At 55.9% G+C, this 114254-nt stretch carries 107 protein-coding genes, 2 pseudogenes and 1 riboswitch (2 of these 110 running past the window's edge); of the genes and pseudogenes, 47 read left to right on the forward strand and 62 right to left on the reverse strand.

The genetic code is table 11. The features are described from left to right. Together LJN55_RS11860 and LJN55_RS11865 are read right to left on the reverse strand one after the other, a co-directional pair. A protein-coding gene (locus tag LJN55_RS11860) for an ABC transporter permease (RefSeq protein WP_133842056.1) crosses the window boundary here: on the reverse strand, positions 1–210 show its start. The gene continues 606 nt to the left of window position 1, outside the view; 210 of the gene's 816 nt are visible here — the first part of the coding sequence; it begins with the start codon at positions 208–210; its stop codon lies beyond the left edge, outside the window. Between the two features lie 24 nt (positions 211–234). Continuing rightward, the gene (locus LJN55_RS11865) at positions 235–1293 is read right to left on the reverse strand and encodes a putative urea ABC transporter substrate-binding protein (RefSeq protein ID WP_227536336.1); all 1059 of its coding nucleotides are present in this window, start codon (positions 1291–1293) and stop codon (positions 235–237) included. A 55-nt stretch (positions 1294–1348) separates the two neighbouring features. After that, positions 1349–1447, reverse strand: a riboswitch (guanidine-I (ykkC/yxkD leader). A 271-nt stretch (positions 1448–1718) separates the two neighbouring features. On the opposite strand from LJN55_RS11865, the gene LJN55_RS11870 reads away from it, so the two are divergent. Further along, positions 1719–2993 (forward strand): MFS transporter, encoded by a 1275-nt coding sequence (locus LJN55_RS11870; protein ID WP_133842054.1) that lies wholly within the window; start codon positions 1719–1721, stop codon positions 2991–2993. A gap of 55 nt (positions 2994–3048) precedes the next feature. Here LJN55_RS11870 and LJN55_RS11875 read toward each other — a convergent pair whose 3' ends face one another. Together LJN55_RS11875 and LJN55_RS11880 are read right to left on the reverse strand one after the other, a co-directional pair. Next, positions 3049–3678 carry a Rossmann-fold NAD(P)-binding domain-containing protein gene (locus tag LJN55_RS11875; RefSeq protein ID WP_227536337.1) on the reverse strand — a complete coding sequence of 210 codons (630 nt, stop codon included), beginning with the start codon at positions 3676–3678 and terminating at the stop codon, positions 3049–3051. Then, positions 3679–4341 carry an NAD(P)H-binding protein gene (locus tag LJN55_RS11880; RefSeq protein WP_227534503.1) on the reverse strand — a complete coding sequence of 221 codons (663 nt, stop codon included), beginning with the start codon at positions 4339–4341 and terminating at the stop codon, positions 3679–3681. It abuts the gene before it with no gap. Between the two features lie 154 nt (positions 4342–4495). Between LJN55_RS11880 and LJN55_RS11885 the strand changes: the two genes are divergently transcribed. The 4 genes from LJN55_RS11885 to LJN55_RS11900 all read left to right on the forward strand — a co-directional run bounded on the left by LJN55_RS11885 (position 4496) and on the right by LJN55_RS11900 (position 9080). Continuing rightward, positions 4496–5737 carry an MFS transporter gene (locus tag LJN55_RS11885; protein WP_159336653.1) on the forward strand — a complete coding sequence of 414 codons (1242 nt, stop codon included), beginning with the start codon at positions 4496–4498 and terminating at the stop codon, positions 5735–5737. Positions 5738–5760: 23 nt separating this feature from the next. Beyond that, positions 5761–6834 (forward strand): sugar phosphate isomerase/epimerase family protein, encoded by a 1074-nt coding sequence (locus tag LJN55_RS11890; protein ID WP_212815412.1) that lies wholly within the window; start codon positions 5761–5763, stop codon positions 6832–6834. Continuing rightward, a complete protein-coding gene (locus LJN55_RS11895) occupies positions 6827–7978 on the forward strand; it encodes a Gfo/Idh/MocA family protein (RefSeq protein ID WP_212812709.1) in 1152 nt (383 codons plus the stop codon). The genes LJN55_RS11890 and LJN55_RS11895 overlap by 8 nt, the downstream gene beginning before the upstream one ends. A gap of 124 nt (positions 7979–8102) precedes the next feature. Further along, positions 8103–9080: a LacI family DNA-binding transcriptional regulator gene (locus LJN55_RS11900; protein WP_159336650.1), complete on the forward strand. Its 978-nt coding sequence runs from the start codon at positions 8103–8105 to the stop codon at positions 9078–9080. A 178-nt stretch (positions 9081–9258) separates the two neighbouring features. Here LJN55_RS11900 and LJN55_RS11905 read toward each other — a convergent pair whose 3' ends face one another. The 3 genes from LJN55_RS11905 to LJN55_RS11915 all read right to left on the reverse strand — a co-directional run bounded on the left by LJN55_RS11905 (position 9259) and on the right by LJN55_RS11915 (position 12030). Then, positions 9259–9465 (reverse strand): hypothetical protein, encoded by a 207-nt coding sequence (locus tag LJN55_RS11905; RefSeq protein ID WP_227534504.1) that lies wholly within the window; start codon positions 9463–9465, stop codon positions 9259–9261. 292 nt (positions 9466–9757) lie between these two features. Continuing rightward, positions 9758–10618 carry a sugar phosphate isomerase/epimerase family protein gene (locus LJN55_RS11910; RefSeq protein WP_407647739.1) on the reverse strand — a complete coding sequence of 287 codons (861 nt, stop codon included), beginning with the start codon at positions 10616–10618 and terminating at the stop codon, positions 9758–9760. Between the two features lie 224 nt (positions 10619–10842). Next, positions 10843–12030: an aminotransferase-like domain-containing protein gene (locus LJN55_RS11915; protein WP_133842045.1), complete on the reverse strand. Its 1188-nt coding sequence runs from the start codon at positions 12028–12030 to the stop codon at positions 10843–10845. Positions 12031–12624: 594 nt separating this feature from the next. Here LJN55_RS11915 and LJN55_RS11920 point away from each other — a divergent pair. Beyond that, positions 12625–13047 (forward strand): hypothetical protein, encoded by a 423-nt coding sequence (locus LJN55_RS11920; protein ID WP_227534505.1) that lies wholly within the window; start codon positions 12625–12627, stop codon positions 13045–13047. 75 nt (positions 13048–13122) lie between these two features. On the opposite strand, the gene LJN55_RS11925 is transcribed toward LJN55_RS11920, so the two are convergent. After that, entirely contained in the window at positions 13123–14370 is a 1248-nt protein-coding gene (locus tag LJN55_RS11925) for an MFS transporter (protein ID WP_227534506.1), read from the reverse strand. A gap of 282 nt (positions 14371–14652) precedes the next feature. Here LJN55_RS11925 and LJN55_RS11930 point away from each other — a divergent pair, with 282 nt between their 5' ends. Next, a complete protein-coding gene (locus tag LJN55_RS11930; RefSeq protein ID WP_212812713.1) occupies positions 14653–14862 on the forward strand; it encodes a YdgH/BhsA/McbA-like domain containing protein in 210 nt (69 codons plus the stop codon). A 72-nt stretch (positions 14863–14934) separates the two neighbouring features. On the opposite strand, the gene LJN55_RS11935 is transcribed toward LJN55_RS11930, so the two are convergent. Further along, positions 14935–16896, reverse strand: a complete 1962-nt coding sequence (locus tag LJN55_RS11935; RefSeq protein WP_227534507.1) for a methyl-accepting chemotaxis protein — start codon at positions 16894–16896, stop codon at positions 14935–14937. A gap of 417 nt (positions 16897–17313) precedes the next feature. Here LJN55_RS11935 and LJN55_RS11945 point away from each other — a divergent pair, with 417 nt between their 5' ends. Both LJN55_RS11945 and LJN55_RS11950 read left to right on the forward strand, forming a co-directional pair. Continuing rightward, positions 17314–17883 carry a TetR/AcrR family transcriptional regulator gene (locus LJN55_RS11945; protein WP_227536388.1) on the forward strand — a complete coding sequence of 190 codons (570 nt, stop codon included), beginning with the start codon at positions 17314–17316 and terminating at the stop codon, positions 17881–17883. Between the two features lie 58 nt (positions 17884–17941). After that, positions 17942–18418, forward strand: a complete 477-nt coding sequence (locus LJN55_RS11950; RefSeq protein WP_133842034.1) for a nuclear transport factor 2 family protein — start codon at positions 17942–17944, stop codon at positions 18416–18418. Positions 18419–18767: 349 nt separating this feature from the next. On the opposite strand, the gene LJN55_RS11955 is transcribed toward LJN55_RS11950, so the two are convergent. Together LJN55_RS11955 and LJN55_RS11960 are read right to left on the reverse strand one after the other, a co-directional pair. Continuing rightward, on the reverse strand, positions 18768–19664 hold the full coding sequence (locus tag LJN55_RS11955) for a DMT family transporter (RefSeq protein ID WP_227534508.1): 897 nt from the start codon (positions 19662–19664) through the stop codon (positions 18768–18770). A 222-nt stretch (positions 19665–19886) separates the two neighbouring features. Further along, positions 19887–20396: a GNAT family N-acetyltransferase gene (locus tag LJN55_RS11960; RefSeq protein WP_227534509.1), complete on the reverse strand. Its 510-nt coding sequence runs from the start codon at positions 20394–20396 to the stop codon at positions 19887–19889. A 63-nt stretch (positions 20397–20459) separates the two neighbouring features. Here LJN55_RS11960 and LJN55_RS11965 point away from each other — a divergent pair, with 63 nt between their 5' ends. The 4 genes from LJN55_RS11965 (at position 20460) to LJN55_RS11980 (ending at position 24430) form a co-directional block, all read left to right on the forward strand. After that, positions 20460–21038 carry a helix-turn-helix domain-containing protein gene (locus LJN55_RS11965; protein ID WP_227534510.1) on the forward strand — a complete coding sequence of 193 codons (579 nt, stop codon included), beginning with the start codon at positions 20460–20462 and terminating at the stop codon, positions 21036–21038. 76 nt (positions 21039–21114) lie between these two features. Then, positions 21115–23322, forward strand: coding sequence for a DUF4401 domain-containing protein (locus LJN55_RS11970; RefSeq protein WP_227534511.1), 2208 nt, complete (start codon positions 21115–21117; stop codon positions 23320–23322). Further along, positions 23315–23845 (forward strand): GDYXXLXY domain-containing protein, encoded by a 531-nt coding sequence (locus tag LJN55_RS11975; RefSeq protein ID WP_133842029.1) that lies wholly within the window; start codon positions 23315–23317, stop codon positions 23843–23845. The genes LJN55_RS11970 and LJN55_RS11975 overlap by 8 nt, the downstream gene beginning before the upstream one ends. Positions 23846–23896: 51 nt before the next feature. Further along, positions 23897–24430, forward strand: coding sequence for a hypothetical protein (locus LJN55_RS11980; protein ID WP_227534512.1), 534 nt, complete (start codon positions 23897–23899; stop codon positions 24428–24430). Between the two features lie 185 nt (positions 24431–24615). On the opposite strand, the gene LJN55_RS11985 is transcribed toward LJN55_RS11980, so the two are convergent. Then, positions 24616–25824: an MFS transporter gene (locus LJN55_RS11985; protein WP_227534513.1), complete on the reverse strand. Its 1209-nt coding sequence runs from the start codon at positions 25822–25824 to the stop codon at positions 24616–24618. Positions 25825–25927: 103 nt separating this feature from the next. Here LJN55_RS11985 and LJN55_RS11990 point away from each other — a divergent pair, with 103 nt between their 5' ends. Next, the gene (locus LJN55_RS11990; RefSeq protein ID WP_133842027.1) at positions 25928–26836 is read left to right on the forward strand and encodes a LysR family transcriptional regulator; all 909 of its coding nucleotides are present in this window, start codon (positions 25928–25930) and stop codon (positions 26834–26836) included. A gap of 487 nt (positions 26837–27323) precedes the next feature. Here LJN55_RS11990 and LJN55_RS11995 read toward each other — a convergent pair whose 3' ends face one another. After that, positions 27324–27926, reverse strand: a complete 603-nt coding sequence (locus tag LJN55_RS11995; RefSeq protein ID WP_159336640.1) for a LysE family translocator — start codon at positions 27924–27926, stop codon at positions 27324–27326. A gap of 400 nt (positions 27927–28326) precedes the next feature. On the opposite strand from LJN55_RS11995, the gene LJN55_RS12000 reads away from it, so the two are divergent. Next, the gene (locus LJN55_RS12000) at positions 28327–28710 is read left to right on the forward strand and encodes a SecDF P1 head subdomain-containing protein (protein ID WP_227534514.1); all 384 of its coding nucleotides are present in this window, start codon (positions 28327–28329) and stop codon (positions 28708–28710) included. A gap of 164 nt (positions 28711–28874) precedes the next feature. Here the strand turns inward: LJN55_RS12000 and LJN55_RS12005 are convergent, their stop codons facing one another. From LJN55_RS12005 to LJN55_RS12015, 3 genes are read right to left on the reverse strand one after another with little or no spacing between them, the layout of a single operon-like run. Then, positions 28875–29483 carry a flavin reductase family protein gene (locus LJN55_RS12005; RefSeq protein ID WP_227534515.1) on the reverse strand — a complete coding sequence of 203 codons (609 nt, stop codon included), beginning with the start codon at positions 29481–29483 and terminating at the stop codon, positions 28875–28877. 22 nt (positions 29484–29505) lie between these two features. Next, the gene (locus LJN55_RS12010) at positions 29506–29760 is read right to left on the reverse strand and encodes a hypothetical protein (RefSeq protein ID WP_227534516.1); all 255 of its coding nucleotides are present in this window, start codon (positions 29758–29760) and stop codon (positions 29506–29508) included. Between the two features lie 7 nt (positions 29761–29767). Then, positions 29768–30151, reverse strand: a complete 384-nt coding sequence (locus tag LJN55_RS12015) for a nuclear transport factor 2 family protein (RefSeq protein WP_227534517.1) — start codon at positions 30149–30151, stop codon at positions 29768–29770. A 204-nt stretch (positions 30152–30355) separates the two neighbouring features. Between LJN55_RS12015 and LJN55_RS12020 the strand changes: the two genes are divergently transcribed. The 3 genes from LJN55_RS12020 (at position 30356) to LJN55_RS12030 (ending at position 32792) form a co-directional block, all read left to right on the forward strand. Beyond that, positions 30356–30988 carry a TetR/AcrR family transcriptional regulator gene (locus tag LJN55_RS12020; RefSeq protein ID WP_227534518.1) on the forward strand — a complete coding sequence of 211 codons (633 nt, stop codon included), beginning with the start codon at positions 30356–30358 and terminating at the stop codon, positions 30986–30988. Positions 30989–31052: 64 nt separating this feature from the next. After that, positions 31053–31634 (forward strand): TetR/AcrR family transcriptional regulator, encoded by a 582-nt coding sequence (locus tag LJN55_RS12025; protein WP_227534519.1) that lies wholly within the window; start codon positions 31053–31055, stop codon positions 31632–31634. A 54-nt stretch (positions 31635–31688) separates the two neighbouring features. Continuing rightward, a complete protein-coding gene (locus tag LJN55_RS12030; RefSeq protein ID WP_227534520.1) occupies positions 31689–32792 on the forward strand; it encodes an alkene reductase in 1104 nt (367 codons plus the stop codon). Between the two features lie 230 nt (positions 32793–33022). Here LJN55_RS12030 and LJN55_RS12035 read toward each other — a convergent pair whose 3' ends face one another. Continuing rightward, positions 33023–33610 (reverse strand): TetR/AcrR family transcriptional regulator, encoded by a 588-nt coding sequence (locus LJN55_RS12035; RefSeq protein ID WP_159336628.1) that lies wholly within the window; start codon positions 33608–33610, stop codon positions 33023–33025. 134 nt (positions 33611–33744) lie between these two features. Between LJN55_RS12035 and LJN55_RS12040 the strand changes: the two genes are divergently transcribed. Continuing rightward, a complete protein-coding gene (locus LJN55_RS12040; protein ID WP_227534521.1) occupies positions 33745–34941 on the forward strand; it encodes an MFS transporter in 1197 nt (398 codons plus the stop codon). 28 nt (positions 34942–34969) lie between these two features. Beyond that, positions 34970–36151, forward strand: coding sequence for an MFS transporter (locus tag LJN55_RS12045; RefSeq protein ID WP_227536389.1), 1182 nt, complete (start codon positions 34970–34972; stop codon positions 36149–36151). A gap of 25 nt (positions 36152–36176) precedes the next feature. On the opposite strand, the gene LJN55_RS12050 is transcribed toward LJN55_RS12045, so the two are convergent. After that, a complete protein-coding gene (locus LJN55_RS12050) occupies positions 36177–37007 on the reverse strand; it encodes an MBL fold metallo-hydrolase (protein ID WP_133842015.1) in 831 nt (276 codons plus the stop codon). A 161-nt stretch (positions 37008–37168) separates the two neighbouring features. Between LJN55_RS12050 and LJN55_RS12055 the strand changes: the two genes are divergently transcribed. Further along, positions 37169–38059, forward strand: a complete 891-nt coding sequence (locus LJN55_RS12055) for a LysR substrate-binding domain-containing protein (protein WP_133842014.1) — start codon at positions 37169–37171, stop codon at positions 38057–38059. A gap of 120 nt (positions 38060–38179) precedes the next feature. Here LJN55_RS12055 and LJN55_RS12060 read toward each other — a convergent pair whose 3' ends face one another. Next, positions 38180–38482, reverse strand: coding sequence for a putative quinol monooxygenase (locus LJN55_RS12060; RefSeq protein ID WP_227534522.1), 303 nt, complete (start codon positions 38480–38482; stop codon positions 38180–38182). A gap of 466 nt (positions 38483–38948) precedes the next feature. Between LJN55_RS12060 and LJN55_RS12065 the strand changes: the two genes are divergently transcribed. Next, the gene (locus LJN55_RS12065) at positions 38949–39128 is read left to right on the forward strand and encodes a hypothetical protein (protein ID WP_227534523.1); all 180 of its coding nucleotides are present in this window, start codon (positions 38949–38951) and stop codon (positions 39126–39128) included. Here the strand turns inward: LJN55_RS12065 and LJN55_RS12070 are convergent. Genes LJN55_RS12070 through LJN55_RS12090 form a run of 5 tightly spaced genes read right to left on the reverse strand, consistent with a single transcriptional unit; the run spans position 39125 to position 44939 of the window. Beyond that, a complete protein-coding gene (locus tag LJN55_RS12070) occupies positions 39125–39913 on the reverse strand; it encodes an ABC transporter ATP-binding protein (RefSeq protein ID WP_159336624.1) in 789 nt (262 codons plus the stop codon). The two genes, LJN55_RS12065 and LJN55_RS12070, sit on opposite strands and share 4 nt — an antisense overlap. A 12-nt stretch (positions 39914–39925) precedes the next feature. Then, positions 39926–40957, reverse strand: coding sequence for a FecCD family ABC transporter permease (locus LJN55_RS12075; RefSeq protein WP_227534524.1), 1032 nt, complete (start codon positions 40955–40957; stop codon positions 39926–39928). Beyond that, positions 40950–41939 (reverse strand): FecCD family ABC transporter permease, encoded by a 990-nt coding sequence (locus LJN55_RS12080; protein ID WP_159336623.1) that lies wholly within the window; start codon positions 41937–41939, stop codon positions 40950–40952. The genes LJN55_RS12075 and LJN55_RS12080 overlap by 8 nt, the downstream gene beginning before the upstream one ends. Beyond that, entirely contained in the window at positions 41936–42853 is a 918-nt protein-coding gene (locus LJN55_RS12085) for an ABC transporter substrate-binding protein (RefSeq protein ID WP_227534525.1), read from the reverse strand. Before LJN55_RS12085 ends, LJN55_RS12080 begins: the two co-directional genes overlap by 4 nt. Beyond that, positions 42843–44939, reverse strand: a complete 2097-nt coding sequence (locus LJN55_RS12090; protein ID WP_192933168.1) for a TonB-dependent receptor — start codon at positions 44937–44939, stop codon at positions 42843–42845. The genes LJN55_RS12085 and LJN55_RS12090 overlap by 11 nt, the downstream gene beginning before the upstream one ends. A 457-nt stretch (positions 44940–45396) precedes the next feature. On the opposite strand from LJN55_RS12090, the gene LJN55_RS12095 reads away from it, so the two are divergent. From LJN55_RS12095 to LJN55_RS12115, 5 genes are all read left to right on the forward strand, one after another. Further along, entirely contained in the window at positions 45397–45792 is a 396-nt protein-coding gene (locus LJN55_RS12095; protein WP_208868825.1) for a (R)-mandelonitrile lyase, read from the forward strand. A 312-nt stretch (positions 45793–46104) separates the two neighbouring features. After that, entirely contained in the window at positions 46105–47034 is a 930-nt protein-coding gene (locus LJN55_RS12100) for a LysR family transcriptional regulator (protein ID WP_227534526.1), read from the forward strand. A 202-nt stretch (positions 47035–47236) separates the two neighbouring features. Then, complete coding sequence (locus LJN55_RS12105) at positions 47237–48307, forward strand: Gfo/Idh/MocA family protein (protein WP_159336620.1); 1071 nt, start codon at positions 47237–47239, stop codon at positions 48305–48307. After that, positions 48307–49149: a sugar phosphate isomerase/epimerase family protein gene (locus LJN55_RS12110; RefSeq protein ID WP_227534527.1), complete on the forward strand. Its 843-nt coding sequence runs from the start codon at positions 48307–48309 to the stop codon at positions 49147–49149. Before LJN55_RS12105 ends, LJN55_RS12110 begins: the two co-directional genes overlap by 1 nt. Continuing rightward, positions 49142–49927, forward strand: coding sequence for an alpha/beta fold hydrolase (locus tag LJN55_RS12115; protein WP_227534528.1), 786 nt, complete (start codon positions 49142–49144; stop codon positions 49925–49927). Before LJN55_RS12110 ends, LJN55_RS12115 begins: the two co-directional genes overlap by 8 nt. Positions 49928–49935: 8 nt before the next feature. Here LJN55_RS12115 and LJN55_RS12120 read toward each other — a convergent pair whose 3' ends face one another. Continuing rightward, positions 49936–51660: an SgrR family transcriptional regulator gene (locus LJN55_RS12120; protein ID WP_227534529.1), complete on the reverse strand. Its 1725-nt coding sequence runs from the start codon at positions 51658–51660 to the stop codon at positions 49936–49938. 163 nt (positions 51661–51823) lie between these two features. Here LJN55_RS12120 and LJN55_RS12125 point away from each other — a divergent pair, with 163 nt between their 5' ends. Together LJN55_RS12125 and LJN55_RS12130 are read left to right on the forward strand one after the other, a co-directional pair. After that, positions 51824–52534: a ribulose-phosphate 3-epimerase gene (locus tag LJN55_RS12125; protein WP_227534530.1), complete on the forward strand. Its 711-nt coding sequence runs from the start codon at positions 51824–51826 to the stop codon at positions 52532–52534. A gap of 52 nt (positions 52535–52586) precedes the next feature. Further along, complete coding sequence (locus LJN55_RS12130; protein ID WP_227534531.1) at positions 52587–54518, forward strand: PTS fructose transporter subunit IIABC; 1932 nt, start codon at positions 52587–52589, stop codon at positions 54516–54518. A 40-nt stretch (positions 54519–54558) separates the two neighbouring features. On the opposite strand, the gene LJN55_RS12135 is transcribed toward LJN55_RS12130, so the two are convergent. Then, complete coding sequence (locus tag LJN55_RS12135; protein ID WP_133842003.1) at positions 54559–55392, reverse strand: SDR family oxidoreductase; 834 nt, start codon at positions 55390–55392, stop codon at positions 54559–54561. 93 nt (positions 55393–55485) lie between these two features. Between LJN55_RS12135 and LJN55_RS12140 the strand changes: the two genes are divergently transcribed. Further along, a complete protein-coding gene (locus LJN55_RS12140; RefSeq protein WP_159336614.1) occupies positions 55486–56409 on the forward strand; it encodes a LysR family transcriptional regulator in 924 nt (307 codons plus the stop codon). Here LJN55_RS12140 and yghX read toward each other — a convergent pair. From yghX to LJN55_RS12165, 5 genes are all read right to left on the reverse strand, one after another. Continuing rightward, positions 56390–57277 (reverse strand): YghX family hydrolase, encoded by an 888-nt coding sequence (gene yghX, locus LJN55_RS12145; RefSeq protein WP_133842001.1) that lies wholly within the window; start codon positions 57275–57277, stop codon positions 56390–56392. The two genes, LJN55_RS12140 and yghX, sit on opposite strands and share 20 nt — an antisense overlap. 77 nt (positions 57278–57354) lie before the next feature. Further along, entirely contained in the window at positions 57355–58299 is a 945-nt protein-coding gene (locus LJN55_RS12150; protein WP_133842000.1) for an aliphatic sulfonate ABC transporter substrate-binding protein, read from the reverse strand. Next, on the reverse strand, positions 58296–59168 hold the full coding sequence (locus tag LJN55_RS12155; protein WP_227534532.1) for an ABC transporter substrate-binding protein: 873 nt from the start codon (positions 59166–59168) through the stop codon (positions 58296–58298). The genes LJN55_RS12150 and LJN55_RS12155 overlap by 4 nt, the downstream gene beginning before the upstream one ends. After that, the gene (locus LJN55_RS12160) at positions 59165–60313 is read right to left on the reverse strand and encodes an LLM class flavin-dependent oxidoreductase (protein ID WP_171148443.1); all 1149 of its coding nucleotides are present in this window, start codon (positions 60311–60313) and stop codon (positions 59165–59167) included. Before LJN55_RS12160 ends, LJN55_RS12155 begins: the two co-directional genes overlap by 4 nt. 165 nt (positions 60314–60478) lie before the next feature. Beyond that, the gene (locus LJN55_RS12165) at positions 60479–61141 is read right to left on the reverse strand and encodes a DUF3313 domain-containing protein (RefSeq protein ID WP_133841997.1); all 663 of its coding nucleotides are present in this window, start codon (positions 61139–61141) and stop codon (positions 60479–60481) included. Positions 61142–61250: 109 nt separating this feature from the next. Between LJN55_RS12165 and LJN55_RS12170 the strand changes: the two genes are divergently transcribed. Together LJN55_RS12170 and LJN55_RS12175 are read left to right on the forward strand one after the other, a co-directional pair. After that, positions 61251–61865 carry a TetR/AcrR family transcriptional regulator gene (locus LJN55_RS12170; RefSeq protein ID WP_133841996.1) on the forward strand — a complete coding sequence of 205 codons (615 nt, stop codon included), beginning with the start codon at positions 61251–61253 and terminating at the stop codon, positions 61863–61865. 30 nt (positions 61866–61895) lie between these two features. Beyond that, positions 61896–62183 (forward strand): SelT/SelW/SelH family protein, encoded by a 288-nt coding sequence (locus LJN55_RS12175; protein WP_133841995.1) that lies wholly within the window; start codon positions 61896–61898, stop codon positions 62181–62183. Positions 62184–62280: 97 nt separating this feature from the next. On the opposite strand, the gene LJN55_RS12180 is transcribed toward LJN55_RS12175, so the two are convergent. Beyond that, entirely contained in the window at positions 62281–64662 is a 2382-nt protein-coding gene (locus LJN55_RS12180; protein WP_227534533.1) for a TonB-dependent receptor domain-containing protein, read from the reverse strand. Between the two features lie 879 nt (positions 64663–65541). Beyond that, positions 65542–66021, reverse strand: coding sequence for a GNAT family N-acetyltransferase (locus tag LJN55_RS12185; RefSeq protein WP_133841993.1), 480 nt, complete (start codon positions 66019–66021; stop codon positions 65542–65544). Between the two features lie 93 nt (positions 66022–66114). Between LJN55_RS12185 and LJN55_RS12190 the strand changes: the two genes are divergently transcribed. Further along, positions 66115–67032, forward strand: a complete 918-nt coding sequence (locus LJN55_RS12190; protein WP_227534534.1) for a LysR family transcriptional regulator — start codon at positions 66115–66117, stop codon at positions 67030–67032. Here the strand turns inward: LJN55_RS12190 and LJN55_RS12195 are convergent. After that, on the reverse strand, positions 67029–68366 hold the full coding sequence (locus LJN55_RS12195) for an LLM class flavin-dependent oxidoreductase (RefSeq protein WP_133841992.1): 1338 nt from the start codon (positions 68364–68366) through the stop codon (positions 67029–67031). The two genes, LJN55_RS12190 and LJN55_RS12195, sit on opposite strands and share 4 nt — an antisense overlap. Positions 68367–68593: 227 nt before the next feature. On the opposite strand from LJN55_RS12195, the gene LJN55_RS12200 reads away from it, so the two are divergent. Together LJN55_RS12200 and LJN55_RS12205 are read left to right on the forward strand one after the other, a co-directional pair. After that, positions 68594–69511: a bestrophin family protein gene (locus LJN55_RS12200; protein WP_133842155.1), complete on the forward strand. Its 918-nt coding sequence runs from the start codon at positions 68594–68596 to the stop codon at positions 69509–69511. A 115-nt stretch (positions 69512–69626) separates the two neighbouring features. Then, complete coding sequence (locus LJN55_RS12205; RefSeq protein ID WP_227534535.1) at positions 69627–70670, forward strand: Gfo/Idh/MocA family protein; 1044 nt, start codon at positions 69627–69629, stop codon at positions 70668–70670. Between the two features lie 250 nt (positions 70671–70920). On the opposite strand, the gene LJN55_RS12210 is transcribed toward LJN55_RS12205, so the two are convergent. Further along, the gene (locus LJN55_RS12210) at positions 70921–71925 is read right to left on the reverse strand and encodes a Gfo/Idh/MocA family oxidoreductase (protein WP_227534536.1); all 1005 of its coding nucleotides are present in this window, start codon (positions 71923–71925) and stop codon (positions 70921–70923) included. Between the two features lie 111 nt (positions 71926–72036). Here LJN55_RS12210 and LJN55_RS12215 point away from each other — a divergent pair, with 111 nt between their 5' ends. Further along, on the forward strand, positions 72037–73068 hold the full coding sequence (locus tag LJN55_RS12215; RefSeq protein WP_133841989.1) for a LacI family DNA-binding transcriptional regulator: 1032 nt from the start codon (positions 72037–72039) through the stop codon (positions 73066–73068). Positions 73069–73084: 16 nt separating this feature from the next. Here the strand turns inward: LJN55_RS12215 and LJN55_RS12220 are convergent, their stop codons facing one another. Then, complete coding sequence (locus tag LJN55_RS12220; RefSeq protein ID WP_133841988.1) at positions 73085–73462, reverse strand: hypothetical protein; 378 nt, start codon at positions 73460–73462, stop codon at positions 73085–73087. Positions 73463–73705: 243 nt separating this feature from the next. Continuing rightward, positions 73706–74590, reverse strand: a complete 885-nt coding sequence (locus tag LJN55_RS12225) for a LysR family transcriptional regulator (RefSeq protein WP_133842154.1) — start codon at positions 74588–74590, stop codon at positions 73706–73708. A gap of 104 nt (positions 74591–74694) precedes the next feature. Here LJN55_RS12225 and LJN55_RS12230 point away from each other — a divergent pair, with 104 nt between their 5' ends. Beyond that, the gene (locus LJN55_RS12230) at positions 74695–75201 is read left to right on the forward strand and encodes a phenolic acid decarboxylase (RefSeq protein WP_166653692.1); all 507 of its coding nucleotides are present in this window, start codon (positions 74695–74697) and stop codon (positions 75199–75201) included. Between the two features lie 112 nt (positions 75202–75313). On the opposite strand, the gene LJN55_RS12235 is transcribed toward LJN55_RS12230, so the two are convergent. The 3 genes from LJN55_RS12235 to LJN55_RS12245 form a co-directional block, all read right to left on the reverse strand. Next, a complete protein-coding gene (locus tag LJN55_RS12235; protein ID WP_171148438.1) occupies positions 75314–75871 on the reverse strand; it encodes a DcrB/PsbP domain-containing protein in 558 nt (185 codons plus the stop codon). A 184-nt stretch (positions 75872–76055) separates the two neighbouring features. Next, entirely contained in the window at positions 76056–77255 is a 1200-nt protein-coding gene (gene fabV / locus LJN55_RS12240; RefSeq protein ID WP_133841986.1) for an enoyl-ACP reductase FabV, read from the reverse strand. Positions 77256–77447: 192 nt separating this feature from the next. Further along, positions 77448–78788 (reverse strand): D-serine ammonia-lyase, encoded by a 1341-nt coding sequence (locus LJN55_RS12245; RefSeq protein WP_227534537.1) that lies wholly within the window; start codon positions 78786–78788, stop codon positions 77448–77450. A 400-nt stretch (positions 78789–79188) separates the two neighbouring features. On the opposite strand from LJN55_RS12245, the gene LJN55_RS12250 reads away from it, so the two are divergent. Further along, positions 79189–80463, forward strand: coding sequence for a Glu/Leu/Phe/Val family dehydrogenase (locus tag LJN55_RS12250; protein ID WP_159336605.1), 1275 nt, complete (start codon positions 79189–79191; stop codon positions 80461–80463). 842 nt (positions 80464–81305) lie between these two features. Here the strand turns inward: LJN55_RS12250 and LJN55_RS12255 are convergent. The 3 genes from LJN55_RS12255 to LJN55_RS12265 form a co-directional block, all read right to left on the reverse strand. Continuing rightward, positions 81306–81731, reverse strand: a complete 426-nt coding sequence (locus tag LJN55_RS12255) for a hypothetical protein (protein WP_227534538.1) — start codon at positions 81729–81731, stop codon at positions 81306–81308. Positions 81732–81779: 48 nt separating this feature from the next. Beyond that, positions 81780–82226 (reverse strand): DUF441 domain-containing protein, encoded by a 447-nt coding sequence (locus LJN55_RS12260; RefSeq protein ID WP_212815436.1) that lies wholly within the window; start codon positions 82224–82226, stop codon positions 81780–81782. Between the two features lie 69 nt (positions 82227–82295). Then, on the reverse strand, positions 82296–83222 hold the full coding sequence (locus tag LJN55_RS12265) for a helix-turn-helix domain-containing protein (RefSeq protein WP_227534539.1): 927 nt from the start codon (positions 83220–83222) through the stop codon (positions 82296–82298). Positions 83223–83342: 120 nt separating this feature from the next. Here LJN55_RS12265 and LJN55_RS12270 point away from each other — a divergent pair, with 120 nt between their 5' ends. From LJN55_RS12270 to LJN55_RS12280, 3 genes are read left to right on the forward strand one after another with little or no spacing between them, the layout of a single operon-like run. Further along, positions 83343–85325 carry a TonB-dependent receptor gene (locus LJN55_RS12270; protein WP_227534540.1) on the forward strand — a complete coding sequence of 661 codons (1983 nt, stop codon included), beginning with the start codon at positions 83343–83345 and terminating at the stop codon, positions 85323–85325. After that, on the forward strand, positions 85322–86314 hold the full coding sequence (locus tag LJN55_RS12275) for a methyltransferase (protein ID WP_159336601.1): 993 nt from the start codon (positions 85322–85324) through the stop codon (positions 86312–86314). Before LJN55_RS12270 ends, LJN55_RS12275 begins: the two co-directional genes overlap by 4 nt. Beyond that, a complete protein-coding gene (locus LJN55_RS12280) occupies positions 86311–87495 on the forward strand; it encodes an MFS transporter (protein ID WP_227534541.1) in 1185 nt (394 codons plus the stop codon). Before LJN55_RS12275 ends, LJN55_RS12280 begins: the two co-directional genes overlap by 4 nt. Here the strand turns inward: LJN55_RS12280 and LJN55_RS12285 are convergent. After that, on the reverse strand, positions 87487–88119 hold the full coding sequence (locus LJN55_RS12285) for a hypothetical protein (RefSeq protein ID WP_133841975.1): 633 nt from the start codon (positions 88117–88119) through the stop codon (positions 87487–87489). The two genes, LJN55_RS12280 and LJN55_RS12285, sit on opposite strands and share 9 nt — an antisense overlap. 253 nt (positions 88120–88372) lie before the next feature. On the opposite strand from LJN55_RS12285, the gene hpxO reads away from it, so the two are divergent. After that, positions 88373–89530 (forward strand): FAD-dependent urate hydroxylase HpxO, encoded by a 1158-nt coding sequence (hpxO, locus tag LJN55_RS12290; protein WP_133841974.1) that lies wholly within the window; start codon positions 88373–88375, stop codon positions 89528–89530. Positions 89531–90272: 742 nt separating this feature from the next. Here the strand turns inward: hpxO and rhaM are convergent. Genes rhaM through rhaB form a run of 4 tightly spaced genes read right to left on the reverse strand, consistent with a single transcriptional unit; the run spans position 90273 to position 94154 of the window. Further along, positions 90273–90587, reverse strand: a complete 315-nt coding sequence (gene rhaM, locus LJN55_RS12295) for an L-rhamnose mutarotase (RefSeq protein ID WP_159336599.1) — start codon at positions 90585–90587, stop codon at positions 90273–90275. Continuing rightward, on the reverse strand, positions 90577–91419 hold the full coding sequence (gene rhaD, locus LJN55_RS12300) for a rhamnulose-1-phosphate aldolase (RefSeq protein WP_133841972.1): 843 nt from the start codon (positions 91417–91419) through the stop codon (positions 90577–90579). Before rhaD ends, rhaM begins: the two co-directional genes overlap by 11 nt. 9 nt (positions 91420–91428) lie before the next feature. Further along, complete coding sequence (locus LJN55_RS12305) at positions 91429–92685, reverse strand: L-rhamnose isomerase (RefSeq protein WP_133841971.1); 1257 nt, start codon at positions 92683–92685, stop codon at positions 91429–91431. Next, positions 92682–94154 carry a rhamnulokinase gene (gene rhaB, locus LJN55_RS12310; protein ID WP_227534542.1) on the reverse strand — a complete coding sequence of 491 codons (1473 nt, stop codon included), beginning with the start codon at positions 94152–94154 and terminating at the stop codon, positions 92682–92684. Before rhaB ends, LJN55_RS12305 begins: the two co-directional genes overlap by 4 nt. Before the next feature lie 298 nt (positions 94155–94452). Between rhaB and rhaS the strand changes: the two genes are divergently transcribed. From rhaS to LJN55_RS12325, 3 genes are all read left to right on the forward strand, one after another. Further along, complete coding sequence (gene rhaS, locus LJN55_RS12315) at positions 94453–95274, forward strand: HTH-type transcriptional activator RhaS (RefSeq protein ID WP_133841969.1); 822 nt, start codon at positions 94453–94455, stop codon at positions 95272–95274. A gap of 62 nt (positions 95275–95336) precedes the next feature. Beyond that, the gene (gene rhaR, locus LJN55_RS12320) at positions 95337–96149 is read left to right on the forward strand and encodes an HTH-type transcriptional activator RhaR (protein WP_265106039.1); all 813 of its coding nucleotides are present in this window, start codon (positions 95337–95339) and stop codon (positions 96147–96149) included. A 245-nt stretch (positions 96150–96394) separates the two neighbouring features. Next, positions 96395–96622, forward strand: a complete 228-nt coding sequence (locus tag LJN55_RS12325) for a hypothetical protein (protein ID WP_227534544.1) — start codon at positions 96395–96397, stop codon at positions 96620–96622. 275 nt (positions 96623–96897) lie between these two features. Here the strand turns inward: LJN55_RS12325 and rhaT are convergent, their stop codons facing one another. Further along, complete coding sequence (gene rhaT / locus LJN55_RS12330) at positions 96898–97932, reverse strand: L-rhamnose/proton symporter RhaT (protein WP_227534545.1); 1035 nt, start codon at positions 97930–97932, stop codon at positions 96898–96900. A 137-nt stretch (positions 97933–98069) separates the two neighbouring features. Further along, on the reverse strand, positions 98070–98240 hold the full coding sequence (locus tag LJN55_RS12335; protein WP_159336594.1) for a hypothetical protein: 171 nt from the start codon (positions 98238–98240) through the stop codon (positions 98070–98072). A 73-nt stretch (positions 98241–98313) separates the two neighbouring features. On the opposite strand from LJN55_RS12335, the gene aldA reads away from it, so the two are divergent. After that, the gene (gene aldA / locus LJN55_RS12340) at positions 98314–99753 is read left to right on the forward strand and encodes an aldehyde dehydrogenase (RefSeq protein ID WP_227534546.1); all 1440 of its coding nucleotides are present in this window, start codon (positions 98314–98316) and stop codon (positions 99751–99753) included. A 160-nt stretch (positions 99754–99913) separates the two neighbouring features. After that, positions 99914–100861, forward strand: coding sequence for a sulfonate ABC transporter substrate-binding protein (locus tag LJN55_RS12345; RefSeq protein WP_227534547.1), 948 nt, complete (start codon positions 99914–99916; stop codon positions 100859–100861). A 158-nt stretch (positions 100862–101019) separates the two neighbouring features. On the opposite strand, the pseudogene LJN55_RS12350 reads toward LJN55_RS12345, so the two are convergent. The 12 genes and pseudogenes from LJN55_RS12350 to sfnG form a co-directional block, all read right to left on the reverse strand. Continuing rightward, positions 101020–103483: pseudogene (locus LJN55_RS12350) on the reverse strand (T6SS phospholipase effector Tle1-like catalytic domain-containing protein). Further along, positions 103471–104055 (reverse strand): DUF3304 domain-containing protein, encoded by a 585-nt coding sequence (locus LJN55_RS12355; protein ID WP_407647809.1) that lies wholly within the window; start codon positions 104053–104055, stop codon positions 103471–103473. The pseudogene LJN55_RS12350 and the gene LJN55_RS12355 overlap by 13 nt, the downstream one beginning before the upstream one ends. Positions 104056–104174: 119 nt before the next feature. Next, positions 104175–104396: pseudogene (locus tag LJN55_RS12360) on the reverse strand (hypothetical protein); the annotation flags it as partial. Further along, complete coding sequence (locus LJN55_RS12365) at positions 104384–104983, reverse strand: DUF3304 domain-containing protein (RefSeq protein WP_227534550.1); 600 nt, start codon at positions 104981–104983, stop codon at positions 104384–104386. The gene LJN55_RS12365 and the pseudogene LJN55_RS12360, both read right to left, overlap by 13 nt. Positions 104984–105539: 556 nt before the next feature. After that, entirely contained in the window at positions 105540–106745 is a 1206-nt protein-coding gene (locus LJN55_RS12370) for an acyl-CoA dehydrogenase family protein (protein ID WP_227534551.1), read from the reverse strand. Then, positions 106738–108201 carry an MFS transporter gene (locus LJN55_RS12375; protein WP_227534552.1) on the reverse strand — a complete coding sequence of 488 codons (1464 nt, stop codon included), beginning with the start codon at positions 108199–108201 and terminating at the stop codon, positions 106738–106740. The genes LJN55_RS12370 and LJN55_RS12375 overlap by 8 nt, the downstream gene beginning before the upstream one ends. 247 nt (positions 108202–108448) lie before the next feature. Continuing rightward, positions 108449–109324, reverse strand: a complete 876-nt coding sequence (locus tag LJN55_RS12380; RefSeq protein WP_227534553.1) for a MetQ/NlpA family ABC transporter substrate-binding protein — start codon at positions 109322–109324, stop codon at positions 108449–108451. Continuing rightward, a complete protein-coding gene (locus LJN55_RS12385; protein WP_227534554.1) occupies positions 109321–110025 on the reverse strand; it encodes a methionine ABC transporter permease in 705 nt (234 codons plus the stop codon). The genes LJN55_RS12380 and LJN55_RS12385 overlap by 4 nt, the downstream gene beginning before the upstream one ends. Further along, a complete protein-coding gene (locus tag LJN55_RS12390; RefSeq protein WP_227534555.1) occupies positions 110022–111035 on the reverse strand; it encodes a methionine ABC transporter ATP-binding protein in 1014 nt (337 codons plus the stop codon). Before LJN55_RS12390 ends, LJN55_RS12385 begins: the two co-directional genes overlap by 4 nt. After that, positions 111032–112441: an LLM class flavin-dependent oxidoreductase gene (locus LJN55_RS12395; RefSeq protein ID WP_227534556.1), complete on the reverse strand. Its 1410-nt coding sequence runs from the start codon at positions 112439–112441 to the stop codon at positions 111032–111034. The genes LJN55_RS12390 and LJN55_RS12395 overlap by 4 nt, the downstream gene beginning before the upstream one ends. Before the next feature lie 191 nt (positions 112442–112632). After that, entirely contained in the window at positions 112633–114024 is a 1392-nt protein-coding gene (locus LJN55_RS12400; protein WP_227534557.1) for an FAD/NAD(P)-binding protein, read from the reverse strand. Continuing rightward, a protein-coding gene (sfnG, locus tag LJN55_RS12405; protein WP_133841955.1) for a dimethylsulfone monooxygenase SfnG crosses the window boundary here: on the reverse strand, positions 114017–114254 show its end. The gene runs 854 nt beyond the window's last position; 238 of the gene's 1092 nt are visible here — the last part of the coding sequence; its start codon lies off the right edge, out of view — the gene reads right to left on this strand; it ends in the stop codon at positions 114017–114019. Before sfnG ends, LJN55_RS12400 begins: the two co-directional genes overlap by 8 nt.

Consider the following 114254-nt stretch of genomic DNA (forward strand, 5'->3'; position numbering starts at 1 on the left):
CAGGTATTCGCCACTGCGTTTATCCGGGGTAAATGCCATGCGCCATACCGCATCGGCCATCTGCCCCAGTCCCGGTAACAGCTTGTCGTGGGGGTTGGCCTCCAGCCGCACCGCAGAACCGATAAAGTACGCGGCGATCACCAGCACAAAGGGCAGCAGAATCAGCATCAGGTGCAGGCCCTTTTCAGGGTGTCGATTAATTTGCCGCATCGTTTGGCCTCCTCAGAGTGATGATCACAGCGTGCCGGCAGCCGCCATCTTCAGATAGCTGTCGTCGAAGCGCAGTTTGATATTGCTGTTGTCGCCCAGGGTCACGTTGCCGGGGAAGCTCATGCCGATGAAATCCGCACTCTGCGCGCCATCGCCGAGCAGGCCTTTTTCAAAGGAGAAGTTCGCCACACGCTGCATGGTTTTCGCCAGTTCGACATCGGTGACAAACTTCAGGTTGTCGGCCGGGGTGTAAAACAGATGGGTGGTTTTGAGCTGGGCCTGATAGCCGCTGAGATCGGTACCGGAGGCGACGGCCATCGCGCTCAGCGCGTCTTTATCGCCCGCTTTCATCTGCGCCATCATTTCATACCAGGCGCCCGTCAGTGCTTTACCCAGTGCCGGGTTATCTTTCAGTACTGCGCTGTTCACCACCATCATGTCGATCAGCTCGCCGGGCACCTGTGAAGACTCAAACACTTCGCTGGTGTTGGGGGTGTTTTTGATCACCGACAGCTGCGGGTTCCAGGCGACAGCGGCCTGCACGCCCTTGGTGGCGAAAGCAGAGACAATATCGGCATCCGAGGTGTTAACCACCGTAACGTCTTTTTCCTGCAATCCGGCTTTTTCCAGGCCGCGTACCAGCAGGTAATGCGACACCGACAGCTCAGGCAGATAGACCTTCATGCCTTTCAGGTCGTTCAGCGTTTTGCCTTTCCCCTTCAGCACCACACCGTCGTTGCCTTCGGAATAACTGCCCAGGATCAGCGCGGTGGAGTCCACGCCACCGGCGGCGGGAATGGTCAGCGCATCCATATTGGTCATCGTGCAGCCGTCAAACTGTCCGGCGGTGTACTGATTGATGGATTCGATATAGTCGTTGAGCTGAGTGACGTGGATTTTAATGCCGTATTTCGCCGCCCACTTATCGATGATGCCGGAAGTGGCAATCTGGCCCCATGGCATCCAGCCTGCGTAAATGGTCCAGCAGACATTGAACTCTTTCTTAGGGGCGGCCTGGGAAGGAACGCTAACCAGCGCGGTGACGCTGAGAAGGCAAATGCTGAGGATGTGGGAAAATTTCATTGTAACCTCGGTGTTGGCGGATAATACGGGGCAGCGCTACACCAGTGGTGTTGCTGTCTCCCGGGCTTTTATCCCGCCGTGTAACCCCAACCGAGGTCGCCAGCTCTCGGACCAGTCATCCACGTCGTGGACCGGAACCCTAGCCTGCTATTGTGTTCAGTGATCGGTATAACGCTGCTGCTTGGGAAAGATAAAGCAAGAGTTATGCCAGGAGGGTTTTCACTGCAAAACAAGAGGTTATTGATCACGCGTGAACGCTCACGTTCGTTTATGGGGCATCATTTTCTGGCAGACTGCATCAGAAGTGTGCATCCCGATACTGACACCCGGTCATCACTTCCCGTTAAAACAATGCATTGTCGGTAACGGTTTGCCTGTCTACCCTTGCAGTACGCTGTTTTATTCATCATAAGGTCCTGAGAACCATGACACAGTCTGAATCTGTCCGCAGAAAGGCGCTGATTGCCGGTGCCGTCGGTAACTTTATCGAGTGGTATGAGTTTGCCGTGTATGGCTTTCTCGCCACGGTGATTGCCCGTAACTTTTTTACCTTACAGGGCGAATCTGAACTGACCGGGATCATCCTCACCTGGGCCTCCTTCGCCATTGCCTTTTTCTTCCGGCCGCTGGGGGCAATTGTTTTTGGTCGCATCGGCGACAGAATTGGCCGCAAACCCACGCTGATCGCGGTGCTGATACTGATGACGCTGGCGACAGCAGCGATAGGCCTGGTGCCTGTTTATGCCTCTATCGGTCTGGCTGCCCCACTGATTATTACTCTGTTGCGCATTCTTCAGGGCCTGTTTGCCGGGGGTGAGTACGGCGGTGCAGTGTCACTGATGACCGAGTTTGCGCCAAAAGGGAAAAGAGGGTTATACGGTGCATGGCAATCGCTGACCGTGGCCTTTGGCCTGCTGGCCGGGGCGGCAATGGTGGCGGTGCTGACGGCAACCCTGAGCAGTGAGGCGCTGCACAGCTGGGGCTGGCGCATTCCCTTCCTGACGGCGCTGCCGCTGGGCCTGGTGGCGCTCTGGCTGCGGATGCAGCTGGAAGAAACGCCCACCTTCAGCAAGGCCAGCGTTGAGCACCGCGCGCCAGACGGCGGACTGGTGTTCCGGGTGATCCTGCTGGGTATTGGCCGGGTAATGGTGTGGTCAGCGGCGGGCTACACCTATCTGGTGGTGATGCCAACCTATTTACAGTCAGTGTTGCATACCGGGCTGAATCAGGCGCTGGTGATTGCCGTGCTCTCCAATATCGGCTTTGCCCTGACGATTTTACCCGCCGGGATACTCAGCGACCGCCTCGGTCGTCGTAACGTGATGGTGTTTGCCAGCGTGATGTTACTGATTTTCGCCTGGCCTTTGCTGAAGGTATTGCAGATGCCCGATATCGGCTTGTGGGTGAAGTGCCTGGTGGTGCTGTTTGCCGGAGGGCTGGTGGGACTGCTGGCCGGGCCGGGGCCTGCGATGTTGTCTGAGATGTTCCCAACTCGGGTGCGCTATACCGGACTGGGGCTGGCCTATTCGCTCTCCAATGCAATCTTCTCCGGTTGCGCCGGGTTGATTATCAGCGGCTTGATCAAGCAGACCGGCAACAACGACATCCCGGCATTTTATGTGATGGCGACTGCGGTGATCAGCATCGCTGCGCTGATGACACTGCGGGGGGACGATCACCGGCGAGAGCTGGATGAGTGACGTTGTTCTGCCACGCAGGGTTACTGCCATAAGCGCGCCCAACACTCATCAACGGTCAGACTAATTCCGCAGCCGGAATAATATGGTTACCCGGCTGCGGATTCAGCGCCGCGTCCAGCAGCGCACGCGCAATATTCTGTGCCGGATTCAGGCGCATCCGTTTTGGCAGCAGCGGCCCCGCCACCCGCAGGAAGCTCATCATCAGTGCCTCCATCGTCCGCGCTTCCTCACGCTCTCCGCCAATCAGGCCCGGGCGCACCAGCGTCAGTGAATCAAACCCGAGCTGCGCAAGATCGCGCTCCAGCTCCCCTTTGACCCGATTGTAAAAAAAGCGCGACGCGATAGAAACACCGGTAGCCGAGTTCAGTACACAGGTCTGAACACCCTGCGCTTTTGCCTGACGCGCAATCGCCAGCGGGTAATGGTAATCAACCCGCTTAAATGCGTCACGCGTTTGTGCCTTTTTCATGGTGGTACCTAACGTGCAGATCATCGCATCGGCCTGCCACCAGGGTTCGTTCCACGGCAGGCTGTCAAAATTGACCACCGGGGCCAGCAGTTTGGGATGTGCAGGCAGCGCCCGTCGTACCGGAGCCACTACCGATGTGACGCGTTCATCTTGCAGTGCCAGGCGTAATACCTGTCCGCCTACCAGTCCCGTTGCTCCTGCCAGCAATAACTTCATTTATGCTTCCCCGGCCAGATGTCCGATAGCCGAATCCACCGGCGTATCGCCGTCGGTCAGTTCGATAAGCTTGTGCGACACCTGCGGCTGTTCAACCAGTGCCACCAGCGCGGCGGCGACGTTATCGCGCGATATATTCCCGTAAGGGATCGCCAGCCCGGCATTCACGCGGCCCGCTCCGGTCTCGTCAGTCAGCGTGCCAGGGCGCAGGATCACCCAATCGAGGTCGCTGGCGGCCAGATGGACATCGGCCTGTTTCTTCACTGCCATGTAATATTCAAAGGTCTCTGAAATTGTCTTAGCACGCCCGGCTTCAGGAAAAGCGGACACCAGCAGAAAACGTGAAACGCCCGCCTGCTGCGCCGCCGCCACGGCCAGCTCCAGTCCTTTACCATCGATGGCCTGCGTGGTTTCCTTCCCTCCTTTCCCCCCCGCACCGGCGGTAAATACCAGGCTGTCGCAGCCGCGCAGTAACTCGCTGAGCCCGGTCACGGTCAGCCGTGTCAGGTCCCCCGGCGCGCTTTGGGCACCGAGCTTTTGCAGTTCTTCACCCTGTTCGGGATGGCGGTGAAGTGCCACCGGCTGATGCCCGCGCTGTGCGAGCTGGCTGACCAGACGGCGGCCCACATTGCCTGCCGCACCAATAATAAATACCTTACTCATTGCGATCTCCAGATCATGAACCAGCCTCAATCTTAGCTGATTGATTGTGACTCGCCTCGCACTTCGCAGCAATGCCACAGGAAAGTATAAAAGTAATCGATTACATTGTGCGTGAGATTAATTGTAATCGATTACTTTATGAAGGGGTCTGACGATGGTTTCTTCCGTTGAGCATGCAGGCGTTGCGGGCAGTAAACAGGTTTTACTGGTGCCACGCCTGGCATTAATGATGTTTTTACAGTTCTTTATCTGGGGCACCTGGTCGGTGACGCTGGGCCTGGTGATGACCCAACATAACCTTGGGACGATCATTGGCGATGCCTTCTCCGCCGGGCCGATTGCCTCGATCCTCTCGCCGTTTGTCCTGGGGATGATCGTTGACCGTTTCTTCCCCTCGCAGAAAGTGATGGCGCTGCTGCATCTGGCGGGTGCTGTGATCCTGTGGTTTGTGCCCGGCGCGCTGGAAGCACAAAACGGTTCGCTGCTGATTGTGCTGCTGTTCGCTTATACGCTGTGCTACATGCCGACGCTGGCACTCACCAACAATATTGCGTTTCACAGTCTGAGCAACAGTGAGAAAAGTTTCCCTGTGGTGCGTGTGTTCGGCACCATCGGCTGGATTGTTGCCGGGATCTGCATTGGCGTCAGTGGGATTTCCGCCAGCGTGATGATCTTCCAGCTGGCTGCCGCCTGTTCGGTGCTGCTGGCTGCCTACAGCCTGACGCTGCCGCACACCCCTGCTCCGGCCAAAGGCCTGCCGTTCCGGGTACGGGACCTGTTCTGTGCGGATGCCTTCAGCCTGCTGAAGCAGAGTCACTTCCTGATTTTCGCTCTCTGCGCCACGCTGATCTCTATCCCGCTGGGCACCTATTACGCCTTTACCGCCACCTTCCTTGCCGATGTCGGTATCCAGGATGTCAGCAGCGCGATGTCCTTCGGTCAGATGTCGGAAATCGTCTTTATGCTGATTATCCCGCTGCTGTTCCGCCGGCTGGGGGTGAAATACATGCTGCTGATCGGCATGGTGGCGTGGTTCGTGCGCTACATGCTGTTTGCTTATGGCGTGAGCGATGAAGCGCGCTGGCTGTTGTACGCCGGGATCCTGCTGCACGGGGTCTGCTACGACTTCTTCTTTGTCATCGGTTTTATCTACACCGACCGCGTGGCCGGCACCCAGGTGAAAGGCCAGGCGCAGAGCCTGATTGTGATGTTCACCTACGGCATCGGCATGCTGCTGGGTTCGCAAATCTCCGGCGCGCTGTACAACCATCTGTTCACGGCGGGGAGCCCGCATGCACTGAGTGACTGGACGACGTTCTGGTTAATCCCGGCCGTTGCCGCGCTGGTGATCGCCGTGATCTTCCTGTTCTCGTTCCGCTACAAAGAACAGCGTTAATTTTTACCCTTCAGGAGAATGCAATGAAGACATTAAAAGGCCCGGGTTTGTTCCTGTCACAGTTTATCGGCCAGGATGCGCCCTTTAATACGCTGGATAACCTCGCACAGTGGGCGGCGGATTTAGGTTTCAAGGCGTTGCAGATCCCCTGTAATCACCCGCACATTTTCGATGTGGAAAAAGCGGCGAACAGCCAGAGCTATTGCGATGATATTCGTGAACGCCTGGCGGCATACGGGCTGACGATCAGCGAGCTGTCCACCCATCTGGAAGGTCAGCTGATTGCCGTGCACCCCGCCTATGACGAAGCGTTTAACGATTTTGCCCCGGAGGCGGTTCGTCATGATCCCCGCGCCCGCCAGCAGTGGGCCACTGGGGTACTGATGCAGGCGGCGCAGGCGTCTGCCCGCCTGGGGCTGACGGCGCACGCCACCTTTTCCGGGGCGCTGGCCTGGCCCTATTTCTATCCGTGGCCACCGCGTAAAGCCGCACTGATTGATACCGCGTTCAGCGAGCTGGCCGTGCGCTGGAAGCCGATCCTCGACGTTTTCGACCATCACGGAGTGGACGTCTGCTACGAGCTGCATCCGTCAGAAGATCTGCACGATGGCATCAGTTTTGAGCGTTTCCTCGCCGCAGTGGACCACCATCCGCGCTGCAATATCCTGTTTGATCCCAGCCATATGCTGCTGCAACAGATGGATTATCTGGCCTTTATCGATATTTATCACAGCAGAATTAAAGCTTTTCACGTCAAGGATGCGGAGTTTACCCCATCAGGGCGCAGCGGCGTTTATGGCGGCTACCAGACATGGATTGAGCGCGCCGGGCGCTTCCGTTCACCTGGCGACGGGCAGATCGATTTCAAGGCCATTTTCAGCAAACTGGCGCAGTACGGCTATGACGGCTGGGCGGTGCTGGAGTGGGAGTGCTGCCTGAAAGACGCCGCCACGGGCGCCCGCGAAGGGGCCCAGTTTATTGCTCAGAATATTATTCCGGTTGCCGACCGCGCGTTTGATGATTTCGCCGCTACCAGCGAGTCCGATACCGCCATTCGTTCGATGCTGGGCATCACAGGAGTCAACTCACATGATTAAAGTGGGCATTGTCGGGTCGGGCTTCATTGGCCCGGCGCATATTGAGGCGATCCGTCGCCTTGGTTTCGTTGAGGTGGTCGCACTGTGCGACAGTTCACTGGTGGTAGCGCAGGAGAAAGCACAGCAGTACAACGTGCCTTTTGCCTATGGCGATGTGGCCGAACTGCTCCAGCATCCGGGGCTGTCGGTGGTGCACAACTGCACGCCAAACCATCTGCATGCGGCAATCAACCGGCAGATTCTGCTGGCGGGAAAACACGTCTTCTCCGAGAAGCCACTCTGTATGACGGCCGCCGAAGCACGCGAACTGGTGACGCTGGCAGAACAGGCGGGCGTGGTGCATGCGGTGAGTTTTGTCTATCGACAGTTCGCGATGGTGCAGCAGGCGGCCAGTATGATCCGTCATCAGCAGGCCGGGCGTATTTTTGCGGTTCATGGCAGCTATTTACAGGACTGGATGCTGCATGACACGGACTTTAACTGGCGTATTCTGCCGGATAAAGGGGGCGTGTCGCGCACCGTGGCGGATATTGGTTCGCACTGGTGCGATACCCTGCAATTTGTCACCGGGCGTAAAATCAGCGCCGTTATGGCGGATTTCGCCATCGTTCATCCAAGCCGGAAAGCCAGCCTTAGCGACGGCAGCACCTTCACCTCGGGCAAGGCAGCGGAAGACTATCAGGAGGTGGCGGTGGAAACCGAAGATTTTGCTTCTGTCCTGCTGCGTTTCGACGACGGCAGCAAAGGCAGCATGACGGTATCGCAGGTCAGCGCCGGACGTAAAAATCGCCTGGCGTTTGAGATCAACGCCAGCAAACTCTCCCTGGGCTGGGATCAGGAAGCCCCGCAAACGTTATGGCTTGGCCAGCGCGACGGGCCGAATCAGCGTCTGTCGGACGACCCCTCTTTGCTGAACCCGGATGTCGCCGCGACGGCGCATTTCCCCGGTGGGCATATCGAAGGCTGGCCAGATGCCTTTAAAAACATGATGCTTAACTTCTACCGTTACATTCAGGCGGGCAAGCAGCCGGGCACCGATGTCGGCAACTTTGCCACCTTCCACGATGGCGCGAATATCATGTTCATTATTGACGCGATGGTTCAAAGCCATCAACAGCAGCGCTGGATCACCGTCCAGGACTGACGCTCTCCCGGTCACGGTTTCCCGTGGCCGTTCATCCGTTGAATTCAGCCGTTTCCCGAAGTGTGTTACCCTGTTTTTTCAATAGTCAACATGGTCAACATGGTCAGCAGGAAGGCTTATCAGGATGTCGATCCAAAAAATTGCCCGCCTCGCCGGGGTGTCTGTCGCCACGGTATCACGCGTGATGAACAACCTCGGCTCGGTGAAACCGCAGAATCGGGAGCGCGTGCTCAACGCGATCAAAGAGAGTAACTATCAGCCGAATCTGCTCGCCAGACAACTGCGTACTGCACGCAGTAATATGCTGCTGGTGATGGTGTCGAATATTGCCAACCCGTTCTGTGCCGACGTGGTAAAGGGCATTGAAGCCGAAGCGGAGCGCAACGGTTACCGCATTTTGTTATGCAACTCCGGCTCCGATATCGCCCGCTCCCAGTCCAGCCTGAGACTGCTTTCCGGCAAGATGGTTGACGGCGTGATCACGATGGATGCCCTTTCCGCCCTGCCTGAGCTGACCACCCTGATTGGTGATTCACCGTGGGTGCAGTGTGCGGAGTACGACGAGGCATCCGCGGTATCGAGCGTGGGCATTGATGATCATCAGGCATCCCGCTTTGTCGCCGGAGAGTTTATCCGCCGCGAACGTCAGCATCTGGCGATGATTAATCACGATCTTACGTATAAATACGCTAAACAGCGTGAACAGGGCTACCGCGCGGTGCTGGAAGAACAGCATCTCGCGCCTCCCGCCGTGGAATACGCCAGTGAGTTAAGCTATCAGGCAGGGAAAGAGGCCATGACTCGCCTGCTGCAACAGTCACCGCGTCCTGATGCGGTGTTCGCCGTCTCCGATACGCTGGCCGCCGGGGCTATCCGTGCGCTGGATGAAGCCGGTCTGCGGGTGCCGCAGGATGTGGCGGTAATGGGATTTGATGGCACGGAGCTGGGGCATATGACCTCGCCGCCGTTGTCGACGATTGAGCTGCCCTCACAGGACATTGGCCGCGAGGCGGTGAGTTTGCTGCTGAAGAAGATTAATGAGCCGCTAAGCCCGGCGCAGAAGACCACGTTACAGTGGCGGTATGTGGCGCGGGGATCGTAAGCGGGAATGCGTCTGCCTGTCTGCCTGTCTGGCTGTCTGCCTGTCTGCCGTTGCAGGGGCTGGCCTTCTGTTTCGGTCAGCCCGAAAGGCCAGGTCAACGTCTTAAGGTCAAGGCCAACGGCGTTTCGCTTTCCCACTTCGTGGGCGAAGCGACCTAAGGGCGGCAGTCGCCCCGCCCTTAGGGATCCGGGCTTGCGGCAGGCGCATCGCCCGCGTAGCGGGTGCCTTCGCAAGCGTTGCTTAATTGCCGCTCAAACATCAACGGCCAGGTCACAATCAAAAAAAAGACAACAGACCAAATACAAAAACCCTTTTTGGTCTTATTTAGTTTTTTGTCTTTTTTAATTTTTAGATTTTGACCTGGGTTTTGACGTTGAGTCGGCAATTAAGCCTCGCCGAAGGAGAGCGGATTTCCAGGATGAGCCAACAGGACGTTGGCGAGAGGGGGTGCCGGGACAGGGATGTCACGTCACACCCGCTCCGGCCGGAAAGTCGATTGACTGAGGGAACCCGCTGTAAGCGGGCGATGCGCCTGCCGCAAGCCCGGGTCCCCAGGGGGGTGGCGATTGACCACCCTGGGTCGCGCAGCGGGAAAGCGAAACGCCCTTGACCTGGAACTTGACCTTAAGACGTTGACGTTGACGTTGATCTTAAGACGGTAGATACAAATGATAAAACTACATCTCCAACGGAGACAGCGCCCCCACCAGATACTGACTCGCCTGACGGATAATCGACTGCGGATCCTTCGGCAAATCATGCTCTACAATAAACCAGCGCGTATCGACTTTCACCGCTGCGGGCAGTACCTCGTTCCACGCCAGCAGACCTTCCCCCGCCGGGGCAAAATTCATCTCGTCGTTACGAATGCCGATACCGGCATTATCCTTGGCATGAATGGCGTAAATACGCCCCTGATATTTCTTCAGCAGACGCACCGGATCCTGACCGCCGCGTGATACCCATGCCACATCGAGTTCAATTTGCAGGTTTGCTGGTGTGCTGTTATCAAATAGAATTTCCAGCGCGGTCTTACCACCATACTTTTTCATTTCGAAGTCATGGTTATGGTAAGCCAGCACCATGCCCTGCTTTCTCACCTGACTGCCGAGCGCATCCAGCTCGTGCGCCAGCTTTTTCCAGCCTGCGGCAGAGTCCGGGCGATCCGGGATTTGCAGGTACGGCACCACCAGCACCTTATTGCCCACCGCTTTATTAAACGCGATGATTTCAGCGGCGTTGCTGCGCAAATCGGCGAGCTGAACATGGTCAGATGTGACCTTAAGCTGATATTTCTCCAGCAGCGTTTTCATCTCATCGGCGCTGACGCCCTGCGTCCCCACCAGCTCCACCGCGCTGAACCCTGATGTCTGCGCCACAGCAAATTGCTGCTCCAGCGTACCCACGTTTCTCAACGTGTACATTTGCAGCGCGAGATGCTTTTTGGCTGCGGCGTCATCGGCCAGCACAGGATGAATCGCGCCCAGCGTCAGTGCGCCAATGAATAACGTAGAAGTCACTGCTTTTACCAGCTTCATAACGGTTCCTTAGTGGGTCAGTAATCGGAATGTCAGTCTCTTTCTTGTATGTAATCGATTACTTTATCTATTAACCATTTTGTAATCGATTACTTATGCTAACGAGTATTCTGATAACAGAGCAAGTGGCACCGGTTGCAGACCGCTAAATTAGACGGGATTTATGAAGCAGATCACAGATAATGCGGAGCCAAACCCTGTTCAGCTCCGCATTCAACAGCAGATTAGAGGTGTTTCTTCAGCAGATCGGCCAGCGCCGTCATACCTTTGATGATCTTCTCATCACTGTGGGTGGAATAGCTGAAGCGGGCAAAATTGTCACGCTGCACGGTCGGGAAGAACGTTGCGCCCGGCACCCAGACCACTTTGGCTTCCGGCACCGCGTGTTCCAGCATAAATTTCGCCGTATCAAACCCGTCCGGGAACTCCATCCAGGTAAACAGGCCACCGTCAGGATCGGTCCAGCTGATCCCCTGCGGGAATTCGCTTCTGACCACCGAGAGCATGGTTTCCTTTTTACGCAAATACTGCGCTTTGATGGTCTGGATATGGTCATCAATATTGTGTCTTTCCAGATACATCGACACCGCCGCCATATTCAGCGTGCTGCACTGCGTATCGGCGGCCAGCTTCAGCAGCCCCAGCTTTTCAGTGATCTCAGCAGAAGCCACCGACCAGCCCAGGCGCAGACCCGGTGCGAGGATCTTCGAGAAGCTACCGAAGTAGATCACCCGCCCTTCCGTATCCATGCTTTTCAGCGTGGCGACTTTGTCGCCCTGGTAACGCACTTCACGGTACGGCGAATCCTCGAGGATAATAAAGTCATACTGATTCGCCAGCTGGATCAGATGCTGACGACGTGCCAGTGACAGGGTGATCCCGGTTGGGTTATGGAAGTCCGGCACGGTATACAGCAGCTTAATCCGCTGCCCGGCCTTGAGTTTTTCTTCCAGCACCTCGGTCATCAGCCCCTGCTCATCCATCGGGATGGCCAGATAATCTGGCTGGCAGGTATTAAAGGCGATCAGCGCCCCTAGGAAGGTGGGTGCTTCGGTAGCCACCAGGTCGCCAGGGTTGATCAGCAGTCTGGCCGCCAGATCCAGCCCCTGCTGGCTTCCCTGCAGGATCAGAACATTGTCTTCTTCACAAACGATGCCGTCTGCTGCCATACGCTGCGCGATCTGCTGACGCAGCCTGGGCATCCCGGTGGAATGGGTGTATTGCAGAGATACTTCGCCAGGCCCTGACAGCAGTTCAGCAAAAATATCCTGCAATGCCTTTGCCGGGAACAGGCTCGAATCCGGGTAACCGCCGCCGAATGAAATAATCGACGGATCTGCACCGAACTGGAGCAGTTGCCTGATTGCCGAAGGCTTCACGCCCTCCATTCTGTCAGCGTAACGCGTGGTCATGTTCCGTATTCTCTTTATTGGTATTGGGCTGGAAATCACGTTATGAGAAGTCCATGCGCTGTGTCAATTACTCATCGTAATTTTCACTGTTTCCGGGTGCTTATATATCTTGATGAGGTAAAAACGGTTTAAAATCAGCCAAAAAGGAGTAAGCATCAAAGATGGCTAAAGCTGGTTCGAGCGAGAAAAACATCGAATCCTAAACGAGCTTGCCAAGATGTGGTGGTTTTAAAACCCACAGCAAACACCTTTGTTGCAGGGATGAGGCCAGATTGAGGTAAGCCGGACGTCACGCGCCAGGACGGCGCGTGCCGAGGCCCGCAGGGATGCGTCTTTTGCCGATCCGGCGTGCTCAACCTGGCCTCAGACTTGTAGCGGAACTATTCGCCAATAAAATGATCCAACTTCACGCAAGAAACTGACAATTCCATCGTCTAAAATGCATATGTTTTATTTTTTTCAAAAAAGAATTCACAAGGAGAGTGTTATCAACAGTTATCTAAAATTAACCAGCACATTAAAAGTCCCAATGACGGAAATATATCGCCACCCGGACATTGGAAGAAAAAATACAACTGAAGTGAGCACGGCAAAATGGTGAGAATGATATATGCCTTACCCATTATCCTTATGTATTCACATCAAGTTGGTGCCAGAACTGTCGAACAGCTCGAGATAAAAGAAGTCAGCATAAACTCCAGAGCAGCGAAAAACCCCAACGAAATAGCCATGCGCAAGGAATTCAGACCAACCAAAGAGCAGATAATTCACTATTTCAAGTCTGCCAGAGAGTTAAATGAAGATGAAACATTACTTCATGAGTACTACTCCCCTTGCATCGCTAAAGGAAATGTAAAGCTCGACGGAAATATAAAAGGTGAATGGACATTACAGTCAAGTGGACTGGCGTACATATTAACGGACAAGAAAAAAAACATCGTTTTTTTCTTAAAAAATAATCAATGGAAAGACCCTTATGCCTGCATGTATGGCTTGAGTGGTGAGGATTCCTGCTAAACATAATATCGAATAAACACTATGCTGATCCTGAATCCCCATCACATCATTGAGCCACCCCGAAGGAGATCAGGATCAGGCCGTTGTGGTATCGCTTTCCAGCTTCTGCCTGCGTCTTAAATGCGGGAACAGCGTCATCCAAAGCCCCACCACCACCAGCGTGCCGACACCGCCCAGCACCGCAGCGGGAACTGCCCCGATCAGCGCGGCCAGCATCCCGGACTCAAACTCGCCAAGCTGGTTTGAGGTGTTAATAAAGATACTGTTCACCGCATTGACGCGGCCACGCATATCATCAGGGGTATCCAGCTGCACCAGCGCCCCACGGATCACCATACTCACCATATCAACCCCACCCAGCGCGGCCAGTGCCAGCAGCGAGAGCCATAGCTGGCTGGAGAGTGCAAAAATCAGCGTGGCGACGCCAAATCCAGCCACCGAACCAAACATGATCATGCCGACGTTTTTCTCCAGCTTGTTACGGCTGAGCCAGATACCGACCAGCAGCGCACCCACTGACGGCGCACCGCGCAGCATTCCCAGTCCCCAGGGGCCGGTATGCAGAATATCTTTGGCGAAAATCGGCAGCAGCGCGGTCGCACCACCCAGCAGCACGGCAAAAAGATCGAGGGAAATCACCCCCAGCACATCGCGCCGCTCACGGATAAACTTCACCCCGGCAAACAGCGTCTTGATATTGGCGGGCAGGCGCGGCTGCGGCGCACGAATAAAGCGGATGTAAGCAATCATCACAATCGACAACAGATAGAACGCAGCGGCCACGCTGTATACCACATCCGGCCCGGCAACATACAGCAGCCCGCCCAGCGTAGGACCAATAATCACCGCACTTTGCCCGCTAACGGCCGCCGCCGCCGTGGCGCGTGCCAGCATCGCAGGCGGAACCAGCGAAGGCAGCATTGACTGCATCGCCGGGCCTTCAATGGCTTTTGCCACAGAGATCAGGAACACCAGCCCCCACAGCGCGTTTTTATCCGACCACTGATAGAACGTCAGCAGGATCAGCGCCAGCAGCGCGCCCCACTCCAGCACCTGCCCGAACAGCACAATCCGGCGACGGTCGTACTGATCCGCCAGATGCCCGGCCGGTAATGCCAGCAGCACCGAAGGCAGAAACTGCATCAGACCGATCATCCCCAGCGCCATTGCACTGTTAGTGATGGCATAGATTTGCCAGCTCACCGCCACCGAGAACATCTGGAAACCGAATGAGGAGAAGGTTCGTGCCAGCCAGAAGCGCACGAACGAAGGATGGCGCAGCAACGATTCATTGCTGTCCAGTTGGAGGTGATTCGACGTCATTAACTATCCCTACCTGCAAGTGCTCCAGCCAGCGCAGGACTGGCAGACAGCTTTATTCGTTTTATTGTTATCCCGGTGAAGCCCGGGTATCGACCTGATTATGCCAGAGAAATCCGGCGCGACATGGCGTTAATTGTTACAGGCTTAGTACATTTTGTTATTCAAATTATTTGACAGTTATCGACAATAAATTCCGATTTTAGTTTATTATTAGCAGGCGTAGTATTTATCACATCGAGACAGAACGTCTCAACTTACATAAAATACTCTGAGGAATTAACCATGAAATCCATCAAAACTTTCGTAGCTGTTGCCGCTCTTTCACTGATCTCATTCGGTAGCTTTGCACAGAGCGTGACCGCCACGGCCTCTACCCTGTCAGCCGCTGAAGCGCAGATTGCCGCTCAGGCACAGCAGACAGGCAGCAGCTACAAAATCATCGAAGCCAACTTCAACAACGGCGTGCATATGACCGCCGAACTGACTAAATAAGTCACGCACCACTGAATTAAGCCCATAAAAAAGCCCCTTTCGGGGCTTTTTGTCGTTATTAAGGTGACACTGTCACGCTTTCGTTACCACCTGTTTCTGCAACACCTTCAGTTGGGCCACGGCTTCCTGCATGGCATCAATACCGGAGGTCATCTCGCTCAGTTTGTCCAGATTTTCGCTGATGCTTTTACGCTCATTGGCCGTCTGGCTGCTCATCTCCGCAATGGCGTTAGCCGCGTCGATACTCTCCTGCGCCATCTGCCTGGCACTTTCTACCGTATCCACCGCGACCTTTCTGATATGCAAAATGGTACTGACGGCATCGCTGATGCTGTGTGAGGTGGCATCGGCCTGATCTTTCGATGACTGTGCCAGACGGCGTACTTCGCTTGCCACTACGGCAAAACCGCGCCCAGCTTCCCCGGCGCGTGCGGCTTCCACTGCGGCATTCAGCGCCAGAATATTGGTCTGGAAGGCAATATTGCTGATGCCGCTGTTAATTGTGGTAATGCCGGAAGAGATGGTTTCCAGCTCATCCAGCCCGGCGCTGAGCTGGTGCTGGGCCTGCTGGCTGTGCAGCGCGGCATCACTGATGGAGCGGATATTACTTTCCGCCGCCTTCAGCGCATCGCTCTGACTGCGGGTGGCATTTTCCAGTAACGGTAGCGATTTCATCAACGGGTCCAGCTTTTGCTGATACTCCACCACCTGGTTCACAATGCGCGTTTGCAGCGTATTCAGCGCTTCCCAGCGACGCAGCGCACGCTGGGCATAATGGCTGGCGTACGCGGCATACTGCACCGGGAAGTTACGCATCGCATCGGACGGACGGTTAAAGAACGCCAGTGCCGACAGCGTCTGGTTAATCGGAACACCGAGGATTTCACCGAAACTGGAGAACCCGGCAGACGGGATCCCGCTGAAGAAGTGCGACTGCGGCAGGCGGGCCTGATTACCGACGCGGCGCAGAACGCAGTCGTTCAGCAGCATGGCTGCGGGCTGGCCGTATTGTGCGGTGAACGTCTCCCAGTCGGTGCGCGTGGCGCTGGCAAAATCGGTCTCTTTCAACAGATGCAGACGGTCACCAAACTCCAGATCGCAGAAGAACTGAATGCGGTCCGGCAAGATTTTGGCGATGGAGCGAATAAAGAACTCCTCCTCCACTTTTACGGCAAACGTCAGTCCCTGAAGACGGGCCTGTAAATCAGCGGGAGCGCACTGCAAACGTGCGCACAGGGCTTCAATCACATTATGCTGACGCCCCTGGGCATCAAACAGCGACGAGAGGGTGCGTGCCACGGGATCGGCTTCGGCCACCAGCCAGCTCTGCTGAGTGGGCTCAAAGTTCTGGCTTTTAAACGGCGCAAACGACTTTCCTTCCGCCATCTGGCAAAAGACGATCACCGCCTTGCCCTGCAATATCCGCCCGCCATTGCCAATCCAGGTGCCGTCAAAATCCAGCGTTCCGCCCGCAGAGCCGCCAATCGCCAGGCACGGGAAACGCCCTGACGCGTACCAGGCCTGCATCAGGAACCCTTCGGAAGCGGATAAGCCATCACAGAAAATGAGCGCAAAGGTACGATCGGCCGAGAGCGGCATATTCACCACAACCCGCTCCAGCTCGTGCTGGATCGCGCTCACGCGCTGCTGGGCGGTCTGCGTATCCTGCACATGCAGGTCGACTTCATGCACTTCATGCCGGGCGATCAGAGATTCCGGCAGCCAGAGCCAGCTCCCCTGCTGGCTTGCGCCATCACAATAGGTGCTCTGCCCGCGACCGCTCCACAATGCACCGTTGGAAGAGAGGGTCACCACGCTGCGGCGCGTACCGTTAAGGCTCTGCCATGCCTGACTGACACGGTTGAATTCCGCAAAAGGGGGAACAAAACTTAACAGCAGACCGGCGCTGTTACGGCTCAACCCCAGCGCATTCATACTCACCGGGGGTTGGCTGGAATCAAAGACACCCGCGCGCGGCTGACTGCCGCTTCTTTTCAGCCGGGCGGCCGTGTTCCAGAAAGAAGATTGACTCATTGTTGCCTACTTAAGTGCTGACGATAGTTTATTGATCTACGTAATCCGTCACAGGTGATGCGGCAGAACGGCGATGTTACCTCCGCTGCCATGCGGGGGAGTTATCGGCACAAGGAGGGAAAAGTCTTAACGGCAAGGGTAACAAAGGATGACAGGACGGCAGCCTCGCCGCCGCCCCGTTGAGGTGGGGTCAGGGGCCATGACTGGACGTAGTGCAGACTGCGTAAGGAGGGATCGGCGCGGTCAAAATGCCAGTGACCATCGCTGAATACCCGGTTATCCGCCCAGGCCCTCACCACTTCACCAATAGACATGTTGGGTTCTTATCTGACGTATTGACGCATTCTAATGGGATCGGCGGGAAATGGGATGGAGAAAGTTGTTGACCAGGTAGAACGATCGTTCTACCCTCATCTCATGAATAAGAAGCCAACAGATACCCGAGAAAAAATTCTCACTACCGCCGAGCATTTGATCTATCGGAACGGGATTCATGCCACAGGGATGGACCATCTGGTCAAGACCTCAGGCGTAGCAAGAAAAAGTATTTACCGCTATTTCGCGACCAAGGATGACGTGGCAGCAGCCGCGTTGAAAGAACGAGATGAACGCTGGATGCACTGGTTCAGAACGGAATCGGATAAAGGTGATACTCCTCAGGAACGCATTTTGATGATGTTCAGTGTGCTCAGGGGCTGGTTTAAGTCGGAAGGTTTTCGTGGCTGTGCATTTATCAATACCGCCGGAGAAGTGGGTGATCATCACCACCCCGTTCGTCAGATAGCAAAACTGCATAAACAAAAACTACTGGATTACACGCACGAACTCACTGAGCAATTAAACATTGAGCAACCCGCCGTTCTGGCCAGGCAGTTGCTGATTCTTATAGAGGGCGCTATCACTATGTCCTATGTGATGGGCGATTGCAGAGCCGCCGACAGTGCAAGGGACGTTGCGAAACATTTGCTGGAACAGGTCTCTCCTTAATTCCTGAGTACCTAAAACGGTTTCTACTGATCTATCCATATTTACGGGAGGTTTTATCATGTCCGATACACACACTCGCCCGCCACTTCCTCCGTTCACATGCGAATCCGCGACGGAGAAAGTTCGGCTCGCCGAAGATGGCTGGAACAGTCGCGATGCCGAAAAAGTATCGCTGGCGTACTCACTGGAAACCCAATGGCGTAATCGAACCGAGTTCGCAAATAATCGTGAAGAAGCCAAAGCATTCCTCACTCGTAAGTGGAAAAAAGAACTTGAGTATCGTCTCATTAAAGAGTTGTGGGCATTTGATAGCAACCGAATCGCTGTCCGGTACGCTTATGAATGGCGTGATGATTCAGGTAACTGGTTCCGTTCTTACGGGAATGAAAACTGGGAATTTGAAGCAGATGGCCTGATGCTCCGTCGCTTCGCCTGTATCAATGACATGCCGATTAAGGAAAGTGAACGCAAGTTCCACTGGCCTCTAGGACGTCGCCCGGATGACCATCCGGGTCTGTCTGCGTTGGGTCTGTAAATTCGAAAGCCCACGGCGACTGTCTTCGCCGGAGCTTTTTCTCAACTCAAAAGGCATATCAATTAAACCTGTCACATATGCCCTCTGCATTGATGGGCAGCCCAGTGCCATGGGCGGACACGACTTACATACCGAAGCGATAGCAAATAAGCTTTTGTCACAGCCCCCGAGAGTTTCAATTTCATACGGGCAAAAAACATTATATTCTTATCAATCCTCTGGCACCGCCCAGTCGCTTAGCTACGGCACCGCCCATCGCTATGCTATTGATTAATAATCACGAGGTTGATCATGCAGCATCTTGTCAGATTTGGTCGTATAGCCGCCGTATTACCTGTTAAATTATCCCTCAGCCAGACTTTTGAATTTTTCTTTTAAGGTCATATTCACTCGCAAGATAAAGAGTGACAGCAATGAAGGTTATGCTCCCGCCCAGTAACGTGTATCGGGTTGGCAGTTCGCTGAAAAATAGCCAGACCCAGAAGGGGCCCAGCACGATGTCGACCTGGGCAATCAAGCTCGCCTCTGCAGAGGCGACATAACGGCTTCCAACCATAAACAGCAGATAACTCACACTTTGAGTGGCAAGCGCAAAAACCAGCAGCCATCCCATATCCTTCAGACCAGGAAGGGGGAGACCGCGAGGCATCATGATAAAACAGAATGCGCCACAAAGTGCGCAGGCCAGGGCAGTTACGGCTGGCAGGTTCATCTCTGGCCACTTGCCTGACATCACTATGCTTGCAGCAAAGCCCGCCGTCATCGTCAGAGCCAACAGATTACCCTGGATGTCGCCCGGCCCCACCGCTGAAGTGGCCATCAGGATGACACCCGACAGGCTCACCATCGCAGCCAGTAGCGCACGTTTTGTGATTTTTTCCCGGAGCATGAGCCAGCCAAGCCCCATAGCAAAGAAAGGAATGGTGGCATAGACCGTCATCACACCGGCCACGCTGGTCAGTTTCAACGCCGCCACATAACAAAACATTGATGAAGCCATAACCGCAGCGGTTATCAAGCCTGGTAACCCTAAATCGCGCCGGAATGAAAAGTGGCGCAGGTTACCGCATACCACCAGTAACAGGCCAAGTGACAGGAAAGCAAACAGGGAGCGCCAGGCGACCATAGCCCAGGTGTTCATATCGAGTTGTCTCACGAAAATACCTGCCGTGCTCCACAGAATGGCTGATGAAAACACCATAATGAGTCCCGACGCGCGCGGTGTAATGGCTTTCCAGGGTGGCATGGTCTTTCCTCTGTCTGTGCAACGGTGAATGCTTATTTTGCCTCATTTACGGACATGAGAGCAGCAACGCTTTATAACCGCAATCTGACTCCGTGCGAACGCCTGAAAGCCTGGCTTATGAGACACAGGGAATATATTGAACATCATCCTGATATGCCTCTTGAATGCGGTTCTGGATCAACTCGTCATAAAACGACGGATGATGCTCATGACACATGCCCTTCAGGGGGCTTCGCGCGCATCCAGACGCAATTGCAAAAAGGTCAGGTCCAGCCATCTGCCAAATTTGCTCCCGACCTCACAAACACGGCCTGCTTCGGAGAAGCCCAGTTTTTTGTGTAGCGCGATGGATGCCGTGTTTTCAGACTCAATCCCTGCCACCATGACATGCTTCCCCTGCACTGTCGCCAGTCTGACGAGTTCCTGCATCAGCACTGTGCCTGCCCCCTTTCCACGGGCACTTTTATGAACATAGACAGAGTGCTCAACGGTATGTCTGTAACCGTCCCAGGGACGCCAGTCACCATAAGACGCATATCCCTGCACGATATCGGTTTCATCCACCACCACGACGACAGGAAAACCGGCATCATGCCGGTCATTAAGCCACTTAATCCGGTTTAGCGGATCGACGGTTTTTTCATTCCAGATCGCGGTGGTGTTCAGTACCGCGTCGTTATAAATTTCCGCAATCATTTCAGCGTCACTTTCTCGGGCAGAACGAATAAGCATGGTAGACACCCCTCTTGTCATTCACTAAAGTAGATGAATCGTACACTATTGTAGTTATCCACTATGTCAGATGAAATGTCCAATAAAGAAGACAACCTTAATGCACGCATCGGTCAGAAAGTGCGGCAGGAAAGAGAAATCAGAGGATGGTCGCTCACGGAGCTGGCTGAGAGTTCCGGCGTCTCGCGCGCCATGATCCATAAAATAGAACGCGGAGAAAGCAGCCCCACAGCGACGCTGCTGGCACGACTTTCAGGCGCATTCGATATGTCAATGTCGCATCTCATTGCCCTGACAGAAGTACGTCCGGGAACGCTGGTCACGTTTGAAAATCAGCCTGTCTGGCAGGATCCCGAAACCGGTTATGTTCGCCGCCACGTATCACCGGGTCATATTCCTGTCGACCTGGTCAGCATCGAGCTTCCGGCCAATACTGCGGTGCCCATGCCGGCCATTGCCTACCTTTCCCGGCATCAGCTCATATGGGTGCTCGAAGGCAGGCTGACGTTTGAAGAAGGCACGCATACATTTAAAATGTCCACGGGGGATTGTCTGGAGGTAGGCGATCCGGCTGATTGTGTTTTCAAAAATGAGACTGATGAGATATGCCGATATGCGGTGGTGGTGCTAAAGCCTGCCTGAACAGAACCCATTGAGCACCACAGCGGTTTAATGACACACTCATCAAATTCATACCGTAAACAGAGGCAGGGAAAGTATGAGGGAGCTTGCACCCGTTGGCATCACCGGCATGCCGTCACGGACGGCAGAGTATCTTTGCCGCCAGATCGCACGCCTGGTGAGAGGAGGAAGCCTGACCCCGGAGACCTGCCAGCGTATCTATGCTTTTTGTGGAATCAGACCGTCAGATGCTCAGTGGCGTCAGTTTCTTATTCCGGTTCTTTCCTGTCTGGGATTATTGTCGCTGGTTGCCGGAGCGGTGTTCTTTGTTGCCTGGAACTGGGCCTGGCTGCCGAAAATGGCGAAATTTGCCCTGGCCGAGCTGTTGATCGTCGCGCTGGTGGCGGTGGTCTGGTGGCGCTGGTACAGCACGCTGGCACGCAGCGCATTGCTGGCGACAGGGTTAAGCTTCGGTGCCCTGTTTGCACTGTATGGACAGATTTATCAGACCGGTGCTGACAGCTGGGAGCTATTCCGGGCCTGGTTATGCGTTCTTCTGCCGCTGGCGCTGATTGCCCGGCAAAACAGCCTGTGGTTTTGCAGCTGGCTGGTCGCTAACCTGGCGTTCCAGCTCTATTACAACACGCTGCCGACGTCACTGCTGGATCTCGCCGTGTCTGACAGTTTCACCAGGCTCCCGTCGGTTATGCTCCACGGGTATCTGGCGGTGCTGGCAGCCTGCCTGATTGTCAGGGAAGCGCTGGCCTGGCGGGCGATAACGCATCACCCCGAGAGCTGGCTGGCAAGCCGCTGGTTCTCGCGAGTCATGGCGGGATTTTTACTGCTGCTGCTGACCGGCATCGTGGCCGGGAACCTCTCTGACTGGGGCGGCGGTATTCCCCTTCCTTATATCACGGGCAGCTGGGTGATCGCCCTGCTGGCAGGTTATTACCTGTACCGTTACCGCTATCAGGATCTCTGCATACTGACGCTGGGCATCGCCAGCCTGACCGTTGTTGGCTGTGCGCTAATCATGCAGCTATTTCTTTCAGCCTACGATACGGGTGATCTGTTTTTGACCGGCGCCCTGATGGCATTCTGGGTGGTGGTAAATGGTTCGATCCTGCTGAAGTGGCAACGCAAACTGGTTGATAAAGGGCCGATCGATCGGGTTCCGGCCAGGCTGACCTTACTGACAGACACGTTGCGTCAGCAGGGTTTGCTGAGCGCCTCGCAGGTTGAGGAAATTCAGCAACACGATCACGCGTCCGACCTGCCCTGGTATCTGAGGCTGGCGCTAAGCGTCGGAGGCTGGGTCGCAGCGGTCATCATTCTGTTACTGATGATACTGATGCTCTATGTCGCTGATCTGCTCGAAGACCCGAATGCTGCCACCCTTATTATTCCTTCGCTGCTGCTCGCCGCCATTGCGCATGTCCTGTTAAGCAGTCAGCGTGACGGTCATCATCACCTCGGACTGGCGTGGGCGATTGCGGCAACGTGCGGGCTGATATCCGGCGTTCTGCTGCAAATTCAGAGCAATGATGTCAGCTTTATTATGCTGAGTTCACTCACTGCATTGCCGATCCTGGCCGCGATGGCGGTGGCTATGCCCAACCGCACTTATCGGTTTATGGCCATCACTGCCCTGACCTTTTTTCTGGTGCTGGCGGGCCATTCTCTGGCCCGGCTTTACCTGTCGCCGACGGGGGGACACTTTGCTGTATCCGTACTGGTGGCGGCGGTCGTATTTTTGTGGCTGTGGACTGTCAGTCATCAGTTGAGGTTACAGGCAGGAACGTATGCTGAGGCGTTACATCCGCTGCTGTATGGCATCCCGGGGGGGCTGATATTGCTGAGTTTCCTCGGGATAAACGCGGCCTATCTCACGGATTTCTTCTGGGAAGAATTGCAATTTTCCACGCTTCAGTCTGCAACAGGCACAGGGATCGCGGCAGGTTTAGTGTTGAGTGCGCTCTTTCAGAAAAAAAGCAGCCGGCTGCTATTTTCGATCATCACACTGCCCGCTGCGCTTATTTGCGGGGCTGCCGCCCTCTATGCACCGGGTATTGGGCTGGGACTGTGGTTAATTCTGATGGCGCGTTATCAGGGAAGTCTGGGGTTACTGGTGGTAAGTGGCGGTTTCATGGTGCTGTATGTTATTGGCTGGTATTACTTCCTGGAGGTCATTCTGCTGCAGAAATCCCTGCTGCTGCTGGTCAGCGGTCTGGTTTTACTGGGGCTGGCGTGGGGAGTCAAAAAAGTATTACCCGCACAGATCGGAGGTGCAAGTGAGAATGCATAAACAGAGCCGATGGCTGGTTGGCGCTGTGGTAGCGCTGGCGCTGGTGGCCGTCAATGTCAGCATCTGGCAAAAAGAGCAGTTGCTGAAGCAAGGCGTGATCATGATTTTACCCCTTGCCCCGGTTGACCCGCGCTCCCTGATGCAGGGTGATTACATGGCGCTCAATTATGCCCTTACCCGCCCTCTGGAGCTGACGTTATATCAACAGGCTGAGTCCTGCGGTGCGACCCTGTCAGCGCCATGCCTGCCGACCAGCGGAACCCTGATTGTTGACCTTGATGCTCAGCGTCATGCGACTCAGGCCCGATTTGATCAAGGTGAGCCTTTGCAGCCGAATCAGCTTCGGGTGAAATACCATCAGCATGACGGCTCGCTGACCGTCGGCACCAATGCCTGGTTCTTTCAGGAAGGCCATGGCGAGCGTTTTGCGCAGGCACGTTACGGAGCATTCCGGGTGGGGAGTGATGGTACGGCACTCCTGACGGATCTGCTTGATGAGCAGGGTAAGGCGATTCAGCCTTAACGATGCGAGACACTCACTGGCCTGCCCACAAAAAAACTGACGGCCGCCTTAATGTCCTTCGACTATGCAGAGGATGTCGTGCCTGAAGCCTGTTTTTTGATCAAACCTCGCGCCGAAAAATTCAAGCGGGTACGCCGCATAAAATATAGCCGCTCAGACGTAGAGAAAATTATGCCGAAAATTATTGACGACAACTGGATTAGGGAATCTACGATATCAGCACTATTTAGTAGTATAGTGGGTTCATTGCTGGTTTTAATCTATCTTTCCTGGGGAAATAGCAGCACATCCGCATCGGGTCTCATTTTAACTTATTTGTTCATCGTCATGACAAGTATTATTGGGACCACGATAGGTTCATTAATAATCGGCATGCCATTAGCCATGATTGCAAAGCGATTTTATCCTGATGCTTCCTTAAAGGGGAGCTTTTTTATCGTGTTCTCTACCCTCTTCATGTGGCTGGTTGTACTGGCATGGCCAGTTACCCGGATATTTGAAACGCCTTATTCGGATGTTTTGCTTTTAAGCCCTTATGCTTTCTGTTCAGCTGCCGCATTGACTTATCTGATTTACTGGAATTGATACGCATGGCATAAATCAGGTTCGAGGTACAAGGACCGTTAAAGAAATAGGCTAGTAGCGTCGTTTTTCCTCCAGATAAAAATAAATAGTTACCGGATGTTTACAAGGCACTTTTACTGTCCATTTTTCGCTCAACGCTGCCCTTTGTCATCACGGGCAGCTCAGTGCCAGGAGCGGAAGTTATGCTAATCAGTGATGAGATCATCTGGCCGGATATTACGTTTAGCCAGTTTCTTTTGCAGAATGATCACGATGATTGGGAACCCTGATGCGGAAATTGCACATACCGCCAACAACGTATTCAGATTTTGGGGTGCCATGCCGTAATCGGGTAATAGAAAAGCAGACAGGAAAAATGCGACGGTGGTAATCAGATACATTATCGATGTCTGTAATGAAGAAAATCCAGCGCGTTGCCTGTCATCAGGATACTGAATAGACACTGCCGAAGATGAAACCAGACGGCTGTATGATGCACCGAGAAATAAAGTAATAAACAACGCCGCATGCTGATAGCCCATGAATGGTAATAACAGACTCAATATAAAGACTATCGTTGACCCTGTCGCCAGAATCAAAGCAGAAAAACGCAAGGTTAACACGCCTGTCATTTTTGTGGACAAGTAACCTGTAACCCCCCCGCCGAAGAACAACCAGGGCAAAAGGTCTTGTGAAGCGCCCAACTGCTGTATCAGTAAGGGCACCATAACAGGAATAACCAGCATTGGACTAAACTGCACAAGCGCATTACTGGAGGCGAACAGCAAAGTATCCACATCGATAGGTTGCGCGTGGAGCCTGTCTAAAGAGACGGGTTCGTGGGGAATGATGGATACAATCAATGGCAACGCCAACAAACACAGAATGCTTATTAACCACAAAGCGACATGCCAACCATAATGCGTACACAAGAATAATATAGTGGGCATTCCTACAATGCTTACCATCGAAAATGACGCAATTACCGTCGCCAACATTTTCCCGCGCACGTTAGTCGGCGCGTTATTTATCAAGATACTGATACCCACCCCCATTGTCGTACCGCCAACCAATCCTGCACAGAATCGTAGCGTAAGCAGAAGACTAAAACTGGAGGTAAATGTCGCAAAAAGCGTCAGTAGGCCTAAGAGTGCCATATTGGCGATTAAAAAATGTTTCTTATTGAAACGATCAATCCAGTAAAAGGCGATTACTCCCGAAATGACAGCACCCGATGTGTACATACCGGATACATAGCCGGAGAATGTTACGGGAACAGCGAAATCTGCCGCCATAAAAGCAAAAACAGGATTGAACATCATATATTCCAGCGCATTCGTGAACTGGATAAAAGCCATTACAAAGGCTATCCGCATAAGGGCTTTATGATTAAACATCTGTGTGACCAGTGGCATAGCAAGCAACCTGTAGTTGAAAGATATCCGAGTTTAACTGCTATCATTGTTGTTCATTAGATGGTAAAAATGGCATTGATTGTTATCATATGTGGGATAGTTAATGCGTTCAGCTCTTGATTTTAATACCCTGAAAGTGTTCATTGCTGTGGTTGAAAGAGAAAGTTTTGTTGGGGCAGCGAAAGTCCTTGAAATGCCGACATCAAATGTGAGTCGTTGTATTTCTCAGTTAGAAGAAAAACTGAATCTTCAGCTCATTGAACGCAGTACCCGACATATGAAACTCACCCAGGCGGGGCACTTACTCTATATCCGGGCAAAACCATTACTGGAGGCCCTGGAGCAAACTGAGACAGAATTAACCTTGAGGCAGATGCAATTCAAGGGTCCACTACGTCTCTGTATCCCCAATGAAGTCGGTCCTGCATTACTGGGTTCTGTTATTGCCGATTTTGCCTGCCAGTATCCGGACCTGGAGATCAGCTGCGTCACAAATTTGTCAGGTTTCGAATCCCTGCGAGATGATCTGGATTTAGCGATCATTATTACCCGTGGTCAGATGGATGACAGTGACTACATAGCCCGTCATCTGGTGACTATCCCTTGCACCATTGTCGCAGCCCCCTCCGTCATTCAGCGTTATGGCACCCCTACCCAGATCCAGCAATTTGAAGAATTACCCTGTATCACAACAGTAAGTGCACTGAAGGGTGCACCCTGGCAGTTTGTCAATAAAAAGGGGGGATTCGAGACAATCAAGGTTAAAGCGCATTATCGGGTAAACAGTGGAGAGATGGCAGGACGAGCGGCGGTATCAGGTGTCGGTTTTGCCATTCTATCGAAACAAGCCTGCCAGCCCTACATTAACGATGGACGGTTAATTGAGATTGCGTGTGAACAATCGGCAGCCCCATTGCAATTGTTTGCACTTTATTCAGATCGACGTTACTTGCCCGCTAAAACACGAGCGCTCATTGATTACATGCATCAGAAATTGAGTGATATATCATGACCAGTTCATTATTTAACAGTCCCGGTGCGATTGCACTCATGCAGTTTGATGATGGCAGAGCTATCGAGTTCAGAATGAGCGGTAGATAAAGGGTCGGTAGGCAGGATGAATATGGTCTGTCACGTTCGTTAAAGAAGATTTTGCGACCGCACCGTAAAGTTTCTCAAGCTCATGACTGTCCGTAATTCGCATGTTTTCATCAACCATCTCATTCACCTCCGCTGTTTTCTGCTAAAAGCAGAACTTGTACTCTCAAAGGGCTCGTGGCCGGGCATTATGAACGCTTGTTATGTTTACTTTTGACTGTAGTTGTAGATATCAGGCCGGGCAATCGCCCACGCGTAGTTTTTCTGATCGCGCTGACTGATATGAAGAGTGAACCGTTAGCGCTCAGGCATAACTTCCGCTCCTCGCTCTCCGCTGCCCTTCAAGCCTTACCCTCGGCATCCAGGTGACAGGAGCGGCCGTTGTCGCTATAAGTGATGAATTACGGGATCAGGCTGTGCAGAGAAAAAACAATAAGCAACATTCCGCCGGCAATGTTGACGTATTTTTTGAGCATTGTTGGGTTGGCTTTTTTAACTGAAAAGATCAGTGTTTGACTGACGGCGTAAAGCCAAATGCACATAACCACGACATGTACTGACGCCAGTGTCAGATAGTTGCAAACGCCTCCCTGTATCCCTGCGAACTGCGAAACGACAGTCAGATAGAAAATAATGGCTTTAGGATTCAAAACATTGGCTATCCAGGCCTCTCTTAACGTCACAGAATGCTTTGCATCAGCAAACCCTCCTGGATTTGCCCTTATGCCGTTGCGAATGAGCATCACCCCTAACCAAAGCAGATAGGCGGTACCAAAAACGTTCAACACAGCAAAAGTTTCTGGAGACGAGATGAGCACAGCGGTTATCCCAAGGCCTATTAGAACTGCATGGGTGTAAATGCCCAAAGCCGTTCCGGCAAGAGTCCTGAACAATCCTCTTTGACCGCCTGCCAGAGCACCACTCATAACAAGAGTGAAGCTTGCTCCGGGGGACAGTGCAACAGGGAGTAACGCTGGCATAAAGCCAAGAAGGTTTATATCCATAGATTTTTGTTAGTCATTGACGCTCTAGTGTATTGCCCGTCAAGGCGCTTTGGAGATGTTATATTTCAACCTATCCTTGGCGTATTGGGTGCTCAGTTGGCACTGCTCTGTGCCAAAGCATGATCTTGCGGCCTGCGATAGCGGCCAGACGGCAAATGTTTAACGCCCTTCAATAGCCCTTCTTCAGATATCACCACGGCTAACCTCGACATCTTATCCTACTCTAAGTAGCAACCAGAACCTTTGCTTCTCGCTCACAGCGGACCTTAATGTTTCCGAGACCGTTCACCGTGCCAGGAGCGGATGTTGCTTACATTGCGATAGGCTAATTTATGGGAAGCAGACAGGCTGTGTTTCATAAGGATTAATCTATAATCCTCGCCAAAAAAAGGAGATGAGAATGTATATCAAATCTGGGGCGTTGTTAATCGTAGCACTCATCCCATTGACATCGGTTGCAGCAAAAGGAGACTTTGATTTTTCGGTCTCAGGGGAAAATACTTCCTTCGACTCTGAATGTGTAGAGTCCATTCAATATGTTGAGACGGATGAAGTGGGTAATGAGAATATAATCATGAAATTCAGCGATGAATGTGGGAAGAAATTATCGACCCTGACCCGACAGAACATCGGCAAGCAGATGACCATCGCCTATAACGGTAACAAACTTACATCCGCTGTGATTGCCTCGCGCCTGAGCACTCGTTTCAGAATCTCTGCAAAGGAAATACCAAGGGTCCTGTTGATGAAAATATTTAATGATTATGAAACAGTTATTAATTGACTGGGACAGAGTGGAAAACAAATAATTGAGCTCACGACCTTCCTCACTCAACGAATACTCTACTTTAGGCGGAACATCACCCGCATCGAAAAACGTATTCTTTGGCCATGCATGAACCGCGTGGCCAGAAGAGAGGTAAGTTGTGACGGATATCACATGCATTTTCAGCCCTGAGGGGCGCCTGGGGTATCTGAGGGTACATCCGGCACCTCAAGCACCTCGCCGGTGGTGTAGAAATGTCCGCCGGCGATGTAGTGCAGGCTTCGCCAGTCTGAAGAGGCGTGCTCAAACTGCCAGTGTCCGTCCCTGAAAATGCGCGTGTCAGCCCACGCAGCCTTGATTTCGCCAATAAACAAATCATAGGCCTGCTGGTTATGCTCTTCGGGGATAAGCTCGCAATAAAGCCAGGCTGCGCATCCTGAAACCAGTGGTGCATCTACGTCAGGAAGGTGAAAAAGCGTCACGCCTGAACGGGCCAGTTTGTCCTTATCGCTGAACAGGGATTGTGAGCCCAGTTGATACACCAGCGGAGCCTGTGATGCGATCGGTACCTGAATCATAAAGTGCCCGCTCTGCTCAATCAGCCCGCGGGTAAAGGTCGCCTTATCAAGGACAACGGTCAATCGCGCTGGCCCATAATCCAGCGCACAAACCCATGACGCAGCCATGACGTTTTCCGTTCCGTCATGCTGCGCCGAAACCAGCGTTGTCGGGCCATGATTAATCAGACGATATGCCTTTGCCAGTTCAACAGGCTGGATGTAATCGTTCATTTTCAGACGGTCTCCTCAGGATTCACTGTTGCTGTAGATAATCAGCCAGGCTGTTATGCCCTGACATGATGAGATGCATAACGACGTCTTCCATCTTTTGCGTTTCATCGCGCGAGCGGGCTTCAAAACTGGCCTGCCACACAATGACCGTTTCCTCTTTTCCCGTCAGCGGAATCAGGCTCACCGTACACATGGCTGAGCTGGCCAGTGCCAGCTCCAGCACATGGCTACCGACGAGTCCGGTAGTGCTTGCGGGCTGCATCAGTGAGCTGACCAAATGGATATCAGGGTGCGACGTGGGTGTGGTAAATCTTGCTGACCACGGTCCAGCTGCCATTCACCTTCAGAAGATTGAAAAAGTCGGTGAAGCGAAAGCCTGAAATGTCATCGGTATCAATGCGTGCGCTGGCTGCGGTTCCGACGATATCCACGCGTACGATAGCGGCCTTCGCCTCAGGAGAAGGACGGAAATTGCGGTCAATAACGTCGAACAACCCCTGAATGGGGCCACCGGTGAGGTTACCATCACCGTCAGCGCCAAAAATGGTGGCCTGTTCACTAAAAGCGGGCTTCATGATCTCGCTCTTAGCCTGTTTACCGCCTTCGTTGTACTGATTAAGTACAGCCACAATGGCGTTGTAATCCTGCACGTAAGTTATTTCGCTCATCTTCTTTCTCCGTAGTGATAAACCGGGTATCCGTTCAGATACCCGTCTTTTGCCTGATGCATCGCTGCAGCAGATAAAGGAGCACCAGACCCAGCACGGTGACGTTCACGTGCCGGCCCTATTTTTGTAGTGTTCACTAAGTAATGTTATTATTGTATAGTGATCACTATGTAAAGTGTCAAGCGATAGATTGAGAACCCAGAAATGAAAATGCCAGGTGTCAACACAGCCAGCGGAAAGCCCAAGGGCAGACCGAGAAGTTTTGATCGTGATAAAGCCCTGCTCCGCGCACTGGATATCTTCTGGCGAAAAGGATTTGAGCCAGCATCGGTCGCCGAGCTATGTGAAGCGATGGAGATCAATCCGCCCAGCCTTTACTCCGCCTTCGGTAATAAAGCGAAACTGTTTCTGGAAGCCGTGAGCTATTACGAAAAGGTTTACTGGAAAGCGACCTGGGAACGGCTGGAAGAGGTTGAGAATATTCACCAGGCCATTGATAATTTCTTCAGTGAATCGGCCGATATTCTGCTGTCACCCTCCGCGCCGTGTGGTTGCATGGTGGTGCTTGCGGCCATCAATGTTTCGCAGGAGTCCGCCGATGTTGTTAAGGCGGTCAGCGTGCTCAGGCAGGAAGGCAAAGATCTCTTCGAGAAGCGACTCACCAGGGCTGTACGGGAAAAGCAGCTGCCGGCAGACACCAATACCGCCGCACTGGCGACCGTTCTCAACACCTTGCTGGAAGGGATGTCGATTGAAGCTAAAGACGGCGCGATGCTGCAGAGCCTCAAGACGATCGGACAGTATGCCACCGGGCTGCTGCCGGCGAACAAAAGATGATCGCACAAAATGCTACTCACAAAACTAGACGACTGGTCAGTTTTTAATTTACAGTAACCGCACTATGAAAAAACAAGCGACTAACGTGCGTCAGCACATCATTGATGTGGCCAGAACGCTGATTACTCACAAAGGCTACAGCGCCGTCGGCCTGGCTGAAATTGTTAAAGCCGCCGGGATCCCCAAAGGATCGTTTTATTACTACTTCCAGTCCAAGGAAGAGTTTGCTCAGGCGCTGTTAGAGCATTATTTCAGCAACTACCTTATTCAGGTGGATGAACAACTGCGCGGTGCCCAACCCGCCCGCGAGCGGCTGCTGCGTTATTTTTCCTTCTGGAAAACGACACAGGGTGCCGACCTGCCGGAAAGTAAGTGCCTTGTCGTTAAGCTTGGCGCGGAAGTGTGCGACCAATATGACAGCATGCGAAATGTACTGGCGACAGGAACCCTCGACATCGTGGCGAGAATTTCGGCATGCATTCTTCAGGGCCAGCAGGATGGCTCATTATCTGGTGATGATGATGCAGAAGATCTCGCTGAAGAGCTCTACCAGCTCTGGCTGGGTGCTTCACTAATGGCAAAAATTCACGACCCGGATACGTCATTCGACAAAGCAATGAATGCGACCAAGCGGCTGCTCAGATAGCCGCATTTTTTTTCACCAATTAACTAGACGACTGGTCAACTATTTGGAGTATCTATGACTGATAACACCACCCGTACCGATTTATTTTCACCCGTTGCCATGGGGAAACTTCAGCTGTCGAATCGTATTGTCATGGCGCCGGTAACCCGCAGCCGTTATGGCGAAGAGGGTATTCCTGACGAACTGCATGCGACTTACTATGCGCAGCGTGCCAGTGCTGGCCTGATTATTTCAGAAGCGACCAACATCTCCGCTCAGGGGCGTGGCTACGCGGCTACGCCTGGGATCTGGAGTGAGAAACAGGTTGCAGGCTGGAAGAAAGTCACCGATGCCGTTCATGCTCAAGGCGGAAAAATTGTCTGCCAGCTCTGGCATGTGGGCCGTTTCTCCAGCGTTGAGCTACAGCCTGATGGGGAACGTCCGGTGGCCCCGTCGGCCATCAAAGCTGAAGGTCAGACCTACACCGTTAACGGCTTTGTTCCGGTTTCCACGCCGCGCGCGCTCGAAACAGACGAAATTCCCGGCATTATCGAGCAGTACAAGCATGCGGCAGAAAACGCCCTACGCGCCGGGTTTGACGGTGTTGAAGTGCACTCTGCCAATAGTTACCTGCTCGATCAGTTCCTGCGCGATTCCACTAACCACCGTACCGATGCCTGGGGCGGCTCAATTGAAAACCGTGCCCGCCTGACGCTGGAAGTGACGAAAGCTATCGTCAACATCTGGGGCAATGAACGCGTTGGCATCCGCCTGTCACCGGTGACCCCTGATGCGGGTAACACGCCACCGGACAGCAATGTGATGGCGATGTATGGCTATCTGATCCAGCAGCTGAATCGCTTTAATCTGGCGTATCTGCACTTTGTTGAGGGTGCAACGGCAACCTCGCGTGAAGTTCCTGCTGATGTGGATATGGATGCGCTGAGCGCCCAGTTCGACGGCCCGTTCATCGGTAACAACAACTATGACCTGGAGATGGCCATCAGTCGACGTAATGCCGGGATCATTGATGCCGTCGCCTTCGGCCGCCTGTTTATTTCCAACCCGGACCTGGTGAAGCGCCTGCGTTATGGTGCCGAACTGACCATCGCGCCGAAAGAAGCCTATTACGGCGGTGGCGCGAAGGGCTACACCGACTGGCCAGAAGCGAATCATTGATAAACATTGATGGCGGGTATTCGTCCCGCCCCTGAACGTCATCGTCAATGATCTTATCGTTTCGCCAGCTAAGCAAAAATGGTAAAGGTGGTATTAAGAAAAGTTCCTGATTTTCTCGATGCCCTACTGTGGCGCTACAGCGTTATTCCTGAACCCTGTGCGCCATGCTTGCTTAGCGTCAGCAAAGTTTTCCCGTAGCATCCCCCCTACCCGCGCGTGCCAGCATGCTCTCAGCCCGCCCGTCGCAATCCGCGAAGTAGCAGGTTCAGCGCGGTAATGCCTTGTGTCAACCGCGTATTGCTCTCATCACCCTCGGCAATCCAGAATGCCGCTTCTGCCAGGCTACCGTAAATCAGCGAAGCCAGTCCCTCGGGATCGACGTCGTCTACGACACCTTGCTGAATCAGATTGCGAATCAGGCCGCGCATGGATTCCACGCAATGACGCTGCGATTCAGGTGAAGAACCGCCCAGCACCGCTTTAGCATCTCGCAGCACAATGCGCTGAAATTCAGGTTCCAGCGCCATCTCAAGGTAAGCCCGACAGCGGTTGCAAAAGCCCTCCCACGGATCATTTGCATGAGTGGAAATCGCCTGCAAACGCTGATCCATCTCGTCATCAATCTGCTCCACCACTGCCACCAGCAATCCTTTCTTGTCACCAAAGTGATGATAAAGCGCGCCACGGGTCAACCCTGCCTGCGCAGTCAGATCATCCATTGAGGTATCAGCGTAGCCATATTCACAAAAAACCCTTCGGGCAGTGGCTAACAATGTGGCTCTTGTCTCTTCCATCTCAGCACGGGTGCGGCGAACCATAATTTACTCCTTACATACGACATGAATGATTATTTACAAACACCCCGTATGAATATAGGATTGGATTCATACGCGTTGTATGTATTGTCGCTGTGTCACCTCGTTGTGGCAAGCAAATGCTACCGGAGATGATGATGGCTAATCTGTATCGAGACCTTTTTACTGCCCCTGGCACGGCTCATTTTGCCGTTGCAGGCCTGTTAGCGCGCATCCCGTTGCCGATGGCCGGCATCGGAATTATCACGCTATTTTCGCAGCAGTACGGAGGCTATGCGCTGGCGGGAGCCATTTCCGCGACCTTTGTTCTGACCTACGCCCTGCTGTCACCGCAGATCTCCCGATATGTGGATCGCTATGGGCAGCACCGCGTTTTGCCTGCGGCTACGGCTATCAGTGTCGCGGGTTTTTTTATCCTCATCGCCTGTTCCTTGTGGAGTGTAGCCAGCTGGGCTCTGTTTTTTGGTGCATTTCTGGCGGGGTTTATGCCCAGTATATCGGCCATGGTACGGGCACGCTGGACGGCGCTGTACCGGGGCCAGCCGCGTTTGCAGACAGCCTATTCGCTTGAAACGGTGCTCGATGAGCTGACGTTTATTGTTGGCCCGCCCCTCTCGATTGGCCTTTCCATCGCGCTGTTTCCCCAGGCGGGTCTGCTGCTCACGGCACTGTTGCTGTTTTCAGGCGTGTTTGCACTGGTGATACAGCGCGGAACGGAACCTCCGATCATGGCAGTCTCCTGTTGCAAGACTGGCTCAGGTTCGGTCATCCGGATGACCAGCGTGCGGCTGTTGGCGCTGCTGATGGTGGCGATGGGCGTTATCGTCGGCACGATTGATATCGTGAGTGTCGCCTGGGCCGAAGCGCTGGGGCACCCGGCGGCAGCCAGCCTGGTGTTATCAGCCTATGCCGTGGGTTCGTGTGTGTCCGGGTTGCTGTATGGCTCACTCAAGCTGAAAACCCCCCTCCATCGGCTGTTGTGGCTGGGCGGGCTGGCCACTGCAACAAACACTGTCCCACTGATACTGGTCACCCATCTTACCGCGCTGGCGGCCGCCGTCTTGGTGGCGGGCCTCTTTTTCGCCCCAACCCTGATCGTGGCCATGTCGCTCGTTGAACGCCAGGTCTCTGAAAGTCAGTTAACAGAAGGCATGACCTGGCTGCTGGCCGGGCTGAATGTGGGCGTTGCGCTGGGCGCCGCCCTCGCGGGTCAGGTGGTTGATAGCAATGGATCACCCGCTGGATTCTACGTCGCCGTAGGTGCCGGAGTCCTTGTACTGCTCATGGCACTGTTAAGTCATTTAACCCTGCACAAGCAGGATAATCGCGCCTGAGTTCGGTGCATTCTTTAGGATCTGAATGATGAATACATTTTCTACCATGGACTCTGTTCGCCACACCTGGACGCCAGTGATCGCGGTCGGTCTGGCGACGTTCTCTGTTGTCACAACAGAAATGCTGCCGGTGGGGTTGCTGACATCCATTGCCGGCACACTCAGCATTACGACAGGAAGCGCAGGTCTGATGATTTCCCTGCCAGCACTGCTGGCCGCTCTGTTCGCGCCATTCATCGTCATTGCATCGGGTGGAATAGATCGCCGATGGATACTGTGTGGCCTGCTGGCATTGCTGGTTGTGGCAAACCTTGCCTCCGCGCTTGCCCCTGACCTGATCGTCATGCTCGCAGCCCGGATGCTGGTTGGCTTCTGCATGGGGGGAATATGGGCAATCGCCGGCGGGCTTGCCTCGCGTCTGGTCCCGGAGAAGGCGATTGGCCTGGCCACCTCCATTATCTTCGGCGGTGTTGCTGCTGCATCAGTATTGGGCGTGCCCCTGGGGGCATTTATTGGCGATATCATCGGCTGGCGCTGGGCATTTGGCATCATGGCCATTTTCAGCGCACTGGTGCTGGCATTCCATCTTGCGGTCATTCCGGCGTTGCCCGTTACGGGTTCGGCCAACCTTAGCCATTTCATCGCCCTGCTTGGCAACCGCAAAATACAAACCGGTCTGTTCCTGACGTTATTACTCGTAACAAGCCATTTCGTGGCCTTTACCTTTGTACGCCCACTACTGATCTCAGTGTCAGGATTTGATACCCAGTGGATAGGTGCCATCTTGTTGGCCTACGGTATCGCCGGTATTGGCGGTAATTTTCTGGCAGGTATCACCGCAGCGCGCTATACGGCATTCACCCTGACTGCGATTGCGACAGGGCTGGTGTTAACGCCGTTACTGTTCATTGTCGCCGGGCAATCGGTCACAGGGGGTAGCAGTGTCCTCATCTTCTGGGGGCTGGCTTACGGTGGGCTTTCGGTGGGACTAATGACCTGGATGATGAAAGCCGCACCCCGTGCCGTGGAGATCGCCGCTGCGCTTTATGTCGGGGTTTTCAATACAGGAATTGCGCTGGGGTCGTGGAGCGGGGGCCAGATCGTCGACAGGTTGGCCCTGACAGATACACTCTGGCTGGCCTGTGGCTTAGCGACTGCAGCTTTACTTTTGGCAGTCGCTGCTGGCATGAATAGAGGGGAGACACGATGAGAGTGGCCCCCCATTCATTTTCCGGTCAGGCAATTCGGTATCCCTCACCCGCCTTAAACACCCTGGCAAATCCCGTACTGTCTAAGTGCATTCCGGCGATAAGCAGATTTTCTCTTACCGCCTGAGCCATGATTTTTTCCCGTGTTTCTCTGGCCTGAAGGGGGTCACAGTCAAAGACAATTGAAACGTCGGGGCGTGCTGACTGGATATGGGGGAAATGGACGATGTCTCCCCAAATCAATAAGCATTCATCGCCTGAAGTGATGCGAAAACCCGTATGCCCTGGCGTGTGACCCGGCAACCATTCCGGAAGAATGCCCTCAGCCACCTCGCCCTTACCAATCAGGCGCACTTTACGGGCATAGGCGTCTAACGTTCGGCGGGCCAGATCAAAATTGCGCTGCCCACGTTCATTCGCCATTTTTCGTTTTTCATCATCCTGCCAGTATCTCGCTTCAAGCGGATGGAGATGAAGTTCTGCCTGATTAAATACCGGTTGCCCTTCAGCATCCAACAGACCCCCAATATGGTCAGGATGACCGTGCGTCAGTAATACGGTATCCACGTCATCGGGGCTGACGCCAGCAGTAGCAAGCGTCTCTTTAAGCTGCCCGCCGACGTTGTTCAGACCTCCCGCACCAGCATCGACCAGGAGGGTCCGCCCCCTGCCCTGAATAAGGTACCCGTTGATATGGATATTGCCGGGTTCAGCGATCCGGGCGTTATGCTGAATAGCCGCCGCTTCTGCGGTCTCAATACCTGACAGTAACTCCAGGCTCGCTGACATCGTGCCATCGCTGAGGGCTGTCACCCAAAAATCCCCAATCTGACGGCCTGGTAATGACGGATTGCTCATAGTGACCTCGGCATGAATAAATAACAGGTGCTCATTAGCCTGCTTAGTGACTTTTACTCATCCTACAAGCCGCCAGTTCGGTAATAAATCGATATTTACTCAACCATTAGTGACATTATATCACTGACAGTTCATCACCCTTTTTGGAGAAGGTCATATTCATGCGCAGAAAAATTCCCAGCAGTGCTTCACTTCAGGCATTTGAGGCCGCCGCCAGGCACGGTAATTTTGCGCGGGCCGCAGAGGAATTGTCATTAACGGAAGGCGCCATCAGCCGTCAGATTGCCCGCCTGGAGTCTCTGCTCGATTGCAGACTGTTTGACCGTACGGGAACCCGGGTAAAGCTCAATCCAGTGGGGGCTCGCTATGCCCATCACGTGCGGCAAATACTGGAACGGCTCGAACGCGATACTCAGTACGTTATGGGAATGCCCGAAGGCAGCAGAACGCTGGAAATTGCCGTCCTGCCGACGTTTTGCAGCCGCTGGCTTATCCCCCGCCTCAGTGGCTTCCAGTCTTTATACCCGGACATCACCTTGAATATCGCGGCCAGAACCGATCCCTTCATTCTCACCGGGAGTGGCTTTGATGCAGCCATTCATTTTGAGCATCCGGCATGGGCAGGCATGCGTATGAACGTTCTCTTTGAGGAGAAACTGGTGCCGGCGTGCCATCCCGATCTGTTAACAGACGAGGATATCTTTAGTCAGTTGAATACTCTGCCCCGGATTCACCGACGGCAGAATCCGGAAGCGTGGCCTCATTATGCCGGGCAAAGCGGGATCGTCCTTGATAACCCGGCTCAGGGTGTCCGCTATGACCTTCATGAAATGGCGATAGCGGCTGTATTAGCAGGACAAGGGGTCGCCATGGTGCCTCGCATCTATATCGAAAAAGAGCTTAACAGCGGGTCGCTTGTTGCGCCCTGGCCGCAATCAGAACAACTGAGAAAGACATTTTGTTTAGTCAAATCGGTTGAAACCGCAGTCAATGAATCTGCATTGCACGATTTTGAGCACTGGTTGCAGGCAGAATCATTGCTGATGACATAATGGTGGGCAGCTTTGTGCCGGGAGTAGACATAATCTCACATCAAAAAGAGAGGGGCGGCACAGGACAATAGTTGAAAAGATGTGTTACCAATTCGGCATAACATATTGATCGTATAGACTTTATAAAATATGTGGGGTTACGTGGCAATTCATCAGAATGTATTGAGCATCTTTGCGCTTATGTAGGTCAATTAATGGCACAATCCGTCTGAAATGCTCACTTGCACAGTGCAATTCAAGCGCTGCACGATCCGGCCATTCCTCTATAAAAATGAAATGCCCCGGATCCTTTTCATCGATATACAGATCATAAGCGATGCAAAGAGGTTCCTTTTTTGTGGCCGATATTAGCTCACGGTACAAAGGCATAACTTTTTCAACCCCATCAGGTTTTATAAAATCTTCGGCAATGACTTTCAGCATTACAACCTCTAAAGATAAAAAGAATATACATAAAATGGCGAAAAAAAATGTTTTGGAAAAATAGCTCAGCGCTGCGCCTGAGAAATATCAAAAATCATTATCCAACATAACTGTTTCTATCCATCCTTGTGTTCGCTTCTCGCTGATAGCCGCCAGTCCCATCCTACCACTATATCAGGCGTTTTCTTAACACCGATCCACCGGAAAGATGTCAATCCCACAGGAGATCGCCGTCGTGGTTTAAAAACCACCGCGAGCACCAAGCTGGCCTTAGCCCGGTTGCAAATGATGTCAGCAACACCTGCCGTTGACCTGAGTCAATGTGCAGACCATCACGGAAAGATTGGACCATTGGGTTGTCGTTTCGACGAGCAAACATGCGTGGTATCGGCCTTTATGCATAGCCCTCTTTCCGTAATGGCATACGTGGATTACGCTGAGAGTAAAACCCCAACGGAGTCACATCATGCCACTCTTTATTGCGTTACTGGTTGCCCTGCTCACTCCCGGCACCCACGCTATTGCCGCCCGTGACAACAGCGCCTGCCAGCAAAGCTGCTATGTGCAGAACAGCCGCTGCGATCGGGATAAAAACAGTGGCTGTAGCGGCGCATTGCAACGCTGCGTGCAGGCGTGCCCCCGCTAGCCGTGTTCTTTACTGAGCGGGATCACCAGCGGTGTACCGTAGAATGGATCATCGATAATGCGGCAGTTCAGGTCAAACACGGTTTTTACCAACGCTTCACTGAGGATCGCCTGCGGCGCCCCTGCCGCCACCACGCCGCGCTGATGCACAGCGACCAGATGGTCGGCATAACGACAGGCCAGATTGAGGTCGTGGAGTACCATCACAATGGTTTTATTCTGCTGGCGATTCAGGTCACGCAGCAGATCCAGCACCTCAATCTGGTGGGCAACATCAAGAAAGGTCGTCGGCTCATCCAGCAGCAGAATATCGGTGCCCTGCGCCAGCGTCATGGCAATCCACACCCGCTGGCGCTGCCCACCCGACAGCGCCTCAACCGGACGATCGGCAAGCCCTGCAACATGGGTAGCGTGCAGAGCGGCATTAACCTCGGCTTCATCCCGGGCTGACCACTGCTGCAACCAGTTCTGCCAGGGGTAACGCCCCAGGCTCACCAGCTGGCGCACGTTAATCCCTTCCGGGGCTACCGGGTTCTGCGGCAGGATCGCCAGCTCACGGGCCACCGCAACGGTCGACTGCTGCTGAATATCCTGACCGTTGACGCGGACCGATCCGGACTGCGGCTTCAGAAGGCGCGCGAATGATCGCAGCAACGTGCTTTTTCCGCTGCCGTTGCTGCCGATCAGCACCGTGATTTTCCCCTGCGGCAGGTCAATATCCAGACCGTCAATAATGGTCTGATTCTGGTAACTCAGGGTCAGATCGCGGGCGGCAATGGCCGTCATAGTTCAGCTTCCTTAGTGACGTTGGGTGATCAGCAGAGTTAAAAAGAACGGTGTGCCGAGTACCGCGACAAAAATCCCGGCAGGCAGATCGGCGGGCAGAAACACCACGCGGCCAATCAGATCGGCCAGTATCAGCACCATGGCACCGACCATCGCACTCATCAGCGCCTGCCCGGCAAATCCGGCGGCAACCAGACGCTTGCCGATATGCGGGGCAATCAGCCCGACAAACGCCATCGCCCCGCCCCAGGCAATCGCCACGCCCGCCAGCGCCACGCTCACCAGTAACAGCCCGCCGCGCTGCCACTGCACGCGCACGCCAATGCCGCCTGCCAGCCCCTCATCCAGCTGTTGCACCATTACCTGACGGGCCAGCCAGATCAATAAGGGCACGATCGCCAGCAGCCACTGCGCCAGGGCAACGGCCTGCGACCAGGTGGCACCGTATACGCTGCCGGTCAGCCAGACGTAGGCCGATAGCGTGGTGGTCAGCGGGCTAAACACCAGGATCAGCGTGGTCACCGCCCCGAGCAGCGCCGACACACCCACGCCGATCAGCACCAGTCGCAGCGGTGATGCCCCCTGCTTCCAGGCCAGCAGCCAGACGCTGGCGGTGGCCAGCCCGGCACCCGCAATAACCGCCAGCGGCAACAGACTGTCGCCCAGCGTCATACTGAAGAAGGCCAGGTAGATCACGGCGGCCGTCCCGGCACCGCTGGTGATCCCCAGGAGATCGGGCGAGGCTAACGGATTGCGAATAATGTTTTGCAGGATCAGACCCGATACCGCCAGTGCCCCACCCACCAGCCCCGCCAGTACGATGCGCGGCAGGCGGAGCTGCTGCACAATAAATGTCAGCCCGCCGGAGTCATCGCTAAACAGCAAGCGCAACACGGTTGTGGGTGACATTGTCACTTTTCCCTGCGTCAGCGACAGCAGCATCACCAGCAGCAGAATACCCAACGCCAGCAACAGCCGTAGCACGGTATTCAGATTGATCTGGCGTGAAAAAGCGCCCCAGCGTAGCGCGATAATTTTATCCATAGCGCCCTCCACGCCGCGCCAGCCAGATAAAGAAAGGCGCACCAAACAGCGCGGTCATCACCCCCACCGGCACCTCCTGGGGCAGGATCACCACGCGGGCCAGGATATCGGCCAACAGCAACAGTAATCCGCCCCCCAACGCGCAGCCTGGCAACAGCCAGCGATGATCGATGGAGAGGCCTTTGCGTACCATATGCGGCACCACCAGGCCGATAAAACCAATGCTGCCGGCCAGCGCCACGGCGCTCCCTGCCAGCAGCACAATCAGCCCCGCCAGCAGCAGGCGAACAGGCCCGGCACGCTGGCCCAGCGCGGTGGCTATATCGTCCCCGGCATTCAGCACGTTCACCTGCCCGGCAAACAGGAGCGTCACCGCCAGCCCAACAGCGCTGAGCGTCAGGATCGGCCATGCAGCAGCCAGTTCACGCTCACTGAGCGATCCGGCCAGCCAGAACAGCAGCGTATCCAGCCCCTGCTGGTCGATCACCAGCATCGCCTGGCTAAAGGCGGTAAACAACGCGGTGATCGATGCCCCGGCCAGCACAATGCGCAGCGGATTAAGACGTCCACGCCCGGCCGTACCGATCAGCCACACCAGCGTTCCCGCCACGGCGGCGCCGGCAAAGGCGCACCAGACCAACGCGTTGAGGGAAGCCAGTGAGAATACGGCGCTGCACAGGATAATACAGAAGGTGGCTCCGGCATTGATGCCGAACAGGCCAGGTGACGCCAGCGGGTTGCGCGTCAGCGCCTGCATCAGCGCGCCCGCAACGGCCAGACTGGCCCCCACGGCCAGCGCCATCAGCGTACGCGGCAATCGGGAGGTGGTCACCAGAATATGCTGGAGGTTCATACTATCGTGCCGGGTCAGCGCCGCCAGCACCTGCGGCAGTGATATCCAGTTGGCCCCTGCCATCAGGCTGAGCAACACGGCCATCAGGAGGAGTAACGCCAGGATGCACAGTTTTATCGCTGGCGTCATGTTGGCTGCCCCACAATCAGCAGGCGTTCGATATCTTCCAGCACCGCATTCGCGGCAATAATCCCGCCGGAGAGTACCCAGGTCACGCTGTCCACCTGCCACACCTGGTGGTGTTGCGGCGCCTGCATCTGTTTCCAGAGTGGATGACTGACCAGCGCACGGTAGTTATCCCGCACCACGGACTTTTCCGCGTGCAGCATGACAAAAAACAGATCGGCATTGACCACCGGCAGACTTTCGCGGCCGCTGAGTTTGATCGACACACCTGTTGCCTGGCGTGCGGCCTCATTCCAGTGAAAGCCGAGTTCGCTGAGGATCATGCCGGGAAAACTCTGCGGCAGATAGCTACGCAGATGGTCCGCACGGATATCCAGCACGGAGACCGTCAGCGGCCAGCGTGCTGCATAGTGCTGTTCCAGTAACTGACGCAGGCGATTAACGCGCTGTTGCCAGCGGAGTAGCAACGCGGCGGCTATCTGCTGACGATTGACCGCCCGGCCCACCGCCTCAACGGTCTGCTTAAATTCGTAGACGTTATCGAGCATCACCAGCGGCGCGATCTGCTTCAGCAGCGGCGCGATCGCCTGGTGGCGAAAGCGCGAGGCAATAATCACATCTGGCCGCAGCAGCACGATATCTTCAAGGCTGGGCTGGGTTTCCAGCCCGACGTGCGGCACACCGTTTAATGCCGTGCGCAGATAGCGGTAGGTGGGCTTTTCACTCCAGGAATCCACCACGGCGCAGGGGGTAATCCCCAGCGCCACGAGGGCATCGGTCGCCCCCTGAAACAGGGTGATCACGCGCAAGGATGCGGTGCCCTGCGCCCTGAGCGGCAACAGCGCACCGGCGGCCAATATGCCAAGGCCTAGTCGCAGCACCCTGCGGCGGTCATTATGGGTGACATCAGAAATCAACGTTGTATCCCAGCGTCACCGTACGGCCACGGCCGGAGAAGTAGCGGTCCGGCTCCACCAGGGCACTCTGCGAATAATAGGTGATGTACTGCTTATCAAACAGGTTAGAGATTGCCAGGTTGACCCGTCCACGCGGCAGTTTATAGCCTACGGCGGCATCCACCAGCGCGTAACCGCTGAAGTCTTTATCCTCTTCATCAAACTCGCGGCTTAACGCCCAGTTGGCCTGAATAAAGGAGCTCCACTGCGGCGTCCAGTTCGCCGACCAGCTGGCAATAATGCGGTCCGGTGAAACATTCAGACCATCGAGTTTGGCATCCAGGCTACCGTTTTCATCACTGTCATAGCGGCCGCGCATATGCGAATAGCTGAGTTTCAGGCGGTGATCATCATTGACCGCATAACCCAGGGTGCCTTCGAAGCCGTCGATTTCGGTTTTCTCACGGCGCGTTACGTAGACATCCCCCACGCGGTCAACACGGCTACCCAGTTTGGAGCGGGACTGGTAGTAGCTCAGTTCAAAATCAAACGGCTGCTGATCGATGCGGAAACCGTACTCAGTATTCTCGGTCACAATCGGTTGCAGGTTCAGGAAGGTCCCTGCACTCATCCCCGGCTGGTTAATGCCGCGCAGCACACGGCCGACATCCGGCATGGCAAAGCCCTGAGAGTAGTTGGCAAACAGGCTGAGTGGCTCGACGGGCGTCCATACCGCGCCAACGTTATACAGCGTTTTATCGAAACTCGGTTTCCCGCCGCCGACCGTCACACTGTTGGCGCTGGCGATGGTCTGGTAGCTGTCGATATCCAGGCGTGCATATTCATAGCGCACGCCACCGGACAGTTTGAGTGAGTCCACGGGGGCGACTTCAAGCTGCACAAACGGCGACAGATCGGTGTATTTAATTTCCGGTACATAGGTGCGATGTGTGCCCCACAGATCCTGCTTAGACTGGTCGAACAGAGTATCGAAGCCCAGGGTGACTTTCAGGTAGTCGTCCCAGATATCGTCTTTGGTCAGCGCCATTTTGGTGCCGTACTTGGTGGTGACCGCGCGCGACTGATCGTACAGCGTCCCCACCGGGGCAATGTTGGCATCCTGGAAGGAGCCGGACAGCGTTGATCCGAACAGGGCTTCATACTGCTGGTAATACGCCAGCGCCGACAGTTTCATGCCGGCCAGATTGTAGTTGTCGTAGGTTATCGCCGTGCTCCAGACCTCATTATGTGGCGCTTCGCCTTCCGGCGTGCCCTTGATCGAGGTGGTCGGGATGCCGCGTTCGCGGTCGCCGGTGACGCTGAGATAATCATTTTTGCCTTTGAGCTGGTAGTAGCTGGCGCTGAGCTGAATGCGCTGATCGTCATCCAGCCAGTAACCGACTTTGCCTAACAGATCATAAGCGCGGGAGTTCATCAGATCGCCCTGGGTGTTATCCACTCCCACCGGGCGGTTATTGCCATCCAGATACAGCCCCTGATCTTCATAGCTTACCGAGAACAGGTAATCGAGATACTCTTCGCGCCCGTCAACGCCATAGGTGGTTTTGTACCCCATGGTGTCGCCTTTGAGCTGCGAAGTCGGAGACGAGGCCTCCACGCCAAAATGCTGATTAAAGGCCCCCGGTTCCGGCCGTTTGGTGATCAGGTTAATCACCCCGCCCGCGGCACCAATGCCGTTGCTGGCGTTGGCACCGTGGATCACCTCAATACGTTCGATCATTGAGGCATCAATGGTGTGCATTTCGCGCCCGGTAGGACGCAGCGGGTTCGACTGGGGAATACCATCAATCATCACCAGCGGGATGCGGCCGCGCAGGGTTTCGCCGCTGCCGCTCATTTTCTGACGGCTGGGGGAAAACGACGGTAACAGGTTGCTTAAAATCTGTGAGGTATCAGAGGTGATCTGCCGCTGCTGTTCAATCTGCTGTTGGGTAATGATGGTGATGACCTGCGGGGAATCTTTCTTCTCACTGGCGGTACGGCTGGCGCTGACCACCATATCTCCCCCGCTATCGGCTGTTTCTTCAGCATAAAGTGGCCCTGCCATTAATAACGGCATCAGCGAACATAGCGCCCTGACTTTCATCTCACGATCCTTTTTACCTGGAGGAAAACCCGCTTTGATGCAGGTTAAATGTGCCAAAGGGCACCAGTGGGAATGCGAATGCGATTATTATCATTATCATTTACGGTAACAATAGGAATAATTAGACATTCTTCCTTACATATTCCTTACACCAAAAGTGAAAAGCTGCTTTAATTTGACTTAACAGACTGATGAAAAACAGAAAATATCGGTTTTCGCCTCTGCTGATGCGTCTCTGAACGAACGCTGTTTTTTGCCGATAAATGTGACGCAGATCACCTTCACCCGTCTCAAAAAAACAGAACTGGCGCGTAAACAGGACCAAAAAATGCCCGTATTACCGTCTTAAAAGACGATTTATGAATTTTTTTCATCACTTCTATACACCAGACGTTCTCAATCGTATGGCGCTAATCCCCTATGATGGACAGATATCAATGTAGAGGAAAATAAGATGATCGAGATTATTAAACACGGCAGTAAACCTGCGGCAGCTGGCCCGGCAGACTATTTCACCGGTAAGGTGGAAATCAACGCACCGTTCAGCGCTACTGAACCGGCCCGCGTGGGCGGTGCGACCGTGACGTTTTCCGCCGGGGCGCGCACGGCGTGGCACACTCACCCGCTGGGACAAACGCTGATTGTCACTGCAGGCCAGGGCTGGGTGCAGGAGTGGGATAAGGAAGCACAGGCGATTACCACCGGGGATATCGTCTGGATCCGCCCGGGTGTGAAGCACTGGCACGGTGCAGGAGCGGATACCACCATGACGCATATTGCGATTGCTGAGGCGCAGGACGGTAAAGCGGTCGACTGGCTGGAGCATGTGAGCGAGGCGCAGTATCAGCGCTAATGGCTACGTAAGTACTGTAGGCATTAATAGCTGACATTCGGCTTCAGGTCTGAGGTCAGCTTGAGCACACTGGCCTCAGACCTGAAACCGAATGATTAGCGAATTAGATTTGTGCCAGTATCTCCGTGGTCCCCCTCTTCGCAAATTGTGGTTTGATTAATTGTTATGAATACCATTCACTAATTTCGTCATAAACACCGCATAACATTCGCAAAATCTGGCCATAATGCATCCGATTATTGAATTTTTCGCATAAGTTCACGTCAGGCGCTACACTGCCTGCCTTCCCCTTGAGATGTGCCGAGGTCTCGCGTGTTAAAAGATAATTTCAACGATCTTATTTCCCTGATGGTGGTGGCGCGCGAACGCAGTTTCACCAAAGCGGCCGCGAAACTCGGGGTCTCTCAGTCGGCGCTCAGCCACTCGATTCGGGCGCTGGAAGAGCGGCTTGCCCTGCGCTTGCTCACGCGCACCACTCGCAGTGTGGCCCCCACCGAAGCCGGTGAGCGCTTGATTAATTCCATTGGCCCGCGTTTGACAGAAATAGAGTCTGAGCTGGTCGCCATTACCGAAATGCGCGACAAACCCGCCGGTAATATTCGACTGACGGCCGGAGAGCACGCGGCGCAATCCACCATCTGGCCTGCCCTGCAACCGTTTCTGCACCAGTACCCCGATGTGAATGTGGAAATCACCGTCGACAACACCCTGACGGATATTGTCAGCGGCCGCTACGATGCCGGAGTGCGTTTAGGTGAGCAGGTGGCGAAAGATATGATCGCAGTGCGTATCGGGCCTGACTGGAGTATGGCGGTGGTCGGTTCACCGGATTATTTCGCCCGCTATGGTCGCCCGCAAATACCGCAGGATTTGCAGCAGCACAACTGTATTAATATGCGCCTGCCGACCATGGGCGGGTTATATGCGTGGGAATTTAAGAAGGATCAGCGGGAAATACGCGTGCGGGTTGAAGGGCAGCTGATTATGAATTCGCTGGTGTCACGCATTGATGCCGCCCTCTCCGGCCTGGGACTGGCCTGCTTACCGGAAGATACCGTCGCCGATCACCTTGCCAGCGGCACACTTGAGCGTGTGCTGCTCGACTGGAGCGAACCCTTTGCGGGCTATTATCTCTATTATCCCAGCCGTAAGCAGCATACAGCGGCTTTTTCGCGCATGATTGAGGCACTGCGCTATCCGCGCCAGCACGCGTTTGCCGCCCCCGCTGCACCCTCCCTTTAAACACGCAGTTTCCGCTTTTACTGCCTCTTACAGCAGTAAACTGTGACCTCCCCCGCGATAAATGACCGGTTTTGGCTAAAACCGGAAAAAATCCCCGCGTTGATGTTCAGTTTTCCGGTTTTCTTTCCCTGACGATAATCACTCCATCAGGCTGCGGCTGCCGCCGTAGCTCAACTATCCCTGTGGGGTAAAGGAGAGCGTGATGGAAACTTCGGGTAAAATTAACGTCGGTGTACTGGGTTGCGGGCCGATCTCGCAGGCGGGCCATTTTGAATCCTGCATCAAAGCCAGTAACGCCCGGTTGTATGCCATTTGCGACAGCGCCGATGACCTGCGCCAGCGCATGGCCGCGATGTGGGCGCCGGAAGTGGCGTATGCCGATTATCAGCAGATGCTGGATGATGAAAAGGTCGATGCGATTATTATCGCCACCGCCGATGCGTTCCACGTGCCCCTGGCGATTAAAGCGTTAAAAGCAGGCAAACACGTATTGTGTGAAAAACCCCTCGGGATCACGGTAGAAGAGAGCGAAGAGCTGGTACAGATTGCGCAGACCAGCGGCAAATTATTGCAGGTCGGCCATATGAAACGCTTCGATGGCGGCATTCAGGCGGCGCGTGATTTCGTTCAGCAGGAGATGGGCCAGGCGGTGGCGTATAAAGGCTGGTATGGCGATAACAGCCACCGTTACACTGTCACCGATGCAGTGCAGCCAAAAATGATTACCAGCGCGGCAAAACGCAAACCCAGCGTCGATCCGAAAGCGGACCTGCAACAATACTACCTGCTGGCACACGGCAGCCATCTGGTGGATACCGCCTTTTACATTAATGGCACCATCACCGATGTGGAAGCGCGTTTCCTGCATCGCGGCGGGGTCCACTGCTGGTTTATTGATATCGGTTTTGCCAACGGCGCGCTTGGCCAGCTTGATCTGAGCGTTGGTGTACGCATGGACTGGCATGAAGGTTTCCAGCTTTATGGCGAAAACGGCAGCGTGCTGGCAAAAACGTATAACCCGTGGCTGTTCAAATCCAGCGATGTCGATATTTTCCATGAAAAAACGGCATGCTGGCAGCGCCCGTTAGCCGCCGATGGTCATTTTTATCGCCGCCAGCTGGAGGCCTTTGCCCACGCTATCCTGACTGAACAACCGGTGACCGGTACCAGCGTGGAGGAAGGTCTGCATGTGGTTCAGGTGCTGGCCGCTATCCAGCAGTCGGTACGGGAAGGTCGCAGTGTATCGGTCACCAGCGCGCGGGGGTCTGTCTGATGTATAGCGGCATATTCTCGAAAACGTTCGCCACCGCCAGCGTGGATGAAAACTTCGCCCTGATAAAACAGTGTGGCTTTCAGGCCACCCAGTTTAACTACGCCAGCGCCGGGCTGCCCTCCCTGCCCACGGCCGTCCCGGAAAACATCCTCAACGAGATCAACGCAGCACGCGTTAAACATCAGATAAAAATGGAAGCCATCTCAGCGACCTTTAATCTGACGCATCCCGACGCGGCGGTGATTGCACGGGGGATGGCATCACTGGAGACCATTGCGGCATCGGCCGCCCGTCTGCACTGCCCGCTGTTAACACTGTGCAGCGGCACGCTGGACGCCGATGACCAGTGGCGCGCGCACCCGGAGAACAACAGCCCCGCCGCCTGGCGCACACTGTTACGCTCGATGGAACAGGCGCTGGCGATAGCCGACCAGTACCAGGTCAACCTCGGTATTGAGCCGGAGCTGGCCAATATTGTGAATTCCGCTGCCCGGGCGCGTCAGCTGATCGATGAACTTCAGCACCCGCGCCTGAAAATTATTTTTGACCCGGCAAACCTGTTTGAACAGGCAGATGCGGCCCAGCAGCAGCGCGTGATGGGTGAGGCCCTGGATCTGCTCGCCCCGGCCATTGCCATTGCCCATGCTAAAGACCGTGATGCCCGCGGTGAGTTTGTTACCGCCGGGCACGGGGTACTCGATTATCCCTGGTATATCAACGCGCTGCATACCGCCGGGTTTGACGGCTGTGTGGTCACGCACGGCCTGCCAGCGGACGATGCCGCTGGCGTCAGTGCTCTGCTGGCACGCCTTATATCTCAGGCGGGAGGGGTTCATGCTTAGTACCTTTACGCATCAGGGGCTGACGTTCAGCTACAGCGATAATCGTGCGGCGGGCCCGGTGCTGGTGTTCCAGCACGGTCTGACCGGGGACCACCAGCAGACACGTCAAAGTTATACAGCCGAAGACTGCCGCCTGATCACCCTCGAATGCCGCAGTCATGGCGGTACTGCGCAGGGGGATGAAGCGCAGCTGGGCATTATCCCGTTCGCCAGCGATCTGAGCGCGTTGCTCGATCATCTGGAGATTGAACAGGCGCATTTTGCCGGTATTTCAATGGGGGCGGCCATCGTTGCCCGGTTTGCCGCACAGCAGCCGCAGCGCGTGAGCAGCCTGACGCTGGTGCGCCCGGCCTGGCATCAGCGGCGCAGCCCCGCCAATATGGTGCCGTTTGCCCTCGCGGCCGATTATTTGCACTATTTCCCGGTGCACACCGGCCTTGAGGCCTTCCGTCAGTGCGGCCTGTTCACCACCCTGGCTGCCCTGTCCCCTGATAATGCCAGCGCGCTGGAGGCGCTGTTCAGCAAGGAAGTGGACCCGCAGTTACTGCGGCGTCTGGTGTTGTGCGATCCGGGTTTCGACAGCGAAGCACTGCGTGCCCTGCCGGTTTCACGTCGAGTGATAGGCTGCGCGGAGGATGAGATCCACCCGCTAGCACTGGCGCAGGCGGTGGCTGCCGATCTGCACGTTTCATGTGATGAAATCACGGCCAAATCCCGCGATAAAGCAGCCTATTTCGCCGAACTGACCGCCATCCTTCAGCAGCAGATACACGCATAACCCTCAGATTACTCAATCCACAGCTGGCTGAAGTCTGGCCAGCCTAACGTACTGAGATCGCGCCAGGTAAAGGCAGAGTCCGATTCGTAATCCAGCCAGTGATGGAACAGCGGCAACAGCCAGCGCTGCTGGGTGATGCGCATAAACCAGCGGGCGATGGCGGGCATAAAGCGCTCGTTCTCGTGCTGGCTGTATTGCTGGATCAGCAGATGCAGGCTCTGCGTCATCTCCTGCGGCAGATGTTTTAACACCGGGTCCGGGATCATCCAGCTCAGGGCCGAATAAATATCGTCGAAGTCGATCATAAAGTTGCTCAGCCACAGATCGGCCCCTTCCACTTTCCCGCTCATAAACTCCAGCCAGCTGACCTGCTTGATCTGGCAACTGATGCCATGCTGCTGAAGGATAGCGACAATGCCACGCGCCAGCTCACTCAGCTCCGGTTGTTCAAAAGTGGCCAGCACCAGCGGGCGATTATTGCCAAAGGAGGGGTTCGGCTGGCCGTAATCGATAATACGGTGGTTCCAGTCCGGCAGCATCCCGGTGGCATAAGCCAGCGCCGTTGAGTAGTTTGGCGTCAGCTGGCTGCGGCGCAGAATATCCAGCGGTTGCAGCACCTCATTGATAAAACGCCGCCAGTGCATATCCGCGCAGTGACCTTCACTGTCAATCAGAAGGAAACAGCCGCCCTGCTCGAGCTTGCGTTCGGTGGGCTTATTGATCGACTCGGCCTGATGCGTATGCAGCAGCGTGATAAAGCTCATGTTCAGCTCCTGCGTATCGAAGCGATAGACATTCACCTCGTCGATCATCGGCCTGCTCTGGTGGTAGTGACTGTTGCGCCGCAGACAGAGGACGGTATCGCTATGCTCGCTGATGCAAAACGGGCCGCTGCACAACCACTGACCATTACGCGTTTTGAATAGCCGCGCGGCCAGTACCGAAAGCAGACCGGGGAAGTTTTCCAGTGGCCGCTGTAGCAGAAAGCTTAGTTTTAATTCACCATCGAGTGAAATCTCGCTGATATCGCTAAACAGAGCGCGAAATTGCGCCGAATGGCGGGCATGTTCAAGGCAGCGGCGTACCTCATCCGCATTGATTTTACTGCCGTCTGAAAAGTGCAGGTTTTTACGCAGAAAAAACTGCCACTGAGTAAAGCTGTCGTTGTGCAACCAGTAGTGCGCCAGGTCCGGCACCACCGCACGCTGAAAGGGATCGTAACGCGTCAGGCCGCTAAAGCACTGGCGGATCAGGTGGCGCTCGGTGCGACGCTGCGGCAGCAGCGGATTCAGCCCGTCAATCGCCCGGTAATACGGGATTTTAAGCTGCACTTCATCGTTGGTGATAAAGGTGCCGAAATTATCGCGGATCAGATCTTTGATCTTCGGACTGCTGCCGCCGACCATTTTCAGCGCTTTATCGAACTGGCTGTGCTCCAGTAAGTCGCTGAGATTGTGCTGTTGCAGCGCCTGCGGGGTGATCAAAAAGCGTAACGAAGAGCGTTTTCCCCGACCGCGCTGGGGCTGCCAGTCTATCCACCCTGATTCCCGCATCCGGCTTAACAGAATGCGCGCATTACGCGGCGTACTGCTCAGGGCATGTGCCACTTCATCCACCTGCAAATGCGCAACATCATGCGCGGCGTAAAGCATATAGAGTCGCTGAAAATGCTCACCCAGTGCGGCCATCATCTTACCTGTTTTGCTGTTTTTTCCTATTTTAGGGCAAGACATGTTGCCTGACTGTGATCGTATTCATATTCATTTCCGGTTTTAACGAAAACCGGAAATGAATTTATCCGTGGCGCTGTGTTTTTAAGCGACAGCAAAAAATCAATGATGAAGATAAGGCGGGTCAGCCTGTTGGCCCGAATTAATCGACTCTGTGAACAAGGACATGATGATGACCACAACCCCACGTACCCACTGCCTGCAACAGCTGCCTACTGACCGCCTCCTGGCTGAAATGTCGGTATGGTCAGCCGACCTCGCCCATCTGGCCGATGACATCACTCGCGTCGATGAACTGGCGGATATCTACCATGTTGACGTTGCTGACGGCCACTTTACCCCCTCAATGCTGTTTTTCCCGGACCTGGTGGCGGCGCTGCGCAAGGTCACCACCAAACCGCTGCATGTTCACCTGATGGTATCCGACGCGATCCTGCTGGAGCAGATCGACCAGTTTGCCGAGGCCGGTGCCGATATCATCTCGATTCAGGGGGAAAATCAGCCCATCGAACAGGCGCTGGCGCGGATTGAGCACCACGGCTGTGCCGCCGGGATGGTGTTGCAACTGCATACCCCGGTCAGCGATTTAACGCCGTATCTCTCCCGCCTGGCGTTTGTCACCCTGCTCGGCACGCGCATGGGAGTCAAAGGTCAGGGACTGGCCGATGAGGCTTACGACCGGCTGCAACAGGCACGCCGTCTGATCCAGGATTCCCCTGCGCAGCAACACATCTTCCTCGCGGCCGATGGTGCCATCCGTGAACATACCGTGCCGGAACTGCGTCGCAGCGGAGCGGATACCGTGGTCATGGGATCGCTGGCGTTTAATGCCCCCGACTACCCGGCCACTATGAACTGGATACGCACCCTGCCGTAAGTCACCCGATCTTATTGCTGTACCCCCTACTGACCGACCGAGAGGCTGCATAATGATTAACACACTTATAAATGAAACATTAATCTGCCTTGATTTACACGCCACCCGCAAAGAGCAGGTGTTCAGCGAGATGGCTGAACTGCTGTTCCGTGCCGGCAATATTACGGATAAAGCGCAGTTTATTGCCGATGTGCAGGCGCGCGAAGCCATTGCGAACACCGGGTTTGAAGATGGGATTGCCATTCCTCATGCAAAAAGTGCCGCGGTGAAACATCCCGCCGTCGCTATCGGCATCAGCCGTCAGGGCATCGATTATGGTGCTGAAGACGGTCAGCCCAGCCGCCTGTTCTTTATGATCGCCTCGCCTGAGCAGGGTGCCGACCACCATATCGAAGTGCTGGCGGCATTCTCCGGGAAGTTTATTGAGGACGGTTTCAGTGAACGTCTGCTGGCCGCCGACAGCCCGGCGGCCGTCATGGCGCTGCTGACCGCCCCCACGCAGACGTCTGCGTCCACGGTTACCGCAACCAAAGGCTTGCTGATCGGCGTTACCGGCTGCCCGACCGGGATCGCGCACACTTACCTGGCGGCGGAAGCGCTGGAACAGGGAGCACGTGAACTGGGTTACCAGATTATTGTCGAAACCAACGGCTCCATCGGCGTGCGTAACAGCCCGACGGCACAGCAAATTGCCGAGGCCGACGCCATTCTGGTGTGCAGTGATAAACAGGTGGAGATGGCGCGTTTTGCCGGGAAGAAACTGATTCAAACCCCGGTCAAAGCCCCGATTAAAGCTGCGCAGCAGGTGATCCGCCAGGGGCTGGAAGCCCCGTTGTATCAGGCTGATAAATCTTCCAGCAGCAGCGCGGCTGCGCAGCCTTCAGGACGCAGCGATATCTACCGTTTTCTGATGAACGGCGTGTCGCATATGATCCCCTTTGTGGTCACCGGTGGGCTGATGATCGCCCTGTCGCTGGCTATTGGCGGCCAGCCCGGCCCTTCCGGCATGAGTATTCCCGAAGGCAGTATCTGGCAGTCGGTGCTGGATGTCGGCGTGGTGGCCTTCAAACTGATGATCCCGATCCTTTCCGCCTATATCGCTTACGCTATCGGCGACCGCTCCGCGCTGGCTCCCGGCTTTATCGGCGGCTGGATTGCCAATACCGGCAGTTTCTACGGCGCAGAAGCGGGAACCGGGTTTATCGGTGCGATCCTCGCCGGGCTGATTGTGGGCTATGTGGTGCGCTGGCTGGCCACGCGCCGTTACCCCAAAATGGTACAACCACTTGTACCGATCCTGATCGTTCCCCTTACGGGTACGCTGTTTATTGCCGGGCTATTTATTTTTGTGATTGGCGCACCGATTTCCAGCGCCATGACCGGAATGAATCATCTGCTGGTGTCGCTGAATGGCAGTAGCCTGGTGCTGCTGGGTATTGTGATCGGCGGCATGGCCGGGTTTGATATGGGCGGGCCGGTGAATAAAGTCGCCTTCCTGTTCTGCCTGAGCATGCTGACGGCAGGCCATGCGGAGTATATGGGCGCAATTACCTGCGCCATTCCGGTAGCCCCGCTGGGGATGGGTCTGGCCACGTTCCTGTCCCGTAAGCTGTCGCTGTTTGCTGGTGAAGAGAATGAAGCCGGTAAAGCCTCGTTTGCGATGGGTCTGGTGGGTATTTCTGAAGGGGCCATTCCGTTTGCGGCACGCGACCCGCTTAGCGTGATCCCGGCTAACGTGATCGGCAGTATGGCGGCAGCGGTGATGGCGTTCCAGTTGGGCATCACCAATCAGGTTGCGCACGGCGGGCCAATTGTGGTCCTGCTGAGCGCGATGAACAAACCGTCACTGGCCCTGCTGACCATGTTTACCGGTGCTCTGCTGACGGCGGTGATTGCCATTGCGGTGAAATATATGCGCGTGAAGGCGGCACAGAATAAGCGCGCCGTCACCACCGCCTCCATGCAAAAATCCGCCACCCACTAACCCCCCCGACAGAGCGAGCCGGACGGCTCGCTCTGCATGGTCAGCCCTGTTTATCAACGCTGAATGCGATGTCTTTCGTTGCGTCAAGCACCTGCAAACGCGAGGTCAGCGCTTCCCGAATAGAGTGATACGCCTTGCTGCCCAGCGCCAGACGAAACGGCGGGTTATCGAGATCCGCTGCGGCAATAATCGCATCCACGGTTTTTTTCGCATCACCATTAATCGCAATGCTGCCATCGGCAATCCCCCGCCGCACGGCTCCTGCGGGTGTGTTGTCGTAGCACGCCATCGGTTCAGCGATATCAATCCCGGTGACAAACGGCGTATCAGTCGGCCCCGGTTCGGCTAGCAGGAAATCGATACCGAACGGCGCAACCTCCTGCGCGACGGACTCAATAAACCCTTCAATCCCCCATTTACTGGCGTGATACAGGCTGAAATTAGGCCAGGCGATTTGCCCACCCTCCGAAGAAATTTGCACAATCCGCCCTCCTCCCTGTTGGCGCAGAAACGGCAATGCGGTGCGGATCAGCTGCACTGAACTGGTGAGGTTGGTGGCGATTTGCCGTGCGATCTGCGCGTCACTGACCTCCTCCGCTGCGCCAAACAGTCCGTAGCCTGCGTTACTGACCAGCACATCGATACGCCCGGCGCGGTCGAAGGCCTGCTGTATCACCGTGCGCATCGTGGCGGTATCCGTGACATCCAGCAGCACGACCGAGAGCTGTTCTCCCCAGCGGGCTAACAGATCGTCCAGCGGGCCGTGCCTGCGCAGGGTGGCAATCACCCGATCCCCCCGCTGCAGCAGGCGTTCTGTCATCAGACGCCCCAGGCCTGTCGAGGTGCCGGTAATAAACCATGTTTTGTTGCTCATCGCTGCTCTCCATCAATGTTGTTTACTCACCCGCACAGCTTATGGCACGCTGACTGGCATGATAAGACTCAACAATTGGCATGAAGAGGTGAAATGAAATCACCAATACGAACCCCCTCGATCTCTGACCTGAAAGCCTTTATCGCCGTGGCAGAGCAACGCAGTTTTCGCCGGGCGGCAGAATTATCAGGCGTCACGCGCTCAACCCTGAGCCATGCTATTCGCGGGCTGGAAGAGCGCCTTGGCGTGCGCCTGCTGCACCGCACCACGCGCAGCGTGGCATTGACCGATGCCGGAGAAAAGCTGCTGCGGCGCATTACACCGCACCTCAACGGGCTGGAGCAGGCGCTGGAAGAGGTGGCGGATGCACAGGGACAATTACTGGGAACGCTGCGGATTAACGGCGGTGAAGAAGCGATTCAGCAGCTACTGATGACCGTCATCCCGGAGTATCAGGCTCGTTATCCGGGTGTGGAGCTGGATCTGGTGGTGGATGGCAGGCTGGTGGACATTGTGGCACAGGGGTTTGATGCCGGGATCCGGCTGGCGGAGGATGTGGCCGCCGATATGATCGCCGTGCGTTTTGGTGAGGATATCCGGTTTGTTGCCGTGGCCTCACCCGCCTATCTGGCGCAGCATCCGGCCCCCGGCGTGCCCGATGATCTGGCGCAGCATCGCTGCATTCGCCAGCGTCTGCCCGGCGGAAGGCGTTATCGCTGGGAATTTTCGCGCCACGGCCAGCAGGTTGCGCTGGATGTTCCCGGCACGCTGACGCTAAACAGCTCAGCCCTGATGGCCGGGGCCGCTCTCCAGGGGCTGGGGATCGCCTATGTGCCAGAAAGCCATGTGCGGGAAGCGCTCAATCAGGGAATGCTGGTCAGGGTACTGGAGGCATGGTGCCCGCCAGTCCCTGGTTTATGCCTCTATTTCCCGGCGAATCGCCATATGCCCGTCAGCCTGAGGGCGCTGGTGGATATGATCAAACGCCAGAGTCCGGTTACACCAGATACTGTTTAAACCAGGCGATGGTTCTCTCCCACGCCAGATCTGCCGCCGCTTTGTCATAACGCGGCGTCGAATCATTATGAAAACCGTGGTTCACGCCTTTATACACATAGCCTTCGTAGACTTTATGATGCTCTTTCAGCGCAGCTTCATAAGCCGGCCAGCCCTCGGTAATCCGTGTATCCAGCTCCGCATAATGCAGTAGCAGCGGCGCTTTGATTTTGGCCACATCTTCCGCTTTCGGCTGGCGACCATAAAACGGCACGGCAGCGCCCAGTTCGGGATAGGCCACGGCCGCCGCATTCGCCACCCCGCCGCCATAACAGAAGCCGGTTATGCCCACTTTGCCGCTGGCACCATCGTGCTGCATCAGAAACTCAATCGCCGCAAAAAAGTCGTTCATCAGCTTTGTCGGGTCAATCTGCTGTTGCAGCTCGCGCCCTTTCTCATCATTGCCCGGATAGCCGCCAACCGAACTCAATCCGTCCGGGGCCAGCGCAATAAAGCCGGCTTTCGCCACCCGCCGCGCCACATCCTCGATATAAGGGTTCAGCCCGCGATTTTCATGCACCACCACCACTGCAGGCACCTTCCCCGTGACTTTCGCCGGACGGACGAGGTAACCCTTCACGCTCCCGTGTCCCTGCGGGGACGGGTAGTGAATATACTCCGCGAGAATATCTGGATCGGTAAACTCAACCTGCTGCGCATAGGCATAATTCGGCGTCAGTAAGGTGCCGAGTGCCGCCGCCGACAGGCCACCGACAACAAACTTCGCCGCGATATCCAGAAACTCACGTTTCGTGATTTTACCGTGTACATAGAAGTCAAAATATTCGAGCAGTTCAGGAGGGAAATCTTTTGCCGTCATACGTGTCATTAGCCAGGCTCCGTACGGTGCATAAAACGTGGGGCCGACGTTGCTGGTCGGCCCGGTTTGGCAGGATAGCGCGTGAGTTACAGTTCCACGCTGTGACCCTGAATATCAGGAATAGCCTTAATCAGCCCCTGTTGCAAGTACCACTCAGCAACATGCTGAATATGCTGGCGCTGCTCTGCCCCTACTGACGACAGCGGAACGGTATTGACCTCGCCCAGCCGATCGCCCAGCCCTTCGCCCAGACGGCCCATCTGTTGTGCCCAGATTTTCCCGGCTTCATGCGGGTGCGCTTTGGCCCAGACATTCTGCTCTTTCATCACCTGCCAGACGATCTTCACCACGTCCGGATGCTGGCGGTTAAACTGCTCAGTGACAAAGTAACCCACGGCGTTCTCCGATCCCAGCTGTTTGCCATTGGTCAGCAGACGCCCTTCGTAGCTCTGACGCGCCAGCGACAGGAACGGGTCCCACACCGCCCAGGCATCCACATGACCGCCGACAAAGGCACTGCCGCTGTCCGTCGGCGTCAGGTACTCTTTCTGTACTTCGCTCTCTTTGATCCCGGCCGTCTGCAACGCGCGTGACAGCAGATACTCTCCCGTGCCACCCTTGTTCACCGCCACTTTTTTACCGCGCAGGTCCGCCAGCGTTTTCAGCGTGGAATCGTTGCGCACCACAATGCCTTCGCCATCAGGCGACATCGCCTGATAACCAAAGAACACCAGCGGCAGCCCGGCGGCAATAGCGGTGACAAAGGCCGTGGAGCTGCCGGTGGTCATATCAATGGCGTTGGCATTCATTGCTTCATAGGCGGGTGCCGCTGATGAGAACGGCCCTGCCCATTCCAGTTTTACGTTGTGCGCAGCCAGCGCTTTTTCCAGGCTGCCATTCTCTTTCGCCAGCGCCAGGTCGGTCGGTGCCCGTAAAAAACCTATTCTCAGTGTGATCTCGTCTGCGGCCTGCGCCGTCATTGTTACGCCTAACGCCGCAGCGACCAGCCAGCGCAGCACTCCCTTATTCATGCCTGTACTCCATTGTCGAGCGCAACGTTAATCCGCAGCGCCTGGGTGATAAATCGGGCGGCCAACAGATCGTCGGCCTGCTGTTGCTGCTCTGCCAGCAGTTCCGGGGTCACCCGGTGAATGCCCCACGGGCGGGATCGAATAGTCGAGAGCCAGCTGGTGATGCTGAGTGAGCCGGGAAGATGCCGATGGATCAGCTCCGCGGCCTGCTGACTGTTGCTGGCGATCCAGCGGTCATTCTCGGCCAGTACCGTCAGCAGGATTTCCGCCTGCTGCGCAGACTGATGCAGCCAGCGTTCACGGCACCAGAACAGGGAACGGTTGCGGATCACCTCGCCCACCTGAACAAGGCAGCGCACCTTTTTAGCATCCTGTGCCGCGGTTAGCCAGGGATCGATAGCCGCCCACAAATCCACCCGTCCCTCGCGCAGCGCACGGGCAGACTCACTGCCGTTAAGGTCAACCAGCTGGATATCGTCCAGTGTCAGCCCGTTCTGCAACAGCAGCCGGGCGAGGAAATGGTCGGTAAACGATCCTTTCATGCAGGCGATGCGCGCGCCTTTGAGATCGCTGGCGCTCTGACGCGGCCCGTCTTTCATCCCGAGCAGCGCGCAGTTTGCCGTCCGGTCGGGTGAGGCCGCCAGATAGGCCACGTCCAGACCGTTGCCCTGTGCCAGCAGCGGCGGCGTGGACCCGGTGCCGACGACATCCAGCCGTTGTTCTGCCAGGAAAGTGGCACTGTCGCCCCCATGCAGATAATCCGTCCAGACCACGCCGCCCTGCGCTGCCAGCGCCGTTTCCAGCACGCCGCGATGGCGCAGAATAAACAGTGAAAGATTGTTCGGGTGACTGCCGATACGTAACGTCATCCACGATCCTCCTGCTGCCCCACCGGGCTGTCCCACAGATTGCTCCAGGTGAAAGTATTACCGGAATCATTGGCCACGTGCGTCACCGTGGGCGCGTCCAGCGACAGACGCGGTAACACCAGCTGGCTGAAGCGTTGTGCTTCCTCCACCAGCGGGAAACCGGACAGGATAAACACCTCTACGCCGGCCTGCTGATAGTCACGCAGTACGCGTTCAACGGTTTCCGGGCTGCCGACAATCGCGGTACCCGGCCCCGGACGGACCAGACCGATGCCAGCCCACAGATTCGGGTAAATCTCCAGCTCACGCGGGTTTTCCGGGCGGGCGTTATTGTGCAGTGCGCTCATGCGTGCCTGACCGACAGAATCCGATCCGGCGGCCAGCGCGTGGCAGGCAGCAATCGCTTTATCGTCCATTGAACGGTACAGCTCCTCCACCGCCTGCCACGCGGCTTCATCCGTTTCCCGCAGGATCACATACAGACGAATGCCAAAGCGCAGCGTGCGCTGATGCTGAAGCGCTTTCTGTTTCACGGCGGCAATTTTCTCTGCGGCCTGCGGCGGCGTTTCACCCCAGGAGAGATAGGTATCAATATGTTTTGCCGCAACGTCCTGCGCTGCCTCCGATGAACCGCCGAACCATAGCGCAGGCGGTGGGTAGCCACCGTTGCCCAGCGCCAGACGGGCGTTGCTGATATGCAGGTGTTCGCCTTCGAAATCCACCGTCTGTTCTGCCAGCAACGGCTTCAGCACGGTAAGAAACTCATCGCTTAACTGGTAGCGCTGGTCGTGTTCAAGATGCAGACCATACGCACCCAGGGTATTTTTATCGCCGCTCACCACATTGAGCAGCACGCGTCCCTGGGAGAACTGGTTGAACGTCACCGCCATTTTAGCCAGCAGCGTGGGGGAAACCAGCCCAGGTTGGATCGCGATCAGGAACTTCATCCGTTGCGTCAGCGGGATCAACGAAGCCCCGACAATCCAGGGGTCGTGCGCGCCGGTGGCCAGCAGCGCGCCGGTAAACCCCAGATTATCCACCGCCTGCGCCACTTCCTGAAACCAGGCATAGTCGATTTTGCGACTGCCGGAGGCGGTCCAGGGCTGCGGCCCGTCGGGGGCGGTGAGATACCAGTAGATTTCCATTAAGGCTTCCTTCTTTTTTTGCCTGAAGTAAACGACAGCAATAACAAAGCCGCACAGACAGAACAAAGAAGAAATCGGGGAAAGTTCAGCGTTAAAAAGCATTTAGAAAAAAAGCGGCTCTGCGGCCGCTTCTGTTTCCGGGTATTTCCTGGTGTTGACGTCAGACTATTTCAGCACAGCCAGCAGCTGGTCAGCCCCTTTATCAATGCCCACTTTAGCCGCCGACAGGGAACCAAAGCTGGCCCCGACATTCATTGCATTAGGATACTGTTTCGTCACCCAGGCCTGTAATAACTGGTTATTGTCGGCCTGATAGATCTCAACGGCATAGCTGACTGAGCCGTTCATCAGCCCTTCCCGCCCACGCACCGCCTGCACAATATTGTACGGCCCACCCGCCAGATCGAACTTGGTGAACGTTCCCAGCACCGGCGTGGTGGTCTCGGCTCCGGTAAGCGTCAGCTTAATGCGCAGCGCCTGTGGCGAGGGATGCTGGCTGGGTGAAAACCGGGTTTTCAGCACCTCGTTGCAGCGCTGGTACAGATAATCGGCCAGCTCCTGACGATCGGCCTGGCTGAGATCGCCAAACTGATTATCCGCGCCCTGATAGACGATGACCGGATCCACCGTCACTGTGGTGTATTTTTTCCAGTCGACCTGGCCTGCGGTGCGCCACGGCTGGCGATAGGCATCCTCACCGCTGTTAGGCCGCAGCTGTTCAGCAGACGATAACCCGGCATAACGTGGCGGCTGCGTGCCCGCACAGCCTGCCAGTATTAGTGAGAGGAGCAATAAAGACGATGTAAAAACCTGGCGTTGAGTGAACATAAGAATATCCTTTTTATAAGTGAACCGTACTGTACGGTATAGTTATGCCCTGGCAGGATTTTTCTGTCAATAAAATGTACACTCGGGTTTATTTTTCGCGGGAGAGCCGATGAAAGTCCGAACTGAAGCACGCCGTGAGGCAATCGTGGAAGCTGCCGCACAGCTTTTCCAGGAGATGGGTTACGAGCGCGCGTCCATGAATGAGCTGTCAAAGCGCCTTGGCGGCTCCAAAGCCACGCTGTATAACTATTTTCCCTCGAAAGAGGAGCTGTTCAGCGCGGTGATCCGCACCTATGCCACGCAGCATTTGACAGACGCCGCCAATGTACTTAACGATGCGGTGGCGAAAAGCGTCACGCTGGAAGAGAAACTACAGCGCTTTGGCGAGCAGATGTTGCAGGTGATGACCACGGATAATACCGCCCTGTCGGTTTATCGTATGGTGGTGGGAGAAGCCGGGCATTCCGATATGGGCATGCTGTTTTATGAATCCGGCCCGCGTGAGAGCGTGGAAAAACTGGCGCGGTTGTTCTCGTCAGCGATGGATAACGGCGCGCTGCGCCTCGGCGATCCGCAGGTACGCGCCTTGCAGTTTCTGGCACTGCTGACCGCTGAAATTGAAATCCGTATTTATCAGCGCACCGCTCCGCCAATGAGCGAGAAGCGGGTACGTGAAATGACAGCCTGCGCGGTCCGGATGTTTATGGCCGGGGCTGGAAAATAATCTTCTCAATACGATGGTGAGGTTACTTGCATGAGCCAATTACCGGTTGTCACGATCCAATATTGTTCCCAGTGCAACTGGATGCTGCGCGCCAGTTGGATGGCGCAGGAACTGCTGCATACCTTCAGTACCGATCTCGGTGCGGTTACCCTCATCCCCGGTACCGGCGGCGTGTATGAGATCACGGTAAATCAGCAGGTGATCTGGAACCGTAAAACCGATGACGGCTTCCCGGATGCCGCCGAGATCAAACGCCGCCTGCGCGCCGTCTGCTTCCCGGAGCGGGATTTGGGGCATATTGATCAGCACGCAAAATAAAGGGCTGACCAAAAAAGAAGGTCAGCCCCTACGCAATCCTGTACGGGGCGACCCTTTTTTCTGGTCGCCCGTGCTGGTGTTCAGCGTTTGCTTTACATCAGAAATCGACGTTCACACCTAACTGGAAGTTACGTCCTGGCTGGACGGCCAGTGAGCGGTCGTTGATATCCACCTGAGTTTCCCCGGTCATATTACGGCTGCTGAGATAATCCCAATATTTACGATCGGTCAGGTTATATACCCCACCGCTCAGCTTCACGTTCTTCGTCACTTTCACCCAGGCCGTCATATCCACCATGCCGTAACCGGGCACGCGCGCATATTCCGTGGTGGCGTCCGTGAGGGCGCCTCCGCTGTTCTGGTAGCTGTTGCGGTTGGTGCTCTGCGCCTGCTTCCCTTTAACAAAAGTCGCGGTGATCGCCGTACCAAAGCGCTGCGCCGGATCGTCAAACGCCACGCCAACCACGGCTTTCATCGGGGCCACGCTGTCGAGGTCAACATACTTGTCGCCATCATAGCGGGATTTTGCCTGGCCCTTGCTGTAGCCCAACGCAAAGGTGGTACTCAGGCCGTTAACCTGATCAAACCAGGTGCCATAGTTGATTTTGGTGCTGACTTCTCCGCCCCAGATATAGGCTTTATCACGGTTTTCTGCCTGATAGATAGTGGCTATATTCGCAGGAACGTTAACGAACTTATCCGGTGCCGTAGCGCGAGAATAACGGGTCGACGCAATAAAGTTTTTGTACGTGTTATAGAACATCGCACCATGCAGCGTTACGCCTTCCGTTGCCTGGCCCTTCACGCCCCATTCAACGTTGTTACTGGTTTCCGTTTCCAGATCGGTATTGCCCAGCAAGGCATACTGACTGTTTCCGGCGTAGCTGGAACCGAGGTTCCATGAACCATACAGCTGGCTGGCGTTCGGGAACTGCGCGCCGCGCTTGTACTGCACGTAGGTCATCAGCTGCGGGGTAATATCATAGTTAAAGCTGATGGACGGCAGCAGCTGCGTATCGCTGTTGGTTTTTCCGTACAGCTTCTCTGCATCGGCAGGCGTCAGCACATCCGTGCCCGCGGCCATATTGGCGAGGTTCTGCGGTTTGGTTTCCTGATGCGCCACACGCACGCCCGGCACCACAGAGAACGCATGACCATCAAGGTCAAACAGGATACTGTCCTGCACAAACGCGCCCAGCACCAGGGTACGGCTGTCACCCTCAGGTTTGGTGGTCATGCTGGTGCCGCTCTGTGCCGGAGACTGGCTGAACGGGCGTTCGGTTTCTGAAAGTCGCCCGTTGATCCCGGCCAGCAGATCGTGGCGACCCAGCGTCTTCGCCAGTTGGGCTTCGTAGCCGTACGTTTCCACGTTGTAATCAGAGTACACGCGCTGCATGGCACCCGCAGTGCCTAATGGCATCAGCGTATTGTCGTGTGCTTCAGTGTGCTGGTAATAAATTTTATTACTCAGGCTGTCGACCCAGTCGTTACCCGGTGTCCACTCATCTTTCAGGCTGACACCCCAGCGGCGGGTGTTGCTTTGCTGGTTCGCATCGCCCAGTAAGGTATTGCCGTCAGTGGCCCAGCTGTCATAGCGGCTGTGATTCACTTTGCTGTAAAAATCGACCGTTCCGGTCAGCTTGTGCTCATCGTTCGGCTGCCAGATAGCGGACGTCAGCAACGCGTCGGAGTGCCAGTTTTCCGGGTAAGCGTCAAGTTCATCGCTGTTATTACGGGTCTGCTGACCATCACGGCGGCTGTACACCATCAGACCACGCAGGGTTTCATCCCCGGTGGCAGCGGTGATGCCGTTATGCCAGCTGCGGCTGGAGGAGTCGTAATCGCTCTGGAAGCCAAACGCAGTGTGTTTGCCCGGCGTCAGATAATCATCGGCTGATTTCGGCAGGAAGGAAACGGTACCGCCCAGTGCGGTATTCGCACGTGACGTTATCGTTGCGCCAGATTCAATCTCGACGCGACCGTAGAGATAAGGGTCAATGTAGTCACGGCCGATGCCGAAGGTGTTCACCCCGGCACGGCTGGCGTAGCTGCGCCCGGTGGCTTCTGGCTGCGGGATGCCATCGACGTCAAGCGCCACGCGGTTACCTTCCAGGCCACGGATGTTATAGCCGGTGTAGCCGCCCCGGTCGAAGCCGCTTTTGCCCGTGGAAGAACCGCTGCTGCTGCCTACCGCGCCGATCAGCGGCTGGTAACGCATGATGGTGCCGAAGTTATTGCCACCACGCTGCTGCATATCGGCAGCATTAAGGGTGACTGAACTTCCTGCCACTTTCTTCACTTCTGGCGACAAGACGGTCATCACCGCATCATCCTGCGGCGTGTTTTGTTGGCGGGCTTTGGCGGACGATTCATCGGTCTGCTCAGCCGCGGTAAGCGGCGTGGAGACGGCGGCGGTGAACAGTGTCCCCACGACGAGAGACGTGTGCAGTAATCCCTGGCGGGATGAAAACTTAATCATGCGAAATACCTGCGATGTTATTATGGGTATTCGCTCAACAACGGCTTCAGGAATAGCAATTAGCAAAGCCCTGTGGCAGGGCAAACAACGTTTATAATTTGCGACATAATATATGAATGATAATCATTATCAACATTAATGTTGCAAAAGATTACCCTTGGCGGCGTCATTATTTCTTTTGTCTTACATTTTAGAGGGCGGACGAGGTTCGGGTTCGGATCTTGTCCGGGTCTTAAGGTCAAGGTCAAGGTCAAGGTCAACGTCAAGGGCGTTTCGCTTTCCCGCTGCGCGGGCTGAGCGACCCAGGGCTTGCGGCAGGCGCATCGCCCGCTAAAGCGGGTTCCCTCAGTCAAGCGGCTTTCCTGCCGGACCGGGCGTGACGGGACATCCCTGTCCCGGCTCACCCTCTCGCCGACGTCCTGTCGGCTCGTCCTGGAAATCCGCCCTCCTTCGGCGAAGCTTAATTGCCGCTCAAAAGGTCAACGGCGAGGTCAAAAGAACAATCAAAGACGGACTAAAAATAAACCAAATACCAAAGAGCCATTTTTGGTATTTGTTGGTTTTATTTAATCTTTTAGATTTTGGTTTTGATGTTGAGGCGGCAATTAAGCTGCGCTGAGGAAGCGATGTGAACCAGGATGAACCGCCAGGACGGCGGTGAAAGCTCGGGCCGGCACAGGGAAGTGCCGTCACGAGCGGTCCGTCGGTGAACGGAACTGACGAAGGCACCCGTGAAACGGGCGCGGCGCCTGCCGCAAGCGCGGGGTCAAGGGGCGGCGGCGACTGGCCGCCCCTTGTCGCTTCGCCCGCACAGCGGGAAAGCGAAACGCCCTTGACCTTAAGACCTTGACCTTGGCCTTAAAGCAGAGCGCAAAAAACTCAGGATTCAGCAAAATCCGTCAATACCTGCCCTTCCATCCGGTAACGCACCCACTCATCCTGCGGCGCAGCCCCAATGCTTTTATAAAAATCGATGGCAGGCTGATTCCAGTCCAGCACGCTCCATTCCAGGCGGCCGCAGCCGCGCGCCACCGCAAGTTGTGCAATATAGCGCAGCAGCGTTTTACCGGCTTTTTGACCGCGAAAACGCGGGCTGACATACAGATCCTCCAGGTAAATACCGTTTTTCCCCAGCCACGTAGAGTAGCTGGTAAAGAACACCGCGTAGCCCGCTGCAACACCATCCACTTCACAGATCAGCGCTTCACTGGTGGAATCATCAGCAAACAGTGACGTTTCAATATCCTGCTGACTGGCGACCACTTCGTGCAGCGCTTTCTCATATTCAGCCAGTTCGGCGATCATCGCGAGGATCAGTTTGGCGTCCTGGCGTTCGGCGCGGCGGATAACGGTATTCATAATCATTCCCTGGAGCAGACAGTTGATGGTCGCCAGCATAACCGCTAATCTCTGCTGAATGAAGTGCATTATCCTCAGCGAATAGTGAATACCATGCATCTTAATCTTCGTTCCCTCGACCTGAATCTGCTGCTGGTGTTTGATGCGGTGTACCGCCATCAATCGGTGACGCGTGCTGCCAGCGAACTGGCACTCAGCAACTCGGCGATAAGCCATGCGCTGGGCCGCCTGCGCCGCTACTGCGACGATGAGCTGTTCTACCGCGTCGGCCATCAGATGCAGCCTACCCTGTTCGCCAGCGACCTGGCCGTGACGGTACACGACAGCCTGCACCTGCTGAATCAGGGCGTTCAGAAACGCCCGCGCTTTGACCCGGCCAGCAGTCAGCACAGCTTTACCTTTGCCGTGACCGATTTTACCGCCTTCAGCCTGTTCCCGCGGCTGATCGGTCACTTACAGCACGTGGCTCCGGGGCTGCGTTTTCAACTGGTTCATAGCCAGCAGAAAGTGGCCCTGCATGAGCTGATGTCGGGCCGCGTGGATTTTGCGCTGGGATTCAGTGAGAATCACGACCGAAAATGGCCGGAAATTGATGAGCTGGACTGGCTGGAGGATGAGTATGTCACCATCGCTTCCCCGACGTTTTTCCCCGCTGACCCGCCGCTGACGCAGCAGCAGTATATCGCTGCCCGCCATCTGGTGATCACCCCGTGGAATGAGGAATCGGGGTATATTGATAGTGAACTGGCCGCCATCGGTCTGAAGCGCGAAGTGGCGCTCAGGATGCCCTCAATGCTGGGCGCACCGTTTATTATTGCCCAAAGCCCGCTGCTGCTGACGCTACCGCGCCACGCCGCGCAGACGCTGAATGCCAGCGCGGACTATGTGATCCACCCCCTGCCGTTCCGCATCCCTCCGTTCAGGGTGAAGGTCTACAGCTGGCAGAAAAACAGCCAGCGCGAGGCCTGCCACTGGCTGCTGGCGCGTCTGCGTGAGCTGAAAACGGCTTAACCCGCCTCGCGCAGATGCTCGCGGGCCTGGCTGTAACGGTTCGGCCGCGCCGGAATATCCAGGCGCTCACGCAGCGTACTGCTGTCATCCTGATGCCAGTAACCCCGCGCTTCGAGGATCGGCAGCACATAGCGCACCACATCCTCCAGCGCTTCATTCAGCACCGGGCCACAGATAATAAAGCCGCTGGCACCGCCCTGTTCCACCCAGCGAATAAAGGTATCGGCCACCTGTTCCGGAGTGCCGAAGAACTCGCCTTTTGGCAGTGTGGTACGGAAAGCCACTTCGCGCAGCGTCAGCTTTTCTTCTACCGCCAGGCGTTTGATCTGATCGGTGGTGGAGCGGAAACTGTTCTCCCCCAGGTTACCCAGCTCAGGGAACGGGCCGTCAGGATCGTACTGGCTGAAGTCGTGATGGTCGAAGAAGCGGCCAAGGTAGTTCAGCGCCTGCTCCAGTGATAACAACGACAGCAGATAGCGGTATTTCTCTTCCGCTTCCTGCGCTGTGGCACCGACAATCGGGCTGATGCCGGGGAAGATCCCCACAGGTTCGCGTCCCTGCTGCTTCACCTGTTGATTCAACTGGGCCGCATAGGTTTGCGCCTCTTCCAGCGAACGCGCATTGGTAAACACGGCATCCGCCGAGGCCGCCGCCAGACGAATACCTGATTCTGAAGCGCCCGCCTGGAAGATCACCGGCTGGCCCTGCGAGGAGCGCTGAATATTCAGCGGACCTTCTACCGAGAAGTGTTCGCCCTGATGATTGAGTTTATGCAGTTTCTGCGCGTCAAAGAACTCGCCGCTCTGCTGGTCACGAATAAACGCGCCCTCTTCCCAGGAGTCCCACAAGCCCTGCACCACCTCGATATACTCACGGGCAATCTGATAACGCTGCCCGTGTTCAGGGTGATCTTTACCAAAGTTACGCGCCGATCCCGCCAGCGGTGAGGTCACCACATTCCAGCCCGCACGACCGTTACTTAACAGATCGAGTGATGCCAGCTGCCGTGCCACGGTAAAGGGATCGCTGTAAGAGGTCGAGATGGTTCCCGCCAGCCCGATACGCCGGGTCACCGCCGCCAGTGACGACAGCAGTGCAACCGGCTCAAAGCGGTTCAGAAAGTGCGGCAGTGATTTTTCGTTAATGTGCAGACCGTCGGCAACGAACAGAAAATCCAGACCGGCCTCTTCCGCCTGATGTGCTAACTGGTGATACCAGTTGACGTTAACACTGGCGTCGGCGGGAACGCTGCGGTGCCGCCAGGCATTCATAAAGCCGCCTGCGCCCTGTAACATCAGGCCGAGTTTAATCCGTTGTGGGGTTTTCTGGCTCATGTGTGCTGCTCCCTGTTCGATGGAATATGACCTCAGATTTTCATAAAACCCCGATGGAATTAAATACCAATATCGGCTTTGTAATGCCGCTTTGTGGCAAACCCCGTGACGGTGGGTCGCGCGTGTGGAAAGAGGTTCCCATTTTCCTGACCCGGCCAGAGGCGTATGATGCTGCACTTTGGTTATACAAATGTTGTTTGCCTGCACCTTATTCGGATACCTTCGCTATGATCGTTCGCCCCCATCAACACTGGTTCCCGCGCCTTTTCTCCTGGCACGGTGCGGTGTTATCAAAAATTCTGTTCCGCCTCAGCCTGAATCTGATGATGGCCATCTTCGCGGTGATCTGCTTTCAGTGGTATGAAACGCTGGGCATTCGTCTTACGACAGCACCTTTCAGCCTGCTGGGCGTGGCGATTGCTATCTTCCTCGGGTTTCGCAACAGCGCCAGCTATGGCCGTTTTGTTGAAGCGCGCACCCTGTGGGGCGGGCTGCTGGTGGCGCAGCGTTCGCTGCTGCGCCAGGCGAAGGGGGCTTTGCGCCGCGACCCGGCAGCGGTACGCGAGTTTGGCGGCTTGCTTATGGCCTTTAGCTGGAGCCTGAAACATCAGCTACGCGGCACCGATGCCAGTGACGATATCCGCCGTCTGGCACCGAAAAGTGTGCAGGATGAGGTGCTGGCCAGCCCGTTTCGCGCCAACCGTCTGCTGCTCTGTATGGGACGCTGGCTGGCGGATAGACGGGAAGAAGGGGCGATTTCCGACCTGCTGTATAACGGTATGGACGGCAACCTCAATGAACTGGCGCATATTCTTAGCGGCTGCGAACGCATCAGTACCACACCGATTCCTTTTGCCTACAGCCTGATTGTGCACCGTACCGTATATCTGTTCTGTACCCTGCTGCCGTTCGCGCTGGTGGCAGACCTGCACTACATGACACCGCTGGTGTCGGTGTTTATCTCTTACACCTTTCTGTCGCTGGAATCGCTGGCTGAAGAGCTGGAAGATCCGTTCGGCACGGCGGCTAACGATCTGCCGCTGGATGCTATCTGTAACACCATTGAACGCATCCTCAGCGAAATGAACGATTTGACGCCGCTGCCCGCCGCCCATCAGCCGGACGCGCGTTTCAATCTCATTTGATGGCTTTCCATCATCAAAGCGTTTTCCCCTGCCATTCTGGCTATTTATAGTGAAAGGATCGCCGCCGGGCATGACCCGGCGGTGGCCCTACTCTCTATAATAATCAGGAGCCTCCATGTTTCCGTCACAGTTACCTCAACCGCGTATCCTTGACCCCAAGGCTGTCCCTGTCCTGCGCTGGGGCATTATCGGACCTGGCTGGATTGCTGAACGTTTTGCCAAAGCGCTAAAAGAAGGCACCTCGCAACGGCTGGTGGCGATCGCGTCACGATCACAGGAACGCGCCGCTGCATTTGCCGATAAAATGGGTATCCCACAGGCCTTTGGTAGCGCTGCTGAACTGCTGGCACAGCCGGATATCGATGCGGTGTATATCGCCACGCCGCATAATCATCACTACCCGGACGGGCTGCAGGCATTGCAGGCCGGCAAGCATGTACTCATTGAGAAACCGCTGGCACTCAACGCGCAACAAGGCCAGGCGCTGGCCGAGCTGGCGCAGGCGAAAGGATTGCTGTGTATGGAGGCAATGTGGTGTGATTTCCTGCCAAAATACGATGTGATCAGCCAGTTGCTGGAAGATGGCGTGTTGGGGGACCTGCATACGCTGCTGGCCGACCACGGCGAGTTTTTCACATCCGATCACCGTATCTTTAATGCCGACCTCGCCGGTGGCCCGATGCTGGATCTTGGCAGCTACCTGATTGGCTTCAGCATCAAGGTCGCCGGTGCGCCTGCCTCGATTTATGCCGCCGGGCAGCAGGTCCCTGGCGGGGTTAACGGCCAGGCATCGATGCTGCTGACGCATCACAACGGCATGCATTCCGTGCTGAATACCACCCTGTTCAGCAACACACCGGGAGGCGCAGTGATTGCCGGACGCGATGCGTCACTGAATATTGCCGGATCATTCTATGCGCCGGGGCCATTTACACTGACGGCCAGCCAGGGTAGCAACGTGCTGCATTTCGACGAACCGCGCAACCGTTATGACCAGCTGTTCCACGAGGCGGTACATTTTGCCTGGTGTGTCGGTCAGGGGAAAACCGAGTCGCCGGTACGTCCGTTGTCGGCCTCGCTGGCAACGTTAAGTGCGATGGATGAAGTGCGGCGGCAGATTGGGCAGGTGTTTAACGAAGAAAAAAACACAACCCATTGATTAAAAATCAATTTTTGTAGTGACCGACCATCCGTTCCGGTCGGCCAGCACAGTCGACCATCCGTTCCGGTCGTGTAACAGCCAATCATCCGTTTCGGTCGTGTAGTGGTCGACCCTCCGTTTCGGTCGACCAGCAGGGTGCACATTGTCAGCACGGGTCGATCGGAAAAGATGATCGACCCCTACATGAATTATGCCGCCCATGTGCCGTAATGATCGACCGCGGCGGGAAATACGAGGTTGTGCGTTGTTACAGCTGCTGAACCTGACAAAAACGCCCCGTCTCCAGCGATTTCACCGCAGCCTCAGCAATTGCCTGCGCCTGCAAACCATCCTGTAACCCCGGCACAGACACTGACTCACCGTTCAGCGAACGCACAAACGCATCCAGATGCAGGTAATACGTCTCTTTCACCCGGTTAAACCAGTCGGCATACAGCGCAGGACAGGTAATGCCCTCAGTGGTATATAACGTGGCGCCCGCAGGGCTTTGCGCACCGGACTCTGACATCCCTTTCGCCCCCAACAGCGTAATCCGCTCCTCGTAGCCGTAGCCAGTACGACGTGTGTTATCGAGCTGTGCCAGTGCCCCGCTGTGCATCTTCATGATCAGCACCGAGGTATCCACATCGCCAAACTGAGCGATCTCCGGCATCGCCAACGCCGAACCCAGCGCACCAATGGTGTCGACTTCATCCCCGGTGAGCCAGCGCAGCAGATCGAAGAAATGGATCGCCTGGTCGCGCATCTGCCCGCCCGAGGTTTGCAGATAGCTTAGCGGGGGCAATTCAGACGCGCGGCACACCATCTGAATCAGTTCGGCTTTGCCCAACAACCCTTGCTGAAAATGCTGTTTCAACTGATTGTGGCTGGGATCAAAGCGCCGGTTAAATCCGACAGTGACGGCAGCCTGATAACGTGACACCTCATCCACGACTCTGCGTGCTTTATCCAGCGACAGATCGATCGGCTTTTCGCAGTACACCGCCTTGCCTGCGGCCACGGCGGCCGTCAGAAACTCGGCATGAGACGGCGTGGAAGTGGCGATCAGCACGCTATCTATCGCATCGCTGTTGATAGCGTCCAGCACGCTGCCCACCCGGGCGCCGTAGCGGGTGGCAATCTCATCCGCACGAGCGCTGTCCTGATCCGCCACCATTACCAGCTCACTATCCGGATGTGCCGCCAGGTTTTTTGCATGGACCTGACCAATGAATCCTGTGCCCAGCAGGGCAAACTGTCTTTTCTGTGCCATTGTTGCGACGCCTGTATCGGTTGAATGTTAACGTTTCGTTGCCAGGATAGCGTTCGCGAATATACTTGCTGAAACGACATTTTGATGGAAAGCCATCATGCGGAGTAAAGAGTGAAGAAGATCACGCTGGAAGCGGTGGCCAAACAGGCTGGCGTGGGCGTCGCCACCGTTGACAGAGTCATGAACGAACGCGGAGGCGTTTCCCCTGCCACCACCCGACGGGTATTGCAGGCAGCAAAGGACGCGGGACTGAAGCGACTGCTACCGGACGAACATCGCCAGCCGTGGAAAATTGAGCTGCTCCTCAGCAGTAGCGATGCCTTTTTTTTCCACCAGCTTTCTCAGGATTTCAGCCAGCTCGCCGGGCACCTCGGTTACGGCCACATCACACTGCACCGCACGCTGATTGCCGAAGCAGAACCCGAAAAATTGGCGGCGCAGATCCTCAAGGCTGCCGCACAGCGCGATGGCATCATCATTTTTGCCCATGAGCATCCGGCCATTTTTGCCGCGCTGGAACAGTGCCAACAGCAGCAAGTTCCGGTGATTACCCTGGTCACCGATCTGCCCGGCGCGCCGCGTTTGTGTCATGTGGGCATTAACCAGCGCCAGGCCGGGCGCACCGCCGGGTTACTGATGGGCAATATGCTGAATTCGCCTGGCGATATCATCATTATCAGCGGGCGTTTTGACTATCTGGCACACCGCCAGCGGGTGGAAGGTTTTAGCGAAGTGATCGCCAGCAAATTTCCGCATCTGCGCGTCCACAAAGTGCTGGCGGCGCTCGACGAGCGTCAGCAGGTCGGCCGCCTGCTGGAGGAGCAGATCTATCAGAACCGTAAGTTGCACGGCATCTATAACACCGGGCTGGGCAACAGGGAGATCGCTGACGTCCTGGCGCGCCATCGTCTGCTGAAAAAATCGGTATTTATCACCCACGAACTCTACCCCACCACGCGTCAATTGCTGGCGGAAGAGGCGGTGGTACTGACGCTGGATCAAAATACCCGGGAACATGCACAGCGCGCGCTGACACTGATGCTGGAAAAACTGGAATGGCAAAAGAGGCCTGATGAATATCAGGACGGGAAAGTCGAGTTTATGCTTTATACGCGGGAGAATATGTCACCAGGGCCGGAATAACCGGCCCTGACGGGAATCACACTTCTTTGATGATCAACTGCATCAGCGTACTGCGAATTTCTTCACACACACGGCGCACGTTGTACTGATATTTAGGTGTGGCGATTTCATCAATTTCACTGCCCACCTTGTCCTGGATTTCACGATATTTTTCCAGTTGACCATTCGCTCGCAGGAAACGTTGGTTGTATTGCTCGAATACCGTGACGTTATAAGCCTGCATCACCTGCAATTCTTTGCGGCACTGTTCGACGCGTGCGTCAAAGCTGGACAGAGACTTCTGCTCAGACACGACAGGTGGCGGTGGTGGATTATGAGATGGAGCACGTTCAGGAGGCATGGCACAACCCGTTGCCAGCAATGCGGCAATCAATACCGGTGCAAATTTCGTCATTATATCACCCGAGTTAGGGTCCTGCTTTTGGCAGGATATAGTTACGTTCTCAGGGAATAGTAGCAAATTATATCGCGTGATTACCACTTAGCTGTTTAGCACACATAAAATTTTATTTTTAATACCTTGGCGATATTTTAACCTGACGCTAACGCCAGTGGCACCGACAGGCAAGTCCCGATACCGCCAAACTGGCAGCCTGTCAGCCTGGCAGTCCCCCGCCCGCGTAACTGGCGTACCCGGTCAGCCCGTGCCCTGACTCAGCGCACGGAATAGCGTCAGCAACGTGGCAATCTCCCCCTCACCCGTCTGCACGCTATCGTCGGTCATCATACAAAGTGAACTGGTGCGCCGTTGCCCGCTGGTGAGTGGCAGGCGTTGCAGTTCACCGCTCTCCAGCCACGGTGTGATTTGCACTTCCGGCAGCCAGCCGTAACCCACCTGATGCAACACCGCTTCCAGCGCCGCCTCAATGCTGGTGAATGTCCAGTTTTCTGCCGCCGCAGGCTGGCCATCCTGCTGCTGCTGGCGGTCAAGGATTTCAATCAGCGGATAGCCGGCCAGCACGGAACGCGTCAGAGGAGCCGGGAGGGCTAACAGAGGATGATCGCGCTGGGCGACGGCAACGAAATCAATATTCAGCAGACCTTCGGCCTGACGCTGACCACAGCTTTCTCGCGTCAGGATCAGAATATCGGCCTGGCGCTGCGCACGTTGCTGTGCGCTTTCACCGCGTAACACTTCAGTCAGGTGCACCTGCGTGGCCGGATACTGTTGCTGGAACTGACGCAGCACATTAAACAAGGGCCCGCGTGGGAAAATACTGTCCACGATCAGGTCTATGCGCGCCCGACTGCCCGCTTTTAACGAGGCAGCACGGTTCTCCAGCTGCTGGAATGCGCTGAGGAGTGGTCGCGCCTGTGCCAGCAGAATCTGTCCTTCCGGCGTTAACTCTGCCCGCCGACCTACCGGTGTGAGCAGTGTGATCCCCAGTCGCTCCTGCATCAGCCCCAGCTGATAGCTGATCGCCGACTGGCTGCGGTTCACCCGCATGCCAGCGCGCGCAAAGCTGCCGCACGCCACCACTTCCTCTAATAACGCCCATTGCTCAAGACTGGTTTTGCTCAACATGGCTAACTCATCGAATTTTTCCATTAATTTGACGCAAAATTAGCGTTATTCATCGAAAAAATCCAGCGTTACAGTAGTGGCATACCTAATTGAGGAGAACAATGATGGCGCGTTTTAATCAGCATGATCTGAGTGAATTTGTCGGTAAACATCTGGTGTATACCTACGACAACGGCTGGAATTATGAAATCTACGTGAAAAATGGCACAACGCTGGATTATCGTATCCACAGTGGGATTGTTGCTAATCGCTGGGTGAAAGATCAGCAGGCATATATTGTTCGCGTGGCCGCAGAGGTATACAAAATTTCCTGGACTGAGCCAACCGGAACCGATGTCAGCCTGATCGTAAATCTGGCAGATAAGATTTTCCACGGCACCATTTTCTTCCCACGCTGGGTGATCAATAACCCTGAGCATACCGTCTGTTTCCAAAACGATCATATTGCGCAGATGGCGCGCTATCGTGATGCAGGCCCGGCTTACCCAACAGAAGTGATTGATGAGTTTGCTACGCTGACGTTTATTCGTGACTGCGGGGAGAATAACGAAACGGTGATTAACTGTCCGGCCAGTGAATTGCCAGCAGATTTTCCTGCAGGACTGTAGGGGGATCTTTTTTCCGGTCAGCCATCAGTACCGGCCTGACCTTAACGCACACAAACAACACGGGGCGACCGGAAAAAAGGTCGCCCCGACAGGGTTCATGACGCGATAGTGGTTACTTCGCGAGAATATTATTCACCGCAGCAGCGTGGCCCACTTTGTCTTTAGAACCGGAGATCACCTGAATGACGGTAAATTTATTATCAGCGGCCGATAACAGCGTGGCCTGCTGGACATCCTTGCCGTCCATTTTGTCGGTTGCTTCAATGTGATAAACCTCAAGGCCTTTCACCTTCTCCGTCTTCTCACTGATCACCGTATAGTCCGGCGAAGCCTGCTTCTGTTTGTCTTTGATGGATTTCATGCCATCAATAAAATCAGCATCGGTTGCACCACGGGCCACAACCGGGATGGCATCTTCACCGATCAGCAGCACGCGTTTTTCCGCTTTGCTGACGTACATATTACCCGGGCCGCCGCCAGGGACAGGCTGCATCTCATAACCTTTGAGATTAAATGCCAGGTGCCCGCCAAGTAAGGAGACTTTCTCTGCCGCCGCCGCATTAGCCACGGGTGCTTTAGCTTCTGCCGCTACAGCCATATTTGCTGCACTGCTTAATGCCATCGCCATACACAGTGATCCTGCCAGAGTCATTGATTTTGATAATTTCATTATTCGAGCTTCCTTCTTCAAATTAAGATTCATTGTATTAATATTGTTATTCAATCAACCATCAGATTACTCTCGATCCTTATTTTTATTCTGTTTACCCTGATATCGCAGGACAAATGACAGTGTGATGAAGATAAAAAAAGGGCGACCCGTGGCCGCCCTTAAATAATATCCGTAACAGAAATTACATCTGTACCAGATTTTTGATTTTCACATCGGGATTAACATCCGCAGCGTAATCTACGCCGTCCAGACCGAAGCCGAACAGGTGCATAAACTCGGTTTTGTAGCCAGCGAAGTCAGAAACCTCGTTCAGGGTTTCGTCGGTCACGGTCTGCCACAGACGGGCGACTTCATCCTGCACTTCTGGCTGCAACTCTTTGTAGTCAGCGCGCAGACGGCCAGCGTCATCCAGAATCGGTGAGGCGTTGTACAGGCTGTCTTTAAACAGACCGTACACCTGCTCGATGCAACCTTCGTGGGTGCCCTTCTCTTTCATCACTTTAAACAGCAGTGACAGATACAGTGGCATCACAGGAATCGCAGAGCTTGCCTGGGTCACAACCGCTTTCAGTACAGAAACACGTGCGTCACCGTTACCATGAGCGGCCAGGGTGTCACGAATGGTCAGAACGCGCTTGTCCAGATCCTTTTTCGCTTCGCCGATAGAACCGTTCCAGTAGATGTCGTGGGTGATTTTCTCGCCCAGGTAGGTGAACGCAGTGGTCTTCGCGCCATCCGCCAGCACACCGGCTTCCAGCAGCGCATCAATCCACATCTGCCAGTCTTCGCCGCCCATTACCGCGACGGTACCGTCGATCTCTTCCTGGGAAGCAGGCTCCAGCGACACGTCAGTCAGCGTTTCTTTATCGGTGTTCAGGCCACGCGTGGTCAGCGGTTTACCGATCGGTTTCAGGGTTGAGTTGAACACTTCACCGGTTTTCGGATGGGTACGACGTGGCGCAGCCAGGCTGTAAACCACCAGATCAACCTGACCCAGATCTTCTTTGATCAGTTCAATGGTTTTCTGCTTAACCGCATCGGAATATGCGTCGCCATTGATGCTTTTTGCATACAGGCCTTTTTCAGTCGCGAACTCTTCAAATGCAGCAGAGTTGTACCAGCCAGCGGTGGCCGGTTTGGTCTCTTCGCCTGCACGCTCGAAGAACACACCCAGTGTGTCAGCGCCGCAACCAAATGCCGCAGAGATACGGGCAGCAAGGCCGTAACCGGTAGAGGCACCAATCACCAGCACTTTTTTCGGACCGGAGGCAATCGCGCCCTGAGCGGTGACGTACTCGATCTGTTTTTCTACGTTAGCTTTACAGCCTTCTGGATGGGCAGTAACACAGATGAAGCCACGGATGCGTGGTTTAATAATCATATTGACCTCAGTAATAGTCACTATACCCGTCATGCTTCTTGTTGCTGGTGTGTAGCCCGCAACAGGACGCTTCCGGGTATAATTCATCGTCTTTTCCATAAAATTAGCGCGTTAGAATACCGCGTATGCCGGTTCAGGCAAAGTGCCGAAACATTCTTATCGTTATCCCGTCACGTTATCACCACGCTTTGCTCAGGGAGTGAGCACCCTCTGAGCCTGCGCGAGGTAGTGCGCCATTTCGCTTTCCGGCACCATACCGCCGCCCGTTGCCCACACCAGATGTGTGGCACGGGCAAGCGATGAGGCGCTGATGCCCTGCTTTGCCAGGTGCTGCGGTTCAGCGCTGATGCGCCACGGCCCGCACATTCCGGCCAGTGCCGAAGGTTCTAATGCCAGCGACTCATGCTGCTGCAATAACCCCAACAGAGCGTACATTTCCTCGTCGCTCAGCGTATAAAAGGCGCTTAGCAGCCGCGCCATGGCACGCCCGACAAAACCGGAAGCGCGCCCCACGGCCAGGCCATCGGCTGCCGTGCGATTATCAATGCCCAGATCCTGCACCGAGATCGCATCGTGCAGCCCGGTGTGGACCCCCAGCAGCATGCAGGGAGAATGCGTCGGTTCGGCAAAAACACAATGCACGTGATCGCCAAAAGCCAGCTTCAGGCCGAAGGCCACGCCACCGGGGCCGCCCCCCACGCCACAGGGCAGATAAACAAACAGCGGATGGTCGGCATCCACGGTTATATTCTCAGCGGCAAACTGCTGTTTCAGCCGTTCTCCGGCCACCGCATAGCCGAGGAAAAGATTGTGCGAGTTCTCATCATCAACGAAGAAACAGTGTGGATCGGATGCCGCCTGACGACGCCCTTCAGCCACCGCCACGCCATAATCCTGCTGGTACTCCACCACATTCACGCCATGATCGCGCAGTTTCTGCTTTTTCCAGGCGCGCGCATCGGCCGACATATGTACCGTGACATCAAACCCCAGGCTGGCACTGATGATACCAATCGACAGGCCAAGATTTCCCGTTGAGCCGACAGCAATCCGCTGCTGGCGGAAAAGTGCACGACAGTCAGGCGATGCAAGACGACGGTAATCTTCGTCCAGCGTCAAGAGTCCGGCGGATAGCGCCAGTTGCTCTGCATGGGCCAGCACTTCATAAATGCCGCCGCGCGCTTTGATCGACCCCGATACCGGCAGATGGCTGTCTTTTTTCAGCCACAGTTTACCTGCAAGCACTTGCCCGTAACGAGCATCCAGCATCGGCTGCAGCCGTGGAAGCGCACAGATATCAGACTCGATAATCCCCTGCCGCGCTCGCGTTTCCGGAAATGCCTCCATCAGCCAGGGGGCAAAACGCTGTAATCGTGCGCTGGCATCGGCAACCTGTTCACGTGTCAATCCGACATGGGGATAGCCTTCGGTCAGCGATGTGGTGGCGGGATTGAACCAGGTGAGCGGTTGTAAGGCGCATAGCGTGTTAAGCAGTGGAAAGTTCCGTTTGAGATGTTCGACGTCCGGTAACATGGTGACTTCTCCTGTCTTTCAACATAATCGGGGATACGACCGGCGATTGCCGCAGGCATGCGCGTTAAAACCCAAAGTTTGATCGCATTCAAATTTCTGAAAAATATAAAGAAAATTCTGATATGCATTTTATCTGCATAATTACCGCCTGCCAACGGGCAGCGTAACAGGCCAATGCGATATGACCTGCTAACTATGCATTTACACCCTGAAAAATGCCTCATCAACATAGAATTTCACAATGTTTTAAAAACTTGGAAACCTTTTTTTGATGTTAAGTTAGGGGCAACTCAGTGAGATGCACTGAGCCATCCACGGTATTACAGTATTTATAACTAAGCGCCACCCGCCCGCTATGTCATACGCCAAACGGACAGGCGCTAAACAAAAAAGGTTTGTTATGGAAAAGCTCTCTTACGTTTCTGAAGGCAGCAAAACGGCCTGGTCAACTTACTTACAACAGATCGATCGTGTCGCACCTTATCTCGGTGACCTGTCGCGCTGGGTGGATACCCTGCGTCACCCTAAACGTTCCCTGATTGTTGATATTCCTCTGCAAATGGACGATGGCAGCATTCGCCACTTTGAAGGCTTCCGCGTGCAGCACAACCTGTCGCGCGGCCCGGGCAAAGGCGGTGTGCGTTACCATCCTAACGTCGATTTGAACGAAGTGATGGCGCTCTCTGCCTGGATGACGATCAAATGTGCAGCGGTCAACCTGCCGTACGGCGGGGCGAAAGGCGGGATTCGTGTTGATCCGTTTAGCCTGTCAGAAGGTGAGCTTGAACGCCTGACTCGCCGCTATACCAGCGAAATTGGTCTGATTATCGGCCCGCAAAAAGATATTCCTGCGCCGGACGTGGGCACCAATGCCAAAGTGATGGCATGGATGATGGATACCTATTCCATGAACCAGGGCACCACGATCACGGGCGTGGTCACGGGCAAACCGATTCACCTTGGCGGTTCTCTGGGCCGTGAAAAAGCGACCGGACGCGGAGTGTTTATTACCGGGCGCGAAGTGGCACGCCGCAGCGGTATCGAGATTGAAGGGGCGAAAGTCGCCGTGCAGGGCTTCGGTAACGTGGGTAGCGAAGCGGCGCGGCTGTTTAATGAGGCAGGCGCCCGCGTGATCGTTATTCAGGATCATACCGCCACCCTGTATAACCCGGCGGGGATTGACCTGGTGGCACTGAGCGAATGGCAGTTGGCCAACAAGAAGATAGCAGGGTTCAGCGGTGCGCAGGTGATTGATGATGAGGCCTTCTGGGACGTTGAAATGGATATCCTGATCCCGGCAGCGCTGGAAGGTCAGATCACCCGTCAGCGCGCGGAAAAACTGCACTGCCGTCTGGTGCTGGAAGGCGCTAACGGCCCCACCTTCCCGGAAGCCGATGATGTGCTGGCGGAACGCGGCATTACCGTGGTGCCGGATGTGGTCTGTAACGCAGGCGGCGTGACCGTCAGTTACTTTGAGTGGGTTCAGGATATGGCCAGCTTCTTCTGGAGCGAAGATGAAATCAATGAGCGCATGGATAAGATCATGACCGAAGCGATGGTCCACGTCTGGGATAAATCCCGTGAGAAAACCTGCAGCCTGCGCACAGCGGCCTACATTGTGGCCTGCGAACGCATCCTGATGGCGCGTAAAGATCGCGGCATCTACCCTGGATGATCCTCACCGGGGTGGTCTCCACCACCCCGCTTTTACCCGCTTCCCCCAGCGCTCCTGACCTCCTTGAGTGGATGATAATTTCTATCAAACCTATCATTGACCGATATTTCCCTCTGTTAACTTTGACACACTTCAAAGAATTTATATTTCATTGTGACAATAAATAGAATTTAAATTCCTTTTCACTTAGTCTGAGCCCCTCCACAACAGACAGTTTCGCCTCAGCGTGAGCATTAAACCGTTAAGGAACGATAGTTTTCTATCATTGACACTGATAGTTATGAGTACATGTTGCACCCGGGTGAGGCCTGGGACGAACGCGTACAGCGCAACTAAGATAACTCTATGACCGGGGCGCGCAGCCACAGCCAACGCCGTTGCAGCTGAAAGTATCAAGAATAGTTAGCCGAAATAATTTGAGTTGCAACAAGGCGGCAAGGCTGTAAGTCCCCGGGAGCATAGATAACTCTATGACCGGGGCGCGCAGCCGCAGCCAACGCCGTTGCAGCTCAAAGTATGAAGAATAGTTAGCCGAAATAATTTGAGTTGCAACAAGGCGGCAAGGCTGTAAGTCCCCGGGAGCATAGATAACTCTATGACCGGGGCGCGCAGCCACAGCCAACGCCGTTGCAGCTGAAAGTATGAAGAATAGTTAGCCGAAATAATTTGAGTTGCAACAAGGCGGCAAGGCTGTAAGTCCCCGGGAGCATAGATAACTATGTGACCGGGGCGCGCAGCCGCAGCCAACGCCGTTGCAGCTCAAAGTATGAAGGCTAGAAGGATAAATTGAAGTAGGGTTGGCAGGATGACTCGGCAGGCACCGTAGGGCGCCTGCCCTTTTTTTAGGCTTCTTTGATACCGGCTTCCACTTCTGCCTGCTGATAACGCTGCTTAAAGGCCTCGTTCTCTTCGACCAGACGCAGTGCCGCTTCCACCAGCTCGTTCTGCACCAGGGTGGTTGCACCCTCGCTGGTTTTCCAGTGAATGTACATCACGCACAATGCCGCAACCTGAAGCTTATCGCCCTCGTCGTTGCTGCCATCAAACTGATACTCGGCCCGCGACCAGTGATACACCGGCACGACAAACGGCATATCGCCGCTTTCATCCAGCTCCGGCAGCGTGGCAAACAGTTCTATCATCTCTGGCGTCGCTTCATAGTTCTGGCGGCCGATGGCATCCATCTGGCGACCGTGGGCGCGGGTTTTATTGGCCTGTTTCTGCTTCAGTTTGGCGCGTTTATTACGTTTATCTTGTTTAGTGCTCACACTGTTTCTCTGTCAGATAAAATTCTGGCGGCAGGATAACATATTTGCTCAGGATTTCCCGATCATCAGCGAGACCAGCCCTGCGGCAATCAGCGGACCAACCGGAACGCCACGGAATAACGAAACGCCAATAATCGTCCCAATCAGCAACCCCCCGACCACGGTAGGCTGGCTGCTCATTAATGCCACGCCACGCCCGCCAACCCAGGAAACAAAAATGCCCACCGCAATCGCCAGCAGTGATTTCCAGTTCAGGAAGGAGTGCATCAGGGTGGTGGAAGGCAGTGTACCGCTGGCAATCGGTGCCATGACGCCGATGGTCAGAATAATGATCCCGACCGTTACCCCCTGCTTTTCAATCCACGGGAACGTCTGTTGCAGCGGCGTCATGCGAATGGCGACCAGCACTAGCAGGGCAATGGTGACAGTGAGGTTGTGGCTGAAATAACTCAAAGCGGCAAGAAACAGCAGAATAATGAGGGTCAGATCGAACATTTTTCTCTTCCTGAAATAACAGTTACATAACATCTTGTGCTAACAGCATAAGCATTTTCCGTATCGACTCTACTGTTTTTTTCCCATCACCGCGCTGGCATGACGGCCAAAATAGCGATGAAACGCCACGCTGAAGTTATTCGCATGGCGATAACCCACCTGCCAGCCCGCCTGCGCCACCTGATACCCCTGCTCCAGCAGGCGGTGCGCCTGTTCCATGCGCAGCTGTAACAGCATCTGTCCCGGCGTCGTATGAAAACGCTGATGAAAACCCTGCTTAAGTTTGTAATCACTCAACCCTACCGCCATCGCCAGCGTGCTGAGGGAGAACGGCTCGGCCAGATGCGCCAGCATCCATTCCCGTGCCTGCTCCAGCCGCCGATCGTCCTGGGGGTGCAGCGGCCGGTTCCCCGCAGACAGGAGCAAATGCCGGTAAAGCGCCAGCAGATTCAGCGCATGGATCTGCTGCATCAGCGGATCCTGACGGCTGGCTTCCAGCTGTGCCAGTAGCGTTTCCGTTGCCGGGTTAAACGGCGTCCAGGCGTGGTGGGCCAGTATGGGCTGCCGGAACAGGCGTTCACACACCTCTTCACCAAAATAGTGTTTCACGCCGCTGGCCCCAATCAGCAGACGCAGCTGACTGACCGTTTCGCATGCACGATAGTGCCGCTCGCCCACGCTGCCGTTGAAGCTGGTCATGGTCAGATAGTGCTGGCTGAAGCGGGTTTCCTGCCCTTCCCGCCCCTGATAAACCGAATGGCCTGCCAGGCCGAAGGTCAGCACCAGCATCGGCTGTGCATGAGGATTGCAGGTTTCTTCAATCAGCGGCCGCTGAGGTTGATACAACGAGCGCACCAGCGTCATGCCATCCGCAAGCGTGGTGAAATGCGAACGACAGTCACCGACCGTTGCCGGTAATGCGCGGATGGCACCCGTGACCTGTGCATCAGCGGCGCTGACGCGATAGCTTTGTGTGCCCTGAAAAGGCTGGATCATCAGGTTCACCGTTTCCCAGAGTAAAATCACCGCCTCGCAGACAAACGAGGATAATAAGCATTCTCATTTATAGATAGCATAGTTGGCGTTTCTGCGCTATCGACAACAATGAGGATCACCATGAGTACAGGTTACTGGGGGCTATTGCTGGCCCTGCCCGGCATCGCTGCTGCCGCCACCGATACCACTATTCACACCGCCGCCGATGAGATGGTAGTGACCGCCACCAAAACGGCCCTGCCTGCCGTCGAGGTGCCTGCCTCACTGTCCGTACTGTATGGCGAGGATCTGGAGGCACAACGGGTGGAGGAGATAAGCCAGCTGGCGGCACGCACGCCTGGCCTGGTGTTTCAACCCTGGGGACAGTCGGGTACCAACCTGCCCGTGATGCGCGGCCTGAGCGGCAGTGCGACCGGCTTCTCCTCCTCCGTATTACTGACCGAAGACGGCGTGCAGCAGCTGACCAATCAGGGGTTTGATAATGCCTTTATGGACGTGGAGCGCGTGGAGATCCTGCGCGGGCCACAATCCTCGCTCTATGGCCGTAACGCCGAGGCCGGGGTGATCAATGTGGTGACCCGCACCCCGGACAACCTGCAACGCGGCAGGATCGACGCGATCTATGGCAGTCGTAACCGTCAGCAGCTGCGCGGGAGTTTCAGCACGCCGCTGGTTGAGGATCGGCTGTATATGGCCGTTGCCGGGGAGTGGAAATCCCAGGATGGCGACATTGATAATGCCCTGCGCGGCGGCAAAGCCGATGACCGTGAGCGTGATAACCAGCGGCTGCAACTGCGCTGGACGCCCACCGATGCCGACGATCTCCGGCTGCGTTACAGCCATCAGAACTATCACGACGGCGGTTCACAGTGGGGCCCGGTCGCCAGCCGTGACCGGGTGGTCAACAGCGGCACCGATTCCTGGAACCATTCCCGTGCCAGCGTGATCTCCCTCGACTATCGCCATCTGCTGGAGAACGGCTGGCAGTTTCGTTCCATCAGTGCGCAGAGCGACTTCTGGGATCGGGTGCAGCAGGACACCGACTTTATCGCTGCCGACCGTCTGCACCTGCAACGCGACTACCATCTGACCACCCGTTCGCAGGAGTTCCGCTTGCAGGGCGAAGGCGACCGCCACCGCTGGCTGGCCGGGCTCTATTTTGACGCCGACGATCATCATTTCCGCTATCAGCAGAAACTGCCGCTGATGCTGACTGAGCAACGCATTGCGCAGCGCGGTAACACGCAGGCGTTGTTTGGCGAATGGACACAGACGCTGAGCGGGCCGTGGAGCCTGACGCTGGGCGGTCGCGCCGAACGCAGCGCTGTCAGCGTCACGCCTTCAACAGTGGACAAACGCGAAGCCAGCTGGCACAGCCTGTCACCGAAAATCGCTCTGCAATACCAGTGGTTGCCTGACGTCCAGACGTACGCCAGCTACAGCCAGGGTTTCCGTGCCGGAGGTTTCAACCTGTTCTCCCCGGCCACGCAGTATGCCCCCTACAACCCGGAGAAAGTGAAATCCTGGGAGCTGGGGATCAAAGGGCTGTCCGACGATAAACGCCTGCGCTACAGCAGCTCCATCTATCTGATGGATATCAGCGATATGCAGGTGCAGCAGATCGTTCAGGCGGGCGTGGTGTACATCGGCAATGCCGCCAAAGCCCGCTCGACGGGCTGGGAGCTGGAGGCAGATTACGCCTTGCTGCCAGAGCTGCGCGTGCAGGGCTCGCTGGGCCTTAACCATACGCGCTTTGACCGTTATCAGGACGGCGCGAATAACTATGCCGGGAACCATAACCCCTTCGCCCCGGATGCCACCGCCAGCCTTGGTCTGCGTTACGACCACAAGAGCGGCGCTTACAGCCAGCTGCAATGGCACGGCGTAGGCCGCAGCTTCCTCGATGCCGCTAATCAATATCAGCAGGCAGGCTACGGTGTTCTGGATATGACCATCGGCTATGCCTGGCGCGACCTCGATGTGTCGCTGTACGTCGATAATCTGACGGACAAAGAGTACGACGCAGTGGGCTACATCAACGGCACCGTACGTGTTTACAGCCCGGCGCGTGAAATGGGCCTCAAAGTGAGCTATCAACTATGAATACTGTACTCAAACACCTGGACCGGCTGGCTGCCAGTAGCGTGATGGCCGATGCGTTAGCGGTGGCCCTCGACCATCGCCTGTTCCATCATTTGCAACAGCCGCAAACGGCGGCACAGCTGGCTGCCCGGCTGAGCTGGCACCCGGACCCCACGGCCCCGCTGCTGGAGCTGCTGTGGAGTGACGGGTGGCTGAACCGCGAAGGCGATCGTTATCGGGTAACGGAGGCGGTACACGCGTTGCTCTGCCCGCAGGGGGATCGCTATGTGGGTGATGCCTGGCGTTATCGTCTGCGTTCACTGCGTGCTTTAGGCCAGCAGCTTCCGGCGCGGGTCACTCAACCGCTGCCCGGCTTCAGCGCACAACTGGCGCAGGATGCGGCCTGGGCCGAAGCCGCCAGCACGCAGATTGCTCAGGAACAGCGTGCGCTGACAGCGGATACGGCCTGCGCCATTGCCGCCACGCTACCGCACTTTACCCGCCCGGCAACCCTGCTCGATATGGGGGGTGGCCCCGGTCTGGTGAGCGCCGCGCTGGGGCAGCGCTATCCTCAGTTGCACGGCGTGGTACAGGACCTGCCATTAACCGCCGCCGTTGCCCAAAAGAATCTCAGCGCCGCCGGGCTGGATGGCCGCTTTAGCGCGCGCAGTGAGCTGACAGCAGAGGAGCGTTTCGACATTATCTGGTGCTCGTCGTTCCTGCATTTTGTCGCTGATCCACTGGAAACATTACGCCAGCTGCGGGCACGGCTGCGCCCCGGTGGCGTGTTGATCGCCGCCCATGCCGAAATTGGCCCACAGCCCGACCAGGCGCGCGAAGTGCTGCCCTTCTTCCTGCCGCTGATACTGCGCGGGAAACATGTGTTCCATCACGGCGAGATGACGCAGATGCTGGCTGGTGCCGGATTCAGCGGTATCCGCTGCCAGTCGTATCCGTTCCCGATGGCACCGCTGATGGTGCATGTGGCGTTTCAGGACGCCGCACCATGAGGCGCGCTGGATTACAGCTGCTGTTTTTCTGGTTTAATTTCAGCCTGACGCTGCCCGTCACCTGGCTGATGCTCGGGCTGCCGCTGATCCTGCACCAGCAGGGCTGGAGCGGCAGTGAACTGGGGCTGTTTCAGCTGGCCGCCCTGCCCGCCGTGATCAAGCTGTGGCTGGCGTTTCCGGTGCAGCGCAGCCGTCTGTTTCGCCAGCGCTATAAAGACTGGGGCAGCCTCCTTTGGCTGTTGCTGGCGGCACTGTTTGCGCTGCTGAGCCAGATATCGTTGCAGCAGGATAAAACCGTGCTGTTTATGCTGCTGCTCGCGGGCAGCCTGCTGTTGGCCTGGTGCGATGTGCCGGTGAATGCGCTGGCCATCGCGCTGTTTCATGACGGCGGGCAACCCCGGGCGGGCAGCGTACGTGCGGCGGCGCTGTTTGCCGGTGCGGTGGGGGGCAGCGGCGTTATGCTGCTGCTATGGCAGCACTATGGCTGGGCGCTTCCCTGCTGGCTGATGAGTGCGGCGGCGTTGAGCAGCGCACTGCTATTACGTCTGCTGCCGGAACCGGCCCGGGGTGACCATCCTGCCGTGGCGGTACGGGGTTTCCTGCACCAGCCTGGCGGTAAAAGCTGGTTGCCGATCTGCCTGCTGGCGTTTCCCTTCCTCGGCTGCGGCTGGCTGTGGCTGAAACCCCTGCTGCTGGATGCCGGGCTACCGCTGCAACAGGTGATCCTTTGGGTCGGTGTTGGTGGCAGTGCACTGGGAGCGGTGGTGAGTTTACTCAGCGCCCGCTGGCTGACGCGCCGCAATGCGGCGGCGGCACTGCCGGGCTGGCTGGCCTTTGCCAGCCTCTCGCTGGCCGTGATGGCGCTGGGTGTGATTGGGCAACTGCCTGCCCGTTATCTGCTGGCAATTTCAACGCTGATGGCGGCGGCGATTGGCGGACTGTCAGCACTGATGTTTATGCTGATGATGGCATTCAGCCGTGCGGAAAATCGGGCGGTGGATTACGGTTTGCAGGCCAGTCTGTTTACGCTGTCGCGCCTGACGGTGCCGCTGTTCAGCGGGCTGCTGCTGGACCGGTTGGGCGCTGGAGCCATGCTCTCCACGCTAGCGCTGCTGACACTGCTGGTGGCGATATATGCCTGGCACCAGCGCCAGGCCATCGGTCAGCGCCTGTTAGTGTAGGAGATCGAGAGCGGCCTGCAAACTGACCTGCGGGCCACTCAGTACCGCCAGCGTGCTGTTCACGCGTTTCTCTGCCCCGCTCATCGACGCCTGCGCCAGTACAATACAGCCCAGTGCGCATTCCGGTCGTTGCTGAATATAATCGGCAATTTGCTGATGATAACCGTCGATGTCGCCCTGGTTAAACCAGGCCCAGGCACGGGGCACCAGCTCGACATACAGACGATCGCCGGGGATAAACGCGCTGAACAGCTGCGTGGTCGACTCCAGCGTAGACTGAGCGGTACACAGCACCAGGATCGTGCCGTGATAACGAGAGGCGATTTTGGCCAGCGTGGCATCCACCCGCAGTACGGGTTTACTGAACTCGGCTTCCCACACCGCCACACCCAATGTGGTACAGGTGACAATGACCGCATCGGCCTGCTGGCACAACTCTTCAATCGCACGGCGCGTAGCGGCCACAATTTCGGGAGTCACGCCCTGTTCGCCCTGCGTCTGTGCAAACAACTCACTCTCTACACGATGCAGCAGTTCAACCTCGTCGTAATCCAGCGTGGTTAACGCCTGCTCAAACACCTCGATATTGCTTCTGGCTGCGTGCAGGCAGGCAATGATGGTCATAACCGCATCTCTTTTAAGGGGCAGAAGGTTACTTTGGCAAAAATAACAGAAATTGCCAGCGAAACTATTCACACCCGAACGAAAGTTTCACTATCACAGCACCATAAGCGTGCACTGCATCATTATTGCGCCGCACATCGTTGCAACCTTTGTTTCATTCTTGCATCGGTGGCCCGCAGCGCAGCATGCAGTGTGCCATGAGAGGCTGGTATGGAAATTGCTTCCTGTACATATAGATCGTGAGGAGGAACGGATGAAAGCAATTATCATAGGTGCCGGTATTGGTGGGATGTGTACAGCGATTGCGCTGAAGCGCTGCGGGATCGACAGCGAAGTGTATGAAGCGGTGAAAGAGATTAAGCCGGTCGGCGCGGCTATTTCCATCTGGCCCAACGGTGTGAAATGCCTTAACTATCTTGGGATGAAAGATGCCCTGCGCGCCATTGGCGGCCCGATGCATTATATGGCGTATAAAGATTATCAGAGCGCGGAAACCCTGACGCAGTTCAGCCTTGATGCGCTGGTACAGGATTCTGGCGAGCGCCCTTACCCGGTGGCGCGTTCCGAACTCCAGTCGATGCTACTGAATACCTGGGGCTTTGATAACGTGCAGTTCGGTAAACGCGTGAGTCGCGTTGAACAACAAAGTGACGGTGTCACGGCTTTCTTTGAAGATGGCAGTGAAGCACAGGGGGATCTGCTGATTGCCTGTGATGGCACCCACTCGGTAGTGCGCGAGTCCGTGCTGGGTTACGCCACCGAGCGCCGATATGCGGGGTATGTGAACTGGAACGGGCTGGTCGAGATTGATGAGTCCCTGGCCCCGGCCAACCAGTGGACGACCTTTGTGGGTGAAGGTAAACGTGTTTCGCTGATGCCAATTGCGGGGAATCGCTTTTACTTCTTCTTCGACGTGCCGTTGCCGAAGGGGTTGGCGGAGGATCGCATCAGTCTGCGCGACGATTTATCCCGTTACTTCGCTGGCTGGGCAGCGCCGGTGCAGCAGCTTATTGCGCAGCTGAATCCGGAAACGACCAATCGCGTGGAGATCCACGACATTGAGCCTTTCGCGCAGTTGGTTAAGGGCCGCGTGGCGCTGCTGGGCGATGCGGCACACAGTACCACGCCGGATATTGGTCAGGGTGGCTGTGCGGCGATGGAAGATGCGGTGGTTCTGGCGATGACGCTGCACAGCAACTCGCTGGGGATTGAGGATGCCCTGCTGCGTTATCAGCACAAGCGAGCCGATCGGGTGAAAGATCTGGTGCTGAAAGCACGTAAGCGCTGCGATGTGACTCATGCGAAGGACCCGGCGTTAACAGCCGAGTGGTACGCCGGGCTGAGGCAGGAATCCGGGGAACGCATTATCAGTGGGATGTGTGAGACGATTCAGGGTGGGCCATTAGCGTAACCTTCTATTTCGGTCGACCCGAAAGGCCGGTTCAACGTCTTAAGGTCAAGGTCTACGGCCAGGTCAAGGTCAAGGGCGTTTCGCTTTCCCGCTGCGCGGGCTGAGCGACAAGGGGCGGCCAGTCGCCGCCGCCCCTTGTCCCCGGGCTTGCGGCAGGCGCATCGCCCGCTAAAGCGGGCTCCCTCAGTCGATCGGTTTTCCCGCCGGACCGGGCGTGACGGGACATCCCTGTCCCGGCTCACCCTCTCGCCGACGTCCTGTCGGCTCGTCCTGGAAATCCGCCCTCCTTCGGCGAGGCTTAATTGCCGCTCAAAAGGTCAACGGCCAGGTCAAAAGAACAATCAAAGACAGACTAAAAATAAACCAAACGCCAACGAACCATTCTTGGCTTTTGTTGGTGTTTTAATTTCTTAGATTTTTGTTTTGATGTTGAGGCGGCAATTAAGCCGCGCTGAGGAAGCGATGTGAACCAGGATGAACCGCCAGGACGGCGGTGAAAGCTCGGACCGGCACAAGGATGTGCCGTCACGAGCGGTCCGTCGGTGAGCAACGCTTGCGAAGGCACCCGCTGAAAGCGGGCGCGGCGCCTGCCGCAAGCCCGGGTCCCCAGGGCGGCGGCGACTGGCCGCCCTGGGTCGCTTCGCCCGCGATAGCGGGAAAGCGAAACGCCCTTGACGTTGACGTTGACGTTGACCTTAAGACATTGACCTGGCCCTGGGCTTAGCCCAGAACCGGGGCCCCCTCATGCCAGATAAAACACCGACGTTAACTCTGCACTCACTGGACTATGATCCGCATTCGACGGCATCAACTCACACATCGATTGCCACCAGCGCTGGCACACCTCCGTCTCAGCCACAGCATTCCAACGTTCTTCTGACTCCACCTCCACCACCGCAAACAGCAGATTGCGCGGCGCATCCAGAAAAATACTGTAATGGTGCGCGCCGTGATCCTTCAGCGTCTGCGCCAGCTCCGGCCAGATCGGATTATGTCGCTGCTGATACTCCTGGTGCTTATCAGGATGCACCTGCATCACAAACGCTTTACGCAACATGGTTATGCTTCGCCTCCAGCGCCGCGCGCCAGGGTTGCACACCGAAACGTTCACCCAGCGCCACCAGTTCTTCAGTCGTTATGCTCTGCTTCATACCGCCCATCGACAGCACTTTCACCACCACTTCGGATGACTTCTCAGCGGTATCAATCAGGCCAAAGGTTTCGTCGAGGGTCGGTCCCGCACCAAAAATACCGTGGAACGGCCACATCACCAACGTATGTGACTGCATTTTCTCAGCCGTTGCACGGCCAATCCCATCGGTGCCCGGCACCATCCACGGCACAATCCCTACACCATCCGGGAACACCACCAGACACTCGGTGCTGCCTTCCCATAACAGGCGAGTGAAGCTGGCTGAATCCAAATCCACCACATAGCTTAATGCCATAAAGTGGGTGGCATGGCAGTGCATAATCACACGATCCGCGCCGTTGGTCAGTTGCTTACGCACACTGTGCGACTGGAAGTGTGATGCCAGCTCAGAGGTAGGAACACCACCGTTGGTCAGGCCCCAGTGGATGGTAAAGGCGCGGCCATCTTCGCTGACGCGCAGCAGTACCAGGCAGTCAGCCGGATCGAGCTGCACATTGCGGAAAAACTTGCCCGAACCGGTCACCAGGAACCAGTCATTGGCCAGCTGAGGTGCAGGCTGGCTCAGTTCCAGCGTACGCGGCTGACGGTCAAAGTCTGCCGCAAACGGCTGAACTTCTTCGTCCAGCAGGCGCAGCGAGACGTTACCGCCGTTACGTTCATCCCAGCCCTTCAGCCACATATCCGTAGTCGCTTTGACCATTCCCTGGACAAACCAGGCGTTGATAATTTTTTGCATGTCATACCCTTAACGTTGGCTGAGAATCTGTTGTTCGTAATGACGGACGTCGTTTAACCAGCTGGCACCGGCCGGGACATCGTGGCGCAGACACCAGGTTTCCCACACGGCCTGCCAGGGCAGGGATTTTTGCTCTTCCAGCAGCGCCAGACGCGCCGTGTAATCCCCGTCGTTTTCCAGCGTTTTCAGCATATCGACCGGTTCCAGCAGTGCACGCAGCAGCGCTTTTTTGGCATTGCGCGTGCCGATCACCCAGGCCGCAATACGGTTGATGGAGGCATCAAAGAAGTCGAGGCCGATGTGCACCTTATCAAACAGACGCTGACGCACGATTTCGCTGGCAATCGCCTGGGTTTCATCATCCAGCAGCACCACGTGGTCGCTGTCCCAGCGTACCGGGCGGCTGACATGCAGCAGCAGGCGTGGCACATACAGCATCGCGGTAGAGATCTTATCGGAGATCACTTCGGTCGGATGGAAGTGACCGGCATCCAGCGTCAGCGCGATCTGGCGGCTGGCGGCATAACCGAGGCAAAACTCGTTCGAACCCACGGTGTAGCTCTCGGCGCCAATGCCGAACAGCTTGCTTTCGACGGCATCAATATGGTGAGCCGGGTTGAGTTTTTCACCGATCACTTCATCCAGGGATTCCATCAGGCGCTGACGTGGCGCAAGGCGATCCACGGTCAGATCTTTCATGCCATCCGGCACCCAAATATTCATCACTGAGGGCGTACCGAGCTGCTCCCCCAGGTAAGCCGACACCTTGCGGCTCGCCTGACAGTGCTCAATCCAGAACTGACGGATTTCGGCATTGTTGTGCGCCAGGGTAAAGCCATCAGCACTCAGCTCATGCGAAAAGCAGCTGGGATTAAAATCCAGCCCCAGCTGGCGATCGCGCGCCCACGCGACCCACCCGGCAAAATGCTGTGGTTTGATTTCATTGCGTTTGACGGCCTGCTCGCTTTCCAGATAGATCGCGTGCAGGTTGAGACGTTTCGGGCCGGGGATCAGCGCCATCGCCTGGTCAAGGTCCGAACGCAACTCTTCCACATTACGTGCGCGGCCAGGATAGTTGCCCGTGGCCTGAATACCGCCCGTCAGTGCGCCCTGCGGGTTTTCAAAACCGCGCACATCGTCGCCCTGCCAGCAGTGCATGGAAACGGGCAGTTGGTCGAGCTGTGACAGTGCGGCTTCTACATCCACACCGATATCGGCGAAACGCTGTTTCGCCAGGACGAAAGCCTGTTCGATGGCCTGGGTCATATACATAGCTCCTTTGCTGAAGAGGTGAGTGACACGAAACGCGCCAGATTGCGGCGAAACACGTCACTCCCGTGAGAGTCAAAACGGATAAGAGGGAAGTGCTGGCCAAGCTGCTGGCGGAAAGCCGTGACATCGGCCACCGCACCGGCGGTAATCAGCTGGCAGCCGATATTGCCCAACGTGGAGGCCTCCACCGGGCCAGCGAACATCGGAATGCCACAGGCATCGGCACACAGCTGATTAAGAAATGGATTCTGGCAGCCGCCGCCGACAATATGCAGCTGGCTGAAGCGCGCACCGCGCAGCTGTTCCAGCTCCTGCAACACCTGGCGGTAGCAGAATGCCAGGCTGTCAAAGATGCAACGCGCCAGCTCAGCCGGGGTGCCCGGCACCGGCATTCGCTGCCCGGCGCAGGCGTCCTGAATTTCACGTACCATGCTGGGTGGGTTAATAAAGCGATCGTCATTCGGGTTAATCAGCCACTGACAGGCTGGCTGCTGCTCCGCATCCGCAATCAACTGACAGAGATCGGTGATGGCCAGCTCGCTACACACACGCTGGAGCAGCCACAGACCCATAATGTTTTTCAACACCCGGAAGCGCCCTTCGGCCCCGCCTTCGTTGGTGATATTGGCATCCTGGGCAGCCTGACAGGTAAAGGGCTGACGGCTTTCAAAGCCCATTAATGACCAGGTGCCGGAACTGAGGTAAGCCGCATTGTCACCCGCCAGCGGCGTCGCCAGTACAGCACTGGCGGTGTCGTGGGTGGCGACGGCCACCACCGGGATCACCTTGCCTGACGGACTGGTCCAGCCCCCGACACGTTTACCTGGCTGTGACGGTTTGCCGAACCATGACGGGTTCGCCCCGCTCCAGCGCAGCAGATCCGCGTCCCACTCACCGCTGGTGATGTTCAGCATTTGCGTGGTGGTGGCGTTGGTGTATTCCCAGTTAAGTTCACCCGTCAGGCGGTAATGCAGGTAGTCAGGGATCATCAGTGCATGCGCCACCTGCGCCAGTTCTGGCGCGGCATCACGGCACAGTGCACGCAGTTGATACAGGGTGTTAAACGGCAGGAACTGGATGCCGGTGCGCTGATAAATACGGCCATGCCCGAGTTCACGGCAGGCCTGTGCCATCACGCCCTGGGTGCGGCCATCGCGGTAGGCAACAGGAAGACCCACACGGTTTCCCTGCGCATCCAGCAGCACATAGTCGACCGCCCAGGTATCAATCCCGATGCTTTCGGGCACGATGCCCTGACGATCCATTTTTTCCAGTGCGTCAGTAATAAACTGTTCCAGTGCATCAAGATCCCAGCACTGATGGCCATCAACGGTGACCAGCTGGTTTACGCAGCGGCTGACTTCATCCAGCGTAATCGCACCGCTTTCTGAGTCGTGCCGGGCCAGCATAACGCGGCCGCTGGAAGCGCCAAGATCGATGGCGACAAAGTGACGAAGGCTCATGTGTTCGCTTCCTGATGATTCAATGTCACCAGTGTAAAAGAGCCTCATTTCGCGACCTTCTCGCTACTGCCAGCCGGATCTGACCGCTGGCAGCCTGGCAAAGATGAACGTGAAGCAGATCACAATTTGATTGATAGCACGCAGAATCACGGGATGTGACCCTGCCCTCATTTCTCACTCTTTCCCCCACTTTCTTAAAAATATCACCGGGATAGTCGCTTTCGCTGTCAAAAATTCAAGGTGGGTTTCCGTCGCGCTGCGTAGACTCTGTTGCTGATATGTTAAAGAGGAAACGATCATGACCGTGTTACACAGCGCTGATTTCTTCCCGACAGGGCATTTCCCGGTCGCCATTGAACCCCGTGCGCCACAAGGGGTGTTCCCGGAGCATTATCATGATGATTTTCATGAAATTGTCATTGTTGAACAGGGTGCAGGTATTCATGTCTTTAACGGCCAGTCACAGCCTTTATGCAGCGGCTGCGTCTGCTTTGTACGCAGCCATGATCGCCATCTGTATGAGCAAACGGAAAATCTGTGCCTGACCAACGTGCTCTATCGCGGGCCGGAATCCTTTCGTTTTCTCTCCGGCCTGCAGCATCTGCTACCGCAGGAGCAGGACGGAAACTACCCCTCGCACTGGCGTATCGGCAACAAGGTGCTGGCACAGGCCAGGCAGTTAATCGAGCAGTTAGAGCAGCCACCGCTCAGTGACAGCCTGGCCTGCCAGGCAGAGCAGGAGATGCATTTTATGCGTCTGCTGTTGCTGTTACGCCAGGGGGGCAGCGCCAGCAACGACGATCAGGACAGTCGCCTGCGTGGTCTGCTGGACTGGCTGGCGGATCACTACAGTGAGGATGTGGACTGGGAAAATCTTGCCGACCGTTTTTCGCTGTCGCTGCGCACGCTCCACCGCCAGTTGAAACAGCAGACCGGCAGCACACCTCAACGTTACCTTAATCGGCTGCGATTGCTGGAAGCACGCCACCTGCTGCGTCACAGTGAAATGCGGGTGACAGATATTGCGTTTCACTGCGGTTTTGGTGACAGCAATCACTTTTCTACGCTGTTCAAGCGTGAATTTGGCCTTTCTCCACGTACACTGCGACAAAATGACTGATGAGGTGACCCGTGACCGTTCCCCTGCGACTGGCAAAAGCTGACTACTTCCCTTCTGAACAGATGCCTGTCGCGGTGGCTGAACGCACCTCTCAACCCTCTTTCCCGCCTCACGTCCACGAATTCAATGAGATTGTGCTGGTCTGGCGCGGTAATGGCCTGCACGTGATGAATGACCGCCCCTGGCTGGTCACCTGCGGTGATATTTTCTATCTCAATGCCAATGACTGCCACAGCTATGAATCAGTCAATGAACTGGCGCTGGATAATATTCTTTACTGCCCGGAGCGTTTTCAACTGAGCCTCGACTGGCAGCAACTTATTCCCCCACGTGAATCCGCCGCCTGGCGTTTAACCACACGCGGCATGGCGCTGGCGCGTGGCGTGATCCAGCAGCTTGAACAGGAAAGCAGGAAGAGTGATGTGCTGTCACGTCAGCTGACGGAGGCGCTGTTTTTACAGCTGGCCTTAGTGTTGCAACGCCATCGTTATGCGTCCGATCGCGCCTGGCAGATGCCGGAGGGAGAACAGCTCGATCTGCTGATGGCCGCGATTCAGGGGCAGATTGCTGTCCCCTTTGACCTTGCCACCTTTTGTGGCCAGCACCAATTGTCAGAGCGTGCGCTGAAACAACTCTTCCGTCAGCAAACTGGCATGACTATCGGGCACTATTTACGTCAGTTGCAGCTATGCCAGGCGAAGCACCTGTTGCGTACCAGCGAATGTCTGATCGGTGAAGTGGCCGCACGTTGCGGCTTTGATGACAGTAATTACTTTTCCGTGGTGTTCACCCGTGATACCGGGCTGACCCCCAGCGCCTGGCGCCAGCGATTTGTGCGTCCTTCCGCTTTGCACGTTCGGCCGGAAAAGGCCTGATTGCAATAATGCGGGAGGGTTGACCTTTGAGGCATAAGGCCAGGGGCTTGGGCTTGGGCTTGAGCCAAGGCCAGGTCAAGCCCAGGTCAAGGTCTTAAGGTCAAGGGCGTTTCGCTTTCCCACTTCGTGGGCGAAGCGACCTAAGGGCGGCAGTCGCCCCGCCCTTAGGAATCCGGGCTGCGGCAGGCGCATCGCCCGCTTGACGCGGGTTCCCTCAGTCGGTCGGCTTTCCTGCCGGACTGGTTGTGACGGGACATCCCTGTCCCGGCACGCCCTCTCGCCAACGTCCTGTTGGCTCGTCCTGGAAATCCGCCCTCCTTTGGCGAAGCTTAATTGCCGCTCAAAAGGTCAACGGCCGGGTCAAAATAAAAAGAAAAACCAATCAAATAGACCAGACACAAAAAGCCTTTTTGGTTTTATTTAATCTTTTAGATTTTGGTTTTGATGTTGAGGCGGCAATTAAGCGGCGCTGAGGAAGTGATGTGAACCAGGATGAACCGCCAGGACGGCGGTGAAAGCTCGGGCCGGCACAGGGAAGTGCCGTCACGAGCGGTCCGTCGGTGAACGGAACTGACGAAGGCACCCGTGAAACGGGCGCGGCGCCTGCCGCAAGCCCGGGGTCAAGGGGCAGCGACGACTGGCCGCCCCTTGTCGCTTCGCCCGCGCAGCGGGAAAGCGAAACGCCCTTGACCTTGACCTTGGCCTTAAACTGACATCAAGCCAGAGAGTCCCGGGGCTCTCTCCCAGATCAGGAAACCATACCCAGACCAACAATGTTGGCCGCAATAATAATCACGAAGCATCCCACGCTAAGGACCTGCACCGGCTTACGCCCCACGTTATTCCACTCTTTCAGAACCAGACCCACCAGACCACCACACAATACATAGAAGCTCATGTGCAGCATCCAGCTGACAAAGTCATACTGCGCCGGAATGCGTGCATGGCCCCAGGCATAGAAGAAGAACTGCAGATACCACATGATGCCGCCGATCAGTGACAGACAAACGTTGGCAATCAGCAATGATTTCGCCACAGAGAAGTCCGCTTTCACTGACAGGTTTGATTTGGTCGCCAGACGGATAAAACAGAAACCAAGGTTAACCAGCGCACCACCGCCCATAATCACCACGTAACTCGGTAACGCCACGTATAGCGGATCGATACCCAGCGCCGCTGCCGCTTCATGCATCGGTTTGGCGGCGTCCATGGCAAAGGACATCCCGGCCGAGAAAATCCCACACATCACCGCCAGTACCAGCCCTTTTTTCAGGTTGAACTCTTCCGCAGTGATGCCCATTGCCCGTTCTTTTAACAACCCGGCACGGGAGACGATCGCCACGCCTGCAAGAGCAACCAGCACGCCCAGCAGCGTCAATCGTCCACCGGCAGAACTGAACAGCTCCACAAAGCGCCCCTGAAGCAGCGGCGTCATTAACGTTCCGACCACCAAAGTGATGCCGATGGCAATACCAATGCCCATCGACATACCGAGATAACGCATGGTCAGACCGTAGTTAATGTTACCAATCCCCCACATCGCGCCGAACAGGAAGACAGGCATCAACTGTTCAAGCGAGAACGCGCTGTAGTAGGCCCAGAAGTTGGGCAGCAGGATCGCACTGACGGCCCAGGGGAGCACGATCCACGACATGATCCCCCCCACCGACCACATGGTTTCCCATGACCAGTTGCGCACTTTTTTGAACGGTGCATAAAAGCAGGCAGCACTTGCGGCCCCGACCAGATGCCACAAAATACCGGAGACAATGGCTTCACTCATTTTTTAATCCTTCGTTGTTGTTTGCCCTGATGACGAAGGAGTCTACGGAGAAGGTCAGGTGCTCAACCTTAGGCTGGTTGCCCCTCTGGCACCAAACCTGGCAAAATTGAGCACCTTCTCCCCTCCGCTGTCACAAATCAATCATCTGATTCGCTGCAACGTGCTAAATCGTGATTTTTTCCTAAGCCACTCATATTCATCACTAAATATAAATAATGCCAGCGCAGGCATGGGGTTCTTGCCGTTTTTGCCAGCCAGCTCTCATTGATGGCAGCCACATCAAGGTGATTCACCGTCAGCTGTAGCACCTTCTCAGACCTGCAACAGTTTTTGCGCTGTTAATTAACAACCCTATAAAAAGTGTGTCACGGAGAATCAGCCATGAACCCAGTTCAGCAACACATGTATATCAATGGTGAGCTTGTCGAAAATCGCGCCGATCGCTGGATAGAAGTGATCAATCCGGCAACCGAAGCCGTGCTGTCGCGCATTCCTGAAGGCAGCGCAGAAGATGCGCAGCGCGCTATTGATGCGGCAGAGGCGGCCCAGCCCGCCTGGGAAGCGCTGCCCGCTATTGAGCGTGGTAACTGGTTGCAAAAAATCGCCCAGGGTGTGCGCCAGCGTGCCGCAGAGCTGACCGCCACCATCGTTGCCGAAGGGGGAAAAACCCAGGAGCTCGCCGAAACGGAAGTGTTCTTTACCGCGGACTATCTGGACTACATGGCCGGATGGGCGCGCCGCTACGAAGGTGAGATCGTGCAGAGCGATCGCCCGCAGGAGAACATCCTGGTATTTAAGAAAGCGATTGGCGTCACGACAGGGATTCTGCCGTGGAACTTCCCGTTTTTCCTGATTGCCCGTAAAGCCGCGCCGGCCCTGTTAACGGGCAACACCATCGTGGTCAAACCGAGTGAACTGACCCCGAACAACGCGATTATCTTTGCGCAGATTGTTGATGAGATTGGTCTGCCTGCCGGGGTGTTTAACCTGGTTACCGGCTACGGCCCGGTGGTCGGTCACGAACTGGCCGCAAACCCGAAGGTCGGACTGGTCAGCCTGACCGGCAGCGTGGGTGCCGGGATCGCCACCATGCAGGCGGCGGCAAAGAACATTACCAGGGTCTCGCTGGAGTTGGGTGGCAAAGCCCCGGCCATCATTATGAACGACGCCGATCTCGATCTGGCGGTAAAAGCGATTGTGGCATCACGCATGATCAATACCGGGCAGGTGTGTAACTGCGCAGAACGCCTCTACGTGCAGGATGGGGTATATGACGAGGTGGTTGAACGTCTCAGTGCTGCCTTTAAGCAGGTCACCTGGGGCGACCCGGCCAGCCAAAAAGGTCTGGACATGGGGCCACTGATCACAGCGGCAGCACTGCAACGCGTGGAACAAAAAGTGGCGGATGCGGTGGCTGCCGGGGCAAAGGTGGTGACAGGCGGCAAGCGTTCAGGCAACACCGGTTTCTTCTTCGAACCCACCTTGCTGACCCATGTCGGGCAAAAGATGAATATCATGCAGGAAGAGACCTTTGGCCCGGTGCTGCCGGTGATGAAGTTCAGCACGCTGGATGAAGCCATTGCGCTGGCCAACGACAGTGAATATGGTCTCACCTCCTCCATTTTTACCCAGAATCTGAACACCGCGATGCTGGCCCTGAAGCAGCTTAAGTTTGGTGAAACCTATATCAACCGCGAGCACTTCGAAGCCATGCAGGGCTTCCACGCGGGCTGGCGTAAGTCCGGCATCGGTGGGGCCGATGGCCGTCATGGTCTGGAGGAATACCTGCAAACCCACGTCGCGTATCTGCAATACCAGTAACCCATATTGCTGGCGTATTCACCGTAGGGGGCGATCATTTTTTCCGATCGCCCTCTGTCCTTATCTATCCTGCACATATCGTTATCAGAACTACTCGTTAAGCCCGCTTCATGCATTTTGTTATGTTTTTCCCATAGCGCTTATTACCTGGGGAAATAACATGAATAAAGCATTACTGAGCGGACTGATTGCCGGGATCGTTATTGGCTCGACCTTTTCCGCCACCGCCGCTGAAATCGCACCAAAAACCATCAATATCGGCTATCAAAAAGCCAATATCTTCGCGTTGCTGAAGTATCGCGGCACGCTGGACGAGCAGTTTAAAAAACAGGGTATTGACGTACGCTGGGTTGAATTCCCAGCCGGGCCCCAGATGCTGGAAGGCCTGAACGTCGGCAGCATCGACCTTGCGGCTACGGGTGATGCCCCGCCGACCTTTGCTCAGGCAGCCCAGGCCGATCTGGTTTATCTCGCCCACTCCCCGGCAAACCCGAAAACAGAAGCGATTGTGGTACCGGAGAACTCGCCGATCAAAACCGTCGCGGACCTGAAAGGCAAGCGCGTGGCGCTGAACAAAGGCTCCGACGTGAACTATCTGCTGGTCAGCGCCCTGGAAGATGCCGGCCTGAACTATAAAGACATCACCCCAGTTTATCTGCCTCCGGCCGATGCCCGCGCCGCATTCCAGCGCGGCGCGGTGGACGCCTGGGTGATTTGGGACCCGTACTACGCCGAAGTGGAAACCAACGCCAAAGCGCGTCTGGTGAAAAATGCCGAAGGTCTGGTACCGCACTACACCTTCTATCTCGCCAGCCGCAAGTTTGCCGATACCTATCCGCAGACGGCGAAACAGGTGGTCGATGAGCTGGGAACCCTGAGCACCTGGGCTAACGCCCACCCGGAAGACGCCGCGAAGATCCTCTCAACCTCGACCGGCCTGCCTCAGCCCATCTGGCAGCGTGCACTGGCGAGAATGCCCTACGGTGCCGAGCGCATGACACCGGAAGTGTTTAAGCAGCAGCAGGCACTGGCGGATAAGTTTACCCAGATTGGATTATTGCCAGTGAAGGTGGATGTCAGTTCGGCGACATGGTCGCTGGATAAGTGATGCATAACGCAGTGCGGTCTGAGGGGGAATGCAGCACTCCCCCTCAGATGGCTACATGACGGTGAACGATCCGCTTCATCAACGCTGAATATCTGATGAAGCAACAGCACTGGCACAGTACTTTGCCGCCTTACTCTCACAGGCTAACGCCCTCTGGTTTATTCGGTTCCCGCTGTAATAACGGACTGCACCTCTTCAAACCAGCTGGACTGGATAGCCGACTTAGCCAACGCCAGCCGTTGCGCCGCGATCGCCACTTTTTGCTGCGCCACCACCTCACCCGGCTCGGTTGTGAATGCCTTCAGCAACCCGGCACCCGGCAGCATCGGGACTGGTTTACCGGAAAGAATATCCACCGCCTGGGTTTCCAGCGACAGCGCGCCGAACATTCCGGCTGCCCCCAGCAGCTTGTCCGTGACCCTTTTCTGTTTGATGATAAACGCCACGCCACCGACAAGAGTCGCCGCGCCCACCACCGCACCGGCGATCATCAGCGGCGACAGCGGTTTGTTACTTTTCTCACCGAAATAGACCATGCGGTAGCGGAAGTAGCCGCCCCAGGGTTCACGGGCACCGAAGGCGTTGTACATAAACCAGGCGCGTGAGTCGTGAGCCTGGTCATCAAACAGCGCACGCACCAGCCCCGCTGGCTGTTCCGCGTTTGTGGCTTCGCCGCCATCCGGGAACAGCACCTTGAGGTGGCTGTCACCGGCGGTTTTCATCTTCAGCCACTCGCCGTACTCATTGTCGGTATTGAGCAGGTACAGGGTGTTTTGCAGCCCGGCAATGGCTTCGTAATACCATTCGCCGTCACCTTCCCGGGCGATACCCTGATAATCCTGGCGAAACTCTTCTGCCGCCTCGCGTAGCTGGGTCTGCCCCAGCGCGGCGTCGAAGTCTTTTGGCCCCTGTGGCAGCAGCGTAAATTCGCCTTTTTTCATCCCGTCGCGCATTTTTTTGCGCTCGTCATCAACCGCTTTCTGTTCCGCCCTGCGCTTGTCTTCATCAACTTTTCGCAAGACAGGATCGCTGTGTTTATCCAGCCCGTTGGCAGCAGAGTCGACATAAAAGCGCTGGGTTTTATAGCTGCCGCCCGCGTAACGGCCAATGCGCCAGGTGGTGATCCAGGCGATCTGCTCGTCGATGGCTTTTTCCAGGCTGACGCTGGCGCGGACTGGGGTATAGAGAACGGCCTGTTCATCGCTGATGCTAGTGGCTGAAGGCGGGAGGTTCAGAGTCAGGGTGCGCCAGGCGTTGAAACGACTAATTAATAATGGGTTGATAAAAAACTCTAACTCAATGTCAGGAGTTAATTGCCGCCAGATATCTTTTTGCAGACCCTCAGGCAACGCATTCGAAGGAACCTTAAGCGGAGCACCGTTCGAGAAAGCCGCCGCATACATCTCATGCAGGGCAATCTGCGACAGCAGCAGGCCGTCATCCGGTCCGTTGGCCTTACCCTGGTCACCCGGCGGGTAGCCGCCGCCGAGGTCCGAGTGCATACCGGGGTAGAGTACCTCCTCGCTGTTGGCCGGGTAATGCCCGTTGGTGCGGCGGATGGAGTCCAATGGGAAGCACAGGCGCTGCTCGTGGGAGGAGACGAGGTGCACACAGCGCTTAATCAGCCCGCCGTAAACTTTCTCAGCCGGCAGCTCCTGCGTACCGTCGGCCCAGCCCATATGCCCTTCGGCAACCGGTGCGAGATGCGGCACGCCGACCGAGGCAACCGTATCCAGCAGGCCGAGGAATTCAACGCTGAGCGGGATTTTCAGGCCGCCAGCCGCCAGGCACTGCGCCGGTTTTTTCTCCTCGCCCTCAGGTTTCGGCAGCAGCCCGCTCAGCCAGTTAACAAAGGCGCGCGCGGCGGCGGCCCCGCGTGAAAAACCATACACGTACAGCTTGATCCCCAGCAGCCGGACCTGGCCCGGCCCGCCCGGATTAAGGGCGGTGCGCAGAACTTTCGCCAGCGCCGGCTCCTGCAGCAGGCGCTGGAACACCTCGTAGCGATTGCTGCTGCCGGTCAGGCCGAAACTTGCCAGCGAGGTCCCCATTGCCTTGACTGAGTCCCAGCATTCAGAATCACTCATCAAAGGCTGTTTCGTTGTCCGTCTCAGGGCATCAATAATACGCAGCAGCCCCCAGTTAATCCGTTCCTCGCCGCTGCTGGCGGTCGCCAGCCCCAGCATGCTGAAATCGAGGTCGGACACCTCCGGGAAGGGGGTACCCACGCCGGGAATATAGTACTTGTAGTACTTATTCTCTGCGCTGTCCGGCATATCCGTCAGCGCCTGGTTTTTGCTGCCCAGGCCACCGGCATAGCCCTGGCCGATGGTGGCCTGAAACAGGCGGGCAATATTGGTCGGGTGCATCGGTTTGGCAACGTACAGGTCGTGATTGAGATTATTGCCGGTGCCGTCAAAAAAACTGGCTGATATGCAGCGTTTTACAGCACGGTGGTGCCACCAGCCGGTTGGCCGCCAGGCACAGCTCATCGTGGTATCTCTGCTCCTCGCTGTCCTGCTTACGGCAGTTTGCTCCCACCAGCGCAACCTGTGATGGCAATCTTCCCAGTCGGGGGAATTCTGGTGGATACCAGGCCAGATCGGTGATTATTTCGGACATACTTTCGGCTCCTTCATCCGTAAAGGTTCTTTAATCGGGTAATCGGGATAATCATAACGAGAGCAGCTGGTGGTCACCTTCACCTGGTCGCAGGGAAGAAAATGAACAACAATGCCGCAGGTTTTCTGGCCGGTGTAATCAGGGACAGGAACTATCCGTGAATGCTCTCTGCTCAGAGTTTTAACTTTTTTCCGCCATACTCGATATTCATCGTTATATTTTCTGGCTCTTAAATCGGCCGTCTTTGCATCCAGACCATCCAAATTGGGACGCTTGGGTTCCGGTATTTCCGGCACATCATCGGCAAAAGCGACCGAGGTTTCCCAATCCACCCTGACCGTCATTCCCGGCTTCCATTCCTTTGGCGCGCCGAAGCAACAGCCGCCTCCTCCCCCCTGGTAGGGGCCAATAATATCGAGGCCGGACTGGCCGTTAACACTAAACTCGATGGCCCATTTGGTATGGTTAATGGCTTCGATGGTGCCTCCGCCGCCATGATACTCCGCCTGCGCACGCTGCTGGCCGCATCCCGCCAGCAGTAATATTGCGCACAGCACGCTGTAGACTTTCATTTGCATTACGTTCTTCCTTGTATTGTGCTTTCCGGTTTGACTGCCTGAAATTATTGAACCCTGCCCACCGCGGATGGACATGGCTGAATAATTTTTAACCTCATAAAGTTCATCGTTGGATTATTCCCGCAGCCGTCAAAAAACAGGCTGATATGCAGGGTCTTGCAGCATGGCGGTGCCACCAGCCGGTTGGCCGCCATGCACAGCTCATCGTGGTATCTCTGCTCCTCGCTGTCCTGCTTACGGCAGTTTGCGCCCACCGCAGGGGCCTGCGACGGCAGCCTTCCCTGATCAGGGAACTGGGGGGGATACCAGGCCAGATCGGTGATTATTTCGGACATACTTTCGGCTCCTTCATCCGTAAAGGTTCTTTAATCGGGTAATCGGGATAATCATAACGAGAGCAGCTGGTGGTCACCTTCACCTGGTCGCAGGGAAGAAAATGCACGGTAATGCCGCAGGTTTTCTGGCCGGTATAATCAGGGACAGGAACATTTAATGAGTGACTTTTGCTCAATTTCTCTATTTTTCGGTCCCATTCTTGACGTTCTCTATAATATTCTACAGCTTTCAAATGTGCGGTTCTCGCATCCAGATTACCTAGGTTGGGGCGCTTGGGTTCCGGTATTTCCGGCACATCATCGGCAAAAGCCACCCCGGTCACCCAGTCCACCCTGACCACCATTCCCGGCTGCCACGTTGCTGGTGCACCGAAACAGCAACCGCCCCCCCCTCCCTGGTAGGGACCGATCACATCAAGGCCGGACTGGCCGTTAACGCTGAACCGGTTTATTGCCCATTTGGTATGGTTAATGGCTTCGATGGTGCCTCCACCGCCGCTGCGGCCCTGGGCTTCCGCGGCAGGCTGCGTGCAGCCGGATAACAGCAGCAGCCCCGCCAGCAGCGGGCTTAATAATGAGAGTTTCATCTGACGTTCCTTGTTGGAAAATGAATTAACGGTGTATCAGCAAGGGAAAGGTGACGAGTGTCTTTCTGTAGACAACATATAATCTCTGGGTGGGTCTGGCATACCAATCCAATAAACATTTCTCATAATTAAATCTGCATAAACAGACATAATGAACGTGTAGTTAAATTTTTCCCCTGCATGTGCACACGCGACTATATAGTAGCCACCGGATAAAAATCAAGGCAGGTGGGGAGAGCTTTACCACTGATTTACATGAGAATATTCTTGGACTGCTCGTAAGAAATTATTTTTTAGTTACCGATACGCGTCAAAAAATTGCCTGTATAAAAGTTATCATCGCACGACTCTCACCGGATGAACTGGTCTCTTATCAGTCAGATAACGTATTATTAGTAATGTTTTTTAATTAATTAATTCGATATTAGATTGTGAAGAATAATATTCGCGGACTGTAATGCAGAATGATTGACAACGTCCCATCTTATCGACCGCTTAAAAGCGGCCGGAACAGACTTGCTTGATATTACCGATGATACAAAACGATTTCTCCGTTTTACTCCCCTTCGCCAATCTGCCAGATAAACGTCGGTTCCTTACCGTTCACCTCCCAGTCGCCCACATTACGGATCTTATAAATCACCGGATTATGCGACGACACGGTGCGCGCATTACGCCAGTGGCGATCCAGCGCTTTACTGATGCGAGTATCTGATGCCCCCAGTGCATTAAACAGCTCGGTTGCGGCACGCGGGATCAGCTCGGTGGCAATCACCTGCGCCTGTGCTGACGCCAGTTCCGCCAGCACATTGGCCTGCTGGATCACCCCCTCATCCCCGCTGTTATGGACCTCATAAGCACGTTGCAGCGCATGCGTTGCCTGCTGAACGGCGGCGTCCACCGCATAGACCCAGCTGGAGATCTGCCCCACTACCTGTAATACCTGTACATCGTTTTTCACCTGCGTGGCATTGCCGTGGCTGTAGACACGTTTACGGCTGGCAACGCCTGCCGCCGCATCGCGTTTCACGGCGCGGCCAATCCCCGCCAGCGTCGACAGTAAAACATGCTGATAAAACGCGGTCTGATAGCGAAAACGCTCGGTGAAATCATAGACATGCGCCTGCTCAACCTCTGCCTGGTGAAAACGGGTGGTCCCACTGCCGCTCAGACGCTGGCCGAAGCCGTCCCAGTCATCTTCACGCTCCACGCCCTGCTGATGGGTATTGACCAGCGCAATCACATCACGACCGTTATCGTTGCGCTGGGCATAAACATCAATCCAGTCGGCGTACAGCGTGCCGGTACTGTAAAACTTCTCGCCGGAGATCAACCAGCCCTTCTCTGACGGGGTGACGCGGGTGATTACCTCACCCAACTTGAGATTGCCGATTTCCGTCCAGCCACTGCCCACCAGCTCGCCATCATGGAAGCGGCGGAACCAGCGCTGACGCTCTTCACTGTCCGGCTGATTCAGGCGATCTTCTACAAAAGCGAAATGGGCGCGCAGCGCCTGCGGCAGGTTAGAGTCGGCTTCCGCCAGCTCCGTCAGCAGCTGGAACAGCTGCGGCAAGGTGGCGCCAAAACCGCCCTCCGCCTGCGGGATACGCAGGGTGCCGAACCCGGCTTCTTTCAACCAGCGAATCGGCTCCAGCGGAAGCGTACGCGTCACTTCACGTTCGGCAGCACCTGCAGCAATACGGGCAAATACCGGGCGAAAACGGGCCGCCAGCGCGGCGTAATCAGCAACAGATTCAGACATAGGATTCTTCCTTTTCGGATGGGTCATCAATGTCCTGCTTCGTCGGTTCAAAACGGATCACCAGCAGGAAAATAATCGGGATAATCGCGGCCAGCGAGACCATCCAGAACATATTAGTGCCAAAAGAGGCCTGCAAAATGGGCAGGATAAACAGTGCCAGCGCACTGCCGACACCTGACAGGGAGCGGCCAAAGCCGACGCCGGTGGCACGGATATGTGTTGGATAAGAGAGTGCCGGGTAGATCATCATCTGCGCGCCAGGGCCGAAACCTTCAGCAAACAGCCACAGACCCAACATCAAGATGGCGAACACCACACCCATCGTGGCACTTGGGTGACCAATCAGCGCCAGCGAGATCAACGCGATAAATTGCAGGGCAAAACCGGCAATCGCCACATGACGTGATGGGAATTTCCATGCCAGACGCATGCCCAGCAGACCGCCGGTGAAGGCAAACAGCGCATTCAGCCCCAGTGAAGCCGAGATGGTTTCAAACACGCCTGCCCCCAGGAACTGCGCCAGAATTGACGGCAGGAAGAAGGCAATCGCGGTGTATTCAAACGAGATACAGATATTCATGACCGCCGTCACAATGGTGCGTTCGCGGTACGGTTTCTGGAACAGCACGCGGAAGCTCACCTTCGGGGGGGCCTTCTTCACGGACTCTCTTTCATCGGGTTCGGCGGCATGCGCCGTAATGCCATAGGAGTCACGCAGAATACGTGCCGCCCCCTCCAGATCACCCTGATTGGCGGCCCACAGCGGGGATTCATTCATAAACTTGCTGCGCACGGCGATGATCAAGAGCGCAGGCACCGCACCAAACAGCAGCGAGGCGCGCCACAGCCAGTCGGCGTGTTCGGCAGGTAGCAGGAAGTAGAGCGCAAAGATAATAAAGAAACAGGCGGACGAAGCGGCGTACCACATCGGGCACCAGGCCGCCAGCCGGGCGGCTTTGTTGCCTTTGCCCGTAAACTTCGAGAATTCAGCCAGATAGGCCATCGCCACGGGCAAATCGATGCCAACGCCAATGCCCATCAGGAAACGGGCACCGATCAGCACCCAAACGTTCGGCGCTAATCCTGCGGCAATCGCGGAGACCACAAAGAACAGCATATCGGCCATAAAGACGGAATAACGACCATATTTATCGGTCAGCCAGCCACCCAGCAGGTTGCCCACAATGGTGCCGATCATGATCGATGACGTCACCAGCCCGGTGATCGCCGGCGTTAAGCCAAACTCTTTCACCACATCGTCAATGCCGTAGGATAGCGTGGTCAAATCGTAGGCATCGAGAAACACACCGCCCAGAGCCAGAAAGACTATCCAGCGTGCGTAACTATTTTTACTGGTACGGGTATTAATAAGTTGTGCCACGTCACTGACAGATCGAACCGGTGTTGAATGGGATGGCGGTATTGCAATGCCATCGTCAATATTAATTGAACTCATAGTATCCCCTATCTCTATTATTTTACTGGCAGGTGCACCCTTCATATTCAAGCTGCGCAGGAACGGGCTACGGCTAAAATTATTTTGGGCATCTGAATACTGTTATAAAGAGGAAACTCTGTAATAACAAACAACAAAATATGATTTAAATACCATTTAAATCAATAAGATAATTAACTTTTTTTAGCCTCAGCACAAAAACCGGAAAGGCTTGCGCCAGTCCGGTTTTTTTACTCTTATTTAATACTTACTTATCGGAAACAGGCACCAGCACACCCTGTACCAGCGGATCGGTGGTTTCCTTTAACCACTGCTGCACACGGGGATCGGCAAACGCTTTTTTCAGCTTGATAATATTTTCATCATTTAAATAAGGCGTTCCAATCACCAACTGTGAGGCAAAGGTCTGTGGCGCAGGCGGGAATAATATGCCTTTGTCGCGCGAAACTTTTCCTGCATCAAACTGGGAAACATAACCAATCGCCGCATCCACAGAATTTAATGCCCGTGGCATGGTTAACAGATCGAGTTCTTTAAAATTAAAATTATGTGGATTCTCTTTAATATCTTTTAATTTCGCCGTACGCGGTTCTACCGCCGGATCCAGACCAATCAGACCAATACGCTGTAACAACCACAGCGCCTGCCCCTGATTAGCACCGTCATTCGGTACCACGATTTCCGCGCCTTGCGGCAGGTCAGCAATGGTCTTGTAACGGTCAGAGTAGATGCCGAATGCCCACTGGAATACCGGCAGGGTCGAGGTCAGTTCAAACTTGTTGGCATCCACCACCTGCTTCAGCCACCACTGGTGCTGATAGATGGTTGCCGCATACTGGCCTTCCGCCACCGCACGGTCAGCCTGCACCGGGTCCTGCAACCCTACCGCTTCCAGCTTGATGCCATAATCTGGCGCAATGTTCTGTGCGACATATTCGATCAGTCGCTGCTCTCCGGCCATCGCCGGTTCAAAATGCACTTTCAGCGTGGTGCCGAAAGTCACGCTGTGACGCTGCTGGGCTGTGAAGTACCAGCCCAGTCCGGCGATCAGCACAATAGCCACGATGGCGACCTGCCACGGCCAGGTTTTCTTCTTTTTCAGTTCAAAATTCTGCTGCGTCATGATGAGTGTGTACCCTGTGAGTGTTGAAGTACGGCAACCACGCGGTCGCCAATAAACTGAATCAGTTGGATGGTCACAATCAGCACCACAATGGTGGCGATCATGATGTGATTATCAAAACGCTGGTAGCCATACACCACGGCCAGATAGCCGATGCCCCCGGCACCAATGGTGCCCGCAATGGTGGAGTATTCGATCATCGAGATGACGTTCAGGGTGATCGCAGCGACGATGGCAGGGAGCGCCTCACTGAGCTGCGCCCCGGTGATCACCTGCCAGCGCGAACCGCCGGACACCAGTCCGACCGCCGTCACTTCCGGCGGCAGTTCACGCAGTGCGTTCTCCACCAGGCGGGCGAAAAACGGCGTTCCGGCAACAATCATTGGGATCACCGCCGCCGGAATGCCGATGGTGGTACCAGTCAGCCAGAAGGTGAACGGAATAATCGCCGCCATCAGCACCAGAAACGGCAGTGAACGACCAATATTCACCAACGCGCTCAGGATACGGTTCAGCCCCGCTTGCGGAAATAGTCCGGCGCGCGAGGTGTTAAACAACACCACGCCCAGCGTCCCGCCGAGAGTGACAACAAACAGCATCACAATGCCGACCATCAGCCAGGTTTCACCGTAGGCAGGCAGCATCAGTTCATGGATCTGGTTCCAGGGGGTATCCTGGCTGGTGACGTCAACGGGCTTCATCCGGCCTCCTGCAAGCGCGGGCGCGCCTCGATGATTTGTGCCTTCATGCCCAGCTGTGCCAGAGCGGTAATCAGCGCCTCTGGTGACAGCGGGCGCTGGTTAAAACGCACTGCAATCTGCATCCGCCCGGCGAGTTGCCCCGCCACCTCTTCCACATGCGCCGCCAGCAGATCGACCTGGACGTTGTGCTGCACGCTGAGCCGGCTGATCCAGTCGGTGGCCAGCGGCGGTGCGCAGGTCAGACGCAGCAGCAGGTCACCGCTGGCGGTAACCGGACGCAGCGGGAACAGCTGCGCGGCCAGCGCCGAATCCGGGGTGCTGAGCAGTTGCTGTAATAGCCCCTGCTGCACCAGTTGACCGTCGCGGATTTCTGCCACGGCATCGGCGGTGCTGCGCACCACGTCCATCTCGTGGGTAATTAAGATGATCGATAACCCAAACTGCTGACGAAGTTGTTTCAGCAACAGCAGAATGGCAGCGGTGGCCTGTGGGTCCAGCCCGGAGGTCGCTTCATCGGCCAGCAATACGGAGGGTTTCAGCGCCAGGGCGCGGGCAATACCGACGCGTTGACGCTGACCGCCGGAGAGCTGAGCCGGGTAGTACCCCGCTTTGTCCGACAACCCCACGCTGTCCAGCAGCTGACCAACGTGGCGTTTGATTTCCCCAGGCACCACACCCAGCCACTCCAGCGGCAGCGCGACGTTTTCCCAGGCGGTTTTGCGTTGCAGCAGCGCGGACGACTGAAAGACGGTGCCAATGGCACGCCGTTCACGCCGCAGCGCGACACCGGACAGGCGAGAGAGATCTTCGCCGTTGACCCGGATACTGCCGGAGCTGGGCCGTTCCAGCAGGCTGATGCACTTTGCCAGCGTCGACTTCCCGGCACCGCTCGGGCCAACCACTGCCGTGATCGACGCGGCGGGCACCGTCAGTGAAATGCCTTTCAGCACCTCCACCGTGCGGCCCCCTGCCGCCGTGTAGTGTTTACGCAGGCCGTCGATTTCAATCATGGAGTGACCTCATCTTCTGCCACGATCGCAGGCTGTGACGCCCGGCGGTAACCCGCGCCCGGATGTGGTTCGGCCAGACGAGCGCCCTGGTGAAAGAGTTTTTCGCGCAGGGTGCCGGGCTGGTACTCTTTCTTGTACACGCCACGTTTTTGCAGTTCCGGGATCAGGTGTTCCACCACATCGCTGAAGGTTTCATGCGTTACCGCATACGCGAGGTTAAATCCGTCAACATCCGTTTCTTCCACCCAGCTTTGCAGCTCATCGGCCACCGTTTGCGCACTGCCGACCAGCAACGGACCAAAGCCGCCAATGCCTACCCAGTCGGCCAGCGCCTGCACCGTCCACTGGCGATCAGGGTCGGCGGTAGAGAAGGTTTCTACAGCTGACTGAATCGCATTGGTGTGCAGGTGTTTAAGCACCTGGTCGGGCTGATACTGGCCGAAATCGATGCCCGTCCAGCCGGAGATCAGCGCCAGCGCGCCCTCGTAACTGACGTAGCTTTTGTACTCCTGCCATTTGGCCTGTGCCGCCTGGTCCGTCTCATCGACGATCACCGTTTGCAGGTTGAAAATCAGGATGCTGCGCGGGTCGCGTCCGGCTTCGGCTGCGCGGCGGCGAATATCCGCCACGGTTTTCTTCAGCAGCACTTTGGACGGTGCGGCGACAAACACACATTCAGCATGTTCGGCAGCAAACTGTTTGCCACGGCTGGACGCACCGGCCTGATACAGCACGGGGGTGCGCTGCGGCGAAGGCTCACACAGGTGGATGCCCGGCACCTGGAAGAAGGTGCCCTGATGATTAATCGGATGAATTTTGCTCGGGTCGCTGAAGATGCGGCGCTCACGATCGCGCAGGATTGCCCCCTCTTCCCAGCTCCCTTCCAGCAGTTTGTAGATCACCTGAAGATACTCATCGGCATAGTCATAGCGCGCATCGTGATCGGTCTGCGACTGATGGCCGATGTTGCGTGCGCCGCTCTCCAGATAGGAGGTAACGATGTTCCAGCCAATGCGCCCTTTGGTCAGGTGATCGAGCGTTGAGATGCGGCGGGCAAACGGATACGGATGTTCAAACGACAGCGAGGCCGTGAGGCCAAAGCCGAGATGTTCGGTCACCAGCGCCATCGGGGTGATCAGCGCCAGCGGATCGTTGACCGGTACCTGGGTGGCATTACGAATCGCGGCCTGGTTATCGCCGTTCAACACGTCGTAAACCCCCAGCACATCCGCAATAAACAGGCCATCGAACTTGCCGCGCTCCAGCAGACGCGCCAGATCGGTCCAGTAGCTTAAATCTTTGTACTGCCAGGAGCGGTCACGCGGGTGCGCCCACAGGCCCGGCGACTGGTGACCGACACAGTTCATATCAAAGGCATTCAGGCGAATTTCACGTTGTTGAGACATAGATAGCACACTCCAGATTCCAGACAGCCGACACCCGTCATACTTCAAGCTGCAGGTGCGTTGGCTGCGCCTGATCACCCCAGTCACATAGTTATCTATGCTCCTGGGGACTCTCGGGCTTGCCGCCTTCCTTCAGCTCGAATTATTTAGGGTCTCGAATTATTTAGGTTATTTTTCGGTGAGTTAACGCGTCAGGCGGGACATCGCTCCGCATCCAGCCCCAGCAACTGCCGGGCAACGCTTTCCGCATGTTCTGCCACCTGCGGCAACCCCATCAGTTCACCGAAGCGGGCGCGCGCCGCCGGGCCGGCAACATAAAGATGTGGATTGGCGCTACCGTCAGCACGCTCCGTCTGCGAACGCGCATTAACCTGGATCCCCAGCGCCAGCGGATCGGCCTGTATTACGCCCGTCGCGGCCAGCTGGTGCAGCAATACATCGCTTTGCAGCAGCCCGCCGTGCGCAGGTCCGGTGGTGATAATCAGCCGATCCACGTTCAGGCTCTGCGCTTCACCGCTGCGCGGTTGCAGCCGCAGGGTGATGTCGGCACCTGCTGCGGTAACCGCTGCCAGACGCGCAGCCTGAACCGTTAACTGGCCGCTCTGCTGCAGCTGTTGCAGTACCGCACTGACCTGTGGCGCAATGCGATAGCGATGCACATCCCACCACGGGCGCAGATGCCGCAGGAACCGGCGTTGTTCATTGAGGGACAGTTGCTGCCACAGGCGCTGTCCGTTAACGCGAATATCATCAAGGACCAGCTGCCACGGCAGTTGCTGCAGAGCGGCAGCAGCCACTTCCTGGCGAATACGGTGCAGCCACGCACGCGCCGAGGCGTGTTGCAGCTGCTGGTAGTCCAGTGGACGCGGTTCAAACGGGCCACTGAGGTTCGGGCGAGGCAGCAGCCCCCGGCGCGAAAACGCCACAATCGGCCCGCGATGTCCGTGACGGTGTAACGTTGCCACTACATCCGACATACTCAGGCCACTGCCCATAATGGCGACCCGTTCATCAGGGGCAATCGTGGTCAGCGCATCATGACGCCAGGGATCGGCAATCAGCCCCGGATGCCCTTCCAGCGCCAGTGCCACCGCACGCGGCAGCGCCGGAGGCGGATGACTGATCGCCAGTACCACATCATCGGCCTGAAGCTTTTTACCCAACGCGGTACGCAGCGTTCCCTGCTCCAGCGCCACCCCCCGGTCACAGAGATGGTGCAGTTTGACCGGAGAGTGCAGCTGTGCGCGGGCAAACTGTTCGGCGATATACGCGCCAAACTGACCGCGCTGTGGATAAACCTTGCCATCGTGCCAGCGTGCGTCCGGGTCCGTCTGGTAAGCCGGCGAGGCGCGGAACCAGCGATCAAAATCCCCCTGTTCCGCCCCCGAAAGCTGCATGCGGTCAGCGGGGACATTAATACGGTGCGCCGGATCGCGGGTACCATAGGCCACTCCGCGTGCCAGCTGTGAACGCGGCTCCACCACCGTTACCGTCAGCCCGGCGTCACCGAGCCTTGCCAGATGGATGGCCACTGCGGTGCCGGTAAAGCCGCCGCCGACGATAACGATATGACGCTCAGCCATGACTGTGCTCTCGCTGCTGTTGACGTTCCAGCTCACGCACCAGAGGAATCACCTCGCGGCCAAAGAATTCGACCTCTTCCTGAAAATGCAGGAACCCCAGCAGCATCAGGCTGACGCCAGCCTCTTTCAGCGCGATGATACGTTGAGCAATCTGCAACGGCGTGCCGATCAGGTTGGTTTTGAAGCCATCGTTATACTGCACCAGATCTTCCAGCGTCGATTTCGCCCAG

Origin of the sequence: Erwinia rhapontici, from assembly GCF_020683125.1 — a bacterium.
Classification (GTDB): domain Bacteria; phylum Pseudomonadota; class Gammaproteobacteria; order Enterobacterales; family Enterobacteriaceae; genus Erwinia; species Erwinia rhapontici.

Excerpts from the sequence above, each read along its gene's own strand:
- LJN55_RS11865 (WP_227536336.1), bottom strand. The coding sequence starts at position 1,293 with ATGAAATTTTCCCACATCCTCAGCATTTGCCTTCTCAGCGTCACCGCG.
- LJN55_RS11870 (WP_133842054.1), top strand. The coding sequence starts at position 1,719 with ATGACACAGTCTGAATCTGTCCGCAGAAAGGCGCTGATTGCCGGTGCC.
- LJN55_RS11875 (WP_227536337.1), bottom strand. The coding sequence starts at position 3,678 with ATGAAGTTATTGCTGGCAGGAGCAACGGGACTGGTAGGCGGACAGGTA.
- LJN55_RS11880 (WP_227534503.1), bottom strand. The coding sequence starts at position 4,341 with ATGAGTAAGGTATTTATTATTGGTGCGGCAGGCAATGTGGGCCGCCGT.
- LJN55_RS11885 (WP_159336653.1), top strand. The coding sequence starts at position 4,496 with ATGGTTTCTTCCGTTGAGCATGCAGGCGTTGCGGGCAGTAAACAGGTT.
- LJN55_RS11890 (WP_212815412.1), top strand. The coding sequence starts at position 5,761 with ATGAAGACATTAAAAGGCCCGGGTTTGTTCCTGTCACAGTTTATCGGC.
- LJN55_RS11895 (WP_212812709.1), top strand. The coding sequence starts at position 6,827 with ATGATTAAAGTGGGCATTGTCGGGTCGGGCTTCATTGGCCCGGCGCAT.
- LJN55_RS11900 (WP_159336650.1), top strand. The coding sequence starts at position 8,103 with ATGTCGATCCAAAAAATTGCCCGCCTCGCCGGGGTGTCTGTCGCCACG.
- LJN55_RS11910 (WP_407647739.1), bottom strand. The coding sequence starts at position 10,618 with ATGAAGCTGGTAAAAGCAGTGACTTCTACGTTATTCATTGGCGCACTG.
- LJN55_RS11915 (WP_133842045.1), bottom strand. The coding sequence starts at position 12,030 with ATGACCACGCGTTACGCTGACAGAATGGAGGGCGTGAAGCCTTCGGCA.
- LJN55_RS11920 (WP_227534505.1), top strand. The coding sequence starts at position 12,625 with ATGGTGAGAATGATATATGCCTTACCCATTATCCTTATGTATTCACAT.
- LJN55_RS11925 (WP_227534506.1), bottom strand. The coding sequence starts at position 14,370 with ATGACGTCGAATCACCTCCAACTGGACAGCAATGAATCGTTGCTGCGC.
- LJN55_RS11930 (WP_212812713.1), top strand. The coding sequence starts at position 14,653 with ATGAAATCCATCAAAACTTTCGTAGCTGTTGCCGCTCTTTCACTGATC.
- LJN55_RS11935 (WP_227534507.1), bottom strand. The coding sequence starts at position 16,896 with ATGAGTCAATCTTCTTTCTGGAACACGGCCGCCCGGCTGAAAAGAAGC.
- LJN55_RS11945 (WP_227536388.1), top strand. The coding sequence starts at position 17,314 with ATGAATAAGAAGCCAACAGATACCCGAGAAAAAATTCTCACTACCGCC.
- LJN55_RS11950 (WP_133842034.1), top strand. The coding sequence starts at position 17,942 with ATGTCCGATACACACACTCGCCCGCCACTTCCTCCGTTCACATGCGAA.
- LJN55_RS11955 (WP_227534508.1), bottom strand. The coding sequence starts at position 19,664 with ATGCCACCCTGGAAAGCCATTACACCGCGCGCGTCGGGACTCATTATG.
- LJN55_RS11960 (WP_227534509.1), bottom strand. The coding sequence starts at position 20,396 with ATGCTTATTCGTTCTGCCCGAGAAAGTGACGCTGAAATGATTGCGGAA.
- LJN55_RS11965 (WP_227534510.1), top strand. The coding sequence starts at position 20,460 with ATGTCAGATGAAATGTCCAATAAAGAAGACAACCTTAATGCACGCATC.
- LJN55_RS11970 (WP_227534511.1), top strand. The coding sequence starts at position 21,115 with ATGAGGGAGCTTGCACCCGTTGGCATCACCGGCATGCCGTCACGGACG.
- LJN55_RS11975 (WP_133842029.1), top strand. The coding sequence starts at position 23,315 with ATGCATAAACAGAGCCGATGGCTGGTTGGCGCTGTGGTAGCGCTGGCG.
- LJN55_RS11980 (WP_227534512.1), top strand. The coding sequence starts at position 23,897 with ATGTCCTTCGACTATGCAGAGGATGTCGTGCCTGAAGCCTGTTTTTTG.
- LJN55_RS11985 (WP_227534513.1), bottom strand. The coding sequence starts at position 25,824 with ATGCCACTGGTCACACAGATGTTTAATCATAAAGCCCTTATGCGGATA.
- LJN55_RS11990 (WP_133842027.1), top strand. The coding sequence starts at position 25,928 with ATGCGTTCAGCTCTTGATTTTAATACCCTGAAAGTGTTCATTGCTGTG.
- LJN55_RS11995 (WP_159336640.1), bottom strand. The coding sequence starts at position 27,926 with ATGGATATAAACCTTCTTGGCTTTATGCCAGCGTTACTCCCTGTTGCA.
- LJN55_RS12000 (WP_227534514.1), top strand. The coding sequence starts at position 28,327 with ATGTATATCAAATCTGGGGCGTTGTTAATCGTAGCACTCATCCCATTG.
- LJN55_RS12005 (WP_227534515.1), bottom strand. The coding sequence starts at position 29,483 with ATGAACGATTACATCCAGCCTGTTGAACTGGCAAAGGCATATCGTCTG.
- LJN55_RS12015 (WP_227534517.1), bottom strand. The coding sequence starts at position 30,151 with ATGAGCGAAATAACTTACGTGCAGGATTACAACGCCATTGTGGCTGTA.
- LJN55_RS12020 (WP_227534518.1), top strand. The coding sequence starts at position 30,356 with ATGAAAATGCCAGGTGTCAACACAGCCAGCGGAAAGCCCAAGGGCAGA.
- LJN55_RS12025 (WP_227534519.1), top strand. The coding sequence starts at position 31,053 with ATGAAAAAACAAGCGACTAACGTGCGTCAGCACATCATTGATGTGGCC.
- LJN55_RS12030 (WP_227534520.1), top strand. The coding sequence starts at position 31,689 with ATGACTGATAACACCACCCGTACCGATTTATTTTCACCCGTTGCCATG.
- LJN55_RS12035 (WP_159336628.1), bottom strand. The coding sequence starts at position 33,610 with ATGGTTCGCCGCACCCGTGCTGAGATGGAAGAGACAAGAGCCACATTG.
- LJN55_RS12040 (WP_227534521.1), top strand. The coding sequence starts at position 33,745 with ATGGCTAATCTGTATCGAGACCTTTTTACTGCCCCTGGCACGGCTCAT.
- LJN55_RS12045 (WP_227536389.1), top strand. The coding sequence starts at position 34,970 with ATGAATACATTTTCTACCATGGACTCTGTTCGCCACACCTGGACGCCA.
- LJN55_RS12050 (WP_133842015.1), bottom strand. The coding sequence starts at position 37,007 with ATGAGCAATCCGTCATTACCAGGCCGTCAGATTGGGGATTTTTGGGTG.
- LJN55_RS12055 (WP_133842014.1), top strand. The coding sequence starts at position 37,169 with ATGCGCAGAAAAATTCCCAGCAGTGCTTCACTTCAGGCATTTGAGGCC.
- LJN55_RS12060 (WP_227534522.1), bottom strand. The coding sequence starts at position 38,482 with ATGCTGAAAGTCATTGCCGAAGATTTTATAAAACCTGATGGGGTTGAA.
- LJN55_RS12065 (WP_227534523.1), top strand. The coding sequence starts at position 38,949 with ATGCCACTCTTTATTGCGTTACTGGTTGCCCTGCTCACTCCCGGCACC.
- LJN55_RS12070 (WP_159336624.1), bottom strand. The coding sequence starts at position 39,913 with ATGACGGCCATTGCCGCCCGCGATCTGACCCTGAGTTACCAGAATCAG.
- LJN55_RS12075 (WP_227534524.1), bottom strand. The coding sequence starts at position 40,957 with ATGGATAAAATTATCGCGCTACGCTGGGGCGCTTTTTCACGCCAGATC.
- LJN55_RS12080 (WP_159336623.1), bottom strand. The coding sequence starts at position 41,939 with ATGACGCCAGCGATAAAACTGTGCATCCTGGCGTTACTCCTCCTGATG.
- LJN55_RS12090 (WP_192933168.1), bottom strand. The coding sequence starts at position 44,939 with ATGAAAGTCAGGGCGCTATGTTCGCTGATGCCGTTATTAATGGCAGGG.
- LJN55_RS12105 (WP_159336620.1), top strand. The coding sequence starts at position 47,237 with ATGGAAACTTCGGGTAAAATTAACGTCGGTGTACTGGGTTGCGGGCCG.
- LJN55_RS12110 (WP_227534527.1), top strand. The coding sequence starts at position 48,307 with ATGTATAGCGGCATATTCTCGAAAACGTTCGCCACCGCCAGCGTGGAT.
- LJN55_RS12115 (WP_227534528.1), top strand. The coding sequence starts at position 49,142 with ATGCTTAGTACCTTTACGCATCAGGGGCTGACGTTCAGCTACAGCGAT.
- LJN55_RS12120 (WP_227534529.1), bottom strand. The coding sequence starts at position 51,660 with ATGTCTTGCCCTAAAATAGGAAAAAACAGCAAAACAGGTAAGATGATG.
- LJN55_RS12125 (WP_227534530.1), top strand. The coding sequence starts at position 51,824 with ATGATGATGACCACAACCCCACGTACCCACTGCCTGCAACAGCTGCCT.
- LJN55_RS12130 (WP_227534531.1), top strand. The coding sequence starts at position 52,587 with ATGATTAACACACTTATAAATGAAACATTAATCTGCCTTGATTTACAC.
- LJN55_RS12135 (WP_133842003.1), bottom strand. The coding sequence starts at position 55,392 with ATGAGCAACAAAACATGGTTTATTACCGGCACCTCGACAGGCCTGGGG.
- LJN55_RS12140 (WP_159336614.1), top strand. The coding sequence starts at position 55,486 with ATGAAATCACCAATACGAACCCCCTCGATCTCTGACCTGAAAGCCTTT.
- yghX (WP_133842001.1), bottom strand. The coding sequence starts at position 57,277 with ATGACACGTATGACGGCAAAAGATTTCCCTCCTGAACTGCTCGAATAT.
- LJN55_RS12150 (WP_133842000.1), bottom strand. The coding sequence starts at position 58,299 with ATGAATAAGGGAGTGCTGCGCTGGCTGGTCGCTGCGGCGTTAGGCGTA.
- LJN55_RS12155 (WP_227534532.1), bottom strand. The coding sequence starts at position 59,168 with ATGACGTTACGTATCGGCAGTCACCCGAACAATCTTTCACTGTTTATT.
- LJN55_RS12160 (WP_171148443.1), bottom strand. The coding sequence starts at position 60,313 with ATGGAAATCTACTGGTATCTCACCGCCCCCGACGGGCCGCAGCCCTGG.
- LJN55_RS12165 (WP_133841997.1), bottom strand. The coding sequence starts at position 61,141 with ATGTTCACTCAACGCCAGGTTTTTACATCGTCTTTATTGCTCCTCTCA.
- LJN55_RS12170 (WP_133841996.1), top strand. The coding sequence starts at position 61,251 with ATGAAAGTCCGAACTGAAGCACGCCGTGAGGCAATCGTGGAAGCTGCC.
- LJN55_RS12175 (WP_133841995.1), top strand. The coding sequence starts at position 61,896 with ATGAGCCAATTACCGGTTGTCACGATCCAATATTGTTCCCAGTGCAAC.
- LJN55_RS12180 (WP_227534533.1), bottom strand. The coding sequence starts at position 64,662 with ATGATTAAGTTTTCATCCCGCCAGGGATTACTGCACACGTCTCTCGTC.
- LJN55_RS12185 (WP_133841993.1), bottom strand. The coding sequence starts at position 66,021 with ATGAATACCGTTATCCGCCGCGCCGAACGCCAGGACGCCAAACTGATC.
- LJN55_RS12190 (WP_227534534.1), top strand. The coding sequence starts at position 66,115 with ATGCATCTTAATCTTCGTTCCCTCGACCTGAATCTGCTGCTGGTGTTT.
- LJN55_RS12195 (WP_133841992.1), bottom strand. The coding sequence starts at position 68,366 with ATGAGCCAGAAAACCCCACAACGGATTAAACTCGGCCTGATGTTACAG.
- LJN55_RS12200 (WP_133842155.1), top strand. The coding sequence starts at position 68,594 with ATGATCGTTCGCCCCCATCAACACTGGTTCCCGCGCCTTTTCTCCTGG.
- LJN55_RS12205 (WP_227534535.1), top strand. The coding sequence starts at position 69,627 with ATGTTTCCGTCACAGTTACCTCAACCGCGTATCCTTGACCCCAAGGCT.
- LJN55_RS12210 (WP_227534536.1), bottom strand. The coding sequence starts at position 71,925 with ATGGCACAGAAAAGACAGTTTGCCCTGCTGGGCACAGGATTCATTGGT.
- LJN55_RS12220 (WP_133841988.1), bottom strand. The coding sequence starts at position 73,462 with ATGACGAAATTTGCACCGGTATTGATTGCCGCATTGCTGGCAACGGGT.
- LJN55_RS12230 (WP_166653692.1), top strand. The coding sequence starts at position 74,695 with ATGATGGCGCGTTTTAATCAGCATGATCTGAGTGAATTTGTCGGTAAA.
- LJN55_RS12235 (WP_171148438.1), bottom strand. The coding sequence starts at position 75,871 with ATGAAATTATCAAAATCAATGACTCTGGCAGGATCACTGTGTATGGCG.
- fabV (WP_133841986.1), bottom strand. The coding sequence starts at position 77,255 with ATGATTATTAAACCACGCATCCGTGGCTTCATCTGTGTTACTGCCCAT.
- LJN55_RS12245 (WP_227534537.1), bottom strand. The coding sequence starts at position 78,788 with ATGTTACCGGACGTCGAACATCTCAAACGGAACTTTCCACTGCTTAAC.
- LJN55_RS12250 (WP_159336605.1), top strand. The coding sequence starts at position 79,189 with ATGGAAAAGCTCTCTTACGTTTCTGAAGGCAGCAAAACGGCCTGGTCA.
- LJN55_RS12260 (WP_212815436.1), bottom strand. The coding sequence starts at position 82,226 with ATGTTCGATCTGACCCTCATTATTCTGCTGTTTCTTGCCGCTTTGAGT.
- LJN55_RS12265 (WP_227534539.1), bottom strand. The coding sequence starts at position 83,222 with ATGATCCAGCCTTTTCAGGGCACACAAAGCTATCGCGTCAGCGCCGCT.
- LJN55_RS12270 (WP_227534540.1), top strand. The coding sequence starts at position 83,343 with ATGAGTACAGGTTACTGGGGGCTATTGCTGGCCCTGCCCGGCATCGCT.
- LJN55_RS12275 (WP_159336601.1), top strand. The coding sequence starts at position 85,322 with ATGAATACTGTACTCAAACACCTGGACCGGCTGGCTGCCAGTAGCGTG.
- LJN55_RS12280 (WP_227534541.1), top strand. The coding sequence starts at position 86,311 with ATGAGGCGCGCTGGATTACAGCTGCTGTTTTTCTGGTTTAATTTCAGC.
- LJN55_RS12285 (WP_133841975.1), bottom strand. The coding sequence starts at position 88,119 with ATGACCATCATTGCCTGCCTGCACGCAGCCAGAAGCAATATCGAGGTG.
- hpxO (WP_133841974.1), top strand. The coding sequence starts at position 88,373 with ATGAAAGCAATTATCATAGGTGCCGGTATTGGTGGGATGTGTACAGCG.
- rhaM (WP_159336599.1), bottom strand. The coding sequence starts at position 90,587 with ATGTTGCGTAAAGCGTTTGTGATGCAGGTGCATCCTGATAAGCACCAG.
- rhaD (WP_133841972.1), bottom strand. The coding sequence starts at position 91,419 with ATGCAAAAAATTATCAACGCCTGGTTTGTCCAGGGAATGGTCAAAGCG.
- LJN55_RS12305 (WP_133841971.1), bottom strand. The coding sequence starts at position 92,685 with ATGACCCAGGCCATCGAACAGGCTTTCGTCCTGGCGAAACAGCGTTTC.
- rhaB (WP_227534542.1), bottom strand. The coding sequence starts at position 94,154 with ATGAGCCTTCGTCACTTTGTCGCCATCGATCTTGGCGCTTCCAGCGGC.
- rhaS (WP_133841969.1), top strand. The coding sequence starts at position 94,453 with ATGACCGTGTTACACAGCGCTGATTTCTTCCCGACAGGGCATTTCCCG.
- rhaR (WP_265106039.1), top strand. The coding sequence starts at position 95,337 with ATGCCTGTCGCGGTGGCTGAACGCACCTCTCAACCCTCTTTCCCGCCT.
- rhaT (WP_227534545.1), bottom strand. The coding sequence starts at position 97,932 with ATGAGTGAAGCCATTGTCTCCGGTATTTTGTGGCATCTGGTCGGGGCC.
- aldA (WP_227534546.1), top strand. The coding sequence starts at position 98,314 with ATGAACCCAGTTCAGCAACACATGTATATCAATGGTGAGCTTGTCGAA.
- LJN55_RS12345 (WP_227534547.1), top strand. The coding sequence starts at position 99,914 with ATGAATAAAGCATTACTGAGCGGACTGATTGCCGGGATCGTTATTGGC.
- LJN55_RS12355 (WP_407647809.1), bottom strand. The coding sequence starts at position 104,055 with ATGAAAGTCTACAGCGTGCTGTGCGCAATATTACTGCTGGCGGGATGC.
- LJN55_RS12365 (WP_227534550.1), bottom strand. The coding sequence starts at position 104,983 with ATGAAACTCTCATTATTAAGCCCGCTGCTGGCGGGGCTGCTGCTGTTA.
- LJN55_RS12370 (WP_227534551.1), bottom strand. The coding sequence starts at position 106,745 with ATGTCTGAATCTGTTGCTGATTACGCCGCGCTGGCGGCCCGTTTTCGC.
- LJN55_RS12375 (WP_227534552.1), bottom strand. The coding sequence starts at position 108,201 with ATGAGTTCAATTAATATTGACGATGGCATTGCAATACCGCCATCCCAT.
- LJN55_RS12380 (WP_227534553.1), bottom strand. The coding sequence starts at position 109,324 with ATGACGCAGCAGAATTTTGAACTGAAAAAGAAGAAAACCTGGCCGTGG.
- LJN55_RS12385 (WP_227534554.1), bottom strand. The coding sequence starts at position 110,025 with ATGAAGCCCGTTGACGTCACCAGCCAGGATACCCCCTGGAACCAGATC.
- LJN55_RS12390 (WP_227534555.1), bottom strand. The coding sequence starts at position 111,035 with ATGATTGAAATCGACGGCCTGCGTAAACACTACACGGCGGCAGGGGGC.
- LJN55_RS12395 (WP_227534556.1), bottom strand. The coding sequence starts at position 112,441 with ATGTCTCAACAACGTGAAATTCGCCTGAATGCCTTTGATATGAACTGT.
- LJN55_RS12400 (WP_227534557.1), bottom strand. The coding sequence starts at position 114,024 with ATGGCTGAGCGTCATATCGTTATCGTCGGCGGCGGCTTTACCGGCACC.